Here is a 111,584-nt window from a genome sequence, read left to right on the forward strand (position 1 = left end):
CGTCGTAGGAGCCGAACGAGATGCCGGCGCCGGTGGCGGTCACGGCGGTCATGGCCCCCGCGCACATCCGGTCGACGGCGAAGCCGGGGACGCTCTTCGGCAGTCCGGCCAGCACGGCGGCGGACCGCCCGATGGTCAGGCCCTGGTCCCCGGTCTGGGTGGTGGCGGCGATGGCGACCTCGTCGACCCGCTCCGGCGGGAGGGACGGGTTGCGGCGCATCAGCTCGCGGATCGCGCGGACGACCATGTCGTCGGCGCGGGTCTGCGCGTACAGCCCCTTGGGGCCGGCCTTGCCGAACGGCGTGCGGACGCCGTCGACGAACACGACGTCGCGTGCGGTGCGAGGCACGGGTCGTCCTCCCTGCGATGGACTCGGGTGAAGGTGTCGAGCCCCGCGCCGCCCCTGCCGGCGGCACGAGTGCCCGCACCAGCGATGCTACTCGCTGGTAACCCTAAATTCTACTCGTCAGTAACCACTGACGCGCCACTCACCGCCCGGGCGCCCGGCGGGCAGGGGCCCGGCGCCCTTGTCGGGTTCATGACTGGTGGGTAACGTGACCGTAAATCACCGGAGGAGGGCGCGGTGACGCACGCGAGGCCCGCGTACCGGCCGGGGATGCGCCGGCGGATCGGGCATATCCGCGACCTCGCCGCCCTCCTGCTGCGCACCGGCCTGCTGTTCTCCGGCGGCCCCGGCCGGCTGGCCCGCCAGCTCGGCACGCTGCGGCGCTGGGGCACGACGCTCGCCGGGCTGGTCGCCTCCGCCGCCGCGCGCTCCCCGTCCCGGACCGCCCTGATCGACGACGACGGCGCGCTGACGTTCGCCGAACTGGACGAGCGCGCCGCCCGCCTCGCCGCCGGACTGCCCCTGCACGGCCCCCGCCCGCGCGTCGGCGTGCTGTGCCGCAACCACCGCGGCATGGCCCTGACCCTCGTCGCGTGCTCCCGGCGCGGCGCCGAGGTCGTGCTGCTCAACACCGGCTTCGGGACGGGCCAGATCCGCGCCGTGCTCGGCGAGCTGCGCCCCACCCTGCTCGTCGCGGACGCCGAGTTCGCGCCGCTGCTGGCGAACGTCCCGATCGCGCTGCGCCGGACCGTGGTGTGGGCCGACCGCCGGCCGCCCGCCGCGGCCCCGCTGGCGGCCCCCGTCCCGGCCGCGACGCTTCCGCCGCCGCGCACCGCCCCGGACACCGTCCCCGCCGACCCGGGGCCGAGCATCGAGGAGATCATCCGTTCGGCGCCGGAGCCGGCCGCCGGGCCGCCGCAGATCCAGAGCCGCACGATCATGCTGAGCTCGGGCACCACCGGCCGTCCGAAGGGCGCCCGCCGCCCGCCGCGCCCCGGCCTCTGGCCGCTGGCCTCGATGACCTCCCGGATCCCGCTGCGCGCCCGGCAGACCATGATCGTCGAGGCGCCGCTGTTCCACACCTGGGGCTACGCCGCGCTGCAGATGACCTGGGCGCTGCGGGCGCCGGTCGTCCTGCACCGCCGGTTCGACCCCGAGCGGACCTTGGCGGCCGTCGCCTCCCACCGCGACGTCACCCTGTTCGCCGTCCCGGTCATGCTCCAGCGGATCCTGGAGCTGGCGCCCGGGGTCCGCGAGCGCTACGACGCGTCCTCGCTGCGCATCGCGGCGCTGAGCGGCGCCGCACTGCCCGGCGACCTCGCCACCCGGTTCATGGACGCGTTCGGCGACCGGCTCTACAACGTCTACGGCTCCACCGAGGCGTCCTGGGTGTCCATCGCGACCCCGCGCGACCTGCGCCTCGACCCGCGCACCGCCGGGCGCCCGCCGCGCAACACCGCGCTGGCGATCCTCGACGAGGAGGGCCGCCGCCTCGGCCGCTCCACCCGCGGGCAGATCTTCGCCGCGAACGAGCTGCTGTTCGAGGGCTACACCGGCGGCGAGCCGATGGAGGTCCGCGACGGCATGCTCGCCACCGGCGACCTCGGCCATGTCGACCACCGCGGCCTGCTGTTCGTGGACGGCCGCGGCGACGGCATGGTCGTGTCCGGCGGCGAGAACATCGTCCCCGGCGACGTGGAGGACGCCCTGCTGCGGATGCCGGAGATCCACGAGGTCGCGGTCACCGGCGTGCCCGACCCCGAGTGGGGGCAGCGCCTCGCCGCGTACGTCGTCCTGCGGCCCGGCGCCCGGCTCGGCGCCGACGCCGTCCGCGCCTACGTGCACGCCCAGGTCGCCCGCTACGCGGTTCCCCGCGACGTGTACTTCATCCCCGAGCTGCCCCGCAACGCGACCGGCAAGGTCGTGCACCGCTGGCTGTCGGCCCGCCCCGGCGGGCCCGAGCCCGAGGGCCGGGTCGCGTGGCCGCTGTGTTGATTCAGTCCCGGCTGTGTTTATTGCAGTCTCGGCCCACTTCGCTCGCCTGGGGGCTCGCTACGTGACCGGGCCTGGGCGAACGCGGCATCGCTTCGCGATCTGCCCGGTTCCGCTCGCCTCCGGCTTCGCTCCACCGGGCAGGTCACGCGTTCGCGTGCGTGGACGAGGCCACTTCGATAGCAGGCACCCTAGGCGGTGAGCGCGGGCTCGGTGGTCAGTGGCAGTCGGACCGTGATCGACAGGCCGCCCTCCGGCCGCGGGACGGTGTCGACCGCGCCGCCGTGCGCCGCGACGACCGCCCGCACGATCGACAGGCCGAGCCCCGCGCCGTCCCTGGACCCCGTCCGGTCCGCGCGCAGCCGCCGGAACGGCTCGAAGATCGTCGCGACCTCGTAGGACGGGACGGGCCGCCCGGTGTTGACCACCCGCAGGAACGCCTCGCCGTCCCGGACCCCCGTGGCCACCCAGACCCGCCCGTCCGGCACGTTGTACTTGACGGCGTTCTCCAGCAGGTTCACGGCGCACCGCTCCAGCAGCACCGGGTCGCCGGTCACCGCGGCCGGGCCGAGCCGCGCCTCGACGTCCACGCCCGCCTCCTCCGCCCGTCCGTCGAGCTGGTCGAGTGCGCTGCGCACCACGTCCCGCAGCGGCGTGCCGACCGGGGCGGCGGGCTCCCTCTCGGACTTCGCGAGCAGCAGCAGCCCCTCGATCAGCCGCTCGTGGCGCGCGGTGTTGCCGAGCAGGACGTCCGCGAGCGCCCTGGTCTCCGGCGGGCTCCTGCGGCTCGCCAGCGCGACCTCCAGCACCGTCCGGTTGATCGTCAGCGGCGTGCGCAGCTCGTGCGAGGCGTTCGCGACGAACCGGCTCTGGGCGTCGAACGCGCGGTCCAGCCGGTCCAGCATCCGGTCGAAGGTGTCGGCCAGGTCCTTGATCTCGTCCTGCGGGCCGTCCAGCGCGATCCGCTCGTGCAGGTTGCTCTCCGACAGCCGCCGCGCCGTCGCGGTCACGGTGTGCAGCGGACGCAGCATCCGCCCCGCCACCACGTACCCGATCACCACGGCCAGGACGCCGAGCACCAGCATCGTCACCAGGGAGCTCTGCAGCAGCTGCTCCAGGACGTCGTGCTTCTGCCGCGCCAGCTCCCGGTCGGCGTCGGCCTTCAACCGCACCAGATCGCCGACGTTCCCCTCGACGGCCAGCGCGCGCAGCCGGGTGACCGTCGTCGCGTCCAGGTTCTGCCGCGAGGTGAACCGGCCGTCCATCGTCCTGACGGTCAGCAGGTACGTCACCGCGACCAGCGCCGCCGAGGTGACGAGGAACAGCGACCCGTACACCAGCGTGAGCCGCGTCCTGACGCTCAGCCTCTTCACCGCGCCTCCAGCCGGTACCCGGACCCCGTCACCGTCTCGATCACCGGCGGCTGACCGAGCTTGCGCCGCAGCGTCGCCATCGTGACCCGGACGATGTTGCTGAACGGGTCGATGTTCTCGTCCCACGCCCGCTCCAGCAGCCTTTCGGCGCTCACCACGCCGCCCTCCGCCCGCAGCAGCTCCTCCAGCACGGCGAACTCCTTGTTGGTCAGCCGCAGCTCCCGCCCGTCCCGCGCGGCCCTGCGCCGGTGCGGATCGAGCCGGATGCCGCGCCCTTCGAGGACGGGCGGCACCGGCGGCCCCGACCTGCGCGCCAGCGCCCGCACCCGCGCCACCAGCTCGCCGAACACGAACGGCTTCGGCAGGTAGTCGTCGGCGCCGAGCGCCAGCCCGTCCACCCGGTCGCCGACGTCCCCGGCCGCGGTCAGCATGATGATCCGCGCGGGGCTCCGCCGCCCCACCAGCTCCCGGCACACGTCGTCCCCGTGGACCGTCGGCAGGTCCCGGTCGAGGACCACCACGTCGTACTCGTTGTAGGAGGCCCGCTCCAGAGCATCGTCGCCGTCGTACACCACGTCGACGGCCATGGCCTCGTCCCGCAGTCCCACGGCGATCGTGTCCGCGAGCACCCGCTCGTCCTCGACGATCAGCACACGCATGACGCCGAGCATGACGCGCGAGGGGTTAAACCCGGATAAGCGAGGAGGGGACTCAGACGCCGACGCGCGGCCAGATCCTGCTCACCGGCTTCGAGAGGAAGAGCAGCAGCAGGGCGTAGTAGGAGACGTCGGGGAGCACCGCGACCACGGCGAGGCTCAGGACGAGCAGCACCACGGTCGACAGGGAGGACCGGACCGCCTCGACCGTGGTCGGATCGGTCGCCGACGCGACGTCCGGGTCACGGTGGGAGAGCACGGTCAGCGCGGCCTGGCAGGAGCTCGCGACGAGGACGTTCCCGATGTACAGCATCACGGTGAACCGATCGTCCCCCGGATAGGACGCCACCATCTCCGTGGGGAACGGCAGGATCACGATGGCGAGCAGCCATCCCGTGTTCAGCGCCATCAGAGCGCGCGTGTAGCCGCCGACGTGCTCGAACACCCGGTGGTGCACGAACCACAGCCGGGTGATCACCACGAAGCTGAGCGCGAAGGCCCAGATCTGCGGAAGATGCCCGGTGACGACCTCGACCGACCGCTCGTGCGCGTCCACCGCCGCCGGCACCACGTCGACCAGCGGCAGCACGAGGAGCGTCACGGCGATCGCCACGACCGCGTCGGTGAACAGGACCAGCCGATCAGGATCCCGAGAAACCGCCCGTCCCACATCCGGGACCCTACCGCCGCGGCCGCCTCCGGGCCCCGTACCGCCCCGGCTCAGCGGGTCTCCACCCGCGTCAGCCGACCAGCAGGACGAGCTTGCCGCGCGCAGGGCCGTCCTCGCCGGCGCGGTGCGCCCCGGCGACCTCGGCGAGCGGGAAGGTCCGCGTGACCGGAGGCGAGAAGCGCCCCGCCTCGACCAGCGCGCCGATCTCGCCGAGCGCGTGGACCGCGCGGCCGTCGTCCCCGCGGCTGAACCGCACCCCGTGCCTCCGCGCGCCGGCGAAGTCGGCGACCGTGACGACGTGCTCCGCGCCGCCGGCGAGCTCGATCAGCTCGGGCAGCACCCCGCCTCCGGCGACGTCGAGAGCCAGGTCGACGCCGCCGGGCGCCAGCGCGCGGACGCGCTCGACGAGGCCCTCGCCGTAGACGACGGGCTCGGCCCCGAGCGAGCGCAGGGACTCCTGGTTCGCCGGCCCGCCGGTACCGATGACGCGCACGCCCCGCGCCGCGGCGAGCTGCACCGCGGCGCCGCCGACGCTCCCGGAGGCGCCGCTGACGAGCAGCGTGCCGCCGTCCCCGGCGCCGAGCTGGTCGAGCGCCCGCGTGGCCGTCTCGACGGACGCCGGAAGCGCGGCGGCCCCGGCGAAGCCGAGCGACGGAGGGATCGGCGCATGGTGGGACAGCACGGCCAGCTCGGCCTGGGCCGCCCCCTCGGCGCAGAACCCGAACACGCGATCGCCGACGACCACGTCCGCCACGCCCTCGCCGATCTCGTCGACGACGCCCGCCGCCTCGTAGCCGAGGGTCTGCGGGAGCTCCTGGTCCATCATCCCCGCGCGCTTCTTCCAGTCGCCGGCGCTCACTCCGGCCGCGCGCACGGAGATCCGCACCTCACCGGCTCCAGGATGCGGATCGGGCAGCTCAGTGGGCGCCGAGTCGGGTCTGGAGGCCGTCGAGGTAGCGGTCGAGCCCGTAGGCGAAGGTGGTCTCGCGCACCGCGCGCGGGTCGGCGTCCCGGCGGGCGGCGAACTCCTCGCGCAGCCGGGGGTGGTCGTCCAGAGCCCGCTCGGCGGCGGGGCGCAGGCCCTCGGCCCATTCCTGCTCGGTCCGGCCGCTGCGGGCGAGCATCGACAGGTACGCCGCCTCGCTGATGCTCATGCCGATCACGTAGGCGAGCAGCCCGTTCATGGCCTGCTCCGCCTCGCCCGGCGGGAATCCGGCGGCATGGAACAGGGCGAGCTGGCGCTCTGACCGGTCGACCAGGTTGGGGCCGAGGTCGGCGAGCCCGACCTGGCCCAGCGCGGGCGCGACCCACGGGTGGCGCAGGATCATGGCGCGCAGGCTCTGGGCGCAGTGCCTCAGGGGCGCCCGCCAGCCGGTCGCGCCGACCGGGTCGGGCACCTCCAGCTCGCCGTACAGCTCGTCGACGACCAGCTCGATCAGCTCGTCCTTGCTGGCCACGTGACGGTAGAGCGAAGTGGCCGCCGTCCCCAGGCGGACGGCGAGGCCCCGCATGCTGAGCGCCTCCATGCCCTCCTCGTCCAGGAGCCGGACGGCCTCGGCGACGATCCGCTCGCGGCTGAGCGCGGGCTGGGCGCGCTTGGCGGGAGGACGTGCCCACACCGAGGGGATGGGCGGCTTGTCGGCTGGCATGCCACCACCTTAGGGCACGTCGTTCGCCGGAGCGTACGACCAACGCTGTTGCGTACGGCGATCCATAATGCGTACGGTGTTCGCATCGTGAGTACGGCGTTCACGGCGCGCCTTCGTCGAAAGGAATCGATCATGACCGAGCGGCTGGACGGGAACACGAACGGCGACGGGAGGGCGCAGGGCGACCGGGGTGTGCGCGACTCGACGGGCCGCCGCTTCGACCCGGCCCACTGGCAGGGTCGGCTCGACGCGCTGCGCGCCGCCCACCACGTGCCGGGCGCGTGCCTCGCGGTGGTGGCCGACGGCCGGGTGCACGAGCTGGCCGGCGGGGTGCTGCACCGCGGCACCGGCGTCCGGGTGACGACCGACTCGGTGTTCCTGTCGGGGTCGATCGCCAAGGTCTACACGGCCACGCTCGTGATGCGGCTCGTGGACGAGGGGAGGCTCGATCTCGACGCGCCGGTCGTCGAGGTGCTGCCCGAGTTCGCCACCCCGGACCCGGCGGCCACCGAGGCGATCACCATCCGGCGGTTGCTGTCCCACACGGGCGGGGTGACCAATGACTTCAACTTCGACGGCGGCCGGGGCGACGACTGCATCGCCAGGTACGTCGAGGCCGCGCGCCGGGTCCCGCTGGACTGCCGGCCCGGCACGGCGATCTCCTACGGCGGCCTCGGCTACGTCGTCCTCGGCCGGGTCGTCGAGAAGGTCACCGGGCTGACCTGGGACCAGGCCCTCAAGGACCTCCTCTTCCGGCCGCTCGGCCTGAGGCGGTCGATGACGCTGCCGGAGGAGGCCCTGAGCCACCGCGCCGCCATGAGCCACCTGGGCGAGCCCGGCGCCGACCCCGAGCCCGCACCGTCCTGGGACCCGATGCCCCGCTCGGTCGGACCGGCTGCCCGCGTCATCGTCACCGCCGGGGACATGGCCCGCTTCGCCCGGATGCACCTGGAGAACGGCACGGCGCCCGGCGGTGCCCCCGTCCTGTCCCCGCAGGCCGTGGCCGCCATGCAGCACCGGGAGGTGGACGTCCCCGACAAGTGGACCGTCAGCGCGGACGGCTGGGGCCTCGGCTGGACGCTCTACGACTGGGACGGCGTCCTCGGCTACGGCCACGACGGTGCCGCCATCGGCCAGTACGCCTACCTGCGCGTCGTCCCGCAGGCGAACCTGGCGCTCGTGCTGATGACCAACGGCGGCGCGGCCCGCCTGCTGTACGCCGACCTGTTCCGCGAACTGCTCGCCGAACTCGCCGGCGTCACCATGCCCGAACCGTTCGCCCCGGCGGACCCGGCCCCCGCGGTGGACCTCGCTCCGCTCCTCGGCACCTACAGGCGCGAGGGCGTCGTCATCACCGTCTCCCGGCAGCCCGGCGGCGCGCCCCGCATGCGGTACGAGTTCGTCGACGACATGAAGGACCTGTCCCCGCCCCTGGAGATGGACCTGGAGCCGGTCACCGGCACGGTCTTCGCCGCCTCCGGCGCGGGCCCGTCCTTCAGCGAGGACTACATGCCGGTCGTGTTCTCCACCCTCGGCGACGGCAGCCGGGTCTGCTACGTCGGGATGCGGGCCACCCCCAAGATCGCGTAGTGGGGCGCGGACCGCCGGGAGGAGCCCCCCGGCGGCCCGGCCGCGCTCTAGCCTCACATCATGATCGAGGCTGTGCTGTGGGACGTCGACGACACGATCTTCGACTTCACCGGCTCGGAACGGGCCGGGCTGCTGCGCCACTTCGAGGCGGAGGGCCTGCCGTCCGACCAGGCCGCGGTGGACCGCTGGCACCGGATCGCCGAGCTCGAACTCCGGCGTCTGGCGGCCGGCCTGGTCACCTACGAGGAGCAGCGCCGCACCAGAGTCCGCACGTTCACGGGCCGTCGGCTGAGCGGCACCGAGGCGGACGCCTGGTACGGCCGCTACGAGGCGCTGTTCGAAGCGGCATGGTCGGCGTTCCCGGACGCGGCGCCGGCGCTGGACGCGCTTCCTTACCGCCAAGGGATCCTGTCCAACTCCAGCACCGCCCACCAGGAGCGCAGGTTGACGGCGCTGGGCCTGCGCCACCACTTCGAGGTGCTCCTGTGCTCCGACCGGCTCGGCTGCGCGAAACCGGACCCGGCGGCCTTCCTGGCCGCCTGCGCCGCCTTGGACCTGCCTCCCGCCCGCGTCGCCTACGTCGGCGACAAACTGGACGTGGATGCGAGAGGAGCCCGCGACGCGGGCCTCCACGCCGTCTGGCTGGACCGAGCCGACACGGCGGGCACGGCCCCGACCGGCGTCGACCGGATCTCCACCCTGACCGAACTCCCCGCGGTCCTGGCCGCCTGAGCCGCCGGCGTCCGCGACCTTCCCGGCGCCCTACTTCAGCGCGAGCGGGTTGACGGGGGAGCCGACGGCGCCGGTGACCTTGAGCGGGGGCGCGACGAAGAGGAACTCGTGCACGCCGTCGCCGGCGCAGTCCTCCGCGAGGGCCTCCAGGTCGAAGATCTCCCCGAGCGGGATCCCGACGTCGCGGAGCAGCACGCAGTGCACCGGGCTGGTGGCGGCGGGGTCCTCTCCGGGCGCCACCTCGATGCCCCAGTTGTCCATGCCCAGCGCGGCGAGGTCGTGGTCGCGGATCCACCGCGCGCAGCCGAGGCCGAGCCCGGGCTCGGCGCTCGTCCATCCGGCGGCGTCCCCCTCCACCAGGAACTTCCTCCACCATCCGGTCCGGACCAGCAGGATGTCGCCCGCGCGGATCTCGGTGCCCTGCCGTTCCGCGACGGCGTCGAGGGTCTCCGGGCCGATCACGTGGCCGCCCTCCAGCCAGTCGACCCCGGCGTGCCGGGCGACGTCGAGGAGGACGCCCCGGCCGGCGATCCCGCCGCCGAGGGCGTCGATCGAACACCGCGCCGCGCCGTGCGGGCCCACCTCGTCCTCGCCGAAACCGTTGTAGAGCAGGCCGTCGTACCAGACGTGCGCGAACGCGTCCCACTGCGTTCCGCTCTGGAGCGGCATGACGACGTAGTCGTCCGACCATTTCGCGCCGCCGGGGTACTCCTGCCCCGCGCCCGTCTCGGTCATCATGTGCAGCGGGTCGATCCGGCCGGGGAACGCCCGCGGGCCCCCGGCGCCGAGCGGGACGCCGAGGTCGAACACCGCGCCCCTGCGCACGAGCCGCGCCGCCCGCACGATCTCCCTCGGCGTGATCAGGTTGGTGGTGCCGCGCTCGTCCTCGGGCCCCCAGCGGCCCCAGTTGCTGACCTCGGCGCCGATCCGGCGGAAGTCCCCGGAGGTCATCGCGACGCCAGATCGCGCTCGTGCACCGCGACCGCCACGACCAGGTCCTCCCAGGCCATGCCGACGCTCTTGAACACCCTCGGCCTCCCGTCGTCCGCGAGTGCGCCGCCGCGAACGAGATCGGCCAGCTCGACCAGGTCGGTCTCCTCGACCGCCCCGGCGGCGAGCGCCTGGACCACGTCGCCGGCCTCGGTGGTGGCCGCCTTCCTCGACTCGACCACGACCTGCGCGGCCCCCATGACGTCGCCGCCCAGCTCGCGGGCGTCGGGATGGTGCGAGCCGACCGCGACGACGACGGTCCGCGGGGCGAGGAGCTCCGCCGCGAAGAGCGGTTCGCGGGCGCCGGTACAGCAGATCACGACGTCGGCCCCGTGGACGTCGTGCACCGCTCCGGCGCGGGCGGTCATCCCGCCGTCGGCGCAGCGGCGGACCAACCGCTCGGTCCGCTCGGGATCGCGTCCGACGACGACCACGTCGCGCAGGCCGTGCAGCGCGTGGAACGTCTCGATGTGCGCCCGTGCCTGCGGCCCGCTGCCGAACACGACGGCCGAGCGGATCGGCCGGGCCGCCATGTGCCGCGCCGCGAGGGCGGAGACGGCCGGGGTCCGCAGCAGGGTGAGCTCCCCGCCGTCCATCATGGCGAGCAGCCGGAGCGTCCGGGCGTCCATCAGCAGGTACAGCCCGGAGATGGTCGGGAGCCCCTGCGCCGGATTGCCCGGTGCCAGGCCGAGCACCTTGACGCCGACGTGGCCGGTGGCCTCCGACGGCATCAGCAGCAGCTCTCCATGGCGGGTCGGACGCGAGACGCGCCCCTGCTCGTCCCCCGGCCGAAGACCGCCGAGAAGCGCCCGCTCCAGCGCGTCGACCAGGTGCCGCGCATCGGCGAGCCGCCGCATCCGCTCGCCGCCGATCCCGTCGATGCTCATCGCCGTCCCGCCTCCTCGATCCGAACCTCGGCGCTCTCGTCCGTCGCCGCCACCGTCACCACGCCCGTACGCGGGAGCGCGTCGAAGTCGCCCGCGGGCAGCACGACCACCGGCACTTCGATCGCGTAGAGCTCGCGGGCGACGATCGCCGCCAGCGCGATGATCGCGTCCGGCCGGCGGAGCAGGACGGCCGCCGGGGCCGCGCCGCGCCGGATCAGCTCGGCGAGCACCGTGGAGCTCGAACTCGACCCCCGGCTCGCGGCGAGGGCCAGCACCCGGCCGGCGACCGAGGCCCCGCGCTGCGGATGGCGCACGTCGGTGATCTCGCCCGTCGCCACGTCGCTGCCGCCCCAGAACGACAGCGGCTCGTCCAGCAGGAGCAGGGGAGCGCTCGCCCGCCCCGGGCTGAGCGGCGTCCCGATCACGACGCCGTCCAGAGCGCGGGGTCGCGGACCACGCGGCCCGCGCGCGCGGACAGCACGCACTCGGCGAGCGACGCGAAGACGACGTCGATGCCGAGGTTGGTCGGCGCGTACCACGCCCATTTCGCGGAGTTGGTCATCACCACCCGTGCCGAGGTCCGCAGGACCGGAGCGATGTACGTGCAGGTGTCGACCAGGATCCGGGCTCCGGCGGCGCGGCAGACCGCGGCGTCGCCGGTGCGTTCGGCCTCGGCGAGGACGGCCCGGCTCGTCGAGATCCAGAACTCGGTCCCCGCGTCGAACGGCGGCCCGCCGGACAGCAGCGCGGCGAGCGCGCGGAACTCGGCGGCCGAGAAGTGCGGCGTGCCGACGCTGATCGCGTCGAGCCGTCCGTCCGGCGCCGTGGTGAGCTCGTCGCACGCCGCGCGCAGGTCGGCCGCGGCCACCTCGAACCGCCGCTCGGCGGCGCGGCCGCGGAAGGCGGTCTCGGCGTCGGGCGCCTCCGGCGTCAGGCCGACGGCGTGGAACAGGGCCACGCCCCCGGCCGAGGCCGCCGCGGCGCCGAGCGCCTTCAGCCGGTCCTCGTCCGCGTCGCCGGGCAGCCCGGCCAGCACGGGGACGCGGGTCCCCGACCGGCGCCCGACGAGATGGCCGAGCGCCGCCCAGGCGACGTCCGCCTCGAACGTCCCGGCGGGCACCCCCGAGCAGTCGAACAGGTCCTGCCCGGCGCGGTTCTCGTCCAGGTGCAGGCCCACCCGCGGGGCGAAGCCGGTGACGGCGGCGCAGATGTCGGCGAAGTCGCCGTAGCGGTCGGTTCGGGCGCCGAGGACAGAGTTGGCGAAGACGATGGCGTTCGACTCCGCCCACGCCACATGCCGGCCGAACGCCGGCCGCTCCCGGAGCTGGTACGGAGCGCAGGTCCACGTGGGCTCCGCCCCGAGGGCGACGTAGCCGTCCATCAGCCGCCGGGCGTCCGCCCGCTCGCCGGGGTCGCCGCGCACGACGCCCGGGTGCAGCAGGTCCAGCGAGCCGACGTTGAGCGTCGCCCGGACGGCGACCCGCGCGCCACCGGCGATCAGCCGTTCGACCAGGTCGATCCCCACCTGCCCGTGGAAGAGGCAGCCGTCGAGGTGCGCCGAGTCGACCGGGATCAGCCGGTCGGCGCCGAGCGCCCGGGCGAGCCGGACGATCACCCGCATGGCCAGCGCGGCGCCGTCGCCGCGGCGCCCCGCGAGCATCGCCCGCTGCGCGCCCGTCAGCGCCGGCTCGGAGATCGCGTGCTTCATGAGGCCTCACCAGCCCCTGCGCCCGCGCCCGCCCGCGCGCACTCGTGCACGATCCGCCCGTCCTTGACGACCAGCCGGACCCGCGCCAGCGCGCCGATGTCGGCGGCGGGATCGCCGTCGACCAGCACGAGGTCGGCGAGCTTGCCCACGTCCACCGTGCCGGTGTCGTGCAGGATGTCCATGTTCTCCGCCGCGTTGCGGGTGGCCGCGCGGATCACCTCGGGCGCGGTCAGCCCGTACCGGACCATGAGCTCCAGCTCGCGGACCAGATCCGTGTGCGGGTTGTACGGGGTGCCCGCGTCGGTGCCGGCCGCGATCCTGAGGCCCGAACGCACCGCCGCGACGAAGCTCTCGCGGTGCCGCTCCGCCTCCCGCGCGGCCTTCTCGTGCACCCAGGAGGGCATGCCCGCGCCGGTCCCGGCCGACACGATCGACTCCACCGCGAGCAGGGTCGGCACGAGGTAGGCGCCCCGCGCGACGGCGAGTTCGAGCGCCTCGTCGTCGAGCCGGATGCCGTGCTCGACCGAGTCGACGCCCGCGCGCAGGGCGTTCTTGATCCCCTGGCTGCCGATGGCGTGCACGGTGATCCGCCGCCCCGCGTTGTGCGCCTCCTGCGCCGCGACCGCCAGCTCCTCCTGGACCAGCCCGGTGTGCCCCGGATCCACGCCGGAGGTCAGCACCCCGCCGGTCGCCATCGCCTTGATGAAGTGGGCGCCCGCCTTGAGCTCGGCGCGGGTCGCGGCCCGCACCCCGTCCACTCCGTCGGCCTCGCGCCCGATGAAGTGGCCGTGCCCGCCCGTCATCGTGATCACCCGCCCGGCCGCCCTGACGCGCGGCCCCGGGACGAGGCCGTCCTCGATCCCCTTGGCCAGCTCGATCACGACGCCGTCGGCGGCGCCGCAGTCGCGGACGGCCGTCACTCCGGTCCGCAGGGTCAGCGCGGCCGTCGTCGCGCTCTTCAGCGTGGCGAGCGGCAGCGAGTCGGACTCGATCTGCCGGGTGAAGTCGGGCCCGGCGTCGGCGGACAGGTGGACGTGCGAGTTGATCAGCCCGGGCAGCAGGCTGCCGCCGGCGCCGTCGACGACCGCGTGCGCCGGGAACGGCGGGGCGGACCCGGCCGGGCCGACCCACGCGATCCGCCGGCGGTCGACGACCACGGCGAAGCCGGGCCGGCCGCGCCCGCCGTGCCCGTCGATCAGGTTCACGTCCCGGATCAGGAAGGCCTCCGGGCCGGCGGGCGCGGGCTCACTCACCGCGGCCGCCGTCGTCCGGGTACCTCGCGGCCGGGCCGATCGGGAAGTGGCAGGCCGTCCTGCGGGCGTGCGGCGCGACGTCCCGGAGGACCGGCGGCTCCGCCGCGCAGCGGTCCCGGTCCTCGCGGGCCCGCGGCCCGTACCGGCACCGCGGGTGGAACACGCACCCGGACGGCGGGTTCGCCGGGTCGGCGACCTCCTCGTTCCCGGTCCCGCGGGCCGGCGCCAGCAGCGACAGCCCGCTCGGATCGGGCCGGCTGTCGCGCAGCAGTTCGGTGTAGGGATGGCCGGGACGGGAGAGGACGTCGGCCGCCCCCTGCTCCACCAGCGTGCCGAGGTACAGCACGCTCAGGTCGGTGCACATGTACTGCGCGATCGCGAGGTCGTGGGTGATGAAGACGTAGGTCAGCCCCAGCCGCCTCTGCAGGTCGAGCAGCAGTTCCAGGATCTCGGCCTGCACCGAGGTGTCGAGCGAGGACGTCACCTCGTCGGCGATGACCACCCGGGGCCCGGCGGCCAGGGCGCGCGCGATGACGATGCGCTGGCGCTGGCCGCCGGAGAACTCGTGCGGCAGCCGCTTCGCGGCGGTGGCGTCGAGCGCGACCGACTCCAGCAGCTCGGTGACGCGGGTCCGGTGCGCGCCCGCGCGCAGCCGCCCGCGCGGGTCGATGGCCTCGGCCAGCGCCCGCTCGACGGTCATCCGGGGATCCAGCGACGAGTACGGGTCCTGCGGGACCAGCTGGATCCGGCGGCGCGCCGCGAAGCGCTCCTTGCGCGGCAGCCGGTGGACGTCGGTCCCGTCGAGCCGGACCACGCCCCGCGCCGGGGCGAGCTGCCCCACCAGGACCCGGGCCAGCGTGGACTTGCCGGAGCCGGACTCGCCCACGACCCCCATCGTGCTGCCGCGGGCGATCGCGACGCTCACGTCGTGGAGCACCGGGCGGGAGCGCGCGCCGTAGCCGGCCGACACCCCCTCGGCGCTCAGCTCGATGCCGCCCGGTTCGTCGGTGTGCGTCATGACCGGACCTCCGCGGTCGGTGTCTCGGCGTGGCAGGCGACGGCGTTGCCCGCGGGGCCGGCGACCAGCGCCGGCACGACCTCGGCGCAGACGGGCGCCGCGAGCGGGCACCGGGGCGCGAAGGCGCAGCCGGCGCCCCGGGTCTCGGCGGACGGGGCCCGCCCGGGCAGCGGCACGAGCCGCGCGTCCTCCAGGTCGGCCGCCGCGTCGGGCGAGGCGGCCAGGAGCGCGCGCGTGTAGGGGTGCCGCACGCGGCGGCGGCGGAGGTCCTCCACCGGCACCTCCTCGACGACGCGCCCGGCGTACATCACGCAGACCCGGTCGCAGAGCGCGGAGACCACGCCGATGTCGTGCGAGATGAGCAGGATCGCCGTGCCGTGCTCGGTGTTGATCTGCTTCAGCAGGCGCAGCACGTCGGCCTGCACGGTGACGTCCAGCGCGGTGGTGGGCTCGTCGGCGATGATCAGTTCCGGCTCGTGCAGCATCGCCGCGGCGATCATCGCGCGCTGCCGCATGCCGCCGGAGAGCTCGTGCGGGTACTGGCGCATCCGCAGCTCGGGCGAGGACACCCGCGTCTCCGCGAGCCGGGCGACCGCCAGCGCGTCGGCCTTCCGCCGCGACGTCCTCGTGTGCGCCCGCAGGACCTCGGTGAGCTGGGTGCCGATCCGCAGCGCGGGGTTGAAGCTGCTCGACGGGTCCTGGAAGACGATCCCGAGTTCGGTGGCCAGCCGCGCGGGCGGGGCCTTCGCCGGGTCGGCCAGATCGACGCCGTTCACGTCGAGGCGCTCCGCGGACCAGTCCAGCTCGCGCGGCAGGAGCCGCGCCAGGGCGAGCGCGGTCAGGCTCTTGCCGGAGCCGGACTCGCCGACCACGCCGACGATCTCTCCGGCGCCGACGGTCAGCGAGACCTCGTGGATCAGCTCACGGCCGTCGGGCCGGCGGACCGACAGGCCCCGCACGGACGCCGCCGCGGCGGGCTCCCGTTCCGCGGGCCCGGACGGGGCGGGGCGCGGCGGCGCGGGGACGGCCGCGGGCCGCCGCGGTCGCGACGCCCCGCGCGGGTCCAGGTGCCGGACGAGGCCGTCGCCCACCAGGCCGGCGGCGAGCCCGGTGAGCAGGATCGCCGTGGCGGGGCCGAGTGCCTCGCCCGGGTTGTCGTAGATGTTGCGGAGCCCGCTCGCGAGCAGGCTGCCCCAGTCGTAGGACGGCGGCTGGACGCTCAGCCCGAGGAAGCTGAGCCCGGAGACCGTGAGCACGCTGGTCGCGAACCCGACCGAGGTGAGGACGAGCAGCGGCGCGGCGATGTTCGGGACGACGTGCCGGGTCAGGACGCGGACGCGGCCGACGCCCAGCAGGCGCGCGACCGCGACGTAGTCCCGCTCGTTCACCGACAGCGCGAGCCGGTTGGTCAGTCGCGCGAACTGCGGGCAGAACGCCAGTCCGAGCGCGCCGACCACGGACGCGCGCCCCGGCGACAGGATCGCGGTGAACGTCAGCGCGATGATGATCGGGGGGAACGAGAGCAGCAGGTCGATGACCCGGTCGCCGACCGCGCGGACGGTCGTCCCGGCGGCCGCGGTCCCCGCGCCGAGGAGCGTGCCGAGCACCGCGGCGATCGCGGTGGCGGCGACCGCCATCTCGACCGTCAGCCGCGTCGCGACGACGGTCCGCCAGAACACGTCGCGGCCCAGCGCGTCGGTGCCCAGCCAGTGCGCGCCGGAAGGGCCCTGGCGGATGTCGGCCGTCAGGGCGTCGGCGCGCTCCTGCCACAGCATCGGCGCGATGACGGCGGCCGCCGCGACCAGGGCGGCCAGGACGAGGCCGGCGACGAGGAGCGCCGGGAGCCGGGTGCGCCTCATGAGCGCGTCCCCGTCAGCACGCGCGGATCCAGCAGGCCCAGCGTGACGTCGACGATCAGGTTGATCAGGACGGCGACCAGGCCGAGGACGAGGATGATCCCCTGGACCTCCGGATAGTCGCGCTTGACGATCGCGCGCACGATCTCCGACCCGATGCCGGGCATGTTGAAGACGTTCTCGGCGACGACCGTCCCCCCGAGCAGCGCGACGAGGATCAGCCCGCCGAGGGTCAGCGTGCTGGTCACGACGTTGGGCAGCACGTGCCGCAGGAACAGGCGCGTGCTCGACAGCCGTTTGCTCATCGCCATCGTGATGTAGTCCTGCGACAGCACCGTCGCGGTCTCGTTGCGCACCAGGCGGGTGAGCACCGCGGCCGGGGCGATCGCGATGGACAGGGCGGGCAGGATCATCGAGGTGAACCCCGCGCCGCCCTGCACGGGCAGCCAGCGCAGGGTCAGCGCGAACACGAAGACGAGCAGGGTCCCGGCGACGTACTCCGGCACGGCGCCGAGGACCGAGGCGCCGACGCCGAACGACGACGTCGCGGCCCGGGCGCGTCCGCGCTGCTGGGCGACGCCGACCGCGGTGCCCAGCGGTATCGCCACGGCCAGCACGACGACCAGCGCGCTCGTCGCCAGCAGGATCGTGAGCGGCAGCCGCTGGGAGAGCATCGACGACACCGGCTGGCCGGTGGTGAAGGAGGTGCCGAAGTCGCCGTGCGCCAGCCCGCCGAGGTACGAGGCGAACTGCCGCCACAGGGGCTCGGTCAGCCCGAGGCGTTCGCGGACCTGCCGGACCTCCTCCTCGCCCGCGGTCAGCCCGCCGATCTGCCGGGCCGGATCGCCCGGCACCAGGCGCACGATCATGAAGGTCACGACGACGAGGAAGGCGAGCACGGCGGCGACGCCGCCGAGGCGCCGGGCGAGGTAGCCGGCCCAGGGGGAGCCGGCCACCCGCCGGGCGAGCCCGCGGGGCGCCGCCGGTGCGCCGGCGGCGACCGTCGCCATCAGCCGCTCGCCTTGCCGACGCGGATCGTCGCCGGAACCGCGAACCCGTTGACGACGCTGCCGCTCGTACCGCCCGCGAACAGGACGTGCACGGGCGCGGTGGCCAGGGGAAGGACGTCGACGTTACGCAGCAGCGACTGCTGGAAGGTCTTCAGCGCGGCGCACTTCTTCTCGGGCGAGCCCGCCGCGGCCTGGTCGTAGGCCTGCTCCGCGGCCGGGTTGCTCGTCGCGCCGAGGTTGAGCCCCTTCGGCGGCGCGTCGTGCACGAAGAACTGCCCGACCGGCAGGAAGCTCGACAGCCGGTTGCCGTACACGAAGATCGTGACGTCCCAGTCGTTCTTGCCGCTGAACAGGTCGGACACCCACGCCTGGTTGTCCGTCGTGCGCACGGTCGCGGCGGCGCCCGCGGCCTGCAGCGCGGCCATGACCTGGTCGCCCGCCGCGCCGCCCGCCAGGATGTTCGTGCCGATGACCCGGAGCTTCACGCCCTTGAGCACCCGCGCCGCCGCGGCCGCGTCGTGCTCGGGGACCAGCGCGCCCGCGCCGGCGTCGAAGCACTCGTAGGAGGAGCGGCCGAGGCTGGAGATCAGCTCGCCGGAGCCGAAGCTCTGCACCTTGTTCAGTACGGAACGATCCAAAGCCTGGGCGACGGCGAGCCGGACGTTCCGGTCGGCGGTCGGATGGCCGGCGGTCTCGTTGAAGACGACCATCGTGTCGGACTGCGGCGCCGTGCGGACGGTGATCCCGTCGGTCGACTTGAACCGGTCCCACGCGTTGGAGGTGAACGAGGGGATCTGGAGTTCGCCGGTGGAGGTCAGGTTGGCGCGGGTGTTCTCGTCGTCGACCACCTTGAGCACCAGCTTCTTCGGCGGCTCGCCCGCCGCCTGGCCGGCGTACGCCGGCCCCCAGGTGTACTGCGGCCGCCGGGCCAGCGTGTAGCTGGAGCCGGTGACCTGCGTCTCGGAGACGAAGGGGCCCGTGCCCGCGGACGTGGTCCGCAGGCTCGACGGGTCCTTCATGCCGGACGGGCAGACGATGCCGGCGAAGGGCCCGGTCATCCCCGGCACCAGGTCCGACCAGGGCTTCTCCAGCGTGATCGTCACCGAGTCGCCGGACGCCGTCGCCTTCGCCGCGTTGCCCGGGCCGATCGCCTGGCGCACGAGGGGCGCCTTGGTCGCCGGGTCGAAGAGCCGGTTCAGCGACGCGGCCGCCATCGCGCCGGTCAGGGCGGTGCCGTCCGAGCAGGTGACGCCGCTCCGGAGGTGGAAGGTGGCGGTCTTCGGGGTGGACTTCCACGTGTCCGACAAGCCGGGGACCAGCTTGCCCGACGGGTCGAACTGGACGAGCGTGTCGTACAGCGCCGCGAGGGCGACGGAGTCCTGGAACGTGCTCGCCTGGGTCGGGTCGTAGCTGCTGACCGGGCCGTCGAGGGTCATGGACACGACGCCGTCGGTGATCTTCGGCGGCGCCTTCCCGCTGGAGTCCGCCGCCCCGCCGCAACCGGCGACGAGGGATGCGCAGACGGAGACACTCGCGACGACTGCCCGATGCCCCATTCGAATTCTCATGGTGGTCCTTCGGTGATGTGCCGGATGAGAGGTGCGGTGCCCCGGAGCGGGCGCCTGGTCGTGTTCATCAAAGTGAACGTGTGTCGGTCATGGTGACGACCCGGCCGTCCCGATGTCAATATGTTGAACGCGAAAATCAGGCACAGCCGGATCGGCTGTGCCTGGGCCCTGTGCGGGTCAGAACGACGGCGGCGTCATCGCGCCGACGAGCACGGCGTTGCTGCCGGTGGCGTTGCGGTACCAGTGCGGCAGGCCCGAGTCGTAGGTGATCGAGTCGCCCTCGTGGAGCGTGTGCACGGTGCCCGCGATGCACACCATGAGCTCGCCCTCGGTGATCAGGATGCACTCCTCGCCGGGGTGCCTGAACGGCGTGTCCTCGTTGCTCCACCCGGCGGCGACCTGCGCCTTTATCATCCCGAGCCGGCCGTTCATGTGCGGCGTGATCAGGGTGTACTCGAGGTTCTCGTCGGCCAGCAGCAGGCGCCGGTGGGTCCCGGCGCGGACCAGCGCGCCGGACTCGGTGTCGGCGAGGAAGAACCGGCCGACCGGCACGTCGAGCGCCTGCGCCAGCTTCACGAGCGTCGTGAACGAGGGGTTCCCCTGGCCGCGCTCGATCTGGCTCAGCAGGCCGGGGCTCAGGTCGGCGGCCTGGGCGAGGGCGGCGATGCTCAGGTCGGCGGCGCGGCGCAGTTCGCGTACGAGGTTGCCCACGACGGCCATGGTCGGCGTCGGGTTGCCCGGCTGACCGGCCTCTGTCGACCTTGCGCTGCGCGGCATGGTGACAGCCTGCCCGACCCGGGCAGGTGTCGTCAATATATTGAACAGCATGGCCGGACCGGCGCCCCGGACCTCCTCGTCCTTGACGCCCGTCTTTTCGTAAGTATAGCTTACGGCCCCTAAGTGAGAGTAACGATGTGGTGAACCGCCACAACGAGCGGAGGGCCGTTGACCAGCGTGTTCGAAACCTCCCTGAGCGGTCTGCTCACCGGCCGGGTCGCCCTGGTCACCGGTGCGGCCGGCGCGCTCGGCGCATCGATCTGCCGGACCCTCGCCCGGGCGGGCGCCGAGGTCGTCGGCGTCGACCTGGTCGAGGGCGGCGCCTGCGACTTCGTCGCGGACGTCGCGACGGCGGAGGGCAACCGGCTCATGGTCGCCGAGGCCGTCCGCCGCCACGGGCACCTCGACGTGCTGGTCCTCAACGCCGGCGTGCAGTTCGTCGCGCCGATCCCCGAGTTCCCCGAGGAGCAGTGGGACCGGCTCATGGACGTGATGGTCAAGGGCCCGTTCCTGGCCATCAAGGCCGCCTGGGCGGAGTTGACCGGCCGGCCGGCGTCGCGCGTCCTGATCACGTCCTCGGTCTCCGGCATGACGGCCGAGCCGTTCAAGGCGGCCTACGTCTCGGCCAAGCACGCGGTCAACGGCCTCACCAAGGTCGCCGCGCTGGAGGGGGCGCCGCACGGGCTGACCGTCAACGCGGTCGCCCCCGGATGGATGTCGACGCCGATGGTCGAGCGCCAGCTCCCGGAGCAGATGGCCCTGCGCGGCCTCACCCGCGAGCAGGTGCTGGAGCTCCTGCTCGAACGCCAGCCCGTCAAACGCCTGATCGGCACGGACGAGGTCGCCGCGCTGTTCGCGCTGCTCGCCAGCGACCTCACCTCCGCGGTGACCGGCGTCTGCCTACCGGCGGACCTCGGCACCCTCGCGTCCTGAAGCATCACCTTTACCGAAGGGATCGGCCATGTTGCGCGACAAGTACGAGCCGTGCGTCCTCACCGCCGCGGTGACCGGCGGCGACGTCCTCCCGAGCCAGAGCCCGCACATCCCGTGCGGCGCGGAGGCGATCATCGAGGAGGCCGTCGCCGCCGCCGAGGCGGGGGCCACCTGCGTCCACCTCCACGCCCGCGAGGCCGACGGCCGCCCCTCCGGCGACCCCGGCCTGTTCCGCGAGATCGTCGACGGCGTCCGCGAGCGGTCCGACGTCGTCATCAACATCAGCACCGGCGGCACCCCGGGGATGCCCGAGGAGCAGCGCCTGGCCGGCATCCGCGCCTGCCGGCCGGAGATCGGCACGCTGAACCTCGGCACGATGAACTACGAGGGCTTCCCGGACCGGGCGCGCTGGCCGAAGGTCCGGCATGCCTGGGAGCAGGAGGTCCTGGACAGGTCCGGCGAGGGCGTGTTCACCAACACGCTCGGCACCATCCGCCGCTTCGCGGCCGAGTTCCGCGACCTGGGCGTGACGCCGGAGCTGGAGGCGTACGACCTCGGGCACCTGTCCATGGTCCGCTTCCTGCTCGACGAGGGCACCCTTGAGGGGCCCGTGCGGATCCAGCTCGTGCTGGGCGTGCTCGGCGGCGCGGGCAACGCCCTCGACGACTTCTTCGCGCTCTCCCAGGCGGCCGCCCGTATCCTCGGACCCGACGCTGCGAGCCTCAGCGTGGCCGCGACCGGTTTCCCGGGCGAGTTCCGCCATGTCGCGACCGCGTTGTCGTGGGGCGCCGACTGCCGGGTGGGCCTGGAGGACAACATCCGGGTCCGCCGCGACCGGCAGGCCGAGAGCAACGCGGAACTGGTCCAGGTCGCGGGCGGACTCGCCGATCTGCTGGCCAGGCCGATCGCGACGCCGGGCGCGCTGCGCAGCGAGCTCGGTCCCTGGTACAAGGCCACATAAGGAGTGGAAGCGAATTGGCTGCTCGCCCGCCGGCACACCACCAGAGCGGCAACAAGCGCCCCGGGCACTTCGGCGGTCCGGCCGCCGAGGGCGCCCGCGCCGGCGAGGGAACCGGCGATGACGCCGACGCCGTCAAGGTGCTGCTCGGCCGCAACATCAACAGCCTGCGGACCCAGCGCGGCATGGCCGTCCGCGACCTGGCCGAGCAGGCCGGCGTGTCGGCGGCGTTCATCTCGCAGGTCGAGCACGGCGCGGCGTCGCCCTCGGTGCCGACGCTGGTCCGCATCGCGCAGGCGCTGCGGGCCCACATCGGCGACCTGTTCCAGGCGACGCTGTCGCGCAGCCAGATCGTCCGGCACGACGAGCGCGCGGCGTACGAGTACCCGGACCGCGGCATCACCGAGGCCCAGGTCAGCTCGGACGCCAGCGGGTGCCTGGAAGTGCTGTGGGTGAAGCTCGAACCCGGCGGTGGAACCGGGCCGGAGCTGTTCGCCCACGGCGCGGACACCGAGTTCGTGTTCGTCCTCAAGGGGCAGGTCGCCATCACCGTCGGGTCGGAGTCCCACCGCCTCTCCGCCGGGGACAGCCTCACCTTCCCCGGCAAGGACGTGCACGGCAGCCAGAACCTGTCGCGCGGTTCGTCGGAACTGCTCTGGGTGCAGACCCCCGCCTCGTACTAGGAGAGGCCGCGGCGCGCACCCTTCACCCTGTCCCTACGGTCGTCGGGAAACGCCAGTGAACCTCTCCGAGAAGCCGACCGGCTTCGTCTCCATGCCGCAGGGCTCCGTCGCGTACTGGCGCGCCGGCACCCCCGGCCGGACCCCGCTCGTGTGCCTGCACGGCGGGCCCGGCCTGCCGCACCCCTACCTGGAGCCGCTCGCCCGGCTGGGCGCCGACCGGGAGGTGATCTTCTACGACCAGGCGGGCTGCGGGGAGTCCGGCCGCAGACCCCCGGAGCCGTCGTGGTCGGTCCCGTACTTCGTCGAGGAGCTGCGGGCGGTCGTGGCGGCCCTGGGCCTGGAGGAGTTCCACCTCTTCGGCAACTCCTGGGGCGGGTGGCTCGCCCTGGAGTACACGCTCGGCGACCCGCCCGTCGCGCCGGCCTCGCTCCTCCTCAACAGCTCACCGCCGAGCGTGGCGAGCTGGATCGACGGGGTGCGCGCGCTGCGCGCCCGGCTTCCGGAGGACGTGGTCCGGACGCTCGACGAGCACGAGCGGGCCGGCACGGAGCGCTCCCGCGAATACCGGGACGCCTTCGCCGTCTTCAACCGCCGGCACATGTGCCGGGTGCGGCCGTGGCCCGCACCGCTCAAGGACGCGCTCGGCGGCTTCGGCGACGAGGTGTACGCGGCCCTGTGGGGGACGAGCGAGTTCGGGCCGGTGACCGGCGCGCTCGCGGGGTGGGACGTCACGCCGCGCCTGCCGGGGATACGCGTGCCCGTCCTGGTGACCTGCGGGCGGCACGACGAGGCCGCGCCGGAGCACATGTCGGCGCTGGCGGACGGTATCGCGGGCGCCCGGTTCCGGGTCTTCGAGGACAGCTCGCACATGGCGTTCCTCGAAGAGCCGGACGCCTTCATCGCCGAGCTTTCGGCGTTCCTGACCGGCGTCGAGGCGCGGCGCCGGTGAACCCTCTCGCGACAAGGACGGGACGATGAGCGAAACCAAGGTCGGCCGGATCGGCCCCAAGGAGACGGCGCAGGGCGGGGAGGCCGTCTGCTCCAGCGCGCACCCGCTCGTGACCGAAGCGATGCTCGACGTCCTGCGCGAGGGCGGCAACGCCATCGACGCGGCCATCGTCGGATGCCTGCTCAACGCGACGGTCCAGCAGGACATGACGTGCCACGCGGGCACGGTCACGATGCTGTACTGGAACGCCGAGCAGGGCCGGTGCCACGAGCTCAACAGCATGGGAACGATCGTGCCGGGCCTCGCGCCGTTCCGGCCGGTCGCCATCTCGTCGGGGCCCTACACCGCGATCCCGGAGGGGCCGTGCGCCGTCATCCCCGGCTTCATGCCGGGCCTCAAGACGATGCACGAGCGGTTCGGGTCGCGGCCGTGGGACCGGCTCTGCGCGCCCTCGATCCACTGGGCCGAGGAAGGACACGAGGTCGACTCCTTCGAGCACCTGGTCCTCGGCCACAGCGTCGAGCTGTACATGAACACCGCGTCCGGGCGGCGCCACTTCACCCCCGACGGGCACCTGCCGCAGGCCGGGCGGCGCTGGCCGAAGCCGGAGCTCGCCCGGACGCTGGCGAAGCTCGCCGCCGAGGGACCGGACCTGTTCATCGACGGCGAGTGGGCGCGGCTGTTCGTCGAGCGCGCGAACGAGGTGGGCTGGCCGATCGAGATGCGCCACATGCGCCAGGACGAGCCCCGGTGGGGGGACGGCCTGCGCTACCGGCACGGCGACGTCGAGATCGTCCAGCAGGCGCCGCCGGAACGGCAGGCCGTCATGTCGGCGATGGTCCTCGGCATCCTCCGCGAACTGGGCGTCGCCGAGCTCGGCCACTACGCCGAGTCGCCCGAGTCGCTGTACTACATGGCGCACGCGCTGCGCCGGGCCGCCTACGAGACCGGGTTCATCAACGACCCGGAGGTGTTCGAGGACCCGAGCAGCGTGCTGATGTCGCGGGAGTACCACCGCGCCCTGGCCGCCGTGCTCCGGATGAGCCGCACGAAGGTGGACCTCACCGAGCACGTCCGGCTCACCTCGACGCCGGGCGCCCTGGGCGAGGGGACCCGCCGCTCGGGCGAGTCCGTCGGCAGCTGCGAGCTGAGCGTTGTCGACGCCCAGGGCGACTGGGTCCAGCTCGTCAACACGGTGCAGGGCGGAGGCGTCCCGGGGCAGGTCGTCGGCGGCGTCCCGATGATCGGCAGCACCATGACGAGCAGCCTCACCGCCATGCTCGGCGGCTGGCTGACCGGCGGGGGCCGGATCCGCTCGGTCATCGGCAACACGCTGCTCCTGCGGGACGGCAGCCCGTGGCTCGCCCTCGGCACGCCCGGCATCCCGCACATCACGGTGCCGCAGGTCATGACGAGCATCCTCGAGAACGGCCTCGACCCGTACGCGGCGGACGACGCGCCCCGCATGATGCCGCTCGCCGACGACTACTCGGTGACCGTCGAAAGCCGGCTGGCGCCCGAGGTCGTCGCGGAGGTGGCCCGCATGGGAGTCCTGGTCCGGCCGATGGCGCCCTACCAGTACCAGATGGGCAGCTTCCACATGACCTGGCGCGACGAGACGGGAACGCTCCACGCCTCAGCCGGCCCCCGCCGAGCCGGCCAAGCCGCAGGCTACTGACCCCGCCCCCGCGGCGCCGCACCGGCGAGTCGCTCCAGCGGACGCGGCAGTACGGGTGACGAGCCGTCACTCGTCACCCGTACGCGCCATCTCCAGTAGTTCGGCCGTGTCGAAGCTCCTCCGCAGGGATACCAGCAGGGGAGGAAGGTTCGAATAGATGCAGAGTGCGCGCGACTTCTCCATCCGCCGGAGGTCCTTGAAGCTCCAGCCCCTGTGGTCGAGGCCGCGCACGTCCTCATCGCCGACGACGGCACTGATGAAGGTGTTCGTCCGCGGGTCGCTGTTGCTCGGCAAGAAGATCTTGGCGGAGTGGTTGTTGGCGATCAGATTCGCCCGGTCCTCGCTGTAGCAGTAGCTCAGCTGGCTCATGTCATGAAAGATCGAGACGAGCTGGATCGAGCTGCCCGCCGCGGTGGTGGCGATCGTGTCGAGATCCTCCAGGCGCGCTATGTTGCCGGCCTCGTCCAGGCAGAGCAGGATCTTGATCGGCTCCCTGTCGGAGTCCTGAAGCGCGTTGTGCGAGTAGGTGCGGTTCAGGACCTCCCGCGTGAGTGCGGTGAAGAGGGGGCGGAACAGGCGCTGCTCGTTCACGGGCGCACAGATGTAGAGGGTGTTGTTCCCGCCGTTGAGCAGGCTGTCCATGTTGAGACCACCGGATCTGCATCGTTCGTCCACTGACCGGTAGCTGAAGACTTCGAGCATGGACACCGCCGTCGCGGCGATCGAGGTGTAGGTGTTCTCCGCGTTGGTCGTCACCCGCCGTATGGTGGACTTCAGCATCTCCAGGTCGTAGTCGTCGTCATCTGCCTTGTCCTCTTCGGCGTGACCCGCACGCGAAAGCGCCATCTCGATTTCCTGCAGGAGATCCTGCCTGTCCTCGCCGAGCCACTGCAGCACATCGCGCATGGTGCCGCCGGCTTTGGCCGCCGCCAGTAGGAGGGGGGCGAGAAGCTGCCTCGCGCTGACGATCCAGAACGAACCTTCGGTCATGGAGTCGGCCGATACCGACTCGGAAAGACCGAAAGTGCGCTTGACCGCATCGTCCCAGGAACTGATGCCGTCCAGCGGGCTCCAGCCGACGCAGTAGTCGGCCAGCGCAGGGATCTCCTCCGCCAGTCCGGTCGGGTCGAAGATATAGACGTCCCCCACGCCTGACCTGTGCTCGATGGTCGCCAGGACCACATCGAACCGTACGGAGGTGACCAGACAGGGCCCCTCCCACTCCAGCACTGCGGGGATCACGATCCCCGTCGTCTTCCCGCTGCGCTGGGGGCCGAAGACGATGATCGGCCTGAAGGGCTCACTTCTCACGATCTTCTCGCCGACCCTGCCCAGCGCGACACGCTCTCCGAACCCCCTTCCCTCGGTGAGGATCTCGGAGAGTTCCGAAGCCCCGGCCATCGCGCCTCCTCGGCTCTGGCTGGTCACAGGCGGCTGAGCTTCGCGACCAACCGCGAGGCGAGTCTCGCGGGACGGCAGTACACCGAGCCGTCAGGGCCGCTCGGCGGACAGACGCAGAACATCTTCCTCAGCGGCGATCCATCAGGCTTCACGCCGCTGATGACGATCATCCGCGTGTTCTCGACGACCGAGTCCTCTGATCCGTCGAGGGACAATCTGGTCGCCGCGGTAAGGATCCTCCGTGGCGGGTCCTTCGCGGGAAGCTCGATCGAGAAGGTGGTCCTGCCCTGACTCTGCAGATGGTCGGACACCGGAACGGCGGGTCTGGGCCCGCCGAGGACGCGGGCTCTTATCCTGTAGCAGTCTGATCCGCCGCTGTTGATCAGCAGCAGCGACGGCTGCAGTTCGCTTCCCCTCCGGCTGCGGCCGCCCTCGATCCAGAAGTCGGGTTGCGCCTGCCGCACCAAACGCCGGAACTGTAAGATCATCGTAGACGACGAGACCGTGGCAGCGGTTGCGGCAGTGATGGCCGCCACGTCCTGCCAGCTCATTAAGCCAGGCTCCCCGCGGTGGTGTCGAACCGGTACCCGGCAGTGACCGATGACATGAATCCTTCGATTCCCATGTCGCGAAAGAAAGAGATGTAGGCGTCGGCGCACCTGGCCGAGGACAGGAAGAGTTCAGGATCCAGCGCCACCCTCCTCCCGTCGGTGTCCATGTAGTTCTCTCCCGAGTAGGAGAGTTGGAAGAAAAGCCCGCTCCAGTCCGAGTTGCTGGGCGCCTCGACCTTCAGGAACTGGGTGATGCAGGGCTCGTACTCATGGCGTACGCTGGCCAGGTAGTCCATTCGGCGATATCGCTGGAGATCGCCTTCCTCCAGGTTCGCGTTGGTCAGGCGCCCCTTGGAGTCGGGCAACCTGATGGCGACGTTCCGGCGCATCACGTCGAGGTTCGGAACCGGTCTGTCGTCCAGATGAAAGTGGTAGCAGACGACCCGGAACGTGAAAGCGGCGGAAAGAACGCGTACACGTTCCGCGACATCGTTGACGATATGCTCTCTGCTGCTGGAGAGTGATATCTCCTGCAGGCTTCGGCTCAGCTCGTCCTCGAGCGCGGCGATCGCGCGGTTGATGATCCCCGGCATTGCCGGCATGAAACGGGTGTACCAGCGGTGAAAGGCTCGGAGTGAGGAACCGTCGCGGCGCAGCGTGATCATACCGTCGCCGGAGAAGGACAGCTCGAACCCGTAGTCCTCATCGTTGAAACGGAAAGTGATCCGCTCCTGTTCGATCGCGGTGTCCAGGGAGGCGATATTGACGAACTCCGCCTCGATGAGTGCTTCTTCCACGGCGCCGGCGATCTGCAAGGCAACGCGGATCGGATTGACCAGGTCAGACCAGCGTCCCAGACCCGACAGTCGCACGCTGTGCACGAACGTGTGGATGTTCTGTATGTGCTTCACTATCTCGGAGTCGGAGAACTCCTCCCAGGATATCGTCCACAGGCGGAGCGTGGAGTAGTCCCTCGTCTTCCGGGCTCTTTCGAGCTCTTCGTTCATGCTGTCTCCCTTTCGGCAGGAGCTCGATGCTCACTCGACCCGGAAGGCCTGGGACTTCAGTCGCCGGTAAATTTCAGGAGTGATCGTGATCGAGGACTCCCTCCCTCCCGTGGCGGCGGGATCCCTGAGGTCGACGGTCTCGGTCGCCAGCGCGTTGAGGACCGGAAACAGCTCCTGATGGAGGCCGCGGGCGCCGAGGCTGTCGCTCGTGCGGAAAGCCTCGTGCGCGATCAACCTGCGCGTGTCGTCGGGGATCGTGATGTCCAGGTCGTACTGTCGAAAGTAGAATTCATAGAATTTCAGCGGCGAGACCATCTCGTGGTTGATGATCTCAAGGAGGTCGTCCTCGACCAGCCGGCTGAACGGGATGATGATCGGAAGCCGCGCGACGAGTTCGTGGACGAAGCCGTACTCGTGGACGTCCTGCGGCTGGATGGTCATTCCTGATTCCGGGGTCTTGCTGGTGGCCATGCTCCGCTTGGAGGTGACCTGCTTGGATCTGATTCCGGAGAAGGCCCCGGCCGCGATGAACAGGATCCCGTGAGTGTCGATGGAGCGGGGCGCCGATTTCTCGTCCATCTCCAGGAAGACGGTCTCCCCTTCGATGAACTGAAGGAGCCGGCGTTGGACCGCGGCATTTTCCTGGGACGGGGTCGAGTACCGGAGCTTGTCGAACTCGTCAAGAAAGATGATGCCCCGTTCCGCCAGGGCCTCCGCGGATTTCGTGAGGCTGTTGCCGCCCTGTGAGATGATGCGGGCGCTCTTGACGAGTTGGATGACGATCTCTTCGAAGCTGATCTGCTGGTTCGAGCCCACGGAGACCAGCCGCGTTGAGTCGATCACGGCCAGCGGTATTCTCAGGGCCTCCGCGACGACCGTGATCGCGTGCGTCTTTCCGGTCCCCGTCGGCCCGATGATCAGTGCGTTCGGCGCGCGGTGCAGCCGGTCCGGCTGGTCGAACCAGGTCATGTGCATGTCGATGAGGCGTCCCAGGGCGGCCTTGGCGCGTCGCTGGCCCACCACCAGACGGGACAGTTCCTCGGCCACCGTGAACGGAACTTCGCTGTTCTCGGTCATCATGACCCCCTAAACGATCAACTGTCGCAGGGCCCTCTGACGGGTAGTATTGAGCAAGCTCATTCGCTGTGAACATCACTGACCTCTTGCGGTCAGTGAATCGGACAAAATTGATGGAATTCCCGTGGTTTCCCGGGTTCGAATTCGGCCCGGGCTAATGCGGCGGGACGTTGTCGGGGGATCAGGGCGTCAGGCGGGCTGAGCGGGCGCCGCGGGAGCGGGCGCGACCTCGCGGGTCTCGCGCATGATCAGCAGGCCGTTGACCACCATCAGCGTCGCGGTCAGGCAGTGGACGCCGAGCGCGGTGGCCACGGAGCCGTGGTGGGCCAGCACGGTGGCCGTGTCGCCGTACGCGGCGAGGGCCTCCACCAGCAGCACCCAGCCCAGGGCCCGGCGGTGGCCCGTCACCAGCAGGACGCCCAGGACCAGGGCCAGGACGACGTCGCGGACTCCCTTGATGATCAGGAAGCCGTCGCCGTCGCCGAGCGGCCGGCCCGGCAGGCCGAAGCCCGGCGCGGTCGTCTCCGGGCTCAGGATGAACTCCGTTCCGAACCAGAGGATGAAGAGGACGAAGACGGCGGTCAGGGCGGTGTTGATCTTCTTCAGTGACATCGTTCTTCTCCTTGCGGGTCTTCGGGGGGCCTGATGAGTCGTGCGGGGCCTGGTCAGGCCGCGCGGACGCGGCGGATGTGGCGGGCGTGGCGGGGGCGCCCGATGACGTGCCAGATGCCGCGTACCGGTCGGGGGAGGGCGGAGAGGAGGACGGCGCGCTCGGACGGGTTCGCGTCCTCCAGGACGAGGCCGAAGAGCGTGAGCAGGGTGAGCTTGGGGGTGTTGGCCACCAGGTGGTCGCCCTGTGCGGCCCACTCCTCCTCGGGCCTCCGGATCGACCCGGGACAGGAGCGGCGGCCACAGCAGCTCGTCCTCGCCCTCGTGGTGGTTCTTCAGCCCCAGCCGGTAGTCGCGGAAGTGGTCGGCGATCACTTTGGCGCGAGCGGTGTCCCCCGGGGCGACCGCCGCGACGAGTTCCATGAGCAGCCGCGACTCGCGGCGGAAGGCGCGGTGGACGATCTCCATGTCCTGGGTGTCGACGCTCATCCGGTCCTGCCCTTCGCTGTGCTGTTCGACGTGCTCAAGGCTGCTCCCGGGGGTTTGGAAGGCACTTGGAGCCGACTTGGAACGCGTCCGGCGGCCGCGCGTACGATGTGTCACCTCATGGTCTTGATCAGGGTGCTGGGCTCGTTCGCGGCCGAGGCCGGCGGCGAGCCCGTCCCCCTCGGCGGGCCGCGGCAGCGGGGCGTGCTGGCGCTGCTGGTGGCCGCGCGCGGGCACGTCGTGCCGGTCGACCGGATGGTCGAGGACCTGTGGCGCGGCGAAGCGCCGTCACGCGCCCTGGCGTCGTTGCAGGCGTACGTCTCCAACCTGCGCCGTCTGCTGGAGCCCGGCCGCCCGCCGCGGGCCCCGGCGCGCCTCCTGGTGAGCGCGCCGCCCGGCTACGCGCTGCGGCTGCCGCCGGGGTCGGTGGACGCGTGGCGCTTCGCGGAGATGCTCGACGAGGCCCGAGCGCTCGCCGATCCCCGTGACGCCCGCGCCCGGCTGGACGAGGCGCTGGCGCTGTGGCGCGGACCCGCGTTCGCCGAGGTCGCCGACGAGCCGTGGGCCGCGGCCGAGACCGCCCGGCTGAACGAGCTGCGCCAGGTCGCCCGCGAACTGCGCGTCGCCGCGGGGCTGCGGCTCGGCGACCCCGCGGCGGTGGTGCCCGAGGCCGAGGGGCTCACCCGCGACGAGCCCCTGCGCGAGGAGGGCTGGCGCATGCACGCTCTCGCGCTGTGGAGCAGCGGTCGCCAGGCCGATGCCCTGGCCGCGCTCCGCCGCGCCCGCGCCGTCTTCGCCGACGAGCTGGGCCTCGACCCCGGCCCGGACCTGGTGGCCCTGGAAGAGGCGATCCTCACCCAGCGCACGGAGGTCCTCCGCTCGGCCGTCCCCGCGGACACGTCCCGGTCCCGGGCGAGCGCGCCGCCGCCTCCGGGCGACGGGCCCGGTGCGACGACGTTCGTGGGGCGGGAGGACGAGATCGCGGCGCTGCTGACGGCCGCCGGGGAGGCGACCACCGATGGGGCGCGGGTCGTGCTCGTCACCGGGGAGGCGGGCCTCGGCAAGTCGACGCTCCTCGAGCACTTCGGGACGCGACTCGGGCGGGACGGGTGGCTCGTGGCCGCCGGACGCTGTCCCGAGGTGGACGGCGCGCCGCCCGCGTGGGCGTGGGTCGAGGCGCTGCGGAAGGCGGCCTTGAGCGTTCCGCCGGGAGAGTTCGCGGACGACCTGGCGCCGCTGCTCTCCGACGACGCGACGGTCGGCGACGACGCGGCGGCCGGACGGTTCCGGCTGCGGCGGGCCGTGTGGAACTGGCTCGCGGCGGCCGCCGCCGACCGGCCGGTCGCCGTCGTTCTGGACGACCTCCACTGGGCGGACGCCGCCACGCTGGAACTTCTCGGCGGCGGCGTCGGCGCGCGGACCCCGATCCTGGTCGTCGCGGCGTACCGCGCGGACGAGAGCGAACGCCTCACCGAGGCTCTCGGATCCCTCGCCCGCACCGCGCCGCTCCGGCTGGACCTGCCCGGACTGGAAGGCGACGCCGTCGCGGAGCTCGTACGCGCCGAGTGCGAGGCCGACGACGCGACCGTGGCCGGAATCGCCGAGCGCACCGGCGGGAACCCCTTCTACGTGCGGGAGAGCGCGCGGCTGCTGAACGGCGAGGGCGCGCTGGTCGCGCTCTCCGAGGTCCCCGACGGGGTACGGGACGTGCTGCGGCGGCGGCTCGCGCGGCTCCCGCAGAGCGGCGTGTCCGTATTGCGGCTGGCGGCCGTGGCCGGCCGGGAGAGCTCGGTGGACGTGCTCGTGCGGGCCGCCGACTCCGACGAGGACGGCGTGCTGGACGCGCTGGACGCGGGCGTCATCGCCGGGTTGCTCGACGAGCCCGGGCCCGGGCGCGTCCGGTTCGTTCACGCGCTGGTCAGGGACACGCTGGTCGCCGACGTCACCCGGTTGCGGGCCACCAGGATGCACGCCCGGATCGCCGCCGCCCTGGAGGGCACCGGTGACATCACGGCGCTCGCCCACCACTATGCGCGGGCCGGATCCCCCAAAGCCGCCGGTTACTGCGTCCAGGCCGCCGAACTCGCCGAAGCGCGCTACGCCCACGACGTCGCGGCCTGTCTCCTCACCGACGCCGTCGCCAACTCCAGCGAACCGGACGAGCGCGCCGGCCTGTTCGGCAGGCTGCTGCGCGCGCAGGTCAGGGCCGGGGCCGTCGCCGCGGCCAGGGCCACGCGCGAGCGGGCCGTGGAGTACGCCGAATCGATCGGCCGCGACGATCTGGTGATCGCCGCGTTCACCGCCTGGACCGAGCCGACCCCCTGGCAGGCCCGCAGGTACGGCACGGTCGACCGTCCCGTCGTCGACCGCCTCGGCCGCCTGCTCAGGCGGACCGGCCTCGCCCCCGACGTGCGGTCCCGCCTCCTCACCGCGTACGCCGCCGAGCTGGTGGGCGAGGACGATCCGACGGCCATGGCGGCGGCCCGGGAAGCGCTCGGTCTCGCCACCGATCCCCGCCTGCGGGCCGCGGCGCTCCTGGTCCTGGCCGGCGACCCCGCCGGGGAGGAGTACGCCCGCGAGCTGGTGGAGATCGGCGTCGAGCACGACCTGCCCGTCTACCGCGTGACCGGGCTGCTCGACCAGGCCGGGATCGCCGCCGCGGCCAACGACCCCGCGACCATGCGCCGGGTGACCGGGGAGGCGCTCGACCTCGCCCGCGCCTACCGGATGCCGGAGGCGATCAGCGCCGCCGAGATCGCGCTGGCGACGCTGGTTCTCATCGAGGGCCGGTTCACCGACGCCCAGCGTCTCTACATTGAGGCCACCGAACGCATGGAGCGCGCCGGATCGGTGCACGCGGGCTTCCTCGGCCTCGCGCTGGCGGTGATCTGGCTGAACGACGGCACTCTCGGCGACCACCTGGACGACGTGCGCGCTCTCCACGAGGCGCTCGGCCCGATGGTCGCCGACCTGCTCGCGCTCGCCCTCCACGCCGCCGGCCGCGCCGACGAGGCACGCCGGGCCCGCACGTCACCGAGCCCGATCCGGCCCGACTTCTTCTTCACCTTCCTGACGAGCCTGCGCGCGATGACGAGCATCGCGCTGAACGACCGCGACGCCGCCGCGGAGATCTACGCGGACCTGCTGCCCCACCGCGACGGCCCCCCGGCTGGCGCGGAGAGCCTCTCGCTGGCCCTGCGTCCCGTCGCCCACACACTCGGCGAACTCGCCCTCCTCCTAGGCCGCGACGACCAGGCCGCCGCCCACTTCGCCCAGGCCGCCGCCATAGCCGACCAATGGAACGCCCCCCACTGGTCCGCCGCCGCCCGACCCCCCCATCCAGCCCTCGACGTCCACGGAACTGGCACTCCGAACGCGAACCGGGGTTGAGCAATCCCAAACAGCCTGCTAATGCTGATCGTGGATGGTGCCACGCCTAGCGCGGCAGCCGCCTGCGCGGTCGTCCAGTACTCCTCGGCGTCGGGGCCGACGCAGGAAGCGGTGGCCGAAGGGACGGGCCGTCGACAAACAGCCCGTCCTCAGCGCCGGGCGGGTTCGAATGCGCAACAGCGACAGCATGACTCCTCAGCGAGGCGGGACCTTCCAGGTGTGTACCTCCTACTGTCGCTGCTCGGCCAGATAGAACGCGACTCCATCGCTATGGTCGCCGCTCGTGCCAGCCTTTGTCAGGAGACGGCATCAAGCACCTGACGTTGCCGCACCAGGGTTATCGAGTGGTCATCTCCGCATAATGCCACCGGCAAATTACGCGCCTATACCGTTTGGGCGATGCTCTTCGCGGCTATCAACGAGCACGTAATCTTCTGAAAAACGGGAGAAGCCGTAGTCGTCGGATTCGTCATTGCGGCGCTTTGCTGACGCGTTGGCCGGCAAGGCTGGAAGTCGCGCTGGCGCACGGCGTTCCCAAGAGAGGGAACAAGGTTCTCGATGACGGGGCAGAACGAGTTGAATTCACAGAAATTGACTCTCGATTGGCTACTGCACCCCGTCGACAGAAAAGAATTTTTCAGGAGCAGTTGGGAGACCCGCCCACTCTTGATCACCAGAGGAGATGGCGGATACTTTGACGGACTCCCCGGCCTCGACGTCGTTGACGAACTCATCAATGCGACGTCCCTCGACGGACCTGGATCGGGCGATGACGTGCGCCTCGTTCGCGCGGACCAAAAGGGCGGACGATCCGAGAGGCGCATCGGATCGGACGTCAACGGCACGCCAGGAATCCATGACGTCTATCGTGCGTATCACGAGGGCTACACGGTTGTCGTCAACCGAATCCATTGCAAGTCGATCGCGGCCGCGACGCTATCTCGCGCCCTGGAGTCATTGCTTCAGAGCCCGGTCGGCATCAATCTCTACCTCACTCCCCGCCATGGCCAAGGATTCCGCCCCCACGTGGACAATCATGATGTCTTCATCCTCCAATTACATGGTGCCAAGGAGTGGCGCATAGGCACCCCGCTCACTGCACTTCCACTCTCTCATACGAAAGAAGACGTCGCCGAACTCGACGACGCTCGCCAGTTCACCTTGAGACCTGGCGACACGCTTTACCTGCCCCGGGGTTTTCCACATGAGGCAGTGACCTCGACCTCTTCGTCGCTTCACCTGACGGTCGGCGTCAACGTATTCCGATGGCTCGATCTCATGATTGAAGCGCTCAGCGTACTGGCCGAGGAAGATGTCCGGTTCAGGAGTGCACTGCCTCCGGGCTTTCTTGACACGGATCCCGATCCGGCATGCATGGCGGAACTCGCCGGTTCTTTCATGAAATCGCTGTCCGAAGGCTCCATAACGGAGCGCGCTCGGGCTCGCTTCGGCACGAAGTTGCTCGAACGCACCAGGGCGGCGGCCCCCAGTCATTTTCGCTCATTGGATGCGATTGAAGACCTGACCTGCGAATCGCAGGTAAAGCGCACTCCTGGTCTTCTCAGTCGAACCCGGTCGACCACCGACGGGGCTTTGATCGAGTTCGCGACCAACTTCGTCTCTGGTCCCTCATTCCTCGGGCCGGCACTCAAGTTCGTCGCGGACAGCGACGACTTCAGGGTCAGCGAAATGCCGGGCGAACTCTCGCCGCAAGACAAGATCGATCTTGTGGCCAGGCTGGTCAGCGAGGGGCTGCTCCAAATCGTCGACAATTTCGAGAGGGCATGCGATGGCTAGCGACAACGACCAAAGTCAAACCATTCAACAAAACGCCGCCCCCCGACCGACATCAGGCAATGCGATCAACCAGGACGACGCCAACGTATTGAGGGAGTGGTATCAGAGTCTGGTCCTCCAAGATCCTCGATACGACAGCAAAGACCTGTTCAAGCTGGCGGCCCGGGCCATGGGCGACGATGAAATTCGATGGCGTCTGATCCACGACGCTGAAACCGTCCTGAACGAAGACGAGGCCGCGTACGGCGACCTTCCGGAGGGGGTGACTTTGAGATTCTGGGATAACACGGCAGATACCCTCCACGTCGTCCTGCCTCCACGCCCCGGGAATACCAGCAAGCAAATCCCGGCACTACGCGAATTTCTGTCATCTCGAACGGCTCAGGCTATAATCGAGAACCAAGGCCTCTTCAGCGACGACTTCAATGACTATGGAGACGTCTGGGACAAAAGAGATAAAGGGGACAAGAACAAGGATGCCCTTGGATAGGCCTCCGTCGCTGTTCATCAGCCCAAAGAGTTGCGGCGGTCGACGCTGCCGCCACCACGGCGAGCGCGGTCGTGATGCGGATGAGGCGGTCAGGCACGGCCAGGCTCCCTCCGCCACTCGATCACGCACGGGTCCTCTTCGCCGTGGGTGATGAGGGGTTCGGCGAGCATCAGGGCTGTGATCGCCGCGTTGCGGTCGAGTCGGCGCGGCCATGGGGTGACGTGCCATCCGAAGTCGGCGCGGGTGCCGGTGGCGATCGCCTCGCCGTCCAGGACGACGGTCATCGTGTCTTCGTTGATCTGTAGGGACATGAGCGCCTCCTCTCTGCCGGGGGAGCCACGGGATCCAGAGTGGGGAGCCAACGGGGCTCGGTCCGCTCCGACTCGCCGCGACTCCTCCGGACGTTTGTGCTGATGGGAGGCGCCTTCGGTGACGTCTCCCGACTCGGTCCGATCTGCTGAGAGGGCTCCGGACTAATGCACGTTTAACCCTTTGAGGGCTCTTATGGCGGGGCGGGGCAGGGTGCCTCGGGGAGAGGGGCGTCATGAGGGTGTGGATGCTCGGGGCTGTTGTCGGGCTTGTGCTCGGGGTCGCTGGGTGTGGGGATGGCGGGGGCGGGGTCGCCAGTGCTGGTGGGGTGGCGGCTTCTGCTTCGCCCACCAAGTCGATTTCCCCTGAGGATGCGCAGCTGAAGTTCGCGCAGTGCATGCGGGAGCACGGGGTGGACGTTCCCGATCCGGGGAGTGGGGACGGGCATGCGCTGCGGCTGGGGAAAGGGGGCGACCGCTCGAAGTTGGAGGCGGCGCTGAAGAAGTGCCAGCCGTGGTTGCAGGCGGGCGGGAAGATGCCCGATCTCAAGGATCCGAAGACACGCGACCAGTACGTCGAATTCGCGCAGTGCATGCGGGAGCACGGGGTCGACGTCCCGGATCCGGGGGCGGACGGGCAGATCAAGCTCCCGACCGGGCAGGTCGACCGGGGACGGGCGGAGAAGGCGCGGGAGGCGTGCAGGGGCAGCCTGCCGGGGGCCGGGAAGTGAGGCGGGTCGTCGTCGCGGGCGGGGTCGTCGTCGTGGCCGGGGTGGTCGGCGGTGTCCTCGTGTGGGGCAGGGACGGGAGCCAGGCGCAGGGGGCGCGGGCTCCGCTGGCGACGGCGGTCGTCAGCCGGGGTGATCTCGTGGACACCGAGAAGGTGGACGGGAAGCTCACCTATGGCGATGTCCGGGACGTGTGGGGCGGGGCGTCCGGTGTCGTGACGTGGGCGCCGGAGGCCGGTGCGACCGTGAGGCGCGGGAGGACGCTGTTCTCGGTGGCGGGCAAGCCCGTGACGTTGATGTACGGCGGCCGGCCCATGTACCGGACGCTGCGTGAGGGCGTCTCGGGCAGGGACGTCCGGCAGCTTGAGGAGAACCTGCGGGCTCTCGGGTACGGCGGCGTGACCGTGGACGGCGAGTTCACCGGGGCCACGGAGGCCGCCGTCGAGGAGTGGCAGGACGATCGGGGGCTGGAGGAGACCGGGCGGGTCGACCCCGGTCAGGTCGTCTTCCTGGGTGGGGCCGTGCGGGTGCGGGAGTCAGGGCGCCCGAGGGGAAGCGGATCGCCCAGGGCCAGCCCGTCCTGACGGTGGCGGGAACGAGACGGGTCGTGCACGTCGATCTGGACGCCGACAAGCAGGATCTCGCCAAGAAGGGCGCCCGCGTCTCGGTGGAGCTGCCCGGTGGGGCGTCCGTCAAGGGGACGATCAGCGAGGTCGGCAGCGTCGCCGAGACGACCGGGTCGGGGCAGGACCAGAAGACCACGGTCGGGGTCGACATCTCCCTCGGGAGCGCGAGGACGGGGCGGCTGGACGAGGCGCCGGTCAGCGTCGAGTTGGAGAGCGAGCGGCGGAGGGGCGTGCTGTCGGTGCCGGTCGAGGCGCTGCTGGCGCTGCGGGAGGGCGGCTTCGGCGTCGAGGTCGTGGACGGCGCCGGGCGCCTGGTGCCCGTGGAGACCGGGGCGTTCGGCGGTGGGCGGGTCGAGATCGCCGGGGACGGGCTCCGGGAGGGCATGAGGGTCGGGGTGCCGGCCGAATGAGGGGGTTCGACGACGAGGGCGCGGGCATCGTGGAGCTCTCCGGGGTGGTCAAGGAGTACGCGGGAGGGGTCGCGGCGCTTCGCGGGGTCGATCTGGTGATCGCGCCGGGGGAGCTGGTGGCGATCGCCGGGCCGTCCGGGTCGGGCAAGTCGACGCTGCTGCACATGATCGGGACGCTGGACCGGCCGACCCGGGGGAGCGTGCGGGTCGCCGGGCACGAGGTCGCGGGGCTCGCGGACCGGGAGCTGTCGGCGCTGCGGGCGCGGCACATCGGGTTCGTGTTCCAGCAGTTCCATCTGGCCGCGGGGGTGAGCGCCCTCGACAACGTCGCCGACGGACTCCTGTACTGCGGGGTCGCGTCGGGGGAGCGGCGGGAGCGGGCGCGGGCCGCGCTTGGACGGGTCGGGCTGGGGGAGCGGACGGAGCACCGGCCGCACCAGCTGTCGGGCGGCGAGCAGCAGAGGGTCGCGGTCGCGCGGGCGGTCGTGGGCGAGCCCGACCTGCTGCTGGCGGACGAGCCGACCGGGAACCTCGACTCCGCCGCGGGCGCCGGCGTGCTCGGCCTGCTGGACGAGCTGAACCGCGCCGGCACCACCGTCGTGGTCATCACGCATGACGCGGAGGTGGCGGCGCGGGCGCCGCGGCGGATCCGGGTCCGGGACGGCGCGATCGTCGCGGACGAGCGGGCGGGGGGCCGATGAGGCCCGCGCGGCTCGGGACGGGCGACGTCCTGCGCGTCGGGCTCGGCGGGCTCAGGGCCCGGCCGGCGCGGGCGGTGCTGTCGGCGCTCGGGATCGCGATCGGGATCGCGACCATGGTCGCGGTGATCGGGATCTCCGCCTCCAGCAGGGAGGATCTCCTGCGGCGGCTCGACCGGCTCGGGACGAACCTGCTGACGGCCGAGCCCGGCGACACGCTGTTCGGCGACAAGGCGGAGCTGCCCGAGGCGGCGCCGGAGATGGTGCGGCGGATCGGGCCGGTCACGGCGGTCGGCGCGACCGGGTCGGTGGAGGCCACCGTCCGCCGCACCGACCGGATCCCGGAGGAGGTCACGCGGGGGATCGCGGTGCAGGCCGCCACGGCCGGGCTGCTCGGGACCCTCGACGTGGCGCCGGCGAGCGGGCGGCGGCTGGACGCGGCCACCGAGGGCCGTCCCGCCGTCGTGCTCGGATCGGAGGCGGCGCGGCGGCTCGGCCTGGACCGGGCGGGCGGCCAGGTCTGGATCGGCGGACGGTGGTTCGTCGTCCTCGGCGTGCTCCGGCCCGCGGAGCTGGCCCCGGAGATCGACCGCTCCGCCCTCGTCGGCTGGGACGCCGCGCGCCGCTACCTCGGCTTCGACGGGCACCCCACGACGATCTACGAGCGCTCCGCGGACGCCTCCGTCGGGGACGTCCGGGACGTCCTCGCCCGGACGGTCGACCCCGAGCGCCCCGAGGAGGTCAAGGTCAGCCGGCCCTCGGACGCGCTGGCGGCGCGGGCCGCGGCGTCCGGGGCGCTCACCGGGCTGCTGCTCGGGCTCGGCGCCGTCGCGCTGCTGGTCGGCGGGGTCGGGGTCGCCAACACGATGGTGATCTCGGTGCTGGAGCGGCGCCGCGAGATCGGGCTGCGCCGGTCGCTCGGCGCCACCCGCGGCCAGGTCCGGGTCCAGTTCCTCGCCGAGTCGCTGCTGCTGTCGGCGTTCGGCGGCGCGGCCGGGGCCGTGCTCGGCGCGGCGGTGACCGCCGGGTTCGCGCTGGCGAAGGGGTGGCCGCCGGTCGTGCCGGCGTGGGCGCTCGGCGGCGCGCTCGCCGCGACCCTGGTGATCGGGACGGTCGCGGGCCTGTACCCGGCGGTGCGGGCGGCGCGGCTGCCGCCGACCGCGGCGCTGGCGTCCGCGTGACTGGTCACGATCTGTCCGATCGGTGCATGATTGGGACGGCGACGTCGACCCGCCCTGGGGGAGGTGCCTCAACCGCCATGCCGGTGCCACGCCCGCTCCGCGAGCGATGCAGGGAGTTCCTCGGGATCGACGGGGAGATCCGCTACATCTTTCCCGCGATGACCTACGGCGGCGGTGCGGGCTTCCTCTTCGTCGTCACCGGCGACCAGGTCGCGGTGATCTCCACCGGCTCGCTGAGCCGCAGCACGCCGAAGAGCATCTGGGGCAGCTACCCGCGCGGCACCCGGATCGGGCCGGTGGAGACGGGCGTCGGCGCGTCGTTCGAGTTCGCCGGCGCCGTGTTCGAGCTGGACGACGAGTACGTGCCGGTCGTCAACGCGGCCGACGCGGAGGTCTTCGCCCGCGACAGCCTTCCCCGCGACCCGCTGCCCGATCTCTGAGCGGGCGTCAGGACGTCGGCGCCGGCTCGCCGGTCTTGGCCGGGGCGGGCTTGGACGGCGACGGGTTGCGCAGGAACAGCGCCATCACCGGCACCAGGTAGGCCGCCCACATGACCAGCTGCAGCCAGGTGATCTGCGGGGTGACGTTCAGGACGCCCTGGAAGACGGTCTGCATCCAGTCGCCGGCGCCGCCGAACTTGGCGAAGAAGACGTGCGGCTCCAGCGCGACCGAGTGCAGGCCGGGGAACACCTCGGCCTCCTGCAGGTCGTGGAAGCCGTAGCCGAACACCCCGGCGGCGACGACGATGAGCGCGGCGCCCGTCCAGGTGAAGAAGCGCCTGAGGTTGATCTTGAGGCCGCCGCGGTAGAGCAGGTAGCCGAGGGCGACGGCGACGGCGAGGCCGAGGAACGCGCCGGTGATCGGCTGGGTGGACCCGCCGGAGGAGTTGGAGATGTTCGTCCAGAGGAACAGCGCGGTCTCCAGCCCCTCGCGGCCGACGGCCAGGAACGCGACGGCGGCGAGGGCGATCGGGCCGACGTCGAGCGCGCCCTCCAGCCTGCCCTCCAGCTCGGCCTTCATGAACCGGGCGGTCTTGCGCATCCAGAAGACCATCCAGGTGACCAGCCCGACCGCGATGATCGACAGGATGCCGCCGAACAGCTCCTGCGTCTTGAACTGCATCTCCGACGACGCGGCGCTGAGCGCGACGCCGAACCCGCACGCCAGGACGACGGCGGCGCCGATGCCCGTCCAGACGGGCAGCAGGGCCCGGCGGTTGCCGGTCTTCACCAGGTACGCGATCAGGATGCTCACGACCAGGGCGGCCTCGAGCCCCTCACGCAGGCCGATGAGGAAGTTGCCCAGCAGCATCGACGTACTCCTCGGGGGGATCACACGGACGTTTTAGGCAAACCTAACCTAAGCCAGTCTGTGCCTCGCGGCCGCCCCGTGCAAGTCCGGCCTACAGCTCACCTTTGCTTTCGAGGCGCAGGAACGCCTTGGCGATCGGCTGCGCGGTGAGCTGGACCTGCCAGCCTCGGGCGCCGAGGCCGCGCAGGGCGGCGCCGATCGCGGCCGACGACGACTCCGCCGGGGGCGTCCACGCCAGCCGGCGGACGTAGTCGGGCTGGACGAGGTTCTCCGACGGCATCGAGTGCTCGTCGGCGAGCGCGGCGACGACGGCGCGGGCGGCGGTGAGCCGCTTGGCGGCCTCGGGGTCGCGGTCGGCCCAGCGGTGCGCGGGCGGCGGCCCGTCGCCGGGCAGGTTGGACTCGGGCAGCGCGCGCTCGCCGAGCTCGCGGGCGCGGGCGACGGCGCGCAGCCACGCCGACTGGTGCCGGCGGGCGCCGCGGCCCCGCATCGTCGGCAGGGCCTGCAGCTCGGCCGGGGTCTTCGGGGACTTCTGCGCCAGCTCGATGATCGCCGCGTCCTGGAGCACCCGGCCGGGGGACAGGTCCCGCTCCCGGGCGACCTTGTCGCGCGCCTCCCAGACCTCGCGGACGGCGGCGAGCGCCCGGCGGTTGCGCACCCGGTGGATGCCGGACGTGCGGCGCCACGGGTCCGCACGCGGCGGCTTCGGCGGCGTGGACAGGATCGCGGCGAACTCCTCGCGCGCCCATTCCAGCTTGCCCGCCGCGTCGAGCTCGTCCCGGAGCACGTCGCGCAGCTCGACCAGCAGCTCGACGTCCAGCGCGGCGTAGCGCAGCCAGTCGTCGGGGAGGGGGCGCGTCGACCAGTCGGCCGCCGAGTAGCCCTTCTCCAGCACGAAGCCGAGCACGTTCTCGACCATGGAGCCGAGCCCGACCCGGGGGTAGCCGAGCAGCCGCCCGGCCAGCTCGGTGTCGAACAGCCGGCGCGGGACCAGCCCGACCTCGGCCAGGCACGGCAGGTCCTGGTTGGCGGCGTGCAGCACCATCTCGGCGTCGGCGAGCGCGGCGTCGAGCCCGGACAGGTCGGGCAGCGCGACCGGGTCGATCAGCGCCGTGCCGGCGCCCGCGCGGCGCAGCTGGATCAGGTAGGCGCGCTGCCCGTACCGGTAGCCGGAGGCCCGCTCGGCGTCGACCGCGACGGGGCCGGTGCCCGCCGCGAACGCCGCGATGACGCGTTCCAGGTCGGCGGCCGCGGTGAGCACCGGCGGGACGCCCTCGCGCGGCTCCAGCAGCGGGACGGCGGGAGGGCCGGTGTCGGCCTCGGCGCCCGCCGGTCCGGGCTCCGCTCCGGCCGGTTCGGGAACGGTCCCTGGAGGGGGCACCGCCGTGTTCTCCGCACCGGCGTCCCGTTCGGGGCCGGTGGCGCGCGTTTCGGACACTCCCACTTCTTCCGTGTTCTCCCCCGCCGCCTCGGTTTCGGACGCTGTGCTCACGCCCCCTACCGTACGTCGCTCAGCCGCCCGCGCCGTCCGGCCGGTCCGGCAGCGCGGCCACACCGGTCGGCGGAAGCCCCGCCGTGGTGCACATCACCTCGCACCAGGCCAGCACGTGACCGGTGAGATCGTCGCCGGTCGGGGACCACGAGGCGCGCAGTTCGAGCTCCGTGGTGGACGGCTCGTCGCTCTTGTCGCCGAAGCTCTCCGACACCGCGCGTGTGATCGTCCCCGACACCCCGGCGTAGCCGGCGGGCTCCAGGGCCTCCAGCAGCCAGTCCCACGCGACGGAGCCGATCAGCTCCTCGGCGGCGATGTCGGGCTCCAGGTCGGCGCGGATGTAGGCGACGACGCGGAAGCCGTTCGTCCAGCCGGAGCGGCCGTCGGGGTCGTAGAGCACGATGAGGCGGCCCATGGCGACCTCGGTGTCGTCGTCGCGGTAGACGCTGCCGGACATGGCCGCCGCGTACGGCGCCAGGCTCTGCGGGGCGGGCATGTCCTCCAGGTCGAGCTCCGGCCGGAGGGCGGGCCCGTCGAGGATCTCGCGCAGAGTGTCGACGGCCCGCTGGAAGGCAGGTGGGTTCATGGGTGGACCGGCCTGATCGCGGGGAAGTGTCGGGTCGCCGGGCACCGGCTCGGGCCGGTGCCGGCGGGACGTGGCTGGGCCGCAGGACGCGGCGGGTGGGCGTGGAGGGGAGGCAGGCACGGCACAGGTTTCGTCTCGGGGGCCGGGCCGGTCAGGCCACGGCCCGCACGGTGGCGGCGCGGCCGCGCGCCCGGGCGGTCTCGGAGGCCCGTCGGGGGGCCGGGGCGGTGACGGCGGGCGGCAGGCCGACCAGGACGGCGGAGCCGCAGTCGACGCAGGCCCGCTCGGGGCACTCCGCGCCGTGCCCGTCCTCGCACGGCGGCTGCTCGAACACCCGTTCATCACCGCAGGTGAAGCAGTACAAGGGGGAACCTCCCTCGGCTATGACACGCATCACGTTCGCACGCGCCGGTGACAGAATGCGGGACTTCGCTCGGCGTGTCCGGAAGTTCGTCGCGCCTCACGCGCCACTCCGGTGCTCTCCCGTCGGCTTTTCGTGGGACCATCACAACGTGACCGCTGACGCAGCCCGTTCGAACGACAACTCTGCGCGCACGCCCGACAACGGCGGCCTCGCCGAGAGCCCCTTCCTGCTGGCCTGCCGGCGCCGGCCGGTGCCGCACACGCCGGTCTGGTTCATGCGCCAGGCGGGGCGCTCGCTGCCGGAGTACCTGCGGATCCGCGAGGGCGTCCCGATGCTGGAGTCGTGCGCCCGCCCTGACATGATCGTCGAGATCACGATGCAGCCGGTGCGCCGGTACAGCGTGGACGCCGCGATCTTCTACAGCGACATCATGGTGCCGCTCCGGGCGGTCGGCGTCGACCTCGACATCAAGCCCGGCGTCGGCCCGGTCATCGCCGACCCGATCCGCGACGCGGCGGGCCTTGACGTCCTGCGCCCCCTCTCGCCCGACGACGTCCCGTACGTGACCGAGGCCGTGCAGGGCCTGGTCGGCGAGCTGGGCGCGACGCCGCTGATCGGGTTCGCGGGGGGCCCGTTCACGCTCGCCTCCTACCTGATCGAGGGCGGCCCGTCCAAGAACCAGGAGCGCACCAAGGCGATGATGTACGGCGAGCCGGAGCTGTGGAACCGGCTCATGGAGCGGCTGGCCGACCTCACGATCGCGTTCCTGAAGGTGCAGATCGCGGCCGGCGCGAGCGCCGTGCAGGTCTTCGACTCCTGGGTCGGCGCCGTCGCCGCGCAGGACTACCGCGAGTCGGTCCTGCCCCACGCCCGCCGCATCTTCGCCGAGATCGAGCCGCTCGGCGTCCCGCGCATCCACTTCGGCGTCGGGACGGGTGAGCTGCTCGGCCTGATGGGCGAGGCCGGGGCGGACGTCGTCGGCGTCGACTGGCGGGTGCCGCTCGACGAGGCCGTCAGCCGCGTCGAGCCGGGCAAGGCGTTGCAGGGCAACCTCGACCCGGCGGTCCTCTTCGCGCCGTGGGAGATCGTGGAGCGCCGCGCCCGCGACGTGCTGGCCCGCGGCCGCACCGCCGAGGGGCACGTCTTCAACCTGGGCCACGGCGTCCTGCCGTCCATGGACCCGGACGTGCTGGCCCGCCTCGCCGACCTCGTCCACGAGGCGAGCACCGAAGACCCGGGCTAGGCGGGCGGCCCCTGCGGGGGCCCCTCGCCCGCGCCGGCGGCGGCCTTCGCGTACTCCGGTTCCGGCGCCTCCTCCGGGGCCGGCACAGAGTCGGCGCGCCGAGCCGCGGACCGGGCGCGCATCCGGCGGCGCAGGGCCAGCGCCGGCAGCCCGATCACTGCGGCCGCGACGAGGAACGGCAGCAGCCAGCCCAGCACGGCGGCGACGCCGCCGACGAACGCCGTGAACGCGTGCCAGCCGTTCTCCAGCCCGCCGACGAACCCGCCGCGGGGTTCGTCCCTGTCGGGCGGCGCGGCCCTGCTCACGAGCGTCACCGTCACGGTCGCGAACCGCGTGCGGTGGGCGAGCGACTTCTGCCGCGCCTGGAGCGCCTCCAGGTCGGCCTCCCGCTCGGAGATCTCCTGCTCGATGCTCATGATCTCGCTGACGGAGCCCGCCCGGTCGAGCAGCTTGCGGTACGACTCCAGGGCGGCCTTCGCCGACCGCACCCGCGCGTCGACGTCGGCCACCTCGCCCGTGACGTCCTCGGCCCGCTGGCCGAGCGACAGCTTCGTGCCGAGCTCGGCGCCGAGCCGGCCCAGCACCTCGGCGTACCGGTCAGCGGGGATCTTGAGGGCGATCTCCGAGCGGGCCGGGTCGCTCGACGTCGACTCCCGCTCGACGTAGCCGCCCGCCGCGGCGACCAGCTGCTTGGCCTTGGCGGCGGCGGCCTCCACGTCCCCGGCCCGCACCCGCAGGTCGGCCGTGTGGACGACCTCGCGCCCGGTGGGCAGGGGCGCGGCCACGGCACCGGCCTTCCCGCTCTGCGGGGCGCCCTCGGCGCGCAGGGCGCCGCCCGGGAGGGCCGGCGCGGTGGCCACGCCCCGGGGCGCGGAGTCCGACGCCCCGGAGGAGTGGTCGCCGCCGCCTCCGCACGCGGCCATGCCCCCGGCCAGCGGCAGGACGACCAGTGCGCAGGTGATGCTCCTGACGATCCGCATGGGGCTTGGACGGGGCGGAACGGATCACCGTTCCCCGGAGGCGGTCGCGATCCGGGCACGAAGCGGGCACGCGGTGATCACGGGCCGTCGGTGAGGACGACCGGCCCGCCGATGTTCACCGACCCGAGCGTCCACAGGGCGCCGGTGCCGGGGACGACGGCGAGCGCGGTCGCGTTGACGTTGCTCCGGTTGGGCACGGCGGTGGTCGGGACGCGCTCCCAGACGCCGCCGCTGAAGCGGAGCAGGCCGGGCTTGGCCGCATCGTCGAGCGAGTGCCCGAGCGCCCACAGCGTCCCGTCCTCGCCCTGGACGATCCTGGAGAGCCCGTTGAGGCCGGGCGGCGGGGTGACGCCGGTCCAGGCCGTGCCGTCCCAGTGCATCAGGACGGGCGAGGCCGGGGAGGTGCGGTAGCTGATGCCGGTGGCCCAGGCGTCCGTGGGGGAGAGGGCGATCATGTCGGTGAAGCCGGTCCCGGGCACGGGCTCGTGCACGGGGACGCTCTGCCAGGATCGCCCGTCCCAGTGGTGCGCGACGAGGGTCTGGTCGGTGCGGGAGACGGTGCCGAGGAACCAGATGTCGTCGTCCGCCCGGATGTAGGACGTGTACTGCTGCATGTCCGGGATCGCGGTGATGTGCTTCCAGGAGTCGCCCGTCCGGCGGTAGACGTCGGCGTCGGTGCCGATCCAGACGCCGTCGGCCCTCGCCTGGAGGCTCGCGCCGCGGACGCCGGGCGGCAGCGCCAGCTGCTCGAACCGCGATCCGGTGAAGTGCGCCAGGTAGGGGGTCATCGTCCCGCCGTCGCCCGAGCCGTACTTCGGGCCGGTGATCCACACGTCCTCGGGGGCCACGGCGTCGACGTCGACGACGGTGCCGCGGCTGGACAGGTTCTGCAGCTCGTACTCGACCCAGCGGCCGTCCTTCCAGCGCCGGACGACGGGGTTGCCGGGGATGCTCTGCCCGGTTCCCGGGATCGGGCCGGGGATCGTCAGTTCCCCCTGGTTCCCGGCGATCCAGACGCTGTCGGGGGAGGCGGCGGCGACGTCGTAGAGGCTGTTGTTCGGCCAGAAGAACGGCAGCGGGACCGGCGTGAACCCGCCGCGGACCGCGGCCGACGCGGGCGGCGCGAGCGCTCCGGCCGCGAGCGCTCCGGCCGTCAGGGCCGCCGTGAGGAGGGCGGAGGTCTTCCGAGGCATCATGGTTGCCAGTATTCACTGGCGCAGTCTTGGGATCTTGTCATCTCCGCGACAAAAAACCGGGGCGCCGGGCGCGGCGCCGGGCCCGCCCCGATGCGCGATCCGGCGAGGCGTCTGGAAGGCTGGGGGCATGACCACGTCCCATGCCGTTGTCGTCGGGGGCGGCATCGCGGGCCTCGCCGCCGCGCGCATGCTCGTCCGGGAGGGCGTCCGGGTGACGGTCCTGGAGGGCGCCTCCCGGATCGGCGGGAAGCTGCGGGTCAGCGAGATCGCCGGGATCCCGGTGGACGAGGGCGCCGAGTCGATGCTCGCCCGCCGTCCCGAGGGCCTCGACCTGGTGCGCGACCTCGGCCGCTCCGGCGACCTGGTGAACCCCGGCACCACGTCCTCGGGGATCCTCAGCCGCGGCGCGCTGCGGCCCATCCCGTCCGGCCAGGTCATGGGCGTCCCGTCCGACCTGAAGGCGCTGGCCGCCTCGCACGTGCTGTCGCCGGCCGGGCTCGCCCGCGTCCCGCTCGACCTCGTGCTGCCGGAGACGCCGCGCGGCGGGGACGTGTCCGTCGCCGCCTACGTCGGCGCCCGCCTCGGCGCCGAGGTCGTCGACCGGCTCGTGGAGCCGCTGCTCGGCGGCGTGTACGCGGGACGGGCCGAGCGGCTGTCCTTCGAGTCCACGCTGCCCGCCGTCGCCGCCGCCGCGCGCTCCGAGCGATCGCTGATCAACGCCGTGCAGGGCATCAGGGACGCCGCGCCACAGAACCCGGGCCCGGTGTTCGCCACGCTGCCGGACGGGCTCGGCACGCTCCCGCACCTGGTCGCCGCCGACATCGCCGAGGCCGGCGGGACGGTCAGGACCGGCGCGACGGTCCGTGAGCTGCGCCGCCGCGAGGACGGCTGGCGGCTGACCGTGGGCCCGACCCGCGCCCCCGAGTACCTCGACGCCGACGCGGTGGTGGTCGCGGTGCCGGCGGCCCCGGCGTCGCGGCTGCTGGAGCCGGACGTGCCCGCCGCCGCGCGGGAGCTCGGCGGCGTCGAGTACGCCAGCATGGCGATCATCACGCTCGCCTACCGGGCCACCGCGTTCCCCCGGCTCCCGGAGGGCAGCGGCTACCTCGTCCCGAACGTGGAGAGCGACACCGCCCGCGGCGGCCGGGGGGTCAAGGCCGTCACGTTCAGCTCGCTGAAGTGGCCGCACCTGCGCGACCGCGACCCGGGCGTCATCGCGGTGCGCTGCTCCATCGGGCGGCACGGCGAGGAGCACGCGCTCCAGCGGACCGACGAGGAGCTCGCCGCGACCGCCATGGCCGAGCTCGCCGCGACGTGCGGCGTCGCCGAGCTGCCCGTCGAGAGCCGGGTGACCCGGTGGGGCGGCGGCCTCCCGCAGTACAACGTGGGCCACGCCGACCGCGTGGCCAAGGTCCGGGCCGCGGTCGCCGGAGCGCCGGGGCTGGCCGTCGCGGGCGCCGCCTACGACGGCCTCGGCATCCCCGCGTGCATCGCCTCCGCCCGCGCGGCGGCGCTCCGCGTCCTGGACCATTTGCGCAGTCGAGAAGGAGTTGGACCATGACCGAGCAGCCGGGCAAGCCGAAGGCGCGCGAACTCAACAACGTCATCCGCTACACCATGTGGTCGGTGTTCCGGGTCGCGAGCTCGGGGACGGTGGGCGAGCAGGCGGCGTCGGAGGTGCAGGACCTCCTCGACCAGGCCGCCCAGAAGGACGTCACCACCCGCGGCGCCTACGACGTCGCGGGCCTGCGGGCCGACGCCGACTACATGTTCTGGTGGCACGCGCCCACGTCCGACGACCTCCAGGAGGTCTACACCCGGTTCCGGCGGACGGCGCTGGGGCGGGCCAGCGAGCCGGTGTGGTCGCAGATGGCGCTGCACCGCCCGGCGGAGTTCAACAAGAGCCACATCCCGGCGTTCCTCGCCGACGAGGAGCCCCGCGCCTACGTGTGCGTGTACCCGTTCGTCCGCTCCTACGAGTGGTACCTGCTGCCGGACGAGGAGCGCCGCGCGATGCTCGCCGAGCACGGGAAGATGGCGCGCGACTACCCCGACGTCCGGGCCAACACGGTGTCGGCGTTCGCGCTGGGCGACTACGAGTGGATGCTGGCCTTCGAGGCGGACGAGCTGCACCGCATCGTCGACCTGATGCGGCACCTGCGGGGCGCGAGGGCCCGCCTGCACACCCGCGAGGAAGTGCCGTTCTACACCGGCCGCCGCAAGCCGGTCGCCGAACTGGTCGCCGGCCTGGCCTAGCGCCTGTTCGACGTGGCCTCGGTCACGCGCGCGAACGCGTGACCTGGCCGGTGGAGCGAAGCCGGAGGCGAGCGGAACCGGGCGGATCGCGAAGCGATGCCGCGTTCGCCCAGGCCCGGTCACGTAGCGAGCCGCCAGGCGAGCGAAGTGGGCCGGGCCTGTAAAAAACACAGCGGTCAGGTGACGGCGGGCGGCATGAGGTCCGGCCCGCCGTCCTCGACGGCGAGGACGACTTTGCGCAGCAGGCCGGCGAGCCGCTCGCGTTCGGCGCCGGTGAGCACGTCCAGGATGGCGTGCTCCGTGGCCGCCCGGTCCCCGATCGTCTCCCGCCAGGCCCGGTGCCCCTGGCCCGTCAGGTGGACCAGGAGGCGCCGGCGGTCGGCGGGGTCGGGCGCGCGCGCGATGCGGCCGTCCTTCTCCAGCCGGTTCAGCCTGCCGGTGAGCGTGGCCGGGTGGGTGCCCAGGGCTTCGGCCAGCCAGGTGGGGGCGGCCCGGTAGGGCGGTCCGACCGAGCGCAGCCGCCACAGGATGTCGTACTCCCACCCTTCGAGGCCGTGCTTCGCGAGCCCGGCCTCCGTGTCCTGCCGCAGGTGCCGCACGAGGACCTGCATCCGGGTCACCGCGCCTTCGACGTGGGGATCGAGGTCGGGCAGTTCGGCGGTCCAGTAGGCGATGTGCCGGTCGATCGAGTCCGTCGCGGTCTCCTTCACCGTCGGAATACTATCATTGCAAATATTATGATTCCGTAGTAATTTCGGCGCCCCCGAGATCAGGAGGCCGCATGCCCCTCTGGCCCGCAGACCTCGCCGGCAGGATCGACGAGCACACCCTCGACAGCGAACTGCTCCGCGGCAATCCCCTGGGAGACCCGCACCGCAGGCCGCTGTGGGTCTACACGCCCCCCGGCTACGACGACGAGCCCGAACGCCGCTACCCGGCCGTCTACATGCTTCTGGGCTTCACCGGAAAACTGGAGGCCTGGAGCAGAGCGCCCACCGCCTACCGCAAGCCCGTGCCCGTCGCCGTCGACGAGTTGTTCGCGAGCGGCGCGGCGCCGCCCGCGATCCTGGTGTTCGTGGACGCCTGGACGGCCTATGGCGGCAGCCAGTTCGTCGACTCGGCCGGAACGGGCCGGTACCACTCCTACCTCTGCGAGGAGATCGTCCCCTGGGTGGACGCCCGCTACCGGACGCTCGCCGCCCGCGACCACCGCGCCATCGCCGGGAAGTCCAGCGGGGGCCTGGGCGCCATGGTCACGTCGATGCTGAGGCCCGACCTGTTCGGCGCCTTCGCCGCCCATTCCGGCGATTCCCTGTCGGAGGCCCAGTACATCCCCCACTTCCTGTGGGCCGCACGGCACCTGCGCGCCTACGGCGGCGACATCTTCTCCTGGTGGGACGACTTCCGCTCCCGGGTCGCCTTCACCAAGGAGGAGGACATGCGGCTCCTGGAGATCCTCGGGGTGTCCGCGTGCTTCTCTCCCGACGCCGACGGCACGCCGCTGCTGCCCTTCGACCCGGTCACCGGAGCGCTGAGGCCGCTGATCTGGGAGCGCTGGCTGGAGTGGGACCCGGTCCGGATGGCGCCCGCGCACGCCGGGGCGCTGCGGTCCATGCGGGCCATCTGGATCGACGCGGGAACCCGCGACGAATGGTTCCTGGACCTCGGCGCGCTGGCCTTCCGCGACGCCGTGGATCAGGCGGGCGTACCGCCGGAGACCGTCCACTTCGAACTCTTCGAGGGCGGCCATTACGCGGTCGAGTACCGCCAGCCCCAGGCCGTCGCCTGGCTCGCCCACCGCCTGACTCCCGGCGGATGAGCCGCCGGTTCACCGGTGGGCCCGTCGGTTCACCGGTGAACCGTCGAAATCTCCTTGCTCGCCCGCAATATGACCGTCCTCGGCGCCCCGCGGCGCCGCCGCTATTCCGGATCGCGCGTAGGGCGGGGGCGGACGGCAGTAAAGTGCCGTCCGTGACCAAGTCTCCCGCCCGGCACGCCCGCGGACGGCACGCCCGGCCGCCGTCCGAAATCTCGGTCCGCCTGCACCGCCTGATCGCGCTCCCGCGCGGCTCCCGGCGGCGCCGGCTGGGCCTCGTCGGCGCGGTGACCGCGACGGCCGCGGTGCTCGCGGCCGTCGCCGTCCTGGTGCTGCCCGGCGGCTCGGGGCCCGCGCCCCGCGCCGCCGTCGCCGCCCGCACGGCCACCGCCCCGTCCCCGAACGAGCGCGTCGCGGCCGCCGCCGACCCCGACGAGATCACCGACGCGATGCCGTACTTCGAGACGAAGGACCCCGGCAAGAAGGTCGTCAAGCACGTCACCGACGTCCGCCGCAGCGGCAGCTTCGTGCGCGTCTACACCGACCTCGGCGAGGGCGACGAGAACTCCGAGCCGGCCATCGACCTCTGCAAGTGGACGACCCAGTTCCTCAAGGACGGCGGCGACGACGAGCCCCGCGTCTTCGTCCACGGCAAGAGCGACGACAACGGCAGCGTCGTCCTGGCCAACAAGCAGAGCGACAAGGACACCTGCGAGGTCTCCGAGACCCCCTAGTAGTTGCCGGACCCGTTGTCCCAGGCGTCGTAGGCGTAGCCCGAGTACTGCGTGTCGGACAGACGGCTCTTCTCGGTGTTCCGGTTGCCCCCGTTCAGGGCCCGGTCGTTGGGCAGGTCCAGCGGTTTGGGGTTGTCCATCTCCATGACCTGGCGGAGCTTGGCGTCCTCGACGGCGGCCGTGCCCACGGCGGCGAGCCTGGTGACCGCGTCCGGCGCCGGGGCCTCGCGAAGCCTGCGCCGGGCCGCCCTCCCCTTGCGCGTCGGGCGGAGCCGGCCGCGCAACGCCCTGCGCAGGAGGCCCCTCTCGACCAGTCCGCCCGCGATGGCGGCCACGTCATCCGACCCGGCGACCGCGTCGAGGACGGGGCCGAGCTGGAAGCCGGTGTCGGGGACCTCGTCGAGAAGCGCGGCCTGGACCGGATCGTCCGCCTGGCGCTCGACGACGGTGACGCGGCGCGTGCCCCGCGAGACCCGCACGCGGCGCTTTCCGTAGAGGGCGAGCAGCGCGCACTGCGCGGCGCGGGTGGGCCCGCCGCAGAGTAAGGCGGTCTCGTAGGGGGTGAACTCGTCCACGGCGACTCCCCGGGGGCTGACCGTCACTGCTGTTCGTCAATGTGACGCGTCAGGGCCCGGGGAGGTTGCGTCATTCGGCGGGTTCGAGGGTGAGGGAGATCGAGTTGATGCAGTAGCGGTCGTCGGTCGGGGTGTCGTAGCCCTCGCCGTGGAAGACGTGCCCCAGGTGCGAGTCGCACACCGCGCAGCGGACCTCGGTGCGGACCATGCCGAGCGAGCCGTCCTCGATCAGCGTGACCGCGTCGGAGTCGGACGGCGCGAAGAACGACGGCCAGCCGCAGTGGCTCTCGAACTTGGTCTCCGACCGGAACAGCTCCGTCCCGCACGCGCGGCACCGGTACACGCCGACGGTCTTGGTGTCGGTGTACTCGCCGGTGAAGGGCTTCTCGGTGCCCGCCTCCCGGAGCACGTGGTACTCCTCCGGGCCGAGCCGGGCCCGCCACTCGTCCTCGCTTCTGCGGATCTTCTCCATGGTTCGACCGTACCCGGCGGCGGCGCGCGGGAAGACTGTCGTGCCCGTGGGTTAACGTGCGTTCATGGCCTCGCCCTTCATCGAGATCCCGGTCGGGGATCGGCTCGTCAAGGTGACCAATCCCGACAAGGTCTACTTCCCCGAGCACGGCTACACCAAGCGGCAGCTCGTGGAGTACTACCTGGCCGTGGGAGAGGGGATCCTGCGCGCCACCCGCGACCGCCCGACGACGCTGGAACGCTGGCCCGCCGGGGTCTTCGAGGGCGCCAGGATGGCCACCCGCGAGGACTACGCGCGCGGCCAGGCGGGCATGGGCGCCGGGAAGTCCGACGCGTTCTACCAGAAGCGCATCCCGAAGGGCGCGCCCGAGTGGGTGCGGACCGCCCGGATCGCGTTCCCCAGCGGGCGCTCCGCCGACGAGGTCTGCCCGACCGAGGTCGCCGTGATCGCCTGGGCGGCCAACCTCGGGACGCTGACCTTCCACCCGTGGCCCGTCCGCAAGGGCGACGTCGACCATCCCGACGAGCTGCGCATCGACCTCGACCCGCAGCCCGGCACCGACTTCTCCGACGCCGTCCGGGTGGCGCTCGGCCCCGCCCGCGACCTGCTGGCCGAGCTGGGCTACACCGGGTTCGTGAAGACGTCCGGCAAGGGCGGCGTGCACATCTACGTCCGCATCGAGCCGCGCTGGACGTTCACCGAGGTCCGCCGGGCCGCCCTCGCCTTCGGCCGCGAGGTGGAGCGCCGCGCCCCCGCCGAGGTCACCACGAAGTGGTGGAAGGAGGAGCGGGGCGAGCAGGTCTTCATCGACTTCAACCAGAACGCCCGCGACCGCACGATCGCCTCGGCCTACAGCGTCCGGCCGGCCCCGCACGCCCCGGTGTCGGCTCCCCTGACCTGGGAGGAGCTGCCGGACGCCGACCCGCGCGACTTCACCATCGCCACGATGCCCGCCCGTTTCGCCGAGGTGGGCGACCTGCACGCCTCGATCGACGACGCGTCCTTCTCCCTGGAGGCCCTCCTCGACATGGCCGACCGCGACGAGAAGGACCACGGCCTCGGCGACATGCCGTACCCGCCGAACTACCCGAAGATGCCCGGCGAGCCCAAGCGCGTCCAGCCCAGCAAGGACGCGGGCGACCCTTAGGCGGTTTCTCACAGGCCCGGCCCACTTCGCTCGCCTGGCGGCTCGCTACGTGACCGTGCCTGGGCGAAGGCGGCATCGCGTTCGCGAGCGTGGCCAAGGCCACTGGGAGACAGGCCCGGGGAATTTCCGCCCTGGGGCCGATCTTGCACGAGGTGGCAGCCGGTCGGACCTGAGGCGGAGCGATGTCCACACTGACCATCCGGTATCTCGGGGGGCCGAGCGCGATCCTGGAGATCGCGGGCGTGCGGCTCGTCCTCGACCCCACGTTCGACCCGCCCGGCGACTACCCGATGGGGTCGCGGAAGCTGACCAAGACCGCCGAGCCGGTGCTCGGCCCCGGCGACGTCGGCCCGGTCGACGCGGTGCTGCTGTCCCACGACCAGCACCCTGACAACCTGGACGCGGGCGGCCGCGCCTATCTGGCCGGGGTCGCGCTGACCCTGACGACGGAGGCCGCCGCCGGACGCCTCGGCGGCACCGCCCGCGCGCTGCCGAACTGGGAGCACACCGAGCTGCCCCGCCCGGACGGCGGGACGCTCCGCGTCACCGGTGTCCCCGCCCAGCACGGTCCGGACGGCACCGAGCATCTGACGGGCCCGGTCACCGGCTTCGTCCTTTCCGGCGAGGGCCTGCCCACGGTCTATGTGAGCGGCGACAACGCGTCCCTCGACGTGGTCCGGGCCGTCGCCGGGCGGTTCGGCCCGTTCGACGTCGCCGTGCTCTTCGCCGGCGGCGCCCGGACCCCGCTCGTCGGCGACGCCTATCTCACCCTGACCAGCGAGGGCGCGGCCGAGGCCGCCGGCATCCTGGGCGCCGCCCGGATCGTCCCGCTGCACTTCGAGGGCTGGGCGCATTTCTCCCAGGGCCGCGACACCCTGGCGCCGGCCTTCGAGAAGGCCGGGCTGACGGATCGCCTCCACCTTCTCGGAGTCGGCGAGAGCGTCGCGTCGTGACGTGAGTGAGGCCCGCCACCCGGGGGCGGCGGGCCTCACGGCCGGGTCGGCGTGTCAGGGGATCAGTAGAGCCTGCGCTCCTGGACGGGCAGGCTGACCTCGGACGGGCCCCGCCAGGTGGTCGCGCCGGGCGCCGGGGCGACCAGCGTGTTCACGTCCTCCCCGGCCGCGACGACCGGGACGGAGACGGAGCTGCCGCGCAGGTCGACCGTCACCTGGGCGCCGGTGGGCGTGTCGAAGTTGTAGTCCGCGTCCGTGCCCGCGAGGACGAGCGCCAGCCGGTGCCCCTTCTTCAGCAGGTACTCCTGGCTGAGCGTCTGCCAGGAGACGGTGTAGTAACGGCCGGACTTCAGCGGCTCGGGCTTGCTCAGCGACCGGTGGTTCTGCGCGTCGAGCCACCCCCGGGCGACGACGTTGACCGGGGAGGCGACCGTCGTGACCTCGGTCCGCCTGTAGCAGGCGTCGTCGGCGGGCGTGCTCTCACCGTGGCAGTCCTCGGTGGTCAGGGTCCGGATGCCGGAGCCCGCGCCGAGGTAGTCGACGCGGGTGTCCTCGCCGTAGTCGACGAGCAGCGCGGTGATGTTCGACGTGGGTCCGTCCACCTTGATCCCCAACCGGGCGTCCGGGGTGCCGGACACGCGGCCGGTCTTCGGCAGCGGCGCCGACACGAACGCCGTCCGGTAGGGCCGCGCCGCCGTGGGATCGGCGACCATCGCCTCCTCCGGGTAGCCCGCGCCCTCGGGTCCGGCGGCGTCGGTGAAGGTGGCGGTCGCGCCCGCCGCGGCCGGCTTCAGGCCGAGGGAGCCGTCCGCGCCGGGGCGCAGGACGACGCCGCGCGCGTCCCGGGACGGCCAGTCCCGCTGGGTGATCCACTGGTCCGGCCCGACCTCGATGTCGGCGCGCGGCTCGCTCATGATGCCGTTGGGCACCTTCTGCAGTTCGTGGTCGAACCACCTGTGCAGGGTCGACACCCACGCGTCCCGCCGGGTGTCGAACGGGTCGACGTGACCGCGCTGCGTCAGCCAGACCTTGCGCTGGACGCCGCGCCGCGAGAGGGCGCTCCACCACTTGGCGAAGTGGTCGTCCTTGACGTTCAGGTCGTTGACGCCGTGGGCGGCGAAGATGCTCGCGCGGACCCGGGAGGCACGCGCGATCGTCCCGTCCCGGTAGTCGGCGGTCTTCCAGTAGGCGTTGTAGTCGCCGGTCGCGTCGTCCTCGCCTTCGTCCAGTCCCGCGTTGACGGCCGCGCACTTGGCGGGCGGGTCGGTGTCGACGTAGTCGGCGAGCCACGGCTGCTCGTCGTCGGTGTACTTCACGCCGTTCATCCGGCTGTAGTCGTACCAGCTGCTGATCGCCGAGATGGGGACGATCGTCTCCAGCCCCTCGACGCCGGTGGCCGCCACGCCGTTGGCGAGCGTCCCGTCGTAGGACTTGCCGATCATTCCGGTGCGGCCGGTCGTCCAGGTCGCCTTCACCGGGCTGCCGTCCGGCCGGTAGGCGCGGGCGCGCCCGTTGAGCCAGTCGACGACGGCCTTGCCGCCGAGGACGTCGGTCGGGCCGCCGCTGACCGGGCAGCCGTCGGAGCGGGTCGTCCCGACCATGTCCACGGCGAGGAACGCGTAGCCGCGCGGCACGAAGTAGTTGTCGTAGTAGAGCGGGAACTTCACCGGGTTCCCGTTCGCGTCGTAGGTCTTGCGCTCGCTCTCGTTGCCGCGCCCCGCGTTGTCGTAGTAGGGGCTCTCGTCCATGATCACCGGCACCCGCAGACCGTGCTCGGTCTCCTTCGGCCGGATGATGTCCACGTTGACCCGGTCCTTCTTGCCGTCCAGGTCGCTGTCCACGCCGGACTCGACGTAGACGTGCTCGCGGATCGCGTCCTTGTAGGAGAAGACGGGCTGGGTGACCCCGCCCCTCACCACGATCTTGGGGGACGTCCCGGCCAGTGCCGTCGCGCCGCCGCCCGCGCCGGCGAGCGCCGCGCCGGTCAGCACGGCCACCGCCATGGTCCGCCGGGTTCGTCTCAGGGATCGCCTGGCCAACCCGCACCTCCGAACAGGAAAATGATCTCCGACGGGGCACAGGCTCCTCGCCCGGACGCCACGGGTAAAGGGCGGTGCGCGACGAAGACGGTCCGGTTTTGGTCACGTCCTGCTCTTGCCTGGATGGAAATGTCCTTATTGCGGATTTCGGGCGTCCGGGAACGGCTCGCGGGGATGCCCGGCGCGCCGGCCGGGCACCCCCGCCCCATGGGTTGGAGCTATCGGAAATCACTCAAGATGGGCCCGTTCCGTCTCAACTTCTCCAAGAAGGGCGTCGGGCACAGCGTCGGAGCGCGCGGAGCCCGCTACACCCGCTCGGCGGACGGGCGCCGCCAGATGACGTTGCGCGTCCCCGGGACCGGCCTGTCGTGGAGGCGGTCCCTGAAGTCCTCTAGCCGCTCTTCGCGCGGTTGACCGCCGACAGGACGGCCTCCACCGACGCGGTGAGCACGGACGTGTCGCGACCCGCGCCCCAGCGGGTCGCGCCGTCCACGCGGCACTCGGCGTAGGCGACGGCCACGGCGTCCCGCCCGCTCCCGGCCGAGTGCTCGGCGTACCGCAGGACGTCCACCTTGATCCCGGCGGAGGCCAGCGCGCCGGTCAGGGCGTCCAGCGGGCCGTCGCCCGTGCCGGTGTGCTCGCCCGCGTCGCCGCCGACCCGGACGACGCCGGTGAAGTCGTGCCGCGCGGGACCGGCGCTGGAGGTCCGCCATCCGGTCACCTCGACCGGGCCCGGCCGGTCCAGGTACTCGGCCCGGAACAGCTCCCCCAACTCCTCCGCCGTGACCTCCTCGCCGCTGCCGTCCGTCGCCCGCTGCACCACCTGGGAGAACTCGATCTGCAGGCGGCGCGGCAGGTCGAGCCCGTGCGCCGTGCGCAGCAGGTAGGAGACGCCGCCCTTCCCGGACTGGCTGTTCACGCGGATGACCGCCTCGTACCCGCGCCCGACGTCGGCCGGGTCGATCGGCAGGTACGGCACGTCCCACGGCAGCCGCTCCGGCGGCACGCCCCGCTCCCCGGCCAGGCGCGCGTGGCGGGCCATGCCCTTGCCGATCGCGTCCTGGTGGGTACCGGAGAAGGCGGTGTACACCAGGTCGCCGCCGTACGGGTGCCGCTCGTGGACGGGCAGCCGGTTGCAGTGCTCGACCGTCCGCCGGATCTCGTCGATGTCGGAGAAGTCGATCCGCGGGTCGACGCCCTGCGCGTGCAGGTTCAGCGCCAGCGTGACCAGGTCGACGTTGCCCGTCCGCTCCCCGTTGCCGAAGAGGCACCCCTCGACCCGCTGCGCGCCGGCGAGCACCGCCAGCTCCGCGCACGCGACGCCCGTCCCGCGGTCGTTGTGCGGGTGGACCGACAGGATGACCGCGTCGCGCCGGGCCAGGTTGCGGTGCATGTACTCGATCTGGTCGGCGTACACGTTCGGGGTGGCGATCTCGACCGTGGCCGGCAGGTTCAGGATCACCGGGCGGTCCGGGGAGGCGCCCCACAGCGCGGTGACCGCGTCGCACACCTCCAGCGCGTAGTCGGGTTCGGTGACGTTGAAGGTCTCGGGGGAGAACTCGAACCGCACGTTCGGCCCGGCGAGCCGGGCCACGTCGGCCGCGCCGTCCAGGATCAGCCGACGCACCCCGTCCCGGCCCGACCCGAGCACCACGTTCCGCCACACCGGCCCCGTCGCCGTGTACAGGTGGACGACGGCCCGGGGCAGCCCCTCGACGGAGGCGAACGTCCGCTCGATCAGCTCCCTGCGCGCGGGGGTGAACACCACGGGCGTCACGTCGTCCGGCACGCCGGCCTCGGCCAGGTGCCGGACGAAGTCGAAGTCGGTCCGGCTGGCCGAGGGGTACCCGACCTCGATCTCCTTGAAGCCCATCGTCACGAGCAGGTCGAACATGCGGCGCTTGCGGGCGGTGTCCATGGGCTCGGCCAGAGCCTGGTTGCCGTCCCGCAGGTCGACGGGCACCCACAGGGGCGCGCTCTCGACGCGCCTGGACGGCCAGGTGCGCTCGACGTCCGGTACGGGCGACGGCACCCGCTCGTGGACGGACCGGTACCGGTGGAACGGCATGGAGCTGCCGCGCTGGGGGTTCCAGAAGGGCGCCCCGTCCGCCACCGGGCCGGACGGGGTGCGCAACGCGGAGAAGCGCGTGCGCGGGGTCGGGACGTTCATGGGCCTGTTCCTCGATCGATCGCCGGGACGACCGGCAGCACCGGACCCCGCGGCGGGGTGCCGGTCTGGATCAGGCCCCGCCGCGGCGACCGAGGAGAAGGCCCCGCCACGACATGCCGCCCACCTCATCACACCTCAGCTCCTCGGACAAGCTGAGTGGCCTGAGGACGTGTTTCGAAGTGCCCTGGGTCACGCGCGCGAACGCGGGAGCTGCCCGGTGGAGCGAAGCCGGAGGCGAGCGGAGCCGGGCAGATCGCGGAGCGATGCCGCGTTCGTCCAGTACCGGTCACGCAGCGAGCCGCCAGGCGAGCGAGTGGGCCGGGACTGAATGAACACAGCCGCCAGGCGAGCGGAGTGGGCCGGGACTTTTGAAACACTGGAGGCCCGCCGCCGTCCCCGGAGGACTCCCGATGCCGCTCGGCCCGCTCCGCCCCAGCCCGCTCGTCGAGCAGGCCGCGCAGCGCCTGCGCGACCAGATCGCCGCCGGCGCCTGGCCCGTCGGAACGCGGCTGCCCGGCGAGACGACACTGGCCGCGGAACTGGGCGTGGGCCGCTCCACCGTCCGCGAGGCCCTGCGCGCCCTGGCCGGGGCGGGTCTCGTCCAGGCCCGGCAGGGCGCGGGCGTCTTCGTCACCGCGACGGAGCCGGCCGAGGACTGGCCCGCCCGGCTCCGCCGCGCCTCCGTCGCCGACGTCTACGAGATCCGCGCCATGCTGGAGGTCCGCGCCGCCGAGCTGGCCGCCGAGCGCCGCACGCCGGACGACCTCGCCGACCTCGACCGGGCGCTCGCCGACCGCGACGCGGCCCTGCCCGGCGCAGGCGCCGGGCCCGGCGTCGAGGCGTTCATCGACGCCGACATCGCCCTGCACGCCGCCGTCGTCGCGGCCGCGCACAACCCGGTCCTCGCCGACCTGTTCGCCGGGTTCGTGCCCGTCCTGCGCGACGGCCTGCTCGACCTCGCCTCCCTGGTCGACGTCCGCGCGGCCGACGACGCCCACGGCCGGGCCGCCCACGCCGGCCTGGTCGAGGCGGTCCGCGCCCAGGACCCGGCGGCCGCGCGCGACGCCGTCCGGGCCGAGCTCGACCGGACCCTGACCGGCCTACTCCAGGGCCGCTAGGAGAGGCGGCAGGTCGCCGTCGTGGACGACCGTCATGCGGCGGGTGGCCCTGGTGAGGCAGACGTAGAGGTCCTGCCCGCCCTTGGCGGACTCGCCGAGGATCCCCGACGGGTCGACGACGACGACCGAGTCGAACTCCAGGCCCTTGGCCTCCTCCGCGGTCAGGACCACCACCGGCGAGTCCAGGGCCTCGGGGGTGGCGCCGACCGCCGCGTCCGGGAGGGCCCGCAGGACGCCGGCGTGGCGCGCCGCCGAGGCGATGACGGCGAGGCGGCCCTCCTTGAAGGCGCCGCCGATGTCCTGCCCGCCGGTCACCAGGGCCAGCTCCGAGCGGACGAGGGACGGCAGCTCGGCGACCGGCAGCGCGACCGCGGCCGGCGGCGGCCCGTCGTCGCGGACCGGTTCGGGCGGCGTCTGGTCCGGGGCGACGGCGGCGAGGACGTCCGCGGCGACCTTCATGATGGCGGCCGGGGTGCGGTAGTTGACCATGAGGCGCTGCTCGCGCCACCGGCCCGGGACGTAGTGGTCGAGCATCTGGCCCCACGAGGCCGCGCCGGCCGCGCTGCCGGTCTGGGCGATGTCGCCGACCACCGTGAGGGAGCGCGTCGGGACGCGGCGCATCACGGTCCGCCAGGCCATCTCCGAGAGCTCCTGCGCCTCGTCCACGATGACGTGCCCGTAGGCCCACTCGCGGTCGGCCATGGCGCGCTGGGCGGTGGTGAGGCGCGGTCCGCCGTCGTGGTGGCGCTCGGCCAGTTCGCTCGCGGAGATCAGGTCGCTCGCCAGGATCATCTCGGTGCCGTCGGTGGTCTGCATGACCTCGCGGGCGTAGCGCTCCTCGTCGGCGAGCGCGGCCCGCTCCGCACGCGCGCGGGCCCGGTCGGCGGAGTCGTCCCTGCCGAGGAGTTCGGCGGCCTCGTCCAGCAGGGGGACGTCGGAGACCGTCCACGGCGAGCCGGGCGGGCGGTGCAGGAGCTCGCACTCGCCGGGGGAGAGGCCGGCCTCGGCGCCCGCGCGCGCCACCGCCTCGGGGGAGGAGTACAGGTCGGTGAGCAGCCGCTCGGGCGTCAGGTCGGGCCAGAGGTCGTCCAGGGCGGACCTGACGGCCGGGTCCTGCCAGAGGGCCTCCTTGGCCAGGCGGAGGTCCGTCTCGTCCAGAAGGGGCTCGTCCTCGGCCTCGTCGATCAGCTCCTGCAGCCAGCCGGGCAGCCCGCCGGACTTGGCGATCTCTTCGAGCGGCTCGTCCATGATGCGGTCGAACTGCTCGGCCCGGTCGAAGGCGAGCGCCTCCAGCATGTCGTGGACGAAGCGCCGCCGCTGGATCTTGTGCGGCGCGCGCAGGGCGCGGGCGCGCTCCCGGATCCGCTCGCACTTCTCGTCGTCCACGACCAGGGTGAGGCCGTCGGCCTCGACGCGCAGGCCCCCGGCCGGGACGCGCTGCCGGTCGCGGACGGCGGCCTCCACGAGACCGGCCATGCGCAGGCCGCCCTTGACGACGGCCGCCGCGGGCGTGTCGGCGGCCGTCGCCCTGAGCCCCGGGTACAGCTGGCCGACCGTGGCGAGGGCGACGTCCGTCTCGCCCAGACCGGGCAGCACCTGCTCGATGTAGCGCAGGAACGTGGCGTTCGGGCCCACGATGAGGACGCCGCGCCGCTCCAGGACGTCGCGGTGCGTGTAGAGCAGGTAGGCGGCCCGGTGCAGGGCCGCGACCGTCTTGCCGGTGCCGGGCCCGCCCTGGACGACCAGCACCCCCTGGAGACCGGAGCGGATGACCTGGTCCTGCTCCTCCTGGATGGTCGCGACGACGTCGCTCATGCGGCCCGTCCTGCCGCGGCGGAGGGTGGCGAGCAGGGCGGCCTCGCCGACGATGCCGCCGCGCTCGGACTCCTCCAGGCCCTCCAGGTCGAAGACCTCGTCGTCCAGCCGGGCGACCTCGCGGTGGCGCAGGTGCAGGTGGCGGCGGCGCGCGAGCGTGCCGGGCGCCCCCGGCGTGGCGGTGTAGAACGGCCGGGCCGCGGCGGCGCGCCAGTCGATCAGGAGGGGCTCGTGGTCCTCGTCGCGCAGGCCGATGCGGCCGATGTAGAAGGTGTCGCCGGCGCCGTCGGCGTCCGCGCGGTGGTCGATGCGCCCGAAGCACAGGCCGTGCTCGACGGCGTTCAACTGGACGAGCCGCCGTGCCGCCTCGTCGGTGGCGATGGCGCTCTCGACCCGCGCCTGGAACGCGGCGCCGCCGCCCGCCGCCGGACCCTCGCGCAGCGCGAGCGCGGTCCTGTCCCGCTCGTCGTCGAGCCGCGCGTACACGCGGGACACGTACTCCTGCTCGACGCGCACCGCGGCCCGCGCCGCCTTTTCTTCCCGTCCGGGGTTGACAGCGCCCGCTTGACGAAGTCCCATGCCTCGACTACACTCCTATTCATAGGGTGGAGTATCTTTATGCGCGTTTGCGACTTGGAAGTCTAGCATCCCCTGCGCGCTCCGCGAGATCTTCTGGCGCCGACCAAAAGATCGTCTCTGTTGTGGCGGGCGTCATCCGCGCGGAACCCCCCGGTCATCGATCTTCGTGAGGCTGTCCGGCGAGCAGCACTGCCGGACCCCTCCGAAAGGTCACTCTCCATGGCCGACTCCGCCCGCCCGCTGAACCGGCGCGCCTTCCTCGCCTCCAGCGGGCTCGCCACCAGCGGACTCCTCACCGCCGTCGCCGTGACCGGCGCACCCGGCACCGCCCACGCGGCCCCCCGCAGCCGCGCCCTGCCCTCCGACCCGTTCACCCTCGGCGTCGCCTCCGGCGACCCCGAACCCGACGGGTTCGTCCTCTGGACCCGCCTCGCCCTGGACCCGCACGCCGAGGACGGCCTCGGCGGCATGCCCTCCCGGATCGTCCCCGTCCGCTGGGAGGTCTCCACCGACTCCCGCTTCCGCCGCATCGACCGGCGCGGCACCGCCGCCGCCCGCCCCGACGCCGCGCACTCCGTCCACGTCGAGCTGAACGGCCTGCGCCCCGGCCGCGACTACTGGTACCGCTTCCGCGTCGACGGCCACGTCTCCCCGGTCGGGCGGACGCGGACCGCCCCCCACCCGGCCACCTACGGCCCGGCCCTCGCCATGGCCTTCGTGTCGTGCTCGCAGTTCGAGCACGGCTACTTCACCGCGTACCGGCGGCTGGCCGAAGAGCACCCCGACCTGGTCCTGCACCTGGGCGACTACCAGTACGAGTACAAGAAGGGCGTCTACACGATCCCGGGCGGCAACGTCCGCGACCACGAGGGCCCCGAGACGGTCAGGCTGGCCGACTACCGGCTGCGCCACGCCCAGTACAAGGCCGACCGCGACCTCCAGGCCGCGCACCAGGCCGCCCCGTGGCTCGTCGTGTTCGACGACCACGAGGTCGAGAACAACTGGGCCGGCTACATCCCCGAGGAGGGCTCCGACACGCCCTCCTACGACGACTTCCGCGCCCGCCGCGCCGCCGCGTTCAAGGCGTACTACGAGAACATGCCGCTGCGCCGCCGGTCCATCCCCAGCGGCCCCGACATCCAGGTCTACCGGCGGGTGCGGTGGGGCCGGCTGGCGAACTTCCACATGCTCGACACCCGCCAGTTCCGCGACGACCAGGGCTGCGGCGACGGCTACAAGGACTGCCCCGCCGCCGCCGACCCGAAGCGCTCCATCACCGGCGGCGAGCAGGAGAAGTGGCTGCTGGACGGCTTCCGCCGCTCCACCGCCCGCTGGGACGTCCTCGGCCAGCAGGTGTTCTTCGCCCAGCGCGACAACACCGCCGGGCCCGTCAAGAAGACCTCGATGGACGCCTGGGACGGCTACGCCGCCTCCCGCGACCGGATCACCAAGGGCTGGCTGGACGCCGAGGTCCGCAACCCGGTCGTCCTCACCGGCGACGTCCACGCCCACTGGGCGAGCGACCTGAAGGCCGACTACGACGACCCGGACTCCAGGACGGTCGGCTCGGAGCTGGTGTGCACGTCGATCACCAGCACCGGCGACGGCAAGGACTCCAACCCCGCCGACCAGCCCTTCCTCAAGATCAACCCGCATCTGCGCTTCTACAACAACCAGCGCGGCTACGTGCTGACGACGATCGGCAAGGAGGAGATGAGGGCCGACTTCAAGACGCTCCCGACCGTCCGGACCCCGGACGCCGACGTCTCCACCAAGGCGACCTTCGTCATCGAGGACCGCGTCCCCGGCGTGCAGCAGGCCTACCTGCGCCCCTACGCGTCGGCCAAGGCGGCGGCGCAGCCGGACCAGGACCTCATCCGCCAGACCGTCCAGAACGAGACCCAGCCCTGAGAACGGGCGGCCGGGACGCGCGGGGCGTCCCGGCCGCGGATCCGGCGCCGGACGGGATCCGGCGCCGGGCCCGCCCTCAGCGGTCCACGCGCGGGCTCGTCGCGGCGCCGCCGAAGATGTCGTCGAGGTCGTAGGCGACCGGCACCTCCAGCTGGGCGTAGGTGCAGGAACCGGGCGTCCGGTCGGGGCGCCAGTTCCGGAACCGGGCGGTGTGCCGGAACCGGTCGCCCTCCATCGCCTCGTAGGCCACCTCGACCACCAGGTCGGGACGCAGCGGCACCCAGCTGAGGTCCTTCTTGCCGGTCCAGCGGGAGATCGCCCCGGGCATGCGGTCGACGGTGGCCTCCGACTGGTTCGCCCACTCCGCCCACGGGTGCTGGGACAGATCCTCCAGCCGGTAGGGCCGCAACTCCTCGACCAGCTCGGCGCGGCGCTTCATCGTGAACGAGGCCGCGACGCCGACGTGCTGGAGATTGCCGTCGGCGTTGTAGAGCCCGAGCAGCAGCGACCCCACGATGGGGCCCGACTTGTGCCAGCGGAACCCCGCCACCACGCAGTCGGCCGTCCGCTCGTGCTTGACCTTGAAGAGGACGCGCTTGTCGGGCTCGTAGGGGACGTCCCGCGGCTTGGCGATGACGCCGTCGAGCCCGGCGCCCTCGAACTCGTCGAACCAGCGCAGCGCCAGCTCGTAGGAGTCGGACGCGGGCGTGACGTGGATCGGCGCCTTCACCCCGGCCAGGGTGTCGACGAGCCGCCGCCGCCGCTCGCCGAGCGGCGCCTCCATGAGCGACTCGTCGCCGAGGGCGAGCAGGTCGAAGGCCACGAACGACGCCGGAGTCTGCTCCGACAGCAGCTTGACCCGCGACGCGGCCGGGTGGATGCGCTGCTGGAGGGCGTCGAAGTCGAGGCGCGTCCCCCGGGGCAGCACGATCTCGCCGTCCACCACGCACCGCTCGGGCAGCTCGCGCCGCACCGCCTCGACCAGCTCGGGGAAGTAGCGGGTGAGCGGCTTCTCGCCGCGGCTGGACAGCTCCACCTCGTCGCCGTCGCGGAAGACGATGCAGCGGAACCCGTCCCACTTCGGCTCGTACAGCAGGTCGCCCTCGGGCATGGTCTTGACCGCCTTGGCCAGCATCGGCGGCAACGGCGGGCTGATCGGCAGGTCCATGCCCCCATCTTGCGCCCCGGCACCGACAAAAGGGCATCCCGGGGGTCCGATACTGTGCACGTCATGCGCCGTCTGCTGCCCGAGCCCGCCGCCGGCGTCGATCCCTACGAGGCCTACGGCGACCTGCCGGGCCTGCGGCTCGGCATGGTCATGAGCGCGGACGGCTCCGTCACCGACTCCGAGGGGTGGACCGACGGCCTGGGCGGCGCCGCCGACTTCCGCGTCTTCCGGACCCTGCGCGCCCTGGCCGGCGCGATCCTCGTCGGCGCCGGGACCGTCCGCACGGGGCGCCTCGGCCCCGCGCGCCTGGGCGGCGACCTGCGCGCGCGCCGCGGCGGGCCGCCCGCGCCCATCGTCGTGGTGAGCCGCTCCCTCGACCTCGACTGGACGCTCCCGCTGTTCACCGAGGCCGAGACGCCCACCGTCGTGGTGACGACCCGGAGCGTCCGGGCCGAGGTGCCCGGCCACCTCCGGGTGGTCGCGGAGGGCGACGACGACGTCGATCTCCCCGCGGCCGTGAGAGTGCTGCGCGAGGACCTCGGCCACGAGCACCTCCTCTGCGAGGGCGGCCCGTCCCTGGCCACCGCGCTCATCAGGGCGTCGCTCGTGGACGAACTGTGCCTCAACATCGCGCCCACCCTCCTCGGGGGCGCGCGCCACACCCGCCTGCTGGAGGGCCTGGACGCCGAGGTGCCGCTGGACCCGGCCGCCCTCTACCTGGACGAAGGCGTGCTCTTCGTCCGCTACCGGTTGCGGGCGTAGCGGCGCGAGGGCGCCGGCCGGCGGCCGCCGGCTCCCGCCCGCCCGGCATGCGGGCCGACCGGTGCGGTGACGGTCTGTCCCCCAATCTGTACGAATCCGTCATGCCGGAAGCGTTGGGGAGCGACACTAGGCGGCAGGGGCCGGGTGAGAATCTCACGAAAGGAGCGGGGGTGGAGTACGCCGCATTGGGCGCGTGGATCATCGCCGCCGTCGCGGGCGGGTACCTGCTGGCCGTGTGGTGGGTCAACGGGGGGCGATCGACGAAGGTGACGCGGTTTCCGCGGCTGGTCGTGGCGGGGCATCCGCTCTCGGCCGTCGCGGGCCTGGCCGTGTGGGTCGTCTACCTCGCGACGGGAAGCGCCGTCTACGCATGGGTCGCCTTCGCGGCCCTGCTCGTCATCATCTTCCAGGGGCTGCTGCTGTTCACGCGCTGGCTCGTCGGACGCGGCGGCCGTCACGCCAGGGGCGCGGAGCAGGCGTTCCCCGCCGCGGCGGTCGCCGTCCACGGCGCGGTGGCGCTCGCGACGTTCGTCCTGGTCTTCCTGACCGCGATGGAGGTCGGCCGGGCGTGAGCCCCGCGGCTCAGGCCCCGCGCCGCAGGACGAGGAGCGCGCGGTCGCCGACCGTCACGACGTCGCGGGCCTTGAGCCGGGGACGCTCCCCGACCGTGCCGGGCTCGGCGGTGTCGAGGGCGAACTCCCAGCGCTCGCCGTACTCGGCGCCGGGCAGCGTGAACTCGACCGGCTCGGACCCGGCGTTGACCAGCAGCAGGAACGAGTCGTCCCGGACGCGCCGGCCGCGCGGGTCGGGCTCGGTGATGGCGTCGCCGTTGAGGAACACGCCGAGGGACTTGGCGAAGCCGACGTTCCAGTCCTGGTCGGTCATGCTCTCGCCGGCCGGGGTCAGCCAGGCGATGTCGGCGGCGGCGCCGCTGCCCGTCCCGGTGAAGAAGCGGCGCCGGCGGAACACCGGGTGGTCGCGGCGCAGCCGCGACAGGTGCTGGACGAACTCCATGTCGCCCGAGTCCTCCCAGTGGACCCAGGCGAGCGCGTCGTCCTGGCAGTAGGCGTTGTTGTTGCCCTCCTGCGTGCGGCCGAGCTCGTCCCCGTGGGAGAGCATCGGCACGCCCTGCGACAGGAACAGCGTCGCGAGGAAGTTGCGGCGCTGCCGGGCCCGCAGGCCGAGGACCCCGGGGTCGCGGGTGGGGCCCTCGACGCCGCAGTTCCACGAGCGGTTGTCGTCGGTGCCGTCCCGGTTGCCCTCGCCGTTGGCCTCGTTGTGCTTGTGGTCGTAGGACACGAGGTCGCTGAGCGTGAACCCGTCGTGGCAGGTCACGAAGTTGATGGACGCGAACGGGCGGCGCGCGCTGTGCTCGTACAGGTCCGAGGACCCGGTCAGGCGGGACGCGAACTCCGGCATGGTCGCGTACGAGCCGCGCCAGAAGTCGCGGACGGTGTCGCGGTACTTGCCGTTCCATTCCGTCCACAGCGGCGGGAAGTTGCCGACCTGGTAGCCGCCTTCGCCCACGTCCCACGGCTCGGCGATGAGCTTCACCTGGGACACGACCGGATCCTGCTGGACGAGGTCGAAGAACGCGGCGAGCCGGTCGACGTCGTGCAGCTCGCGGGCCAGCGCCGAGGCGAGGTCGAAGCGGAACCCGTCGACGTGCATGTCCAGGATCCAGTAGCGCAGCGAGTCCATGATGAGCTGCAGCGCGTGCGGGTTCCGGACGTTCAGCGAGTTGCCGCAGCCGGTGTAGTCGAGGTGGTAGCGCTTGTCGTCGTCGCGCAGGCGGTAGTACGAGGCGTTGTCGATGCCCCGGAACGACAGCGTCGGCCCCAGGTGGTCGCCCTCCGCCGTGTGGTTGTAGACGACGTCGAGGATGACCTCGATGCCGGCCTCGTGCAGGGCGCGGACCATCGCCTTGAACTCCAGCACCTGCTCCCCGGACTGCCCGGAGGAGCTGTAGGAGTTGTGCGGCGCGAAGAACCCGATCGTGTTGTAGCCCCAGTAGTTGTCCAGCCCCCGCGCCACCAGGGCGTGCTCGGGCACCGACTGGTGCACCGGCATCAGCTCGACCGCCGTCACCCCGAGGTCGAGGAGGTGGTCGATCATCACCGGGTGCGCGACGCCCGCGTACGTCCCGCGCTGCTCCTCCGGGACGGCCGGGTGCAGCTTCGTCAGGCCCTTCACGTGCGCCTCGTAGATGACGCTCTCGTGGTAGGGGACGCGCGGCGCCCGGTCGTCACCCCAGTCGAAGAACGGGTTCACCACCACGTTCTTCGGCATGTACGGGGCGCTGTCGTCCTCGTTGAGCGCGTCGGGGTCGGCGAACCGGTAGGAGAACAGCGACTCGTGCCAGCGGATCAGCTCCCCCGGAGCGACCCCCGCGACGGCCTTGCCGTACGGGTCGAGCAGCAGCTTGGAGGGGTTGCAGCGGTGCCCCTCGCGGGGGTCGAACGGCCCGTGCACCCGGTACCCGTAGCGCTGGCCGGGCCCGATGCCGGGCAGGTAGCCGTGCCAGACGAACCCGTCCACCTCGGGCAGGTCCCGCCGCGTCTCGCGCCCCTCGGCGTCGAACAGGCACAGCTCGACCCGCCGGGCCACCTCGGAGAACAGCGCGAAGTTCGTCCCCGTGCCGTCCCAGGTGGCGCCCAGCGGATAGGGGTCCCCGGGCCACACCTCCCGCATGCTCCTCCACCCCTCGGCCGGTTCGTCCTGGCCCGTCGATTGTGGCCTACCCGCTCTCTTCCCCGCGCGCCGTCGCCTTTCACCACACGCGTGTCATTCCGGCGCGGGGCCGCGGTGGAGGCGCCAGACGGCGTCCTCGTCGCGGACCTCCCCGGTTCGCCGCAGCCCGATCCTGGCCGCGACGGCCGCGGAGGCGCGGTTGTCCGGGTGGACGGTCGCGACGACGTCGTGCACGCCTTGCGCCGCGAGCCAGTCCAGCAGCGCGCGGGCGGCCTCGGTGGCGAACCCGAACCCCTGGTAGGGCATGCCGATCACCCAGGCGAGCGACGCGACGAGCCGCGGCGGGCCCGGCGTGACCGTCGACCCGGCCGCGGCGGGCGTCACGGCGAATCCCGGCGGCGCCGGCGCGACCGTCGCCTGCACGTAGCCGACGGCCTGCCCGTCGCGGGCGCGGCGGACGATCCAGTTCAGCCAGTACTCCTGGTGGTAGGGCGCCGCGCCCGCGACCAGGTGCGCGTAGCGGGCGCGCAGCTCGTCGCGCGTGAGGGGCTCGCCGCCGATGTGGCGGTGCAGGCGCACGTCGTCCAGGACGGGGGCCATCTCGTCCGCGTGGTGGACCGCCAGCGGCTCCAGGACGAGGCGCTGGGTGCGGATGGTGTCGGCGATCGGCCCGTACACCCGCTGATCGTATGCTCTCGCGGCCCGGAGGGCCCGTGAGGCGGCCTCAGAGCCGCCACTCGGAGCGCCGGCCGGACAGCCGCCGCGTCCAGGCGCCGGCCGGATGCTGCCGCGGGTGGAGCCACAGCCACGGCTGGGCGTGCCGGAACGGCAGGTCGGTGCCGGGCTGCCACGGGAACAGGCCGTCCCCGTTGGGCCAGACGACCTGGAGGATCGGCAGCGGCGGGCGCCGGTAGAACGCCACGGCGCCGCCGAACAGCCCGTCGAACCAGTGCGGGTCGACGTCGCGGAAGGCGGCCTGCTGCCCTCGCACGACGCCGTCGCGGCGCTCGCCGTCGGCGGGCCCGTGCCCCTCGGCGGTCCGCCGCCCGAGCATGTTGAGGATCTCTTCCGTCTCGTACACGTCGCCGCCGAACATCGCGAGCTCGGGGGCGCCGTGGCTGTGCCACAGGCCGACCGTGTACGCCCAGCCGGGGCCCTCCTCGTCCGGCTGGACGAGGACGACGCTCCACCCGTACTGGGTGATGTGCACGATCGTGCGGAGCTGGAAGTTGTCCAGGCGGTCGCGGTCGCCGTAGTCACGGCACATCACGCAGCCGCATGAGGGGCGATCGCCGGACATGACCCTCAGCTTACGATCAATCGACCCTGGGGGAGCAGGCGTCGCGCGAGCTCACCAGAACACGCCGGTGTCGTGCGGCGGCGCCTCGTGCCCGTGCCGGACGGCCGGGCCGCGCAGGCCCCGGACGGCGATGGCGCCCAGCAGCATCGCGGCGGGCATGCCGAGGGGCAGGGCCGTGAGCGGCGCGACGGACGCCACGTCCAGGGCCGTCCCGCCGAGCACGCCGGCGACGCCGAGGTCGGCGCCGCGCCGTCCCGCGCCGAGCGGCAGCGCCAGGCCGGCGGCGGCGACGGCGATCCCGGCCGCGGGCGCCGCCAGCGCGCGGCGCCGGACGAAGAAGGCCAGCCCCACGCCCAGGGCGCCGAGCACGGGCAGCGCCATCACGCCGTACCAGCGTTCCGGCGCCGGCCTCATGCCGATCCGGATGACGGGGGCCGGTTCGCCCCTGCGCAGATGCCAGAGACGATTCCCGGATATGTCAGGACTCACCGTTGCGGGAACCGGTGGCAGCCGCAATTTCAGGAGGGTGTCGTCGAAGGCCCGCGCGGTCAGTTCGCGCGCCGCGCCGGAAGTGTCGATTCGCAGGAACGGCCGGCGTCCCGTCCGGTAGGCGCGGTCGATCTCGGCGCGGGCGAACGGCGCACCGCGGCCCTTCCTCGTGCGGACGCCGATGCCCTCGGCGCCCGGGAGCAGCGCGCCGGCGACCCGCCGCGCGAGGTCCCGCACCTCGGCGTCCGACCGGAGCCGCCCCGCCGCGTACAGGTCGACGTGGGCGCCGCCGCCGGCCAGCAGGGCGACCTCGACCCGCGCCCGCCGCTCCCGCGGCGGCGGGCCGCCGCCGCAACCGGCGAGCACGGCGAGCACCAGCAGGGTCACCGCGACCGCGGCAAGCCGCCGAGAACGCACCCATGCCTCGCTTCGTCGGTCGGTGTCGCGGCGCCGGACAATGATCTATTTTATGCGCGACCACCGGTGGAGCGCAGTAGGGAGAAGACCATGGCCGACGATCCGGTCAACGCGATCGACACCTCCGTTCCGCACTCCGCACGGATATGGAACTACTGGCTCGGCGGCAAGGACAACTATCCGGTCGACCGCGACGCCGGTGACCAGTACGTCAGCATCTATCCGGGAATCGTGGACATCGCGCGGACCGGCAGGCATTTCCTGGCCCGCGCCGTCCGGTACCTGGCGGGGGAGGCGGGCGTCCGCCAGTTCCTGGACGTCGGCACCGGGCTGCCCACCGTCGACAACACCCACGAGGTGGCGCAGCGCGTCGCGCCCGAGGCGCGGATCGTCTACGTCGACAACGACCCGCTCGTGCTGTCGCACGCGCACGCCCTGCTGACCAGCCGCCCCGAGGGCGAGACCAGCTACATCGAGTCCGACATGCGGGACCCCGAGCAGATCCTCCGGATCGCCCGGGGCAGGCTCGACTTCGACCGGCCGATCGCCCTGATGCTGATGGGCGTCCTCGGCCACGTCGACTCCTACGACGAGATCCTGCACATCATCCGGACGCTGATGGGCGGCCTGCCGTCCGGCAGCCACCTCGCCCTCTACGACGACACCGACACCGACGAGGCCCACAACAAGGCGCAGCAGGAGTACGACGACACCGGCGCCGTCCCGTACCGGCTGCGCCGCCCGGAGCAGATCGCCGGGTACTTCGACGGCTTCGAGCTGGTCGAGCCCGGCGTGGTGGCGTGCGAGAAGTGGCGCCCCGAGCCGAGCCCGTTCGGCGAGACGCCGGGCACCTCGACTCTCTGCGGGGTCGCCCGCAAGGCCTGACCGGACGACCCGGCCGCGGGGCCTCCGGCCGGAACCGGCCGGAGGCCCCGCCCGGCCCGGCGACCGGTCAGACGGTCGTCAGCTCCACCGGGATGTTGCCGCGGGTGGCGTTGGAGTAGGGGCACACCTGGTGGGTGGTCTCGACGAGCTGCCGCTTGGTCTCCGCGCTGAGCGCGTCCGGCAGCTTCGCCGACAGCTTGACGTCGAGCTGGAACCCGCCCGAGCCGTTCGGGCTGAGGCCGACCTCCGCGGTCACGGACATGCCGGAGACGTCGATCTTCTGCTTCCGCGCCACCAGCTGCAGGGCGCTGGCGAAGCACGAGGCGTAGCCGGCGGCGAACAGCTGCTCGGGGTTCGCGCCGTCGCCGTCGCCCCCGAGCTCCTTCTGCAGGGCCATCTTGAGGTCCAGCCGCCCGTCGGCGGTGAACGCGCGCCCGTCGCGCCCGGTGGAGGTGGCGGTGGTCGTGTACTGCCGCATGAGCCGTCCCTTCAAAGTAGACAGACAGACCTGTCTGCTGTTCGGGAGCCTAGACCGGTCTGTCTGGTAACGTCAAGGCGTGACCACGAGATCCCCGTCGCCCCGCCGGAGCGCGGCCTGGTCCCGCGTCTTCGAGACGGCGACGCGCCTGTTCTACGCCGAGGGCGTGCACGCCGTGGGCATCGACCGGATCATCGCCGAGGCCGGGGTGGCGAAGGCGACCTTCTACCACCACTTCCCGAGCAAGGACGAGCTCGTCCGCGTCTACATCGTCGAGCAGAGCCTCCGGCAGCGCGGCATCGCCGACATGCCCGAGTCCGCGACGCCCCGCGAGGCTCTCCTCGCGGCGTTCGAGCGGATGTGCACGTTCGGCTCCGACCCCTCCTACCGCGGCTGCCCGTTCATCAACGCCGCCGCCGAGTACCCCGATCCCGCCCACCCGGTGCGCCGGGCGATCGACGAGTACCGGGAGTGGTGCCGGGGCCTGTTCCGCGACCTGCTGGCCGCCGACGGCCACCCCGACCCCGACGGCACCGCCCACACCCTCATGCTGCTCAGGGACGGCCTCGCCGTCGGGTTCGACCTCGACGACCCCGCCACGGTGCGCACCGCGGTCCACGAGGCCGTCACGAGTGTCCTGGACGCCCCCGCCCGTCCCCGCGAGGCCGCGCGCCCGTGACCGGAGCCCCGCGGCGGCCGCTGCTCTTCCTCGGATCGATCCCGGGCACGGGCCCAGGCTGCTGGCGCTGCCCTGCGAACTGGTGTGGGCCACCACCTGGATGGACGACGCGAACGAGTGCGTCGCCCCGCTCGCGGGGCTGCCGCGGCTGGCGACGGTGACCTGGCCGGACGACCCCGACGGCGAAGGGCAGGACCGGCGGCACGGCCTGCACTGGAAGACGCGCGCCCTCGCCGCGTGGGCGGCGGGGCGCCCCTTCGCCTGGGTCGACGACGAGATCACCGACCGGGACCGCGCCCGGGTGGCCGCGCGGCATCCGGCGCCGGCCCTCGCGCACCGGGTCGACCCGGGTACGGGGATCACCGAGGCCGACTACCGGGTGCTGGGGGAGTGGCTCCGCGCCGTCGTCTGAGCGCGGGGCCCGTGGCGCCGGTCAGCGGTGCAGAAGGGTCTCCTCCGTCATGCGGGCGAGTTTCTCGGGGTTGCGGACGGCGTAGAGCCCGGTGACGCGGCCGTCGTCGATGCGGGCCGCGATGACGGTGTCGATCTCGCCGTCGCGGCCGAGCACCAGTGCGGGGCCGCCATTGACGTGCGCGGGCCGCAGCGAGACCGCGCCGGAGACCCTGGCGAGCAGGCGGGCCACCTTGTCCGCCCCCACCACGGGCGCCACCGCGGCGCGGACGACCCCGCCGCCGTCGGTCAGCAGGACGACGTCCGGCGCGAGGACGTCGAGCAGGTTCCGCAGGTCGCCGGTCTCGACCGCCCGCTGGAACGCGTGGAGCGCGGTCCGGGTGTCGGAGGGGGAGACGGTGTCGCGGGGCCTGCGCGCGGCGACGTGCCTGCGGGCGCGGTGGGCGATCTGGCGGACCGCGTCGGGGGTCTTGCCGACGGCCTGGGCGATCTCGTCGTAGCCGAGGTCGAACACCTCGCGCAGCACGAACACCGCCCGCTCGGTCGGCGCGAGGGTCTCCAGCACCAGCAGCATCGCCATCGAGAGGCTCTCGGCCAGCTCGACGTCCTCGGCCACGTCGGGCGCGGTCAGCAGCGGCTCGGGCAGCCAGGGCCCGACATAGGACTCCTTGCGCCGGCGCAGCGTGCGCAGCCGGGTGAGCGCCTGCCGGGTGGTGGTCCGCACGAGGTACGCGCGGGGATCCCGCACCGTTTCGAGGTCGACGCCCGTCCACCGCAGCCAGGTCTCCTGGAGGGCGTCCTCGGCGTCGGCGGCCGAGCCGAGCATCTCGTAGGCGACGGTGAACAGCAGGTTGCGGTGGGCGACGAACGCCTCGGTGGCGGCGTCCATGCGACCGTCGGCCGCGTCCCTCGATCGTCCGTCCATGGCTTCCCCCATCGCTCGTCGCGTGTCGTGCACAGGACGCCGGCCCCCTTCCGTCTGTGACATCCGGGTTCGGTGACGCACGTCATACGCGGGTGCTGTCACGGGCGGGGGCGCGCCGTCATCTCGTGTCCGGAGCCGCGTGGACGGCCGCGCGGCGGAGGAGACGGGAGCTTGATCATGAACGACGACACCGGGCGCCGGGCGGTCGCGATGGTCACGGGGGCGAACAGGGGGATCGGCCGGGCGGTCGCCGAAGGGCTCGCCGGGCGGGGCATGACGGTCCTGGCCGGTGCGCGGGACCCGCGGCGCGGTGAGGAGGCCGCCGCCGCCCTGCGCGCGGCGGGCGGCGATGTGCACGCGGTCCCCCTCGACGTCACCGACCCGGGCGCCGTCCGCGAAGCCGCGCGGCACGTCGAGGAGCGTTACGGGCGCCTCGACGTCCTGGTCAACAACGCGGGCATCACCGGCTCGGGACAGGTCGCGCCCCAGGACGCCGTCGACCAGATCCCCAGTTCCGTCGACCTGGAGATGGTCCGGGCGGTGTTCGCGACCAACGTCCTCGGCGTGGTCGCGGTGACCAACGCCATGCTGCCGCTGCTGCGGCGGTCCCCGGCGGCGCGCGTCGTCAACGTCAGCAGCCACGCCGCCTCGCTGACGCTCACCAGCGACCCGGACGGCCCCTTCGCGGCGCTGCTGCCGTCGGCCGCGTACACGCCGTCCAAGGCGGCGCTGAACGCGCTGACCGTGCAGTACGCCAACGAGCTGCGCGAGGACGGCGTTCTCGTCAACGCCGTCGCCCCCGGCTTCGTCGACACCGACAGCAACGACCACACCGGGCACCTCACGCCCCAGCAGGGCGCCGCCGTCGTGGTGCGCCTGGCCACGCTCGGCGCGGACGGGCCGACCGCCGGCTTCTTCGGCGAGGACGGTCCGCTGCCCTGGTAGGGGCCCTCAGGCGGGCGGCATGCCGTGGCGCAGCTGGAGCAGCGACTTGCTGAGCAGGCGCGACACGTGCATCTGCGAGAATGCGCCGGGCGCTCGACACCCGGACCGTGATCGGCCAGGCCACCGGCATCCTGATGGCCCGCCGCGGCCTCGACGCCGGCAAGGCGTTCGAACCGCTGTCCCGGACGTCGCAGAACCTCAACGTCAGGCTCGGCGGCCTCGCGGAGGGCATCGTCTCCGCCCCCGAGGCCGCCGACGACCTCTGAACCGGACGCGCTCGATCATGAAGTCGGATGGTGGGCTCTCGCCGAGAGTGGTAGCCGGCCGCGAGCGCACGGCTGATAGAATGAGGGCGTGGAATTGATCGAGGTGGACAGAGCCTAGCCACCGAACTGCCGGTGGCTTTCCTGCGCAGAAACTCTCCTGCGTGAGTGAACGGTATTTCTCAGAGTACGCGTGTGCGTCCACCCGTCCTGGGTGTTGACATCGCCGCGTGAATCTCGCCGGCACGTTCACACTGCACCGGCCCTGGTCCGGTTGCATGACTGCGAATGCGCGACTTCGGCCTGCCAGTTGATCGGCAGCGGCTCCCTACCGGTCTCTTGTCGAACCATTCGGCGCAGACGATGCCGCACGCGCGCGCGACCGCAGGGCATCTTCCGGGGCCGCCCTCCCGGCACAGAACTGATCCCTGTCATGCCTGCCGACGGTTGACGGGAGAAAGAGAAATATCGCCATGTCTATCAATTCCGCCATCACCCTCCGCGACCTGACCTTCGAGTGGCCCGACGGCTCCGTCGCGCTCGCCGGCGTCAGCGACACGTTCGGCATCGGCCGGACGGGCCTGATCGGCCGCAACGGCGTCGGTAAGTCGACCCTGCTCAAGCTCATCGCGGGTGAACTGCGCCCGACGTCGGGGCAGATCGACACCACGGGTGAGGTCGGGTACCTGCCGCAGTCCCTCACGCTGAGGCGGGACACCACGGTCTCCGAACTGCTCGGCATCCACGGCGTCCTCGCGGCGATGAAGGCCATCGAGTCCGGCGACGTCGACCAGCGCCACTTCGACGCGATCGGCGACGACTGGGACATCGAGTCCCGCGCCGACGAGGCGCTGCACCAGATCGGCTTCTCCGCGGGCGACCTCGACCGCCGGGTCGCCGAGGTGTCCGGCGGTGAGGCGATGCTGATCGCGATCAGCGGGCTGCGTGTCCGGCGCACCCCGATCACGCTGCTCGACGAACCCACCAACAACCTCGACCGCCCGACGCGCGCCCGGCTTGCCGAGTTCGCCGACCAGTGGCCCGGGACGCTCGTCGTCGTGAGCCACGACCTCGAACTGCTGGAGCTCATGGACCACACCGCCGAGCTCTTCGCCGGGGGGCTCGACACCTTCGGCGGCCCGTACAGCGCGTGGAAGGAGCATAGGGAGAACGAGCAGGCGGCCGCGGTGCAGGCGGCCCGCTCGGCCCAGCAGGCGCTCAAGGTCGAGAAACGCCAGCGCGCCGAGGCCGAGACGAAGCTCGCGCGCCGCGAGCGCACCGCGAAGAAGACACAGAAGGACGGCGGGATCCCGAAGATCCTCGCCGGCAACCGGGCCGGCAAGGCGCAGGCGTCCGCGGGATCGATGCGGTCCACGCTCGACGACAAGGTGCAGGCCGCCCAGACCGCCGTCGACGCGGCGGACGCGCGCGTCCGCGACGAGGAGCACATTCACCTCGTCCTCCCCGATCCGGGTGTTCCCCGCGGGCGGCGCATCGCCGAACTGGTGGACCAGGACCGGACCGTGGTGATCCAGGGCCCGGAACGGGTGGCGCTCGTCGGCGCGAACGGCACCGGGAAGTCGACTCTGATCGCGCAGCTCGTCCAAGCCTCCGAACCGGTTCCGGGACGTCCGCACGGCCGCCTGAGCACCGGGCTCGTCGGCTACCTTCCGCAGAGCCTCGACGGGATGGACGACGACGCCAGCGCGATGGACAACGTGCAGGCCGTCGCTCCGGGAACACCGGCCGGCACGATCCGCAACCAGCTCGCTCGGCTGCTGCTGCGCGGTGACGGCGTGGACCGCCCGGTCAGCACGCTCTCAGGCGGAGAACGCTTCCGCGTCTCCCTCGCACGTCTCCTCCTCGCGGAGCCGCCCGCTCAGCTGCTGATCCTGGACGAGCCCACCAACAACCTGGACATCGCAAGCGTCGAACAGCTCGCCGAAGCGCTCGACGCGTACCGAGGAGCACTCCTCATCGTCAGTCACGACTTCGCCTTCCTCGGACGGATCGGCGTGGACACCGTCATCGAACTCGACGGCGACGGACGGATGCACCAGCGGCGGGACCTCGACCTCTGACCCGCCACGACCGGCGAACGAGGAGGCGGCCCGATCGATCCGCCTCCTCACCCGCCGTCTCGGCCGAAGATCACGAACGGCCCGTCCGCGCGCTGACGCGGCATGTGGGAGATCAGGGCTTGCGGCCGACGCCGCCCGTCATGAAGCGGACGTCGATGGTGCTGGCGTCCAGGACCGGCTCCTCGGGGCGCCACAGCGGGAGCGGGACGAGGCCGGGCGGCAGGATCTCCAGGCCGTCGAAGAAGGTCGCCAGCTCGGCGGGCGTGCGGACGCGGCCGGTGCCGAGCTGCTCCAGGAGCTGCTGCTCCAGCGCGACGGACTCGGGGGCGTCGCCCAGGCGGGTGAAGTTGGTGATGAAGAAGAAGGAGCCGCTGGGCATCGCGTCCCGCAGCACCTGGACGATCTCGCCGGGCTTCTCGTCGTCGGCGAGGTGGTGCAGGATGCCGACGAGCATCACGCAGACGGGCTGGTCGAAGTCGATGAGCGCCCGGACCTCGGGACGTTCGAGGAGGTCGCCGGGCCGGCGGATGTCGGCGGTCACCACGGTGGTGTTGGCGTTGTCGGCCAGGATCGCGCGGCCGTGCGCCAGCACGATCGGATCGATGTCGACGTACACCACGTGAGCCCGCGGGTTGACCTCCTGGGCGACCTCGTGGGTGTTGCGGACGGTCGGCAGCCCCGATCCCAGGTCGAGGAACTGGGTGATCCCCTCCTCGGCGGCGAGATGGCGGACGACGCGGTGCAGGATCGCGCGGTTGTGCAGGGCGATGTCCCGCAGCTCCGGCATGATCGCGAGGCTGCCCTCGGCCACGGCCCGGTCCACCTCGTAGTTGTCCTTGCCGCCGAGCATCACGTCGTAGACGCGCGCCGCGGTGGGAACGCCGGTGGGAATCTGCGGGGACTCGGCCATGTGCACCTCAACGCTCAGGGAGATCTTGTTCCGCATCGTAGCTCCCGCGGAACCCTGCGGATCGCGAAACCCCTTATGGCAAAGGGCTTTTCGTCCAGCCTCAGTCCTCATCCGGTCACGTCAGGGCCGTCCCGGGGTGAGGGGCATCGTGTTCTTCTGGCGGGGTGGGAGTCCGTGCGGGGCAACACCCGGAACGGCTGACCCCGCCACGATCCCAGGGAGGGCCACCATGCCGGCACCGACGACGAACTGCGGGGCGGGCGAACCGCTCATCCGGCTCGGGGGCGGCGAGGCGCCGGTGCTCGATGACAACCTCCCGCAGGGAGGCTGCTTCTCGGCACAGGGGTCCATTCCGCTCAACATCGACCCGTCGTGGTTCCGCGACGAGGTGACGGCGGAGCCGGAGGAGCACTGGTGGAAGGCGCCGGTGCCGAATCCCGACGACCTGATCGACGACATCGTCAAGGGGACGCTCTCGCCGCAGACCACGGCCCAGCTGCTCGACCCCCGCATCCCGGCGCTCCTCCACCCGGCCGCGGAACCCGGCCAGACCTCGCGGGCGCCGCGCGTCGCGTCCGCCCGTCTCCCGCGACCGGCCGGGCACGCCCGCGTCCCGGCCGCGAGCAGCCCTCCGACGCGCCCCAGCCGCCGGCGGGTCGCGCCCAAGCCGACCTATACGGCGTCGCACCTCGTGCGCGCCGTGGAGGACCGCCTGCGGCCGATGGTCACGACGGGCTTCGGCGGCGATCTGCAGATCAAGTTCCTGCCGCAGCCCGTGCGGCCGGTCGCCCGGCTCGCGCTGGTCGAGTACTACCGCGTGTGCTCCTACCTCGGCGACTACGGCGCGGGCCGGACGCTGTCGACGACGTCGCTGTTACCGGGGGAGTCCACGACGATCACCCTCGCCACCTACCGCGACGAGGAGACGACCGCCGCGGAGTCCTCCAACGTCCTCGACTCGTTCACCGAGTCCGCCGCCGACGAGATGGAGGCGCTGGTCGAGGAGCAGATCGGCACGACGCTCGCGAACGCGACGTCGAGCACGCGGTCGAGCACCACGGGGGGCGGCGTGAACTTCGGCGTGGGCGTCGACCTCTTCGGCCTCGTCGAGCTCGGCTTCGGCGCCGAGCACAGCGGCTCGCAGAGCGACGCCACGACCGTGGCGATGACGAGCGAGATCAACACGCAGGCGATCAACCGCGCGCTCGGCTCGCATGTGGAGACCAGCGGCTCGTCGCGGCAGGTCGAGGTCAACACCACCACGAGCGCCACCGCCGGCACGGGGGAGTCGACGACCACCGTCCGGCAGATCGCGAACATCAACCACAGCCGGGTGCTGAACATCGTGTTCCGGCAGCTGCTGCAGGCCTACGACACCGTGACCTACCTCCATGACGTCAAGGTGCTGTTCTCCAACGGCTACCCGGAGTCCGTCCGGCTCATCGAGCTCGGGCAGCTCGACGACGTGCTCCCGCAGCTCGTGTCCGCGGAGCACGTCGCCGCCGTGCGGAAGCGGATCCTGCAGCCGTACTGCGCGGTCTTCAACCACGAGGGCCGGGCGGTCCGCTTCCTGGAGAAGGTGGAGCGCGAGGCGCCGTGCGACCTGACGGGGAAGACCGAGCGCATCGTGTACATCCGCCGGCGGCCGGATCTGCGCGACGACGTCGGGGGCATCAGCGTGCCGGGCGTCATCAAGAACGTCGAGCGGTACGTGCTGCCGACGCCGGCCGTGATCGCCGAGGCGCTGCTCGGCGGAGGCGAGGCCCTCGACCGCTACAACCAGGAGCTCCAGTCGACCACCGTCGACGCCGCCGAGCTGCAGAACCGCAAGCTCACGCAGGCGATCGAGATCGTCGGCGGGATCGGGGACCCGCGGGCCCAGGCCGATGCGTGGGCACGCATGCACAACCCGGCTCCCACCGTCGAGGAGCCGTCCGAGACCCCGCCGCCGGCATGAGCGGCGCCCCGGGCGCGCTCACCACGCCCGCGCTCGACACCCCGGCGGCGTCCCCCGCCGACGTGGTTCCGTCGCCGTTCGCCGCGGTCGGCGGGGGTCCGCCGCCGCTCGGCACGTCGGCGCCGCGGACGGAGCCGACCTGCACGGAGGCGACCGGCACGGAGGCGGCGGCGTGGTGGGACGCCCTCGTCGCCGCGGGGCTCGACGTCCGCCAGCCCGCGGTCCTCCTGACCCGGCTCGACGCGCTGCTGGTGGCCGCCGCGGGGCTCGACGGCCAGGACCTGCTCGACGACCTCGCGGCCCGCACGGCGCTCGTCCGGGAGCTGGCCGGCTACGCGCTGGTGCGACTCGGCCCGGCGTTCGGGCGGGCGGGCGCCGTGGCCGGCGCCCTGCCCGTCACGTCACCGGTCCCCGACCACGTCACCGGCCGGGAGAACCTCGCGAGCGCGGCGCTGACGTCGGCCGCCGACATCAGCGCGCTCGTCCCGGTCCCGCTGTCGGCGGCCGTTTCGCCGGCCACGCGGCTCGGCGGGTTCCTGACGAGCGACGCGCCGGGGGCACGGGCCGTCAGGGCCGCGGCGATCGAGTTCGCGCAGGGCGTCCACGACGGCTTCATGATGTCGGGCCTGGTCGACCCCTCCTTCGGGAGCCGGTTCCACGAGCAGGCGGTCGCGAACGCGCGGGCCCTGCACGTCCTGCTTCCCACCGTCGTCGACGCCGGTCTGCTGTACGGGATCGTCATTCAGCCGCTGGTCGACGTGCTGGACCTCATCAAGCTCGTCTTCGGCGACCTCACGGGCATCGTGAGGACGCTGCGGTCGCTCGGGGCCGCCGCGTTGGCCGACCCCACCGTCGCGCACGGCCTCGGGGTGCTCATCGGACAGCAGCAGGCGTCGTCGTTCGAGGCGTCCCTGTTCGAGGCAGGCCCGGCCGCGTTCTACTTCACCCTGTCCACGTCGATCGGCGAGCTGCTCCAGAACACCGTGCTGAGCGCCACGGGCGCCGGGCTCGTCATGGTGGCGGGCACGAAGGCGCTGCGCGCCACCAGGGTGACCGCGGCGGCGGCGAAGCTGCTCGTCACCGTGGTCGAGCACCTGCCCGGCTCGGCGCCGGGACGCGAGCGCCTGATCGCCGCGCTGCGCGCCATGGCCGACGCGTTCGACAACCGCTGGAGGCTGCTGGAGGAGCTGGCCGGCGACTCGGAGGAGGTGCTCGCGTCCATCCGGCGCCTGCTGGCTCGCGAGGATCTGCGCAAGCTGCTCCACGACCTCGCCGACCACGTCGAGGAGGCGCGAGGGGACCTCGATCCGGCGCTGCCCGACGCGAAGCTGGTGACCGAGATCAGGGCCCGCGAGGTCCAGGTGCTCGCCGTCCTCACACGCCTCGGCGGCATGACCGACGTCGAACTCGACGGTGTGTCGGCCTACCGCCGCATCTGGTCCGAGGACGGCCCTCCGCGCGGCATGATCGCGCCCTGGACGGACGCCCTGGGCTCGCCGGAGGGAGACAAGGGCGGCAACCAGGACACCCGATGGTTCGACCTCCTCGACGGCGATCCCGTCGGCACGGGCCTCTGGGCGCTCCTCGGCGAGCTCGACCCCGTCGCCAACGGCCGCGGCCTCTACGCGGTGCTCGTCGACCTCTGGGCGGGGGACTCCAAGTCCGCCGGCGCGATCGGCAGCCTCTACGGCGCGCGCGACCTCTACCGCGAGCTCAGGCCCGACCACCCCGACGTGCGGTTCGACTTCGAGATCACCTTCACCGGTCCGGAGGGGCGCCGCGACCTCGACGTCGTCGTGTTCCGCGGGGACGACTCCCCGCCGGACGGCGTCATGGGGTTCCTGCTGGTTGCCGAGGTCAAGAACATCGCCGGCGGGATCATCAGCGACCGGCTCAGAAGCCAGATGGCACGCGACCTCGCCCGGCACATCGGCGCGGGCGACGTCGACTTCGGGAAGCTGCGCTGGCTGGTGCCCGCGGACGACCTCGGGACGCTCGCAAGGCCGCTCGGCGACGCGTTCCGTGCGGCGATCAACGACGACCGCGTCCAGGACGCCATCGCGGCGTCGCCGCACGACATGATCGACGTGATGACCCGGCTCGACGCCGCGATCAAAGGCGGTCGCCTGATCGGCTCCTTCGACGTCGACACCCCGTGACCCCGGGGACTGGCCGGGCCGGTGCGGCGGCCCGACGGACAGGACGTGACTGCTCCGGTCCCGGCCACCCGGATCGGCTTCTCGGAGCCGGCTCAGACGAAGATCGGGTCGGCGGCACCACGGTGCCGGGTACTCGGCGGCGAGATGGTCGGCGATGGGCCGGTGTGTCGTAGCCCGCCCCGAACGGCCGGTTCGTGGCAGAGTGGCGGGATGTCTGGCGCGCGGTACGGGATGGATGCGCCCTACGGGTTCGGCTTCGTGGGCCTGGTCGTGCTGGGGTTCTGGGGGACCGGGCTGGTGATGGCGGTCACCGCCGATCTGGCCGCCGCGCTGCCCGCGCTGGTCTCCGGCACCCTGCTGGCGGGATGCCTGGCCCTGAGCCTGCACGCCACGCTGCGCGGCAAGTTCCTGGTCTGGCGGGACGTGCTGGACGAGCTGGACCTGCGCGGCGACGAACGGCTGCTCGACCTCGGCTGCGGACGCGGCGCCGTCCTGTTGGCCGTAGCCCGGCGCCTCCCGCAGGGCCGGGCGGTCGGCGTGGACCTGTGGCGCGGACGGGACCAGTCCGGCAACACCCCGGCGGCGACCCTGCGCAACGCCCGTGCCGAAGGCGTCGCCGACCGCGTTCACGTGCAAGGGGGCGACCTGCGCAGACTCCCGTACGCGGAGGCAAGCTTCGACCTGGTCGTGTCCAGCCTGACGGTGCACACCATCTTCGGCTCGGACGCCCGCGCCCAGGCGATCGCCGAGGCGTACCGGGTGCTGCGGCCGGGCGGCCGCCTGCTGATCGCCGACCTGGCGCGGACCCCCCGCGAGTACGCCGCGGTGCTGGCCCGGCTGGACGCCCAGGACATCCGCGTGCGCGGCCTCGGCTGGCGCGCGTGGTGGGGCAGCCCGTGGGTCCCGACCCGCCTGCTCACCGCCCGCAAACCGGCCACCCCCTGAACACACCTACCGGCACGATCCAAGCGCAGCCTCTCACCGAGGCGCCCGGCCGTGACCACGACGGCCACCGGCGGCACGGCCGGAAACCGGCGCGGCGCATGATCCATACCGGGCTTCACGCACCATCGAAACTCCCGGCGCTGAACTTGAGTGAGGAGTCAGCCGACCTTCGGGGTGGCGCGGTCGATGATCGGGGCGACGTCCAGGCCCGGTGGGAGGGTGCCGAACGCGCCGCCCCAGTCGCCGGCCAGGCGGGTTGCGCAGAAGGCGTCGGCCACGGCCGGGTGGCCGTGTCTGACCAGCAGCGATGCCTGGAGGACTAGCGCCAGGTTCTCGGCTACGCGGCGGGCGCGGTACTCGATGGTCGCGGTGTCGGCGAAGCTTTCCTTGGTCTCCTTGACGGCTGCGTCCAGGTGCTTGTCGGCGCCCTGGGAGAGGACTACTTCTTCGAAGAACGCCTCCAGGGTTTGCGGCTCGCGTAGCGTTGCGCGTAGGAGATCGAGTGCCGCGACGTTGCCGGAGCCCTCCCAGATGGAGTTCAGGGGGGACTCGCGGAAGAGGCGGGGCATCCCGGACTCCTCGACGTAGCCGTTGCCGCCCAGGCATTCGAGGGCCTCGGCGGCGTGCGCGGGCCAGCGCTTGCAGATCCAGTACTTGCTGACCGCGAGGCCGAGGCGCTTGAAGGCGGTCTCGCTCTCGTCGCCGCGCACCGAGCGGTCGGTGGCGCCCGCGAGGCGCAGCATCGTGGTCGTGGCGGCCTCGGACTCGATCGCGAGGTCGGCCAGGACGTTGCGCATCAGCGGCTGGTCGATCAGCGGGCGGCCGAACGCCGCGCGGTGCGCCGCGTGGTGCGCGGCGGTGGTGACGCCGAGCCGCATCCCGGACGCGGCGCCGATCACGCAGTCCAGGCGGGTCATGTTGACCATCTCGATGATGGTGCGGACGCCGCGGCCCTCGTCCCCGACCCGCCAGGCGACCGCCTCGTCGTACTCCACCTCGGAGGAGGCGTTGGACCTGTTGCCGAGCTTGTCCTTCAACCGCATCAGGCGCAGCGGGTTGAGGTCGCCGTCCGGCAGGACGCGGGGGACGAGGAAGCAGGTCAGGCCGCCGGGCGCCTGGGCGAGGGTGAGGAACACGTCGCACATCGGGGCGCTGGTGAACCACTTGTGGCCGACGAGCCGGTACGTCCCGTCCGGCTGGGGCGCGGCCGAGGTGGTGTTGGCGCGGACGTCCGAGCCGCCCTGCTTCTCCGTCATGGACATGCCGGCGAGGAGCGCGGTCTTGGTGAGCGGGGGCCGCAGCCCGAAGTCGTACTCCGGACGGGCCAGGAGCGGCTCGTACCGGGCGGCCAGCTCCGGCGACTGCCGCAGCGCGGGGACGGCGGCGTAGGTCATCGAGACGGGGCAGCCGTGGCCCGCGTCGACGCGCCAGGTGTAGAACTTCGCGGCGCGGGCGACGTGGGCGCCCTCACGGGGGTCGGTCCAGGCCGTGCCGTGCAGGCCGTGCGTCACGGCGACGGTCATCAGCTCGTGCCACGCCGGGTGGAACTCGACCTCGTCGATCCGGTGCCCGCAGCGGTCGTGGGTGCGCAGGACGGGCGGATGCTCGTTGGCGAGGCGCCCCCACTCCTGCGCCCGCCCGGTGCCGGCGAGGCGGCCGAGTTCGCGCACCTCGGCCTCGGCCCATCCGGCGCCTTCGCGGTGCAGCCCGTCGAGCAGGGCGGCCTCGTCGGACACGTCGTGCCCGGCGAGCGGGGGGACCTGGTTGAACACTTCGTGCGTCACGTGCTCTCCCAACGTTCATGCCGTCGACCCGCAGAATACAGAACGCGGTTCGGGCATCAGGTCGATCATGCCTGTGGGGTGGGAGGACGCCCATCCTCCTCAGGTGGTGGGGTGATCTCGTCCGCGCGGCGGATTGTCCCGCGCCGCCGGGGGCATACCGTCGGAATCATGAGTCAGCCCGGTCCGCAGCCCGAGGGGCCCGCCCCGAGCCGCCCTCCGGAGCGGCGGCGGGACGCCGGCCCCGTCCCCGAGCCGGTCGACGTGACGACCGCGCCCGACACCGGGCGTGCGCCCGGCGGCGGACGGGCCGCCGGCGCGGTGCGGGCGTCCGACGCCGAGCGCGAGGCCGTCGTCGAGCGGCTGCGGATCGCCTCGGTGGAGGGGCGGCTCACCTTCGAGGAGCTGACCGAGCGCACCGAGGCCGCCTACGCGGCCGTCTCCCGCGGCGAGCTCGAACGCATCACCGCCGACCTGCCCGGCATGGGCGCGCCCGGCGCGAACCCCGCGCCCGTGCAGGTCAAGCGCAGGTTCAGCGCGGTCATGGGGGACTGCAAGGAGCGCATCGTCGGCCGCATCGACGGGCCGCTGGAGGCCGTGTCGGTGATGGGCGACGTCGAGCTCGACCTGCGCGGCGCCCAGGTCCCCACCGGCGAGGTGAGCATCTGCGTGACCGCCGTGATGGGCGACGTCAAGATCATCGTTCCGGACGGGGTCAGCGTCGTGCTGACCGGGCACAACTTCCTCGGCGACCGGCGGGTGGCGGTGCGCGACCCGCATCCGGGCGCCCGCGTGCCCGTCGTGCGCGTCACCGCGACCGCCGTGATGGGCGACATCAAGATCGTCGACGATGAGCACCACGGCCCGCTCCGCCGCGCCCTCACCACCTGGTGGAAGGACCAGCGGTAGCGGGAGCCGGGTCAGCGGCGGCCGCCGGTCTCCTCGCGCGTCATGGCCGCCCGCATACCCGGCGACCGGCGCCTCGAACGCCCGGTCAGACCGCCTCCGCCGCGCGGGAGGACTCCAGCGCCCCGGCGTAGCGGCGGACGACGAGTTCGGCGACCTCCGGCGCCGCGCCGAGGACGGGGGAGACCGCGGCGGCTCCGGCGGCCAGGGACTCCCGGCGGACCTTGTCGGCGAAGTGGCCCGGCGCGAGGATGTAGGACGCCACCGCCACGCGCGGCGCGCCCGCGGCGAGCAGGGCCCGCACCGCCTCGGCCGGGGCCGGGCGGGCGGCCGTCGCGTACGCCGGGACCACGTCCCGCGGGCCGCGCGCACGCCATCGCCGCGCCAGCCTGGCGATCGTGGCGTTGGCGGACGCGTCGCTGGAGCCCGCGGAGGCGAGGACGATCGCCGTGTCCGGATCGCCGGGCGCCACGCCCGCCTCGGCCAGGCGGCGCTCCAGGGCGTCCAGCAGCAGCGGGTGCGGGCCGAGGGTGCCCGCCGTGCGCAGGACGAGGCGCGGGTGCCGGCCGCGCACCCGGTTCAGCACCCCCGGGATGTCGGTCTTGCTGTGGTAGGCCGCGGTGAGGAGCAGGGGCAGCACGACCGCCTCGTCCGCGCCGTCCCCGGCCAGGCCGTCCAGCACCCGGTCGGGGGCGGGCGGCGCGTGGTCGAGGAACGCGGCGTGGACGGGCACGTCCGGGCGGCGCGCCCGGACGGCGTCGAGCAGCGCGGTGACGGTCGCGGCGGCGCGGGGGTCCCGGCTGCCGTGCGCCACCGCGACCATGGGGGCGCTCACAGGTGGATGCCGCACTCGGTCTTGCCCATCCCCGCCCACCGGCCGCTGCGCGGGTCCTCGCCGGGCGCGACCGGGCGGGTGCACGGCGCGCAGCCGATCGAGGGGTAGCCGTCGTAGTGCAGCGGGTTGACGAGCACCCCGTTGTCCTCGATGTAGTTGTCCATGTCGTCCTGGGACCAGCCCAGGATCGGGTTCACCTTGACCATGCCGCGCTTGCGGTCCCACTCGACGACCCCGCGGTCGCGGCGGCTGGCGGTCTCGTCCCGGCGGATGCCGCTGAACCAGGCCATGTAGCCCTCCAGCGCGCGGCCGAGCGGCTCCACCTTCCGCAGGTGGCAGCACAGGTCGGGGTTGCGGCCGTGCAGCCGCGGGCCGAGCGCGGCCTCCTGCTCCTCGACCGTCCGGGACGGGGTGACGTCGATGACGTTCACCGGGTAGACGGCCTCGACGGCGTCGCGCGTCCCGACCGTCTCGGCGAAGTGGTAGCCGGTGTCGACGAACAGCACGTCGATGCCCGGCTTCACCTTGGACACGAGGTGGATCAGGGCCGCGTCCGACATCGACGAGGTGAGGCAGATGCGGTCGCCGAACGTGGCGACCGCCCACCGGATGACCTCCAGCGTGGGGGCGCCGTCCAGCGCGGCGGCGGCCGACTCGACGATGTCCTGGAGGTCGAGGGTGGGTCTGTCGGTCTCCAGCAGGGTCACTGGGGGACCTCCTTGCTCGCGGTGCGGGGGGTGCCGACACCGAGGAATTTCAAGCTGAAGGAACGCAGGCAGTCGGGGCAGAACCAGGCCCCGGGGTTCTCGTCCCGGGGTTCGAGGTGCTCCTCGCCGCAGTAGGGGCAGTGGAACGGCGCCATCCGCTCGCTCACTTGAGGTCCGCCTCGTCGGCGCGGTGCACCCATTCGGCGAACGTCTCGGCGCCGGTGCGCTGCTCGTCGAATCTGCGCACGACGCGCTCGACGTAGTCGGTGAGCCCGGCCGAGGTGGTCTTCAGCCCGCGGACCTTCTTGCCGAACGACGCGCCGAGCCGCCCCCCGAGGTGGATCTGGAAGCCCTCGACCTGCTCGCCGTCCTCGTCCACGACGAGCTGGCCCTTCAGCCCGATGTCGGCGACCTGGATGCGGGCGCAGGCGTTCGGGCAGCCGTTGACGTTGATCGTCAGCGGCTGGTCGAAGTCGGGGAGCCGCTCCTCCAGCTCGTCGATCAGGTCCATCGCGCGCTGCTTGGTGTCGACGATGGCGAGCTTGCAGTACTCGATGCCCGTGCACGCCATCGTCTGGCGGCGGAACGTGGACGGCCGGACCTGGAGGTCGTGCTCGGCCAGCGCGCCGGCGAGCGCCTCGGTGTGCTCCTCCGGGACGTCCAGGATGACCATCTTCTGCTCGTTGGTCGTGCGGACCCGGCCGGAGCCGTAGCGCTCGGCGAGGTCGCCGATGACGCCGAGCAGCTCGCCGTCCACCCGCCCGACGCGGGGCGCGAACCCGACGTAGTAGGCGCCGTCCTTCTGCGGGTGGATCCCGACGTGGTCGCGGCGGGCGAGCGGCGCGGCGGGCTCGGGGCCGTCCGGCAGCGCGTAGCCGAGGTACTCCTTCTCCAGCACCTCGCGGAACTTCGCGGCGCCCCAGTCCTTCACCAGGAACTTCAGCCGGGCGCGGCTCCGCAGCCGCCGGTAGCCGTAGTCGCGGAAGATCGAGGTGACGCCGTGCCACACCTCGGCCGTCTGCTCGGGCTTGACGAAGACGCCGAGGCTCTGCGCGAACATCGGGTTGGTGGACAGCCCGCCGCCGACGAACACCTGGTAGCCGGTCTCGCCCGCCTCGTTCACCACGCCCGTGAACGCGATGTCGTTGATCTCGTGGACGGTGCAGTGCGAGGTGCAGCCCGACATCGCCGTCTTGAACTTGCGCGGCAGGTTGGAGAACTCCGGGGAGCCGATGTACCGGTCGTGGATCTCGCGCAGGTCCGGCGTCGCGTCCACGACCTCGTCGGCCGCGATCCCGGCCAGCGGACAGCCGATGATCACTCGGGGGACGTCGCCGCAGGCCTCCATGGTGTGCAGCCCGACCGCCTCCAGGGCCTCCCAGATCGCCGGGACGTCCTCGATCCGCACCCAGTGCAGCTGGACGTTCTGGCGGTCGGTGATGTCGGCGGTGCCGCGCGCGTACCGGGTGGAGACGTCCGCGATCGTGCGCAGCTGCGGGCCGCTCAGCTGACCGCCGTCGATGCGCACCCGCATCATGAAGTAGCGGTCCTCGAGCTCCTCGTCCTCCAGCGCGCCGGTCCTGCCGCCGTCGATTCCGGGCTTGCGCTGGGTGTAGAGGCCCATCCAGCGGAACCGGCCGCGCAGGTCGGACGGGTCGATCGAGTCGAAGCCGCTCTTGGAGTAGATGTCGATGATCCGGCGGCGGACGTTCAGGCCGTCGTCGTTCTTCTTGTTCTCTTCGTTCTTGTTGAGCGGTTCGCGGTAGCCGAGGGCCCACTGGCCCTCGCCCTTCTTGCGTTTGGTCGCGGGTGGCACGGCGCGCGTCCTCATCTGTGGTCGTGAGGGACGCGAAGCGCACCGGCGCTCTGAGGCAGCCGGCTCGACGCTGAGCAGGATGAAGTCAAAGGTGACGCCGATGCGCCACGCGCCCGGCTGTACAGGGGCGTGGTCGGGGCGTCACCTACAGATCGCGCTGCGGACGCGGAGGAAGTCGACGTGCCGGCGCTTGGCCAGCAACGGGTCCGCGGCAGTCATACCCGAACTGTGACATGCCGTCTCGCGGACTGTCCAGTGACGTCCGGCATGCGGACGCGTGAGATGCGTCATCCCTGCCGCCTCCAGTTCACCCGGGGTTCGGCCTTCCCCCCGGTCGCCGGGTCCGGGCCGCGCTCGGCGGCGGGCGCGCCGGGTCCGGGGGCGGCGGGCACGGGATGGTGCTGGCAGTCGCACCAGGAGCCGCCACGGCACTCCGCGTGGTGGCGCTCGCGACACGACTGGCAGATCATGTCTTCTATTGTCGCCTATGAAGGCAAATGCCCGGTTCGCCGGGGGACGGGCATGGATGATCATGGTCCGAAGAACGTTCTGTGCCGTCATAGCGGGTATGGGGCAAGCGATGTGCACGGAACGGGCGGCGCGCCTGCGAGGCGACCGGGCGGGGGAGGAGATCGGCACGCCACGCGCGGAGCGGACCAGTGAAGTGGGCGGTGCGGCATGTTCCGGGCGCGCAACCCTCTACGGTGGGGCGGTGTGACCACCGTCTCCGACGCAGCGGGCGCCTCCCGGGCCGGGGCCTCGCCTTCCGGAAAGGACCCGGAGGGCCCGCAGCAGCGCCTGCGCGACCGCGTGAGCGCGCGCGTGCGGGCCGACGCGCGGACCGCCGCGGGGACCGTCTGGACGCTGACCAAGGGCACCGCGATCGGCGGGTTCCGCTACCGGGTCACCGGGCTGGCGGCGGAGGCGGCGTTCTTCGCGCTGCTGTCGATGCCGCCCCTCGTCATCGGGCTCATCGGCACGATGGGCCACCTGCGCGGCCTGTTCGGCACCGAGACGATCGCCGAGGTGCGCGCCTGGGTGATCGAGCACTCCCAGACGGTCCTGACCGGCCCGACCGTGAAGACCGTCGTCGTCCCGCTCATCGACGACGTGATCAGGGGCGGCAGCCCCGACATCGTGTCCGTCAGCTTCCTGATCTCGCTGTGGGCGGGGTCGCGCGCGACGAACGTCTACGTCGACACGATCACGATCGCCTACGGGCTGTCGGGCGTGCGCGGGGTGATCCGCACCCGGTTGCGCGCGTTCGTGCTCTACCTCATCGGGCTGCTGACCCTGATCGTCGTGATCCCGATGCTGGTGGCCGGGCCCGCGCTGGTCCGCCAGGCGCTGCCGGAGAGCACCGAGGCGGTCCAGGCGCTGTACTGGCCGGTCGTGGTGAGCCTGTCGATCGTCTTCCTCTCGCTGCTCTACCACATGAGCGTCCCGGTGCGGACGTCCTGGTGGCGCCAGACGCCCGGCGCCGCGCTGGCGCTGCTGATCTGGATCGTCGGCAGCTTCGTCCTGCGGATCTACCTGGCCGGCTCGCTGAGCGGGGTGTCGGTGTACGGGTCGCTGGCCGCCGCGATCGCGCTGCTGGCCTGGCTGTACGTGGCGGCGCTCGCGGTGCTGATCGGGGCCGCGCTGAACGCCGAGATCGACCGGCTCTGGCCCAGCGGTGACACCGCCCGGATCCGCGCCGAACTGGAGGCGCAGGACGACCAGGTGCCCCGGGACCAGGGCGCGACGGGTAAGAACCACGCCGATTGAGGTCCTGAAAAGGGCAAACATGTCGTAGCCTCGCCTGACATGACCCCCCGTGAGGAGACCGGTCGGCTCCGGACCGTGACCGGCACGATCGCGACGTCCGACATCACCGGGCCGGTGCTCTCCCACGAGCACCTCCAGCTGGACCTGCGCTGGCCGGCGCGCCCCCGGCTCGCCTCCTCCGACCCGAACCGGTGGCTGGACGAGGAGAAGGCCGTCCAGCGGGAGCTGAACACCCTGCGCGAGGACCACGGCCTCGGCCTCGTCGTCGACCTCACCTGCTCGGGCATGGGCCGCAACGCCGCCGCGCTCGCCCGCATCAGCGCCGGCGCCCGGGTCGCCGTGGTGGCCGGGACGGGCGTGTTCACCGAGCCGTTCCACCCCGCCTACGTCCGCGAGGTGCTCGCCGCCGGCGCCGGCTCCCGGCCCCCCGCCTCCGAAGGGCCGGGCGGCGGCGACGAGGCGGGTCGTTCCTGGAGGCCGGCCCCCCAGACCCCCCGGTACGAGCATTCGGGGGGCCCGTCCGCCGTCGACCGTCTCGCCGAGCGCCTTCTCGCCGAGGTCGGCTTCGGCATGGACGGCACGAACTCGCTGCCCGGCGTGATCGGCGAGATCGGCGCCTGGGGGGAGGCGCCCACCGAGACCGAGGAGCTGTGCCTGCGCGCCGCGGCCCAGGCCGCCCGCTACTCCGGGCTGTCCGTCGCGACCTACGGGCGCGCGGGCCTCGCCCAGCTGGAGATCCTCACCTCCGCCGGGCTGGCCCCCGGGCGCGTCGCGGTGGGGCGGCAGGACCGGGTGGACGACCCCGCCCAGCACCGCAAGATCGCCGAGTCGGGCGGCTACGTCTCGTTCGGCACCCTGGGCCTCGCGGGGGAGGACGCCGCCGCCGTCTCCGCCCGCGTCCGCCGCGTCCTGGACCTGCTGGAGGCCGGCCACGCCGACCGGGTCCTGCTGAGCACCGGGGTCGCCCGGATGGCCCAGGTCGCCCGCTACGGCGGCGCCGGGTTCGGCTACCTGTTCGACACGTTCGTGCCCGCGCTGCGCGCCGCCGGCGCCGACGAGGCGACCCTCGGCGCGATCCTGCACGACAACCCGCTGCGGTGGCTCACCGGTTCCTGAGTGGGTAGGGGCACCCTCGGAAGGGGGTGCGCCCGATGTCCTGGATCGGACCCGCGGGCGGAGGCGCCCACCGGGCGGGAACCGTCCGGCTCCCCTACACCGACCGCGCCGAGGCGGGCCGGGTGCTCGCGGCGCGGCTCGCCATGATGGGGCTGGAGGGGGCCGTGGTCCTCGCGCTGCCGCGCGGCGGCGTCCCCGTCGGGCACGAGGTCGCGCGGCACCTCGGGGCCCCGCTCGACGTGCTGGTGACCCGCAAGATCGGATATCCGCCGCAGCCGGAGCTCGGCGTCGGGGCGATCGCCGAGGGCGGCGCCCCGGTGTTCGACGGCGGCCTGCTCGCCCGTCTCGGGCTCCGCGAGGACGACCTGGCCCCCACCGTGGAGGCCGAGCGCGCGGAGCTGGACCGCCGGGTGGCGGCCTACCGGCGGGGCCGCCCGCTGCCGCGGGTCGCCGGGAGACCGGTGATCGTGGTGGACGACGGGCTCGCCACCGGCGGCACGGCCCGCGCGGCCGTGCGGGCCGTCCGCGGGCGCGGACCGTCCCGGCTGGTCCTCGCGGTCCCGGTGGGCGCCGCCGAGACCGTCCGGAGCCTGGAGGCGGAGGTGGACGACCTGGTGGTGCCGGTCGCGCCCTGGGACTTCCACGCGGTGGGGCAGTGGTACCGCGACTTCGAACAGCTCACCGACGCCGACGTGACGGCCTGGCTGGAGCGCGCGCGGGCGGGCGGCGAGGACCCGGGCGGGCCCCCGGAACCGGGCCGGGCCTGAGCCGCGAGCCGGGCCGCGCGGGAGGCGCCGGCGGCCGGCCTGAATGGTGCCGCGCGAATTTTCGGGAAATGGCCACATCGGCGGGGCCGGTGCGGTAAAAGGGCGGCCGCCGGAATGTCGTGGAACGATGTCACCGGGACGGGACGCAGATGTGGCGGAGAACCCGGGCCCGGTCGGATGGACCGGGCCCGGGCAACGCAAACGGCCCCGCGGGGCGGGGCCGTGACGTTTTCCAGGTGGCGTGCCGGGGTTCGCGACGGGAGCGTTTCGGCGGCCTGTGCCTTCGTTCAGGCGGCGTTGGCGCGACGCATGCGGCGACGGCGCTCGGACGCGCGCTCGTCCTCGTTCAGGCCGCCCCAGGTGCCGTACTTCTCGGGCCGGGACACCGCGTAGTCCAGGCAGTCCGTACGGACCGGGCAGCCCATGCAGATCTGCTTGGCCTTGCGCTCGCGGATCTCGCGCTCGGGCTGGCGCTCGCCGTCGGGGCCGAAGAAGAGGACGAGGTCTTCCCCCCGGCACGCCGCGGCGTCCTGCCAGCCCCAGCTGGGACGAGGGAGGTTTGCCTGCCGACGTACCTGAGCCATGGAACACCCACCTTGATTGGTTTCGAACAAATTCGGGACATGGACGCTCGACGTACTTCGGATGACAAGAGTCAGAGAAGCGCCGAATGTTCCAACGTCTGGAGTTGCCGCTCTGTTCCCCGTCCGGTTACTCCGGAAACCTGGGGACGTGCGACAGGGAGACCCTCGAATGGGGCCTCAAGGAGATTACACGAGGGCCGCCTCGTTGAGAAGGGTGAGTTCCCTAACAACGTAGGTTCTCTGGTTCTCGCCGCAGCCGGTCCCGCACGGGTCGGGCTGCTCGACGGCTTCGACCACCACCCGGTAACGGCTCCGCCTCAGGAGAACAACCGCTTCGTGGCGGGTTGTTCCGGCGATTCCGGTGATCGACGCCACGGTCACGTCGTCCACTCCGAGCCGCCCCGTGTGGGCGCGGACGAAGTGCTCCGCGGCCTGCGCGGGCTCCGGGGCTCCCGCCCGCCCGCGCAGCCTGGGGAGGGCGACCTCGCCCCGCAGGTAGGCGTCCGCGGCCGCGTTCGCCTCCGCTTCGCCGAGGTCGCCGTACGAGAATCCGTGGGGAAGACATACCAAATTCGCCGCAAATCGGTCACCGCCGACATGGGTGGTTTCCCAGATCAGGCGGTCGAAACGCATTGCGAGAGAACGGGCCAGCGGCGCGCCGGTGCGGGCGCAGCAGGCGTTGCGGCGCCCGTGCGTGCAGACCAGCAGGACCGGCTCGGGCGTCCGCTCCCCGAGGCCGGGGGACCGGCCCGCGGCGAGCGCGTCCAGATCGAGCGCGGCCAGCTCGGCCGGATCGGCCAGCTCACGGCCCTCGATCCAGACCTCGCCCCCGCGGGAGGACGCGGCGTAGACCTGGACCGGCGGGGTGGCGCGGCGGCGTCCCGGCCGGCGGATCAGCTGCGGCCGGACGCCCGCCTTCTGCGCCATCCGCACGGCCTCGGCCACCGGCGCCGGGCCGGTCAGGTCCTCGACGCGCTCGGGCCAGGGGCCGGGGTGCTCGATGAGCAGCCAGGCGCCCGCCTTCACGGTCGCGGTCGCCAGGCACGGCCGCTCGCCGGTGTGGCTCCCCGGGCAGTGTCCGCAGCTTCTGCCGCGCGTCACGCAGTCCCCCCGCCGATCTTCGTTCATCCCCGTCGAGCTGAAATCGATTAGGTAAGGGTAACCTAAGGCGCGACGGCCAAACCAGGCGGGGCGGCGAGCATCGCATGCGCCGCGGGCAGGGCGGCCTCCCGATCGGCCGCCACGAGGCCGATCCGGGTCCGCCGGTCCAGAAGGTCGCCCGCGTCGAGCGCCCCCTCGTGCAGCACGCCCCAGGCCAGCTCCGCGCCGGTCACCGCCAGCCCCGGCACGACCGGTTCCAGCAGCGCGGCGTCCTGCCTGGCCAGGGCGGCCAGCAGCGGCGCCTCGGTGCCGTATCGCCGCACGAGCCGGGCCGGCGCGTCCAGGGCGTCCAGCCTGGCGCGCGGAGCGGCGCCGACGAGGGGCAGCCGCGCGGTGCGGCAGGGGCCGGCGGGAAGGCCGCGGGCGCGCACGACCGCGTCCACGGCGTCCTGCGCCATGCGCCGGTAGGTGGTCAGCTTGCCTCCGACGATCGTCACGACGCCGTCCCGGGAGGTCAGGACGGCGTGTCGCCGGGAGATGTCGGCGGTGTCGCCCCCGCCGCCGAGGTCCAGCAGGGGCCGCAGCCCCGCGAACGCGCCGGCCGCGTCGGCGCGCCGCACCGGGACGTCCAGCGCCGAGTTCAGGACGTCGAGCAGGAAGCCGATCTCGCCCTCGGTCGGCTCCGGCACGTCCGGGACGGGCCCGTCCGCCGGCTCGTCGGTGAGGCCGACGTAGACGCGGCCGTCGCCCTGGGGGAGCACCAGCACGAACCGGTTGCCCGCACCCGGGATGGGGACGTGCATGGCGGCGGTGAGCCCGCGCAGCGCCTCGGCCCGCAGCACCAGGTGGGTGCCGCGGGACGGGCGCAGCCGCACGCCGTCCACCAGCCCGCCCGCCCACACGCCGGCCGCGTTCACCACCGCCCGCGCCCGGACGGTGATCTCGCGGCCGGTGAGCTCGTCCCGGACGAGGGCGCCGTCGCCGGTCAGCTCGACCGCGCGGCAGCGGGTGAGGATCCGGGCGCCGTGCCCGGCGGCGGTCCGGGCGAGGGCGGTGACGAGGCGGGCGTCGTCGGCGAGCTGCCCGTCCCACGACAGCAGCCCGCCGCGCAGCCCGTGGGCGCGCAGGGCGGGCGCGAGCCGGAGCGTCTCGACCGCCGACAGCCGGCGGGGGCCCGGCAGGACCGAGCGGGGGGTGCGGGCGGCGAGCCGCAGCAGGTCCCCGGCGCGCATGCCGCCGGCGGCCACCAGCGCCTGCGAGGCGGACACCAGCGGCGTCAGCGGCAGCACGAACGGGAGCGCCCGCACCAGGTGCGGGGCCGTGCGCAGCATCAGCGCGCCGCGCTCGACCGCGCTCTCGTACGCGACGTCCACCTGCCCGGACGCCAGGTACCGCAGCCCGCCGTGGATCAGCTTGGAGCTCCACCGGGACGTGCCGAACGCCAGGTCGTGGGCGTCGACCGCCGCGACCGACAGGCCGCGGGACGCGGCGTCCAGCGCGGCGCCCGCCCCGGTGGCGCCGAGCCCGACGACCAGCACGTCCACCACCTCGCCCGGCAGTTCCGCGAGCTCGCGCTCGCGGCGAGCGGCGTTGAGCGAGGCCCCCGGGCCGGGTCCGGCTGCGTTCATGGTGCGAGCATCCTCTCCAGGATGTGGCGGAGTTCGGTGTCGAGGGCGTTCGCGTCGACTCCGGGCTCCCGCGCGTCGATCATGATCTGCGCGGAGAGCCCGAACGACTGGACGACCAGCAGGAGCGCGCGGGCCTGGAGCGCGGGGTCGCCGGCCCGGATCGTGCCGTCCCGCCGCCCCGCGGAGATCGCCTCCTCGAACCCCGCGAGGAACGCCCGCTGGCTGGCGCCGCAGCGGTCCAGCAGGTAGGGCAGCAGCAGCTCGGGATCGACCTCGATGATCTTGCGGAGCAGCGGGTGGTCGCGGAACGTCCGCACGCCGGTGACCAGGCCGTCCACCAGCCGGGGCCGCACGGGGCGGCCGTCGTCGAGGGGCCGCAGCGCGTCGCCGATCCCGGTCCACTCGCGGGTCATCAGGTCGGCGACGATGGTGCGGACGTCCGGCCAGCGCCGGTAGAGGGTCATCCGCGAGACGCCGGCCCGGCGCGCGATGTCGGTCAGCGTCGTGCGCCGCACGCCGACCGCGAGCACGCAGTCGCGCGCGGCGTCGAGCACGGCGTCGTCGGCGGTCCGCGCCGCCGGCCTGTTGTGACGATTCGACGTCATGTGTCACAGTGTAAGCCACAGGGAAGCCGGGGCGGCGAGGGAGGCGGGCGTGGAGACGCGCGACATGCTGTGGAGCGGCTGGGGCGACCCGGCGAAGGCGGCGCCGCTGCCCGAGCCGATGGTCGGCCTGCTGCGCGACCTGCTGGGCGTGCGGCCCGCCGAGGAGCCGCCGGCGGCACTGGCCGGCGTCCGGGTCGCCGAGCCCCGGCTGTCCGGGGACGACCTGACCGCGCTCGCCGCCGCCGTGGGGGAGGGGAACGTCCGCGCCGACGACGAGGCGCGGCTCCGGCACACGCGCGGGAAGTCCACGCCCGACCTGCTGCGCATCCGGGCCGGCGACGCCGCCGACGCGCCGGACGCGGTGGTCCTGCCCGGTGCGCACGGCGAGGTGCTCGCGGTGCTGGAGGCGTGCGCCGAGCGGCGGATCGCGGTCGTCCCGTTCGGCGGCGGCACCTCGGTCGTCGGCGGGCTCGCGCCGGAGGGGGCGGACGCCTTCGTCGCCCTCGACCTGCGCCGCATGGACGGGCTCGCCGAGCTCGACGAGGTCTCCCGGACGGCCGTCCTGGGGCCGGGCCTGCGGGCCCCGGCGGCGGAGGCGCTGCTCAACGAGCGCGGCTACACGCTCGGGCACTTCCCGCAGTCCTACGAGTGGGCGTCGATCGGCGGGTTCGCGGCGGCGCGGTCGAGCGGGCAGGCGTCCGCCGGGTACGGGCGGTTCGACGACATGGTCGTCGGCCTCACCGCGGCCACCCCTGAGGGGACGCTCGACCTCGGGCGGGCGCCTAAGTCGGCCGCCGGGCCCGACCTGCGGCAGCTGGTCCTCGGCTCGGAGGGCGCGCTCGGCGTGATCACCTCCGTGCGGGTACGGGTGCACCCCGTCCCGCGGGAGCGGGCGTACGAGGGGTGGCGGTTCGACTCGTTCGACCGGGGCGCCGCCGCGCTGCGGCGCCTCGCGCAGGACGGCCCCCTCCCCGCGGTCCTGCGGCTGTCGGACGAGGCCGAGACCATGGTCGGGCTGGCCGACCCGTCGGCGATCGGCGGCGGCTCCTCGGCGGCCGGCGCCCTGGCCGTCCTCGGGTTCGAGGGGGCCCCCGGCGCCGTCGCCGAACGGCGGGCCGGGGCCGCGCGGGTGCTGCGCGAGGCCGGCGGCGAGCCGCTCGGCGCCGGGCCGGGGGAGAAGTGGGAGCGCGGCCGCTTCGGCGCCCCCTACCTGCGCGACTCCCTCCTGGACGTCGGCGCCTTCGTCGAGACGCTGGAGACAGCCGCCTTCTGGTCCGGCGTTCCCGCGCTGTACGAGGCCGTCCGGCAGGCCCTGATCGGAACGCTGTCGGCGACCGGGACGCCGCCGCTGGTGATGTGCCACATCTCGCACGTGTATCCGACCGGGGCCTCCCTCTACTTCACGGTCGTGTCCGCGCAGGGCGAGGACCCCCTCGGGCACTGGGCCGCCGCCAAGCGCGCCGCCTGCGACGCGATCGTCGCGGCGGGCGGGACGATCAGCCATCACCACGGGGTGGGCACCGACCACCGCGAGTGGTACGCCCGGGAGATCGGGCCGCTCGGCGCCGCCGTGCTGCGCGCCGTCAAGGAGCGGGTCGATCCCGCCGGGATCCTCAACCCGGGCGTCCTCGTCCCGCCCGCGGGAAGGGAGTGAGCACCGTGCGCGCGTTCACCGCGATCGTCAACCCGGCGGCGGGCGGCGCGTCCGCCTCGTGCCTGATGCCGCTCGCCCGGCTGCTGCGCGACGCGGGCGCCGAGGTCGACGTCGAGTACAGCCGCGGGATGGAGCACGCCGCCGGCGCCGCCCGCGCCGCCGCCGAGGCGGGCCGCGTGGTGCTCGGCGTCGGCGGGGACGGCCTGGTCGGCTGCGTCGGCGGGGCCCTGGCCGGGACGGGCGCCCTCTTCGGGATCGCCCCCGCCGGCCGGGGCAACGACTTCGCGCGGCAGCTCGGCGTCCCGTCCGACCCGGAGCGGCTCGCCCCCCTGCTGCTGGAGGGCGAGCCCCGCGCCGTGGACGCCGTCGACGCCAACGGGACGGCCGTGCTGGGCAGCGTCTACGCGGGCGTGGACGCGGTCGCCAACGACAACGCCAACAGGACGCGGCTGCTGCGCGGCTCGGCCGCCTACTACTTCGGGGCGCTGCGGGCGATCGCCTCGTGGCGGCACGCCGACTACCTGATCACCGTGGACGGCGAGCGGTACCGGCGGGAGGGCTACACCGTCGTCGCCGCCAACTCCGGCTACTACGGGTTCGGCAAGCACATCGCCCCCGACGCGCGCGTCGACGACGGCCTGCTCGACGTCGTGCTGATCCGCAAGGCGCCGCGGACGCTGTTCTTCGCCGTCATGCGGGAACTGGAGGCGGGCACGCACGTCCGGCGGCCCGAGGTGGAGGTGCTGCGCGGCCGTGAGGTGCGCATCGAGCTCGCCGGCGGGTCCGGCAGGACGCTCCCGTACGGCGCGGACGGCGAGCTGCCCGGGGTGCTCCCGGTCACCGCGCGGGTCATGCCGGGCGCGCTGCGCGTCCTGGCGCCCTGACCGGCCGCGCCGAGGTTTTTGCGGGGCGTTTAGGGCGGTTTACGCCCCCATTACGGCTCTCCGGATAGCGTCGGTTACGTCCCGCTACGGGACCTTGGGGCTGTCTGTGGAGGCATCATGGGAAGGCGACTGCACTGCTCGCCGTTCTGGGGGGACTCATGATGACCGCAGGCCCCCTCGTCGTGGTGGCGCCGGCGTCCTTGGGGGTGGCGTCGGCGTCAACCACGCACCCCTGACGAAGTGTCTGCTTCCTGACGTCGTGTCGCCTTGACGGCGTGACCGCCTCCGGAAAGGCTGTGAGCAACCCCTCACCGCCCGGAGGCATTCTGTGTCTGCCGAGGTCCCCCCCGGACCCGACAACTCGCGCACCTCCGAGGAAGGCGCCGGTTGGGCCTGCGGCAGGCGGGGAAGCTTCCACGAGCTGCTCCCGGACCGCGTCCCCGACTTCTCCTGGCGTCGCCCCTCGGTGCTGTGGCGCTCGCGCAACGACGTGCTGGCGCGCCTGTTCGGCGACCCGGCCAACGCGATCCGCCGCCGCTGCGTCGCGTCCCTGCGCGAGCGCGGCACCCCGGCCGCGTTCACCGTGCACCGCCCCGCGCCGGAGTTCTCCTTCGCCCTGGTCGGCGACACCGGTGAGGGGGACCGGTCGCAGTACGCGGTGGTCCCGCCGCTGCTGCACGCGACCGAGGGCACCGACTTCATGGTCATCGCCAGCGACGTGATCTACCCGACCGGCGACGCGGCGGACTACCCCGGCAAGTTCTTCCGCCCCTACAAGGACTATCCCGCCCCCATCTACGCCGTGCCCGGCAACCACGACTGGTACGACGGGCTGCGGGGCTTCCTGCACGTCTTCTGCGGCCTGGACGAGAACTGCTCGCCGCCGCCGTGGCGCGGCCCGCTCGCGTTCATCCCGCGCCGGCTGTGGCGCCATTCCGGAGCCGTCGACGCGGAGGCGCTCGCCGAGGCCCGCCGCCTCTACCGGGGCGCCCCCGGCCAGCAGGGCGTGCAGCCGGGGCCCTACTGGGCGATCGACACCCCCGCGCTGCGCATCATCGGCATCGACACCGGGATCACCGGCCGGCTCGACCGCGACCAGGGCCGCTGGCTCCGGGAGGTGTCCGGTGGGCCGAAACCCAAGCTGCTGGTGACCGGGAAGCCGCTGTGCGTGGACGACGACCACCGTCCCGGGCCCATCGAGGGCGGCGGGACGGTCGACGAGATCGTCCAGGACCCGGCGCACCACTACGTGGCCGCGGTCGGCGGCGACATCCACAACTACCAGCGCTACCCCGTGAAGACCGGCGACGGCCGGACGATCCAGTACATCGTCTCGGGCGGCGGCGGCGCCTTCATGCACGCGACCCACATCATCCCGCGGACCCGGGTGGTGGAGGAGGACGACTTCCGCTGCTACCCGCTGCGCGGCGACTCCCTGTCGCGCTACAGCAAGCTGTACGGGCGGTGGCTGCGGCTCCCCGGCCTCTTCGAGCTCACCCCCGAGGAGGCCACCGCCGCCGTCCAGCACCGGCTCGGGATCAGGCCGGGGCGCGGCTACGACGGCCCCGCGCCGTCCCGCCGCGCGCGCTTCGTCGCCGCCGCCCTCGGCGTGCCGCGCCACAGCCGCGGCCGCCCCCGGTTCCTGCGGCTCCCCGTGCGCAGGCTGCCGCAGCGGTTCCGTTCGGAACTGGCCGACTGGGACCGCCCGCCGTTCTTCAAGAGCTTCCTGCGCCTCGACGTGACGGAGTCGCACCTGCGCATCCGCTGCTTCGCCGCGACGGGCTGCGGCGACCACGAGACGTCGCCGCCGTGCGAGGACGAGGTGACGATCCCGCTCCGCTAGCCGCCCGGTTTGGAGAATCCGCCAGTCATGGCCGGATCTGGGCGATCTTGCCGCGCGACGTGCCCCGGTGCCGTTACAGTCATGGGCTCACCAGAACGGTGAACGGTAACGGACGGTCGGCCGGAAAACGACCGCGTCCTTCAGGAGAGCTTTTTCCATGAGTTACCCCCAGCAGGGTCAGGGCCAGCAGCAGCAGCAGGCGTACCAGGGCGGCTACTCGCCCGCCCCCGCGCAGCACCAGGCGCCCGCCGCCGTCGGCGTCGGCCACAACATGAAGCGCCGCAACCCGGTCGGAGCCTGGCTCGGGCTTCCGATGATCACCTTCGGCATCTACGGGCTCGTCTGGTTCTTCAAGGTCCACAACGAGCTGCACGAGTACGACCGCCGCATCGACAACGCCGCCACCAACGCGCTGCTGTCCATGCTGTTCGGCGGCATCACCCTCGGCATCTGGCCGCTCGTCATGTGGGTCAAGCTCGGCGGGCGCATCGCCCAGGCGCAGCGCGCGGCCGGCCTCCAGCCGAGCTGCAGCGGCGGCATGGGCTTCCTGCTCGGCATCTTCGGCTTCGGCGTCCTGTACTACCAGCTCCAGCTGAACAAGGTCGCCGACCGCTACGGCGACACCCCCGCCGGCCAGCAGGTGTCTCTCGCTGCTTAGGCTTTTTCTCCTCCTTCGGGCCTGGCGGCCCTCCATCGTCGATAAAGCCGGGCGATCGCTGGCATCGCTTCGGCTCGCCTTGCGGCTCGCTGCGCGATCAGATTCTTGCTTCGCTCGAATCTGCCTTCGGACGCGATCGCATGGGAGGGGTCGTCGCCGCCCGAGCTTCAAACGCTGTGTTGGGCAGCGGGCCGCGGCCCTGGCCTGCTGAATCGGATTGCGCCAAGACCCCTCCGTGGACTTCTCACGGAGGGGTCTTGGCGTATAGGCGCGGCGGCCGGACTGTCGGTGGGCGGGGTCAGAATGGGGGCGTGAGGATCGCGGTTGCGGTTGCGGCCGGGGGCGGGCCTGGGGGAGCTCTGCGGGCGGTGGGCGAGGACGGGGCGCCCGCGGGGGGTGTCGAGGAGGTCTCCGACCTGGTCTCGGCCATCGCCGAGCGCGAGCGCGACTCCGCGCCGCGCTGGGTGTGGCCGTCCACCGCGCGGCTCTATCCCCGGCTGCTGGAGGCCGGGGTGCGGGTGTCGCGCTGCCATGACCTCGAACTCGTCGAGAGCCTGCTGCTCGGCCACGCCGGACGGTACGGGGACCCGCGCTCGGTCCGGGCGGCGTGGGCGCGGCTGCGCGGCGAACCCGTCCCGGCCGACGCGCCGCCTCCCCGGGAGGACGCGGCGCAGCCGTCGCTGTTCGACGACGACGCCGGGCGGGCCGAGTCCGCCGACGACCTCGGCCAGATCGTCGCGGTGCACGCCGAGCAGCAGCGCGCCATCGCCGGGCTGAACGGGTTCGCGCTGCTGACGGCGGCGGAGTCGGCCGGATCGCTGGTGGCCGCCGAGATGGCGCACGACGGGCTGCCCTGGTCGGCCGGCGAGCACGACGCGCTGCTCACCGAGCTGCTCGGGCCGCGGCCCACGGGCGGCCTGCGGCCCCGCCGGCTCCAGGACCTCGCCGACCGCGTCAGCTCCGCGTTCGGGCCGCGCGTGCACGTCAACCCCGACTCGCCGGCGCAGATCATCCGGGCGTTCGCCTCGGCGGGGCTGCCGATCCCCTCCACCCGCGCGCACGTCCTCAGGCGGCTCGACCACCCCGCCGTCCCCCTGCTGCTGGAGTACAAGGAACTGGCCCGGCTGCACGCCGCGCACGGCTGGACGTGGCTCGACACGTGGGTGAGCGGCGGCCGGTTCCGCCCCGAGTACGTCGTCGGCGGCGTGGTGTCCGGGCGGTGGGCGACGAGCGGCGGCGGGGCCCTGCAGATCCCGCGGGTCCTGCGCAGGGCCGTCGTCGCCGACCCCGGCTGGGCCCTGGTCGTCGCCGACGCGGCGCAGCTCGAACCCCGGGTGCTGGCGGCGCTCGCCGGCGACCGCGTCTTCTCCAGGGCCGCCGCGCACGGCGACCTGTACGCCGCGCTGTCCGACGCCTTCCGCGACGACGCCGACGGCAGGCGGACCGCCCGCGACAAGGCGAAGATCGCCCTGCTCTCGGCCATGTACGGGGGAGGGACGGCGGACGCGGTGCAGCTCCTCGCCGTCCTGAAGAGCCGGTTCCCGCAGGCGTTCGAGTACGTGGAGGCCGCCGCGCGGGCGGGGGAGCGCGGGCTGCTCGTGCGGTCCCGCCTCGGGCGCACGTGCCCGCCGCCCTCGGCCGGGTGGCGCGAGCTGACGACGGCGGGCGACGACGACGGCCCCGGGCCCCGGGGCGGAACGGCGGCCCAGGCCCTGCGCGGGCGGGGCCGCTTCACCCGCAACTTCGTCGTCCAGGCCACCGCCGCCGACTGGGCCCTCGCGCTCCTGGCCTCCCTGCGCCGCCGCCTCACCGGGATCGGCCCGCCCCGCCTGGTGTTCTTCCAGCACGACGAGGTCATCGTGCACAGCCCCGCCGACCTGGCCGAGGAGGTCGCCGGGGCGGTGCGCGACGCGGCGCTGGAGGCGCGCGGTCTGCTGTTCGGCGACACCCCGGTCGTCTTCCCGATGGAGATCGCGGTCGTCGGCCGCTACGCCGACGCCAAGTGAGCCGCCAGAGCGCGGATCGTGTTGGCCGCCGTGCGGCTCAGCCCCACCGCCACCACGCAACAACCTGAGGGCCCGCGATCGCGTCCGAAGGCAGGTTCGAGCTTGCGAGAACCTGATCGCGCAGCGAGCCCCTGGGCGAGACGGAGCGATGCCAGCGATCGCCCGCAGTGACCGACGATGGAGGGCGCCCGGCGCCCGAAGGAGGAGAGCACTGCAGTAAACACAGCGCCATGGTCCCCTCCCTCAGGGCTTCGCCGGGCGGGCGGCGAGGAACAGGCCGGCGGCGGCGGTGCCCGCGGCGGCGGCCGTGCAGAGCAGGTACACGGAGGCGTAGTCGCCCAGCGCGGCCCGCTCCGGCAGCAGCGCGGCGAGGACGGCGATGCCGAGCGCCCCTCCGAGCTGCCGCGCCGTGGTGTTGAGCCCGGTGGCGCCGGCGAACCGCAGCGGCCCGGCCGACAGCGCGGCGGCCGCGGCGGTGCCGGTGCTGAGCATCCCCACTCCCGTCCCGAGCAGGAGCCCGACCGGGAGCCAGAACGTGAGGAAGCGCGGCTCGGCGGGCAGGGCCGCGAACGACCAGACCCCGGAGGCGGCCACGATCAGCGCGCCGCCCGTCACGGCGGGGCGCACGCCGGTGCGGGCGGTGAGCCGTCCCGTCACGACCGCCGCCGCGGTGGCCGTGAACGCGCCGGGCGTGGAGGCGAACCCCGCCTTCAGGATCGAGTAGTGCCACTGGCCCGTCAGGAAGAGCACGCCGACGAGCAGCCACGCGTACAGCGACGTCCCGTACAGGAACGAGGCGGCGTTCGCGGCGGCGAACCGGCGGTTGCGCCACAGCGAGATCTCCAGCGCGGGCACCGGGTGCCGCGCCGACCGCCACAGCGCCAGACCGGCCAGGACGGCCCCGCCGGCCAGCAGCGCGGGCGTCCGGACGTCCCCCCAGCCCCAGTCCTGGCTCTGCGTCACGCCGAGCGCGACCCCGCCCACGCCGGCGCCGAGCAGCGCCGTCCCGGCGAGGTCGGGCAGCCGGCCCGCGCCGCCCTCGGCCCGGGGCAGGCGCCGCCCGCCGAGCAGCATCGCCAGCCCGATCGGGAGGTTGATGAGGAACAGGGACCGCCAGCCGGACAGGTCGACCAGCACCCCGCCGAGGCCGGGGCCGATCGCGGCGGCGAACGCGCCCGCCGCGCTCCACAGCCCGATGTTGCGGGCGCGCCGCTCGGGGGGCGTGTCGTGCAGCAGCAGCGCGAGGGACGCGGGGATCAGCGCCGCCGCGGCGGCGCCCTGCACGGCGCGCGTCGCCAGCAGGACGGGCAGGTCCGGCGCGATCGCGCACGCCAGCGACGCCAGCGTGAACAGCCCGGTGCCCCACAGGTACAGCGACCGCCGCCCGACCAGGTCGGCGACCCGCCCGGCGGGGGCGAGCAGCGCCGCGAACAGCACCGCGTACAGGGTGATCACCCAGGTCAGCCCGGACAGGGTGCGGCCGGGGAAGTCGGCGTGCAGGTCGGGGACGGCGAGGTTGGCGACGGTGGCGTCGAGCATGGCCAGGAACGTCGCGCCGGCCGCGAGCCACGGCACGTCCCGCCGCGCGGCGGGCGCCCGCGGCGGCGCCTGGCCGGTCCCGGCCGGCTCGGTCTCGATGGTCATGGGCCGGCCTCTCCAAGAAAGTAAACGAACGGTCGTACACTCTTCTGGTTCGGTGGCCCGCGTCAAGGGGTTCGCCGCATTGACTTTGAACGAACGGTCGTGCACATTGATGGGCGTGAGCACCGACGGACGGCTTCTCAAGGGGGAGCAGACGCGCAGCGCGATCCTCGGCCGCGCCGCCGACATCGCCTCGGCGGAGGGGCTGGAGGGCCTGTCGATCGGCCGGCTCGCCACCGAGCTGCGGATCAGCAAGAGCGGCGTGTTCACCCACTTCGGCTCCAAGGAGGAGCTCCAGCTGGCGACGGTCCGCAAGGCGGCCGAGGTGTTCCGCCTCCACGTGGTCGAGCCCGCGCTCGCCGTCCCCGCGGGGATCGGCCGCGTCCGCGCGCTCCTGGACGCCTGGCAGCGCTACCAGCGCGAGCCCGTCTTCCCCGGCGGGTGCTTCTTCCACTCCACGATGGCCGAGTTCGACGCCCGCCCCGGCCGCGTCCGCGACGCGATCGCCGCGTCGCAGCGCGAGTGGCGCGCCTTCATGGAGCTCTGCCTGCGCGAGGCGCGCGACCTCGGCGAGATCGAGGCCGCGACCGACGTCTCCCAGCTCGCCTTCGAGCTCGACGCCCTCTGCCGCATGGGCGGAGCGCAGGCCCTGCTCCACGACGACCCGTCCCTGTACGAGCGCGCCTCCCACGCCATGGGCACGCGGCTGGCCGCCGTCACCTGCGCCTGAGCCGGAGGCCGCCCTCCGCGCGAAGGACGAGGGCGCGGCGAGGCCTTCGCCCCGCCGCGCCCGTCATCGTGCGCCCGCGCGCTTCGCCGTCAGCTCACCGCCGAGTAGGAGGGGCGGGAGTTCAGGGCCTCGACGTCGGAGAACGAGGTCTGCCGGTACGCGCCGCTGATCGTGCTCAGCTCGTCGGGCGTCAGGACGTCCTCGATCGAGTCGAAGCCGTCCGGCGCCCGCTGGCTGACCGTGTGCAGGACGCGGTCGGCCGGCATTTCCCGGCAGGCCCGGACGATGGCGTTGACCGTCTCGCGGCGCGCCTTGTCGTAGGCGAGCAGCCCGTCGGCGGCGTCGCCGGAGCCGGCCAGCTCGTGCGCCAGGACGCGGGCGTCGAGGATGGCCTGGGAACCGCCGTTGGACCCGATCGGGTACATCGGGTGGGCGGCGTCGCCGAGCAGCGTGACGCGGCCGAACGTCCAGCGGTCGAGGGGGTCCCGGTCGACCATCGGATACTCCAGGATCTCCGCCGCCTGGGACATCAGCGCGGGGAAGTCGAGCCAGTCGTACTTCCAGTCCGCGAAGTAGGGGAGCACCTCCTCCAGACGGCCGGCCTTGTTCCAGTCGGGGTCCCAGTCCAGCCGGTCGCCGGCGAGCCTGACCTCCGCGGCCCAGTTCAGCAGCGCCTTGCCCCGGCGCTCCGTGCGCATGGAGATCGGGTAGACGACGATCTTCGACGTGGCGTTGCTGCCCATGACGACCATGGTCCGCCCGGTCAGGACGGGGTCGGCCTCGGTGATGCCGCGCCACAGCCTGATGCCGTTCCACAGCGGTGCCGTCTCGTCCGGGTACAGCTGCGCGCGGACGGCGGAGTGCAGGCCGTCCGCGCCGACCAGCGCGTCGGCCGTCACCGTCTCGGCGGTGCCCGACGCCCGGTCGAGCAGGCGCGCCCGCACCTGCGTCCCGTCCTGCTCGAATCCCTCGAAGAGGGTGCCGGTGCGGACGGCGTCCTCGCCGAGCCGCGCGCGGACGGCGTCGAGCAGCATCATCTGCAGCTCGCCGCGGTGGATCGAGTACTGCGGCCAGTGGTAGCCGAGCGCGCGCCCGCGCGGCTCCCCCCAGATCCGGCCGCCGTGCCGGTCGAAGTGCACCATCTCGCCCGTCGGGATGCCGGTCTCGGCCAGCTCGTCGGTGAACCCCAGCTCGGTGAGCTCGCGGACGGCGTGCGGCAGCAGGTTGATGCCGACGCCGAGCGGCAGCAGCCGGTTGGCGGAGTCGACGACGAGGGCCTCCACCCCGGCCTCGTGCAGGCTCAGCGCGGTGGTGAGCCCGCCGATGCCCGCCCCCACGATGAGTACGCGCATGAATCACCCTCCGTTGGTCTCGGGCGGCCGGGCCCGGACGGCCCGCCCCCACCGGTCTCGTTCGTGTCGCCGCACGTGGCGGCCGTTCTGGTCAGGGTCACCCGGTGCCCGCGGGCGCCGCGCCGGGCACCTTCGCGCCGCCGCGGACCAGCCGCCCGACCTCGGCCCGGAGCCGGACGAACTCGGGGGTCCCCCGGGTCTCGATCTGGTCGCGTTCCGAGGGCAGGTCGACCGGCAGGTCGGCGTGGACGCGCGCGGGCGAGCGGTTCAGCACGGCCACGCGGTCGCCGACGTAGACGCTCTCGTCGATATCGTGCGTGACCAGCAGGATCGTCATCTTCCGGGTCCGGTGCATCTGCAGGACGAGGTCCTCCAGGTCCTCCCGGGTCTGCGCGTCCACCGACCCGAACGGCTCGTCCATGAGCAGCAGCGACGGGCGGTAGGCCAGCGCCCGTGCGATCGACACGCGCTGCTGCATGCCCCCCGACAGCTGCCACGGGTACTTGCGCCCGGCGTCGGCGAGACCCACGGACTCCAGGGACTCCTGCGCCGCGGCGCGCCGCTCCGAGCGGCCCTTGCCGCGCCGCCGCAGCGGCAGCGCCACGTTGTCGCGGACGGTCAGCCAGGGGAACAGCGACCGGCTGTAGTCCTGGAACACCACGGCGAGGTCGCCCGGCACGCCGTCGATCGGCGTGCCGTCCAGGGTGAGGGTCCCGGCGGTCGGGCGGATCAGCCCGGCGATGCAGCGCAGCAGGGTGGACTTGCCGCAGCCGGACGGGCCGACGATGCTGAGCAGCTGGCCGTCCGGGACGGTGAGGTCGAGCTCGTCGATGGCCCGGTGGCCGTCGCCGTAGGAATGGCTGAGGCCGGTTATCTGGAGCACCACGGCCCCCCTTGCTGTGTGTATGTCGTCAAGGTCGGCATAGGGGTCATCGTCAGCTCGCGAGCCTTTTCGCGCCAGTGTGCCAGGACAGCAGGCGTCGCTCCAGGAGCATGAACACCGCGTTGAACAGCAGACCGAGCAGGCCCAGCATGACGATCCCGGCCCACATCCGGGGCAGTTCGAACGAGCGCTGGGCGCCGATGAGCTCGGAGCCGATGCCCGCGGTGCTGCCGAACAGCTCGGAGATGACCATCAGGATCAGCGCGAACGACAACGCCACCCGCAGCCCCGCGAAGATCTTGGGGGAGGCCGCCGGGAGCGTGACGGTCAGGAGCCTGCGGAGTCGGCCGACGCCGAACACCCGGGCCGTCTCCAGTTGCAGGGGCTCCACGGTGCGGACGCCGTCGCAGGTGTTGAGCAGCACCGGCCACACCACGCCGAACGCGATCGTGACGACCTGCATGGTCGTGCCGAGCTGGAACACGATGATGAAGAACGGCACCAGGGTGGGCGGAGGGATCGCGCGCAGGAACTCCAGCACCGGGGTCAGCAGGTCGTACAGGACCCGCGACCGGCCGATCGCCGCGCCCGCCAGGACGCCGGCGGCGCCCGCTGCCGCCCACCCGATGAACAGGTGGGTGAGGCTGGTGGAGAAGTCGTCCACCGCCTTGTCCGTGAGGAACACGTGGGAGGCGGGTCCGGAGAACCACAGTTCGTGCAGCGCGTCGACGATCGCCGTGGGCGGGGGGAAGTAGGTCTCGTCCACCGCGCGGGTGACCAGTTCCCACAGCACGACGGCGGCGGCGACGAGCCAGACCCGCTCGGCGACCCCGCGCAGCGCTCCGAGCGCCCTCATGCGATCCCCTCCACGCGGGCGGTGTTCCAGCGGAACGCGATCCGCTCCAGCCCGAAGAGGGCGGTGTTGGCCAGCAGCCCCAGCACTCCGGCCCAGCAGGCGCCGGCCAGCAGCAGGTCGGTCCGGCCGCCTCCGGACTGGGTGTCGCCGAGGTAGATCCCCACCCCGTCGATCCCGCCCGCCAGGAGCTCGGTGCTGATCACCACGACGAGGGCGACGGAGGCGGCGATCCGGATGCCGGTGGCGATGAACGGCGAGGCGCTCGGCAGGGAGACGCGCCACAGCACCGACAGCGTTCCGAAGCCGAAGCTGCGCAGGCTCTCCTTGGCGACCGGGTCGACGTCGCGGAGCGCGTACAGGGTGTTGATGAGGATCGGCCACAGGCAGGCGTAGAAGATCAAGGACATCTTCATCTGCGTGGGGTCGGCGAACAGGATGATGGCGAGCGGGATCAGCGCGACCGAGGGAATGGGGCGCAGCATTTCGACCAGCGCGCGGGAGGCGGTGCCGAGCACCGGAACCGAGCCGAGCAGCACGCCCAGCGGCACCGCCACGAGCACCGCCAGCGCGAGCCCGCCGAGCCATGCCGTGAGCGTGGCCCCGACGTCGGTGAGGAACTCCCCGTCGACGGCCAGTTTCCCGGCCTCTCGCAAAACGGTCGACGCCGGGGGCAGGGCGGTCGCGTCGACGAGGCCGGTACGGCTCACGACCTCGACGACGGCGACCAGCCCCGCGACCCCGGCGGCGCCGAGAAGGATACGGCGGTGCTTCATTAAGCGGACGTCGCCATGTACGACTTGACGTCGAGAGGCTTGTCCAGGTAGCCGAACTGCTGCATCAGGTCGGCCACACGCTGGAGGCGGGTGGCGTTCAGCGTGGTCGGCCACGTGCCGAAGCTCATGGTGGAGGCGACCTTGGCGTCGATCCCCTTGGCGTAGGTCGGCAGGACGTCCTGGACGAGCTTGCGGTCGGCGGCCATGCCCTGCGCCTTCAGCAGCGCGCGCTGGAAGGCGGCGACCGTCTTGGGGTTCTCCTTGGCGAACTTCTCGGTGGTGGCGAAGCCCGCGACCGGGAAGTCCGCGGTCGGCCCGCTGGACAGGTCGGCGACCATGCGGGCGCCCATCGACTGCTGCATCTGGGTGCCGAAGGGCTCGATCGCCTGGACGGCCTCGACGCTCTTGGACTTGAGGGCCTGCTCCATGGCGGG

General features: G+C 73.0%; 106 protein-coding genes and 1 pseudogene (2 of these 107 only partly in view). 48 read left to right on the forward strand and 59 right to left on the reverse strand.

All coding sequences use genetic code 11. The annotated features are described in order from the left end of the window. Window positions 1-349, reverse strand: the start of a protein-coding gene (locus ACQEU6_RS43265; protein WP_499339610.1) for a thiolase family protein. Its footprint begins 854 nt before the window's first position; the window shows 349 of its 1,203 coding nt (coding positions 1-349); its start codon is at window positions 347-349; the stop codon falls past the left edge of the window. A 234-nt stretch (window positions 350-583) separates the two neighbouring features. Here ACQEU6_RS43265 and ACQEU6_RS43270 point away from each other — a divergent pair, with 234 nt between their 5' ends. Next, window positions 584-2,341: an AMP-binding protein gene (locus ACQEU6_RS43270; protein ID WP_499339611.1), complete on the forward strand. Its 1,758-nt coding sequence runs from the start codon at window positions 584-586 to the stop codon at window positions 2,339-2,341. A 188-nt stretch (window positions 2,342-2,529) separates the two neighbouring features. On the opposite strand, the gene ACQEU6_RS43275 is transcribed toward ACQEU6_RS43270, so the two are convergent. The 5 genes from ACQEU6_RS43275 to ACQEU6_RS43295 form a co-directional block, all read right to left on the reverse strand. Then, window positions 2,530-3,702 (reverse strand): sensor histidine kinase, encoded by a 1,173-nt coding sequence (locus tag ACQEU6_RS43275; RefSeq protein WP_499340532.1) that lies wholly within the window; start codon window positions 3,700-3,702, stop codon window positions 2,530-2,532. Between the two features lie 5 nt (window positions 3,703-3,707). Further along, on the reverse strand, window positions 3,708-4,370 hold the full coding sequence (locus ACQEU6_RS43280) for a response regulator transcription factor (protein WP_499339612.1): 663 nt from the start codon (window positions 4,368-4,370) through the stop codon (window positions 3,708-3,710). A 52-nt stretch (window positions 4,371-4,422) separates the two neighbouring features. After that, window positions 4,423-5,037 (reverse strand): TMEM175 family protein, encoded by a 615-nt coding sequence (locus ACQEU6_RS43285; protein ID WP_499339613.1) that lies wholly within the window; start codon window positions 5,035-5,037, stop codon window positions 4,423-4,425. A 70-nt stretch (window positions 5,038-5,107) separates the two neighbouring features. Continuing rightward, window positions 5,108-5,953 (reverse strand): NADP-dependent oxidoreductase, encoded by an 846-nt coding sequence (locus tag ACQEU6_RS43290; RefSeq protein WP_499340534.1) that lies wholly within the window; start codon window positions 5,951-5,953, stop codon window positions 5,108-5,110. A 1-nt stretch (window position 5,954) separates the two neighbouring features. Beyond that, on the reverse strand, window positions 5,955-6,686 hold the full coding sequence (locus tag ACQEU6_RS43295) for a TetR/AcrR family transcriptional regulator (RefSeq protein WP_499339614.1): 732 nt from the start codon (window positions 6,684-6,686) through the stop codon (window positions 5,955-5,957). 132 nt (window positions 6,687-6,818) lie between these two features. Between ACQEU6_RS43295 and ACQEU6_RS43300 the strand changes: the two genes are divergently transcribed. Both ACQEU6_RS43300 and ACQEU6_RS43305 read left to right on the forward strand, forming a co-directional pair. After that, window positions 6,819-8,276, forward strand: a complete 1,458-nt coding sequence (locus tag ACQEU6_RS43300; RefSeq protein ID WP_499339615.1) for a serine hydrolase domain-containing protein — start codon at window positions 6,819-6,821, stop codon at window positions 8,274-8,276. 60 nt (window positions 8,277-8,336) lie between these two features. Then, on the forward strand, window positions 8,337-9,008 hold the full coding sequence (locus ACQEU6_RS43305) for an HAD family hydrolase (RefSeq protein WP_499339616.1): 672 nt from the start codon (window positions 8,337-8,339) through the stop codon (window positions 9,006-9,008). Window positions 9,009-9,038: 30 nt separating this feature from the next. On the opposite strand, the gene ACQEU6_RS43310 is transcribed toward ACQEU6_RS43305, so the two are convergent. From ACQEU6_RS43310 to ACQEU6_RS43355, 10 genes are all read right to left on the reverse strand, one after another. After that, window positions 9,039-9,959 (reverse strand): cyclase family protein, encoded by a 921-nt coding sequence (locus tag ACQEU6_RS43310; protein WP_499339617.1) that lies wholly within the window; start codon window positions 9,957-9,959, stop codon window positions 9,039-9,041. Further along, window positions 9,956-10,885: an ornithine cyclodeaminase family protein gene (locus ACQEU6_RS43315; RefSeq protein WP_499339618.1), complete on the reverse strand. Its 930-nt coding sequence runs from the start codon at window positions 10,883-10,885 to the stop codon at window positions 9,956-9,958. Before ACQEU6_RS43315 ends, ACQEU6_RS43310 begins: the two co-directional genes overlap by 4 nt. Continuing rightward, window positions 10,882-11,310 carry an aconitase X swivel domain-containing protein gene (locus ACQEU6_RS43320; protein ID WP_499339619.1) on the reverse strand — a complete coding sequence of 143 codons (429 nt, stop codon included), beginning with the start codon at window positions 11,308-11,310 and terminating at the stop codon, window positions 10,882-10,884. Before ACQEU6_RS43320 ends, ACQEU6_RS43315 begins: the two co-directional genes overlap by 4 nt. Then, window positions 11,307-12,593, reverse strand: coding sequence for an aconitase X (locus ACQEU6_RS43325; protein ID WP_499339620.1), 1,287 nt, complete (start codon window positions 12,591-12,593; stop codon window positions 11,307-11,309). The genes ACQEU6_RS43320 and ACQEU6_RS43325 overlap by 4 nt, the downstream gene beginning before the upstream one ends. Beyond that, window positions 12,590-13,846, reverse strand: coding sequence for a metal-dependent hydrolase family protein (locus ACQEU6_RS43330; RefSeq protein ID WP_499339621.1), 1,257 nt, complete (start codon window positions 13,844-13,846; stop codon window positions 12,590-12,592). The genes ACQEU6_RS43325 and ACQEU6_RS43330 overlap by 4 nt, the downstream gene beginning before the upstream one ends. After that, a complete protein-coding gene (locus ACQEU6_RS43335; protein WP_499339622.1) occupies window positions 13,839-14,864 on the reverse strand; it encodes an oligopeptide/dipeptide ABC transporter ATP-binding protein in 1,026 nt (341 codons plus the stop codon). The genes ACQEU6_RS43330 and ACQEU6_RS43335 overlap by 8 nt, the downstream gene beginning before the upstream one ends. Further along, a complete protein-coding gene (locus ACQEU6_RS43340; protein WP_499339623.1) occupies window positions 14,861-16,723 on the reverse strand; it encodes a dipeptide/oligopeptide/nickel ABC transporter permease/ATP-binding protein in 1,863 nt (620 codons plus the stop codon). Before ACQEU6_RS43340 ends, ACQEU6_RS43335 begins: the two co-directional genes overlap by 4 nt. Beyond that, on the reverse strand, window positions 16,720-17,730 hold the full coding sequence (locus ACQEU6_RS43345; protein WP_499339624.1) for an ABC transporter permease: 1,011 nt from the start codon (window positions 17,728-17,730) through the stop codon (window positions 16,720-16,722). Before ACQEU6_RS43345 ends, ACQEU6_RS43340 begins: the two co-directional genes overlap by 4 nt. Further along, window positions 17,730-19,286: an ABC transporter substrate-binding protein gene (locus ACQEU6_RS43350; protein ID WP_499339625.1), complete on the reverse strand. Its 1,557-nt coding sequence runs from the start codon at window positions 19,284-19,286 to the stop codon at window positions 17,730-17,732. Before ACQEU6_RS43350 ends, ACQEU6_RS43345 begins: the two co-directional genes overlap by 1 nt. A 189-nt stretch (window positions 19,287-19,475) precedes the next feature. Continuing rightward, a complete protein-coding gene (locus tag ACQEU6_RS43355) occupies window positions 19,476-20,009 on the reverse strand; it encodes a helix-turn-helix domain-containing protein (protein ID WP_499339626.1) in 534 nt (177 codons plus the stop codon). A 243-nt stretch (window positions 20,010-20,252) separates the two neighbouring features. Here ACQEU6_RS43355 and ACQEU6_RS43360 point away from each other — a divergent pair, with 243 nt between their 5' ends. Genes ACQEU6_RS43360 through ACQEU6_RS43380 form a run of 5 tightly spaced genes read left to right on the forward strand, consistent with a single transcriptional unit; the run spans window position 20,253 to window position 25,276 of the window. Then, window positions 20,253-21,008: an SDR family oxidoreductase gene (locus tag ACQEU6_RS43360; protein WP_499340536.1), complete on the forward strand. Its 756-nt coding sequence runs from the start codon at window positions 20,253-20,255 to the stop codon at window positions 21,006-21,008. Window positions 21,009-21,036: 28 nt separating this feature from the next. Then, window positions 21,037-21,969, forward strand: coding sequence for a beta-keto acid cleavage family enzyme (locus tag ACQEU6_RS43365; protein WP_499339627.1), 933 nt, complete (start codon window positions 21,037-21,039; stop codon window positions 21,967-21,969). A gap of 14 nt (window positions 21,970-21,983) precedes the next feature. Further along, entirely contained in the window at window positions 21,984-22,649 is a 666-nt protein-coding gene (locus ACQEU6_RS43370) for a helix-turn-helix domain-containing protein (RefSeq protein ID WP_499339628.1), read from the forward strand. 55 nt (window positions 22,650-22,704) lie between these two features. Continuing rightward, the gene (locus tag ACQEU6_RS43375) at window positions 22,705-23,598 is read left to right on the forward strand and encodes a proline iminopeptidase-family hydrolase (RefSeq protein WP_499339629.1); all 894 of its coding nucleotides are present in this window, start codon (window positions 22,705-22,707) and stop codon (window positions 23,596-23,598) included. 25 nt (window positions 23,599-23,623) lie between these two features. After that, complete coding sequence (locus ACQEU6_RS43380; RefSeq protein ID WP_499339630.1) at window positions 23,624-25,276, forward strand: gamma-glutamyltransferase; 1,653 nt, start codon at window positions 23,624-23,626, stop codon at window positions 25,274-25,276. 66 nt (window positions 25,277-25,342) lie between these two features. On the opposite strand, the gene ACQEU6_RS43385 is transcribed toward ACQEU6_RS43380, so the two are convergent. The 7 genes and pseudogenes from ACQEU6_RS43385 to ACQEU6_RS43415 all read right to left on the reverse strand — a co-directional run. Further along, window positions 25,343-26,677: a type IV secretory system conjugative DNA transfer family protein gene (locus ACQEU6_RS43385; RefSeq protein WP_499339631.1), complete on the reverse strand. Its 1,335-nt coding sequence runs from the start codon at window positions 26,675-26,677 to the stop codon at window positions 25,343-25,345. Between the two features lie 23 nt (window positions 26,678-26,700). After that, complete coding sequence (locus tag ACQEU6_RS43390; RefSeq protein WP_499339632.1) at window positions 26,701-27,228, reverse strand: hypothetical protein; 528 nt, start codon at window positions 27,226-27,228, stop codon at window positions 26,701-26,703. Continuing rightward, window positions 27,228-28,235 carry a hypothetical protein gene (locus ACQEU6_RS43395; RefSeq protein ID WP_499339633.1) on the reverse strand — a complete coding sequence of 336 codons (1,008 nt, stop codon included), beginning with the start codon at window positions 28,233-28,235 and terminating at the stop codon, window positions 27,228-27,230. Before ACQEU6_RS43395 ends, ACQEU6_RS43390 begins: the two co-directional genes overlap by 1 nt. Window positions 28,236-28,265: 30 nt before the next feature. Then, complete coding sequence (locus tag ACQEU6_RS43400) at window positions 28,266-29,315, reverse strand: AAA family ATPase (protein ID WP_499339634.1); 1,050 nt, start codon at window positions 29,313-29,315, stop codon at window positions 28,266-28,268. A gap of 186 nt (window positions 29,316-29,501) precedes the next feature. Then, complete coding sequence (locus tag ACQEU6_RS43405) at window positions 29,502-29,924, reverse strand: DUF4267 domain-containing protein (protein WP_499340538.1); 423 nt, start codon at window positions 29,922-29,924, stop codon at window positions 29,502-29,504. Window positions 29,925-29,977: 53 nt separating this feature from the next. After that, on the reverse strand, window positions 29,978-30,154 hold the full coding sequence (locus ACQEU6_RS43410) for a hypothetical protein (RefSeq protein WP_499340624.1): 177 nt from the start codon (window positions 30,152-30,154) through the stop codon (window positions 29,978-29,980). A gap of 85 nt (window positions 30,155-30,239) precedes the next feature. Next, a pseudogene (locus ACQEU6_RS43415) lies at window positions 30,240-30,410 on the reverse strand (hemerythrin domain-containing protein); the annotation flags it as partial. Between the two features lie 117 nt (window positions 30,411-30,527). Between ACQEU6_RS43415 and ACQEU6_RS43420 the strand changes: the two are divergent. The 3 genes from ACQEU6_RS43420 (at window position 30,528) to ACQEU6_RS43430 (ending at window position 36,084) form a co-directional block, all read left to right on the forward strand. Continuing rightward, window positions 30,528-33,797: an ATP-binding protein gene (locus tag ACQEU6_RS43420; RefSeq protein WP_499339635.1), complete on the forward strand. Its 3,270-nt coding sequence runs from the start codon at window positions 30,528-30,530 to the stop codon at window positions 33,795-33,797. A gap of 558 nt (window positions 33,798-34,355) precedes the next feature. Then, entirely contained in the window at window positions 34,356-35,594 is a 1,239-nt protein-coding gene (locus tag ACQEU6_RS43425) for a cupin domain-containing protein (protein ID WP_499339636.1), read from the forward strand. Beyond that, on the forward strand, window positions 35,587-36,084 hold the full coding sequence (locus tag ACQEU6_RS43430; protein WP_499339637.1) for a hypothetical protein: 498 nt from the start codon (window positions 35,587-35,589) through the stop codon (window positions 36,082-36,084). The genes ACQEU6_RS43425 and ACQEU6_RS43430 overlap by 8 nt, the downstream gene beginning before the upstream one ends. Window positions 36,085-36,173: 89 nt before the next feature. On the opposite strand, the gene ACQEU6_RS43435 is transcribed toward ACQEU6_RS43430, so the two are convergent. Further along, window positions 36,174-36,395 carry a hypothetical protein gene (locus ACQEU6_RS43435; RefSeq protein WP_499339638.1) on the reverse strand — a complete coding sequence of 74 codons (222 nt, stop codon included), beginning with the start codon at window positions 36,393-36,395 and terminating at the stop codon, window positions 36,174-36,176. Between the two features lie 410 nt (window positions 36,396-36,805). Here ACQEU6_RS43435 and ACQEU6_RS43440 point away from each other — a divergent pair, with 410 nt between their 5' ends. From ACQEU6_RS43440 to ACQEU6_RS43465, 6 genes are all read left to right on the forward strand, one after another. Beyond that, entirely contained in the window at window positions 36,806-37,123 is a 318-nt protein-coding gene (locus ACQEU6_RS43440) for a hypothetical protein (RefSeq protein ID WP_499339639.1), read from the forward strand. Continuing rightward, window positions 37,120-37,704, forward strand: a complete 585-nt coding sequence (locus ACQEU6_RS43445; RefSeq protein ID WP_499339640.1) for a peptidoglycan-binding domain-containing protein — start codon at window positions 37,120-37,122, stop codon at window positions 37,702-37,704. The genes ACQEU6_RS43440 and ACQEU6_RS43445 overlap by 4 nt, the downstream gene beginning before the upstream one ends. Before the next feature lie 23 nt (window positions 37,705-37,727). Beyond that, complete coding sequence (locus tag ACQEU6_RS43450) at window positions 37,728-38,156, forward strand: efflux RND transporter periplasmic adaptor subunit (RefSeq protein ID WP_499339641.1); 429 nt, start codon at window positions 37,728-37,730, stop codon at window positions 38,154-38,156. Next, window positions 38,153-38,857 (forward strand): ABC transporter ATP-binding protein, encoded by a 705-nt coding sequence (locus tag ACQEU6_RS43455; protein WP_499339642.1) that lies wholly within the window; start codon window positions 38,153-38,155, stop codon window positions 38,855-38,857. The genes ACQEU6_RS43450 and ACQEU6_RS43455 overlap by 4 nt, the downstream gene beginning before the upstream one ends. Next, entirely contained in the window at window positions 38,854-40,035 is a 1,182-nt protein-coding gene (locus tag ACQEU6_RS43460; protein ID WP_499339643.1) for an ABC transporter permease, read from the forward strand. Before ACQEU6_RS43455 ends, ACQEU6_RS43460 begins: the two co-directional genes overlap by 4 nt. Window positions 40,036-40,112: 77 nt before the next feature. Further along, a complete protein-coding gene (locus ACQEU6_RS43465) occupies window positions 40,113-40,475 on the forward strand; it encodes a hypothetical protein (RefSeq protein ID WP_179836235.1) in 363 nt (120 codons plus the stop codon). Between the two features lie 7 nt (window positions 40,476-40,482). Here ACQEU6_RS43465 and efeU read toward each other — a convergent pair whose 3' ends face one another. The 4 genes from efeU to ACQEU6_RS43485 form a co-directional block, all read right to left on the reverse strand. After that, window positions 40,483-41,346: an iron uptake transporter permease EfeU gene (efeU, locus tag ACQEU6_RS43470; RefSeq protein WP_499339644.1), complete on the reverse strand. Its 864-nt coding sequence runs from the start codon at window positions 41,344-41,346 to the stop codon at window positions 40,483-40,485. Window positions 41,347-41,437: 91 nt separating this feature from the next. Beyond that, a complete protein-coding gene (locus ACQEU6_RS43475) occupies window positions 41,438-42,637 on the reverse strand; it encodes an HRDC domain-containing protein (RefSeq protein ID WP_499340540.1) in 1,200 nt (399 codons plus the stop codon). A 220-nt stretch (window positions 42,638-42,857) separates the two neighbouring features. After that, a complete protein-coding gene (locus ACQEU6_RS43480) occupies window positions 42,858-43,424 on the reverse strand; it encodes a DUF3000 domain-containing protein (protein ID WP_499339645.1) in 567 nt (188 codons plus the stop codon). A 151-nt stretch (window positions 43,425-43,575) separates the two neighbouring features. After that, complete coding sequence (locus tag ACQEU6_RS43485) at window positions 43,576-43,788, reverse strand: hypothetical protein (protein WP_499339646.1); 213 nt, start codon at window positions 43,786-43,788, stop codon at window positions 43,576-43,578. A 226-nt stretch (window positions 43,789-44,014) separates the two neighbouring features. Between ACQEU6_RS43485 and hemE the strand changes: the two genes are divergently transcribed. Then, window positions 44,015-45,031 (forward strand): uroporphyrinogen decarboxylase, encoded by a 1,017-nt coding sequence (gene hemE / locus ACQEU6_RS43490; RefSeq protein ID WP_499340542.1) that lies wholly within the window; start codon window positions 44,015-44,017, stop codon window positions 45,029-45,031. Here hemE and ACQEU6_RS43495 read toward each other — a convergent pair. Together ACQEU6_RS43495 and ACQEU6_RS43500 are read right to left on the reverse strand one after the other, a co-directional pair. Continuing rightward, the gene (locus tag ACQEU6_RS43495) at window positions 45,028-46,011 is read right to left on the reverse strand and encodes a DUF4349 domain-containing protein (RefSeq protein ID WP_499339647.1); all 984 of its coding nucleotides are present in this window, start codon (window positions 46,009-46,011) and stop codon (window positions 45,028-45,030) included. The genes hemE and ACQEU6_RS43495 overlap by 4 nt on opposite strands. A gap of 77 nt (window positions 46,012-46,088) precedes the next feature. Next, entirely contained in the window at window positions 46,089-47,207 is a 1,119-nt protein-coding gene (locus ACQEU6_RS43500; RefSeq protein WP_499339648.1) for a hypothetical protein, read from the reverse strand. Window positions 47,208-47,334: 127 nt separating this feature from the next. Between ACQEU6_RS43500 and hemG the strand changes: the two genes are divergently transcribed. Both hemG and hemQ read left to right on the forward strand, forming a co-directional pair. Next, window positions 47,335-48,768: a protoporphyrinogen oxidase gene (gene hemG / locus ACQEU6_RS43505; protein ID WP_499339649.1), complete on the forward strand. Its 1,434-nt coding sequence runs from the start codon at window positions 47,335-47,337 to the stop codon at window positions 48,766-48,768. Further along, window positions 48,765-49,463 (forward strand): hydrogen peroxide-dependent heme synthase, encoded by a 699-nt coding sequence (hemQ, locus tag ACQEU6_RS43510; RefSeq protein WP_499339650.1) that lies wholly within the window; start codon window positions 48,765-48,767, stop codon window positions 49,461-49,463. The genes hemG and hemQ overlap by 4 nt, the downstream gene beginning before the upstream one ends. Before the next feature lie 176 nt (window positions 49,464-49,639). On the opposite strand, the gene ACQEU6_RS43515 is transcribed toward hemQ, so the two are convergent. Next, window positions 49,640-50,173 carry a MarR family winged helix-turn-helix transcriptional regulator gene (locus ACQEU6_RS43515; RefSeq protein ID WP_499339651.1) on the reverse strand — a complete coding sequence of 178 codons (534 nt, stop codon included), beginning with the start codon at window positions 50,171-50,173 and terminating at the stop codon, window positions 49,640-49,642. Between the two features lie 71 nt (window positions 50,174-50,244). On the opposite strand from ACQEU6_RS43515, the gene ACQEU6_RS43520 reads away from it, so the two are divergent. Next, window positions 50,245-51,282 carry an alpha/beta hydrolase gene (locus ACQEU6_RS43520; protein WP_499339652.1) on the forward strand — a complete coding sequence of 346 codons (1,038 nt, stop codon included), beginning with the start codon at window positions 50,245-50,247 and terminating at the stop codon, window positions 51,280-51,282. A 152-nt stretch (window positions 51,283-51,434) separates the two neighbouring features. Further along, entirely contained in the window at window positions 51,435-52,013 is a 579-nt protein-coding gene (locus tag ACQEU6_RS43525; RefSeq protein ID WP_499339653.1) for a hypothetical protein, read from the forward strand. Here the strand turns inward: ACQEU6_RS43525 and ACQEU6_RS43530 are convergent. Both ACQEU6_RS43530 and msrB read right to left on the reverse strand, forming a co-directional pair. After that, window positions 52,010-52,588: a TIGR04222 domain-containing membrane protein gene (locus ACQEU6_RS43530; RefSeq protein WP_499339654.1), complete on the reverse strand. Its 579-nt coding sequence runs from the start codon at window positions 52,586-52,588 to the stop codon at window positions 52,010-52,012. The two genes, ACQEU6_RS43525 and ACQEU6_RS43530, sit on opposite strands and share 4 nt — an antisense overlap. 70 nt (window positions 52,589-52,658) lie before the next feature. Further along, window positions 52,659-53,060 carry a peptide-methionine (R)-S-oxide reductase MsrB gene (msrB, locus tag ACQEU6_RS43535; protein WP_499339655.1) on the reverse strand — a complete coding sequence of 134 codons (402 nt, stop codon included), beginning with the start codon at window positions 53,058-53,060 and terminating at the stop codon, window positions 52,659-52,661. 64 nt (window positions 53,061-53,124) lie between these two features. On the opposite strand from msrB, the gene ACQEU6_RS43540 reads away from it, so the two are divergent. Both ACQEU6_RS43540 and ACQEU6_RS43545 read left to right on the forward strand, forming a co-directional pair. Next, on the forward strand, window positions 53,125-54,207 hold the full coding sequence (locus ACQEU6_RS43540) for a DNA polymerase domain-containing protein (protein ID WP_499339656.1): 1,083 nt from the start codon (window positions 53,125-53,127) through the stop codon (window positions 54,205-54,207). 182 nt (window positions 54,208-54,389) lie between these two features. Next, window positions 54,390-55,160, forward strand: coding sequence for an MBL fold metallo-hydrolase (locus ACQEU6_RS43545; protein WP_499339657.1), 771 nt, complete (start codon window positions 54,390-54,392; stop codon window positions 55,158-55,160). Window positions 55,161-55,222: 62 nt separating this feature from the next. Here the strand turns inward: ACQEU6_RS43545 and ACQEU6_RS43550 are convergent, their stop codons facing one another. Continuing rightward, entirely contained in the window at window positions 55,223-57,163 is a 1,941-nt protein-coding gene (locus tag ACQEU6_RS43550) for a Xaa-Pro dipeptidyl-peptidase (protein ID WP_499339658.1), read from the reverse strand. Window positions 57,164-57,406: 243 nt separating this feature from the next. Between ACQEU6_RS43550 and ACQEU6_RS43555 the strand changes: the two genes are divergently transcribed. Further along, window positions 57,407-57,613 (forward strand): DUF4236 domain-containing protein, encoded by a 207-nt coding sequence (locus tag ACQEU6_RS43555; RefSeq protein WP_499339659.1) that lies wholly within the window; start codon window positions 57,407-57,409, stop codon window positions 57,611-57,613. Here ACQEU6_RS43555 and leuA read toward each other — a convergent pair. Beyond that, window positions 57,591-59,267, reverse strand: a complete 1,677-nt coding sequence (gene leuA, locus ACQEU6_RS43560; RefSeq protein ID WP_499340544.1) for a 2-isopropylmalate synthase — start codon at window positions 59,265-59,267, stop codon at window positions 57,591-57,593. The two genes, ACQEU6_RS43555 and leuA, sit on opposite strands and share 23 nt — an antisense overlap. Window positions 59,268-59,779: 512 nt before the next feature. On the opposite strand from leuA, the gene ACQEU6_RS43565 reads away from it, so the two are divergent. Then, window positions 59,780-60,487 carry a FadR/GntR family transcriptional regulator gene (locus tag ACQEU6_RS43565; RefSeq protein ID WP_499339660.1) on the forward strand — a complete coding sequence of 236 codons (708 nt, stop codon included), beginning with the start codon at window positions 59,780-59,782 and terminating at the stop codon, window positions 60,485-60,487. Here the strand turns inward: ACQEU6_RS43565 and ACQEU6_RS43570 are convergent. Beyond that, window positions 60,470-62,881 (reverse strand): HelD family protein, encoded by a 2,412-nt coding sequence (locus tag ACQEU6_RS43570; protein ID WP_499339661.1) that lies wholly within the window; start codon window positions 62,879-62,881, stop codon window positions 60,470-60,472. The genes ACQEU6_RS43565 and ACQEU6_RS43570 overlap by 18 nt on opposite strands. A 219-nt stretch (window positions 62,882-63,100) precedes the next feature. On the opposite strand from ACQEU6_RS43570, the gene ACQEU6_RS43575 reads away from it, so the two are divergent. After that, window positions 63,101-64,792 (forward strand): alkaline phosphatase D family protein, encoded by a 1,692-nt coding sequence (locus ACQEU6_RS43575; protein WP_499339662.1) that lies wholly within the window; start codon window positions 63,101-63,103, stop codon window positions 64,790-64,792. A gap of 76 nt (window positions 64,793-64,868) precedes the next feature. Here ACQEU6_RS43575 and ACQEU6_RS43580 read toward each other — a convergent pair whose 3' ends face one another. Then, the gene (locus ACQEU6_RS43580) at window positions 64,869-65,960 is read right to left on the reverse strand and encodes an ATP-dependent DNA ligase (protein WP_499339663.1); all 1,092 of its coding nucleotides are present in this window, start codon (window positions 65,958-65,960) and stop codon (window positions 64,869-64,871) included. Window positions 65,961-66,023: 63 nt separating this feature from the next. Here ACQEU6_RS43580 and ACQEU6_RS43585 point away from each other — a divergent pair, with 63 nt between their 5' ends. Continuing rightward, on the forward strand, window positions 66,024-66,722 hold the full coding sequence (locus ACQEU6_RS43585; RefSeq protein ID WP_499339664.1) for a dihydrofolate reductase family protein: 699 nt from the start codon (window positions 66,024-66,026) through the stop codon (window positions 66,720-66,722). 170 nt (window positions 66,723-66,892) lie between these two features. Continuing rightward, window positions 66,893-67,294, forward strand: coding sequence for a hypothetical protein (locus tag ACQEU6_RS43590; protein ID WP_499339665.1), 402 nt, complete (start codon window positions 66,893-66,895; stop codon window positions 67,292-67,294). 10 nt (window positions 67,295-67,304) lie between these two features. On the opposite strand, the gene glgX is transcribed toward ACQEU6_RS43590, so the two are convergent. From glgX to ACQEU6_RS43610, 4 genes are all read right to left on the reverse strand, one after another. Next, window positions 67,305-69,413 (reverse strand): glycogen debranching protein GlgX, encoded by a 2,109-nt coding sequence (gene glgX, locus ACQEU6_RS43595; protein ID WP_499339666.1) that lies wholly within the window; start codon window positions 69,411-69,413, stop codon window positions 67,305-67,307. 93 nt (window positions 69,414-69,506) lie between these two features. Then, the gene (locus tag ACQEU6_RS43600) at window positions 69,507-70,091 is read right to left on the reverse strand and encodes a GNAT family N-acetyltransferase (protein WP_499339667.1); all 585 of its coding nucleotides are present in this window, start codon (window positions 70,089-70,091) and stop codon (window positions 69,507-69,509) included. A 46-nt stretch (window positions 70,092-70,137) separates the two neighbouring features. Next, entirely contained in the window at window positions 70,138-70,713 is a 576-nt protein-coding gene (locus tag ACQEU6_RS43605) for a DUF4262 domain-containing protein (protein ID WP_499339668.1), read from the reverse strand. Between the two features lie 51 nt (window positions 70,714-70,764). After that, window positions 70,765-71,619 carry a hypothetical protein gene (locus tag ACQEU6_RS43610; protein ID WP_499339669.1) on the reverse strand — a complete coding sequence of 285 codons (855 nt, stop codon included), beginning with the start codon at window positions 71,617-71,619 and terminating at the stop codon, window positions 70,765-70,767. Window positions 71,620-71,709: 90 nt separating this feature from the next. On the opposite strand from ACQEU6_RS43610, the gene ACQEU6_RS43615 reads away from it, so the two are divergent. Beyond that, complete coding sequence (locus ACQEU6_RS43615; RefSeq protein ID WP_499339670.1) at window positions 71,710-72,504, forward strand: SAM-dependent methyltransferase; 795 nt, start codon at window positions 71,710-71,712, stop codon at window positions 72,502-72,504. Window positions 72,505-72,571: 67 nt separating this feature from the next. On the opposite strand, the gene ACQEU6_RS43620 is transcribed toward ACQEU6_RS43615, so the two are convergent. After that, window positions 72,572-72,982, reverse strand: a complete 411-nt coding sequence (locus ACQEU6_RS43620; protein WP_499339671.1) for an organic hydroperoxide resistance protein — start codon at window positions 72,980-72,982, stop codon at window positions 72,572-72,574. Window positions 72,983-73,061: 79 nt separating this feature from the next. Here ACQEU6_RS43620 and ACQEU6_RS43625 point away from each other — a divergent pair, with 79 nt between their 5' ends. Continuing rightward, a complete protein-coding gene (locus tag ACQEU6_RS43625; RefSeq protein WP_499339672.1) occupies window positions 73,062-73,661 on the forward strand; it encodes a TetR/AcrR family transcriptional regulator in 600 nt (199 codons plus the stop codon). A gap of 82 nt (window positions 73,662-73,743) precedes the next feature. After that, window positions 73,744-74,073, forward strand: coding sequence for a hypothetical protein (locus ACQEU6_RS43630; protein ID WP_499339673.1), 330 nt, complete (start codon window positions 73,744-73,746; stop codon window positions 74,071-74,073). 21 nt (window positions 74,074-74,094) lie between these two features. Here ACQEU6_RS43630 and ACQEU6_RS43635 read toward each other — a convergent pair whose 3' ends face one another. Continuing rightward, complete coding sequence (locus ACQEU6_RS43635; RefSeq protein WP_499339674.1) at window positions 74,095-74,997, reverse strand: RNA polymerase sigma-70 factor; 903 nt, start codon at window positions 74,995-74,997, stop codon at window positions 74,095-74,097. Window positions 74,998-75,174: 177 nt separating this feature from the next. Between ACQEU6_RS43635 and ACQEU6_RS43640 the strand changes: the two genes are divergently transcribed. From ACQEU6_RS43640 to ACQEU6_RS43650, 3 genes are all read left to right on the forward strand, one after another. Beyond that, window positions 75,175-75,942 carry an SDR family NAD(P)-dependent oxidoreductase gene (locus ACQEU6_RS43640; RefSeq protein ID WP_499339675.1) on the forward strand — a complete coding sequence of 256 codons (768 nt, stop codon included), beginning with the start codon at window positions 75,175-75,177 and terminating at the stop codon, window positions 75,940-75,942. Between the two features lie 80 nt (window positions 75,943-76,022). Next, entirely contained in the window at window positions 76,023-76,208 is a 186-nt protein-coding gene (locus ACQEU6_RS43645; RefSeq protein WP_499339676.1) for an ANTAR domain-containing protein, read from the forward strand. 470 nt (window positions 76,209-76,678) lie between these two features. Continuing rightward, on the forward strand, window positions 76,679-78,286 hold the full coding sequence (locus ACQEU6_RS43650) for an ABC-F family ATP-binding cassette domain-containing protein (RefSeq protein ID WP_499339677.1): 1,608 nt from the start codon (window positions 76,679-76,681) through the stop codon (window positions 78,284-78,286). A 112-nt stretch (window positions 78,287-78,398) separates the two neighbouring features. Here the strand turns inward: ACQEU6_RS43650 and ACQEU6_RS43655 are convergent, their stop codons facing one another. Further along, window positions 78,399-79,196: an SAM-dependent methyltransferase gene (locus tag ACQEU6_RS43655; RefSeq protein WP_499340546.1), complete on the reverse strand. Its 798-nt coding sequence runs from the start codon at window positions 79,194-79,196 to the stop codon at window positions 78,399-78,401. 229 nt (window positions 79,197-79,425) lie between these two features. Between ACQEU6_RS43655 and ACQEU6_RS43660 the strand changes: the two genes are divergently transcribed. The 3 genes from ACQEU6_RS43660 (at window position 79,426) to ACQEU6_RS43670 (ending at window position 84,257) form a co-directional block, all read left to right on the forward strand. Further along, on the forward strand, window positions 79,426-81,153 hold the full coding sequence (locus ACQEU6_RS43660; protein WP_499339678.1) for a hypothetical protein: 1,728 nt from the start codon (window positions 79,426-79,428) through the stop codon (window positions 81,151-81,153). Then, window positions 81,150-83,312, forward strand: a complete 2,163-nt coding sequence (locus ACQEU6_RS43665; RefSeq protein ID WP_499339679.1) for a hypothetical protein — start codon at window positions 81,150-81,152, stop codon at window positions 83,310-83,312. The genes ACQEU6_RS43660 and ACQEU6_RS43665 overlap by 4 nt, the downstream gene beginning before the upstream one ends. 210 nt (window positions 83,313-83,522) lie before the next feature. Next, a complete protein-coding gene (locus ACQEU6_RS43670) occupies window positions 83,523-84,257 on the forward strand; it encodes a class I SAM-dependent methyltransferase (protein ID WP_499339680.1) in 735 nt (244 codons plus the stop codon). Window positions 84,258-84,415: 158 nt separating this feature from the next. Here ACQEU6_RS43670 and ACQEU6_RS43675 read toward each other — a convergent pair whose 3' ends face one another. Then, a complete protein-coding gene (locus ACQEU6_RS43675; protein WP_499339681.1) occupies window positions 84,416-86,041 on the reverse strand; it encodes an acyl-CoA dehydrogenase family protein in 1,626 nt (541 codons plus the stop codon). Window positions 86,042-86,209: 168 nt separating this feature from the next. Here ACQEU6_RS43675 and ACQEU6_RS43680 point away from each other — a divergent pair, with 168 nt between their 5' ends. Next, window positions 86,210-86,947 carry a DUF1707 SHOCT-like domain-containing protein gene (locus ACQEU6_RS43680; protein WP_499339682.1) on the forward strand — a complete coding sequence of 246 codons (738 nt, stop codon included), beginning with the start codon at window positions 86,210-86,212 and terminating at the stop codon, window positions 86,945-86,947. Window positions 86,948-87,032: 85 nt separating this feature from the next. On the opposite strand, the gene ACQEU6_RS43685 is transcribed toward ACQEU6_RS43680, so the two are convergent. Genes ACQEU6_RS43685 through ACQEU6_RS43700 form a run of 4 tightly spaced genes read right to left on the reverse strand, consistent with a single transcriptional unit; the run spans window position 87,033 to window position 90,302 of the window. Next, window positions 87,033-87,767, reverse strand: a complete 735-nt coding sequence (locus tag ACQEU6_RS43685) for a sirohydrochlorin chelatase (RefSeq protein WP_499340548.1) — start codon at window positions 87,765-87,767, stop codon at window positions 87,033-87,035. Between the two features lie 8 nt (window positions 87,768-87,775). Further along, window positions 87,776-88,486: a phosphoadenylyl-sulfate reductase gene (locus tag ACQEU6_RS43690; RefSeq protein WP_499339683.1), complete on the reverse strand. Its 711-nt coding sequence runs from the start codon at window positions 88,484-88,486 to the stop codon at window positions 87,776-87,778. Further along, window positions 88,483-88,653: an Insertion element protein gene (locus ACQEU6_RS43695; RefSeq protein WP_499339684.1), complete on the reverse strand. Its 171-nt coding sequence runs from the start codon at window positions 88,651-88,653 to the stop codon at window positions 88,483-88,485. The genes ACQEU6_RS43690 and ACQEU6_RS43695 overlap by 4 nt, the downstream gene beginning before the upstream one ends. Then, complete coding sequence (locus ACQEU6_RS43700) at window positions 88,650-90,302, reverse strand: nitrite/sulfite reductase (RefSeq protein ID WP_499339685.1); 1,653 nt, start codon at window positions 90,300-90,302, stop codon at window positions 88,650-88,652. Before ACQEU6_RS43700 ends, ACQEU6_RS43695 begins: the two co-directional genes overlap by 4 nt. A 714-nt stretch (window positions 90,303-91,016) precedes the next feature. Here ACQEU6_RS43700 and ACQEU6_RS43705 point away from each other — a divergent pair. From ACQEU6_RS43705 to ACQEU6_RS43715, 3 genes are read left to right on the forward strand one after another with little or no spacing between them, the layout of a single operon-like run. After that, window positions 91,017-92,069: a YihY/virulence factor BrkB family protein gene (locus ACQEU6_RS43705; RefSeq protein WP_499339686.1), complete on the forward strand. Its 1,053-nt coding sequence runs from the start codon at window positions 91,017-91,019 to the stop codon at window positions 92,067-92,069. Window positions 92,070-92,108: 39 nt separating this feature from the next. After that, window positions 92,109-93,185: a phosphotriesterase family protein gene (locus tag ACQEU6_RS43710; RefSeq protein ID WP_499339687.1), complete on the forward strand. Its 1,077-nt coding sequence runs from the start codon at window positions 92,109-92,111 to the stop codon at window positions 93,183-93,185. A gap of 35 nt (window positions 93,186-93,220) precedes the next feature. Continuing rightward, the gene (locus tag ACQEU6_RS43715; protein WP_499339688.1) at window positions 93,221-93,952 is read left to right on the forward strand and encodes a phosphoribosyltransferase; all 732 of its coding nucleotides are present in this window, start codon (window positions 93,221-93,223) and stop codon (window positions 93,950-93,952) included. 287 nt (window positions 93,953-94,239) lie between these two features. Here the strand turns inward: ACQEU6_RS43715 and ACQEU6_RS43720 are convergent, their stop codons facing one another. The 4 genes from ACQEU6_RS43720 to ACQEU6_RS43735 all read right to left on the reverse strand — a co-directional run bounded on the left by ACQEU6_RS43720 (window position 94,240) and on the right by ACQEU6_RS43735 (window position 97,870). Beyond that, window positions 94,240-94,536, reverse strand: a complete 297-nt coding sequence (locus ACQEU6_RS43720; RefSeq protein WP_075901375.1) for a WhiB family transcriptional regulator — start codon at window positions 94,534-94,536, stop codon at window positions 94,240-94,242. 186 nt (window positions 94,537-94,722) lie between these two features. Then, complete coding sequence (locus tag ACQEU6_RS43725; RefSeq protein WP_499339689.1) at window positions 94,723-95,637, reverse strand: ferredoxin family protein; 915 nt, start codon at window positions 95,635-95,637, stop codon at window positions 94,723-94,725. A gap of 62 nt (window positions 95,638-95,699) precedes the next feature. Beyond that, complete coding sequence (locus tag ACQEU6_RS43730) at window positions 95,700-97,265, reverse strand: glycerol-3-phosphate dehydrogenase/oxidase (protein ID WP_499339690.1); 1,566 nt, start codon at window positions 97,263-97,265, stop codon at window positions 95,700-95,702. Beyond that, on the reverse strand, window positions 97,262-97,870 hold the full coding sequence (locus tag ACQEU6_RS43735) for a TetR/AcrR family transcriptional regulator (RefSeq protein ID WP_499339691.1): 609 nt from the start codon (window positions 97,868-97,870) through the stop codon (window positions 97,262-97,264). Before ACQEU6_RS43735 ends, ACQEU6_RS43730 begins: the two co-directional genes overlap by 4 nt. Window positions 97,871-97,934: 64 nt before the next feature. Between ACQEU6_RS43735 and ACQEU6_RS43740 the strand changes: the two genes are divergently transcribed. The 5 genes from ACQEU6_RS43740 (at window position 97,935) to ACQEU6_RS43760 (ending at window position 104,915) form a co-directional block, all read left to right on the forward strand. Further along, on the forward strand, window positions 97,935-99,524 hold the full coding sequence (locus ACQEU6_RS43740; RefSeq protein WP_499340550.1) for an FAD-binding oxidoreductase: 1,590 nt from the start codon (window positions 97,935-97,937) through the stop codon (window positions 99,522-99,524). Between the two features lie 5 nt (window positions 99,525-99,529). Next, window positions 99,530-100,408, forward strand: coding sequence for a diacylglycerol kinase family protein (locus ACQEU6_RS43745; protein ID WP_499339692.1), 879 nt, complete (start codon window positions 99,530-99,532; stop codon window positions 100,406-100,408). A 328-nt stretch (window positions 100,409-100,736) separates the two neighbouring features. After that, a complete protein-coding gene (locus ACQEU6_RS43750) occupies window positions 100,737-102,251 on the forward strand; it encodes a metallophosphoesterase family protein (RefSeq protein WP_499339693.1) in 1,515 nt (504 codons plus the stop codon). 157 nt (window positions 102,252-102,408) lie between these two features. Next, window positions 102,409-102,909 (forward strand): DUF4234 domain-containing protein, encoded by a 501-nt coding sequence (locus tag ACQEU6_RS43755; protein ID WP_499339694.1) that lies wholly within the window; start codon window positions 102,409-102,411, stop codon window positions 102,907-102,909. Between the two features lie 317 nt (window positions 102,910-103,226). After that, a complete protein-coding gene (locus ACQEU6_RS43760; protein ID WP_499340552.1) occupies window positions 103,227-104,915 on the forward strand; it encodes a bifunctional 3'-5' exonuclease/DNA polymerase in 1,689 nt (562 codons plus the stop codon). Between the two features lie 243 nt (window positions 104,916-105,158). Here ACQEU6_RS43760 and ACQEU6_RS43765 read toward each other — a convergent pair whose 3' ends face one another. Beyond that, complete coding sequence (locus ACQEU6_RS43765) at window positions 105,159-106,559, reverse strand: MFS transporter (RefSeq protein WP_499339695.1); 1,401 nt, start codon at window positions 106,557-106,559, stop codon at window positions 105,159-105,161. A gap of 109 nt (window positions 106,560-106,668) precedes the next feature. Here ACQEU6_RS43765 and ACQEU6_RS43770 point away from each other — a divergent pair, with 109 nt between their 5' ends. After that, window positions 106,669-107,286, forward strand: a complete 618-nt coding sequence (locus ACQEU6_RS43770; protein ID WP_499339696.1) for a TetR/AcrR family transcriptional regulator — start codon at window positions 106,669-106,671, stop codon at window positions 107,284-107,286. Between the two features lie 89 nt (window positions 107,287-107,375). Here ACQEU6_RS43770 and ACQEU6_RS43775 read toward each other — a convergent pair whose 3' ends face one another. The 5 genes from ACQEU6_RS43775 to ACQEU6_RS43795 all read right to left on the reverse strand — a co-directional run. After that, entirely contained in the window at window positions 107,376-108,638 is a 1,263-nt protein-coding gene (locus ACQEU6_RS43775; protein WP_499339697.1) for a flavin-dependent oxidoreductase, read from the reverse strand. 97 nt (window positions 108,639-108,735) lie between these two features. Then, window positions 108,736-109,521 (reverse strand): ABC transporter ATP-binding protein, encoded by a 786-nt coding sequence (locus ACQEU6_RS43780; RefSeq protein ID WP_499340554.1) that lies wholly within the window; start codon window positions 109,519-109,521, stop codon window positions 108,736-108,738. A gap of 52 nt (window positions 109,522-109,573) precedes the next feature. Further along, window positions 109,574-110,377, reverse strand: a complete 804-nt coding sequence (locus ACQEU6_RS43785; RefSeq protein WP_499339698.1) for an ABC transporter permease — start codon at window positions 110,375-110,377, stop codon at window positions 109,574-109,576. Then, a complete protein-coding gene (locus tag ACQEU6_RS43790; RefSeq protein WP_499339699.1) occupies window positions 110,374-111,150 on the reverse strand; it encodes an ABC transporter permease in 777 nt (258 codons plus the stop codon). Before ACQEU6_RS43790 ends, ACQEU6_RS43785 begins: the two co-directional genes overlap by 4 nt. Further along, window positions 111,150-111,584 carry the final stretch of an ABC transporter substrate-binding protein gene (locus ACQEU6_RS43795; protein WP_499339700.1) on the reverse strand. 546 nt of this gene lie beyond the right edge of the window, so 435 of the gene's 981 nt are visible here — the last part of the coding sequence; its start codon lies off the right edge, out of view; it ends in the stop codon at window positions 111,150-111,152. Before ACQEU6_RS43795 ends, ACQEU6_RS43790 begins: the two co-directional genes overlap by 1 nt.

Origin of the sequence: Spirillospora sp. CA-108201, assembly GCF_050936235.1 — a bacterium.
In the GTDB taxonomy this organism is placed as follows: Bacteria; Actinomycetota; Actinomycetes; order Streptosporangiales; family Streptosporangiaceae; genus Spirillospora.

What these genes read in the sequence shown, in the direction of transcription:
- ACQEU6_RS43615 (WP_499339670.1), top strand. Translation starts at nt 71,710, where the DNA reads ATGGCCGACGATCCGGTCAACGCGATCGACACCTCCGTTCCGCACTCC.
- ACQEU6_RS43550 (WP_499339658.1), bottom strand. Translation starts at nt 57,163, where the DNA reads ATGGCGGTGGCCGTGCTGACCGGCGCGGCGCTCGCCGGCGCGGGCGGC.
- ACQEU6_RS43570 (WP_499339661.1), bottom strand. Translation starts at nt 62,881, where the DNA reads ATGGGACTTCGTCAAGCGGGCGCTGTCAACCCCGGACGGGAAGAAAAG.
- ACQEU6_RS43495 (WP_499339647.1), bottom strand. Translation starts at nt 46,011, where the DNA reads ATGCGGATCGTCAGGAGCATCACCTGCGCACTGGTCGTCCTGCCGCTG.
- ACQEU6_RS43740 (WP_499340550.1), top strand. Translation starts at nt 97,935, where the DNA reads ATGCTGTGGAGCGGCTGGGGCGACCCGGCGAAGGCGGCGCCGCTGCCC.
- ACQEU6_RS43455 (WP_499339642.1), top strand. Translation starts at nt 38,153, where the DNA reads ATGAGGGGGTTCGACGACGAGGGCGCGGGCATCGTGGAGCTCTCCGGG.
- ACQEU6_RS43555 (WP_499339659.1), top strand. Translation starts at nt 57,407, where the DNA reads ATGGGTTGGAGCTATCGGAAATCACTCAAGATGGGCCCGTTCCGTCTC.
- ACQEU6_RS43585 (WP_499339664.1), top strand. Translation starts at nt 66,024, where the DNA reads ATGCGCCGTCTGCTGCCCGAGCCCGCCGCCGGCGTCGATCCCTACGAG.
- ACQEU6_RS43430 (WP_499339637.1), top strand. Translation starts at nt 35,587, where the DNA reads ATGGCTAGCGACAACGACCAAAGTCAAACCATTCAACAAAACGCCGCC.
- ACQEU6_RS43420 (WP_499339635.1), top strand. Translation starts at nt 30,528, where the DNA reads ATGGTCTTGATCAGGGTGCTGGGCTCGTTCGCGGCCGAGGCCGGCGGC.
- ACQEU6_RS43660 (WP_499339678.1), top strand. Translation starts at nt 79,426, where the DNA reads ATGCCGGCACCGACGACGAACTGCGGGGCGGGCGAACCGCTCATCCGG.
- ACQEU6_RS43765 (WP_499339695.1), bottom strand. Translation starts at nt 106,559, where the DNA reads ATGACCATCGAGACCGAGCCGGCCGGGACCGGCCAGGCGCCGCCGCGG.
- ACQEU6_RS43465 (WP_179836235.1), top strand. Translation starts at nt 40,113, where the DNA reads ATGCCGGTGCCACGCCCGCTCCGCGAGCGATGCAGGGAGTTCCTCGGG.
- ACQEU6_RS43580 (WP_499339663.1), bottom strand. Translation starts at nt 65,960, where the DNA reads ATGGACCTGCCGATCAGCCCGCCGTTGCCGCCGATGCTGGCCAAGGCG.
- ACQEU6_RS43280 (WP_499339612.1), bottom strand. Translation starts at nt 4,370, where the DNA reads ATGCGTGTGCTGATCGTCGAGGACGAGCGGGTGCTCGCGGACACGATC.
- ACQEU6_RS43730 (WP_499339690.1), bottom strand. Translation starts at nt 97,265, where the DNA reads ATGAACGCAGCCGGACCCGGCCCGGGGGCCTCGCTCAACGCCGCTCGC.
- ACQEU6_RS43680 (WP_499339682.1), top strand. Translation starts at nt 86,210, where the DNA reads ATGAGTCAGCCCGGTCCGCAGCCCGAGGGGCCCGCCCCGAGCCGCCCT.
- leuA (WP_499340544.1), bottom strand. Translation starts at nt 59,267, where the DNA reads ATGCCGTTCCACCGGTACCGGTCCGTCCACGAGCGGGTGCCGTCGCCC.
- ACQEU6_RS43710 (WP_499339687.1), top strand. Translation starts at nt 92,109, where the DNA reads ATGACCCCCCGTGAGGAGACCGGTCGGCTCCGGACCGTGACCGGCACG.
- ACQEU6_RS43640 (WP_499339675.1), top strand. Translation starts at nt 75,175, where the DNA reads ATGAACGACGACACCGGGCGCCGGGCGGTCGCGATGGTCACGGGGGCG.
- ACQEU6_RS43390 (WP_499339632.1), bottom strand. Translation starts at nt 27,228, where the DNA reads ATGAGCTGGCAGGACGTGGCGGCCATCACTGCCGCAACCGCTGCCACG.
- ACQEU6_RS43335 (WP_499339622.1), bottom strand. Translation starts at nt 14,864, where the DNA reads ATGACGCACACCGACGAACCGGGCGGCATCGAGCTGAGCGCCGAGGGG.
- ACQEU6_RS43685 (WP_499340548.1), bottom strand. Translation starts at nt 87,767, where the DNA reads ATGGTCGCGGTGGCGCACGGCAGCCGGGACCCCCGCGCCGCCGCGACC.
- hemG (WP_499339649.1), top strand. Translation starts at nt 47,335, where the DNA reads ATGACCACGTCCCATGCCGTTGTCGTCGGGGGCGGCATCGCGGGCCTC.
- ACQEU6_RS43650 (WP_499339677.1), top strand. Translation starts at nt 76,679, where the DNA reads ATGTCTATCAATTCCGCCATCACCCTCCGCGACCTGACCTTCGAGTGG.
- ACQEU6_RS43425 (WP_499339636.1), top strand. Translation starts at nt 34,356, where the DNA reads ATGACGGGGCAGAACGAGTTGAATTCACAGAAATTGACTCTCGATTGG.
- ACQEU6_RS43310 (WP_499339617.1), bottom strand. Translation starts at nt 9,959, where the DNA reads ATGACCTCCGGGGACTTCCGCCGGATCGGCGCCGAGGTCAGCAACTGG.
- ACQEU6_RS43385 (WP_499339631.1), bottom strand. Translation starts at nt 26,677, where the DNA reads ATGGCCGGGGCTTCGGAACTCTCCGAGATCCTCACCGAGGGAAGGGGG.
- ACQEU6_RS43460 (WP_499339643.1), top strand. Translation starts at nt 38,854, where the DNA reads ATGAGGCCCGCGCGGCTCGGGACGGGCGACGTCCTGCGCGTCGGGCTC.
- msrB (WP_499339655.1), bottom strand. Translation starts at nt 53,060, where the DNA reads ATGGAGAAGATCCGCAGAAGCGAGGACGAGTGGCGGGCCCGGCTCGGC.
- ACQEU6_RS43715 (WP_499339688.1), top strand. Translation starts at nt 93,221, where the DNA reads ATGTCCTGGATCGGACCCGCGGGCGGAGGCGCCCACCGGGCGGGAACC.
- ACQEU6_RS43300 (WP_499339615.1), top strand. Translation starts at nt 6,819, where the DNA reads ATGACCGAGCGGCTGGACGGGAACACGAACGGCGACGGGAGGGCGCAG.
- ACQEU6_RS43400 (WP_499339634.1), bottom strand. Translation starts at nt 29,315, where the DNA reads ATGATGACCGAGAACAGCGAAGTTCCGTTCACGGTGGCCGAGGAACTG.
- ACQEU6_RS43325 (WP_499339620.1), bottom strand. Translation starts at nt 12,593, where the DNA reads ATGAAGCACGCGATCTCCGAGCCGGCGCTGACGGGCGCGCAGCGGGCG.
- ACQEU6_RS43620 (WP_499339671.1), bottom strand. Translation starts at nt 72,982, where the DNA reads ATGCGGCAGTACACGACCACCGCCACCTCCACCGGGCGCGACGGGCGC.
- ACQEU6_RS43655 (WP_499340546.1), bottom strand. Translation starts at nt 79,196, where the DNA reads ATGGCCGAGTCCCCGCAGATTCCCACCGGCGTTCCCACCGCGGCGCGC.
- ACQEU6_RS43775 (WP_499339697.1), bottom strand. Translation starts at nt 108,638, where the DNA reads ATGCGCGTACTCATCGTGGGGGCGGGCATCGGCGGGCTCACCACCGCG.
- glgX (WP_499339666.1), bottom strand. Translation starts at nt 69,413, where the DNA reads ATGCGGGAGGTGTGGCCCGGGGACCCCTATCCGCTGGGCGCCACCTGG.
- ACQEU6_RS43645 (WP_499339676.1), top strand. Translation starts at nt 76,023, where the DNA reads ATGCGCCGGGCGCTCGACACCCGGACCGTGATCGGCCAGGCCACCGGC.
- ACQEU6_RS43720 (WP_075901375.1), bottom strand. Translation starts at nt 94,536, where the DNA reads ATGGCTCAGGTACGTCGGCAGGCAAACCTCCCTCGTCCCAGCTGGGGC.
- ACQEU6_RS43770 (WP_499339696.1), top strand. Translation starts at nt 106,669, where the DNA reads ATGGGCGTGAGCACCGACGGACGGCTTCTCAAGGGGGAGCAGACGCGC.
- ACQEU6_RS43755 (WP_499339694.1), top strand. Translation starts at nt 102,409, where the DNA reads ATGAGTTACCCCCAGCAGGGTCAGGGCCAGCAGCAGCAGCAGGCGTAC.
- ACQEU6_RS43575 (WP_499339662.1), top strand. Translation starts at nt 63,101, where the DNA reads ATGGCCGACTCCGCCCGCCCGCTGAACCGGCGCGCCTTCCTCGCCTCC.
- ACQEU6_RS43665 (WP_499339679.1), top strand. Translation starts at nt 81,150, where the DNA reads ATGAGCGGCGCCCCGGGCGCGCTCACCACGCCCGCGCTCGACACCCCG.
- ACQEU6_RS43480 (WP_499339645.1), bottom strand. Translation starts at nt 43,424, where the DNA reads ATGAACCCACCTGCCTTCCAGCGGGCCGTCGACACTCTGCGCGAGATC.
- ACQEU6_RS43380 (WP_499339630.1), top strand. Translation starts at nt 23,624, where the DNA reads ATGAGCGAAACCAAGGTCGGCCGGATCGGCCCCAAGGAGACGGCGCAG.
- ACQEU6_RS43305 (WP_499339616.1), top strand. Translation starts at nt 8,337, where the DNA reads ATGATCGAGGCTGTGCTGTGGGACGTCGACGACACGATCTTCGACTTC.
- ACQEU6_RS43520 (WP_499339652.1), top strand. Translation starts at nt 50,245, where the DNA reads ATGCCCCTCTGGCCCGCAGACCTCGCCGGCAGGATCGACGAGCACACC.
- ACQEU6_RS43605 (WP_499339668.1), bottom strand. Translation starts at nt 70,713, where the DNA reads ATGTCCGGCGATCGCCCCTCATGCGGCTGCGTGATGTGCCGTGACTAC.
- ACQEU6_RS43405 (WP_499340538.1), bottom strand. Translation starts at nt 29,924, where the DNA reads ATGTCACTGAAGAAGATCAACACCGCCCTGACCGCCGTCTTCGTCCTC.
- ACQEU6_RS43340 (WP_499339623.1), bottom strand. Translation starts at nt 16,723, where the DNA reads ATGAGGCGCACCCGGCTCCCGGCGCTCCTCGTCGCCGGCCTCGTCCTG.
- ACQEU6_RS43670 (WP_499339680.1), top strand. Translation starts at nt 83,523, where the DNA reads ATGTCTGGCGCGCGGTACGGGATGGATGCGCCCTACGGGTTCGGCTTC.
- ACQEU6_RS43395 (WP_499339633.1), bottom strand. Translation starts at nt 28,235, where the DNA reads ATGAACGAAGAGCTCGAAAGAGCCCGGAAGACGAGGGACTACTCCACG.
- ACQEU6_RS43295 (WP_499339614.1), bottom strand. Translation starts at nt 6,686, where the DNA reads ATGCCAGCCGACAAGCCGCCCATCCCCTCGGTGTGGGCACGTCCTCCC.
- ACQEU6_RS43345 (WP_499339624.1), bottom strand. Translation starts at nt 17,730, where the DNA reads ATGGCGACGGTCGCCGCCGGCGCACCGGCGGCGCCCCGCGGGCTCGCC.
- ACQEU6_RS43350 (WP_499339625.1), bottom strand. Translation starts at nt 19,286, where the DNA reads ATGGGGCATCGGGCAGTCGTCGCGAGTGTCTCCGTCTGCGCATCCCTC.
- ACQEU6_RS43540 (WP_499339656.1), top strand. Translation starts at nt 53,125, where the DNA reads ATGGCCTCGCCCTTCATCGAGATCCCGGTCGGGGATCGGCTCGTCAAG.
- ACQEU6_RS43790 (WP_499339699.1), bottom strand. Translation starts at nt 111,150, where the DNA reads ATGAAGCACCGCCGTATCCTTCTCGGCGCCGCCGGGGTCGCGGGGCTG.
- ACQEU6_RS43500 (WP_499339648.1), bottom strand. Translation starts at nt 47,207, where the DNA reads ATGATGCCTCGGAAGACCTCCGCCCTCCTCACGGCGGCCCTGACGGCC.
- ACQEU6_RS43365 (WP_499339627.1), top strand. Translation starts at nt 21,037, where the DNA reads ATGTTGCGCGACAAGTACGAGCCGTGCGTCCTCACCGCCGCGGTGACC.
- ACQEU6_RS43315 (WP_499339618.1), bottom strand. Translation starts at nt 10,885, where the DNA reads ATGAGCATCGACGGGATCGGCGGCGAGCGGATGCGGCGGCTCGCCGAT.
- hemQ (WP_499339650.1), top strand. Translation starts at nt 48,765, where the DNA reads ATGACCGAGCAGCCGGGCAAGCCGAAGGCGCGCGAACTCAACAACGTC.
- ACQEU6_RS43545 (WP_499339657.1), top strand. Translation starts at nt 54,390, where the DNA reads ATGTCCACACTGACCATCCGGTATCTCGGGGGGCCGAGCGCGATCCTG.
- ACQEU6_RS43635 (WP_499339674.1), bottom strand. Translation starts at nt 74,997, where the DNA reads ATGGACGGACGATCGAGGGACGCGGCCGACGGTCGCATGGACGCCGCC.
- efeU (WP_499339644.1), bottom strand. Translation starts at nt 41,346, where the DNA reads ATGCTGCTGGGCAACTTCCTCATCGGCCTGCGTGAGGGGCTCGAGGCC.
- ACQEU6_RS43735 (WP_499339691.1), bottom strand. Translation starts at nt 97,870, where the DNA reads ATGACGTCGAATCGTCACAACAGGCCGGCGGCGCGGACCGCCGACGAC.
- ACQEU6_RS43785 (WP_499339698.1), bottom strand. Translation starts at nt 110,377, where the DNA reads ATGAGGGCGCTCGGAGCGCTGCGCGGGGTCGCCGAGCGGGTCTGGCTC.
- ACQEU6_RS43435 (WP_499339638.1), bottom strand. Translation starts at nt 36,395, where the DNA reads ATGTCCCTACAGATCAACGAAGACACGATGACCGTCGTCCTGGACGGC.
- ACQEU6_RS43565 (WP_499339660.1), top strand. Translation starts at nt 59,780, where the DNA reads ATGCCGCTCGGCCCGCTCCGCCCCAGCCCGCTCGTCGAGCAGGCCGCG.